Origin of the sequence: Streptococcus sp. DFI.7.26 (assembly GCF_022240605.1) — a bacterium.
GTDB classification, from domain to species: Bacteria; Bacillota; Bacilli; order Lactobacillales; family Streptococcaceae; genus Streptococcus; species Streptococcus xiaochunlingii.
The window spans coordinates 1-115,343 of sequence record NZ_JAKOGN010000003.1 but is presented as its reverse complement, the minus strand read 5'-3'; the positions used below and the strand labels follow the sequence as shown (position 1 = coordinate 115,343).

Sequence of the window (115,343 nt, the reverse complement as noted above, 5' to 3'; positions counted from 1 at the left end):
GAAGCCAGTATCGAAACTTGGGCCTGATCAGTAACTTCTTCCCCTCCTGCTACTACAGGTTGGTTTCCATCCTCATTTGACTGAATTTTCTCTATCCGACTCCTGAACTCACTAGCTTCTTTTTGATAAGCCATAAAACTTGCAAAGGCTGTTTCAAATTCTACTTTTTTCTCTTCAAGTTCAGTTTTTGCGGAAGCCACCAAGGCTTGGGCATCAACTAGCAGTTCAGATGAATTAGTAAACAGTTTAAGATGACCTTTAGCTTGCGTTAATTGTTTTTGAGCGATTTGAAGTTGAGCATGTGCGCCTTCAAGCTTAGATCTAGTCTCCTTCGCTGCATTCTGTAAAGCTTCTAATTGCTTTTTATCTTCTTCTAATGCCAGAGTAACATTTTTCAAGGCTTCTTCTTTCGGGCTAATACTACCTTGTATACGAGCTCGTGATACTGCCAGTGAGTTTTCGGCTTCCTTGACTTCTATCGACGCAGCCTGCCATTTCTTCATCGCAGAAGCTAAGTTACGTTGTGCACGTGCCAATAGTTGCTCATGACTTGCAAGAGAATTCTTGACATCGAATAAATGCCCAGAAAGGATATTGATGCGGGATTCTTGGTTAATCTTTTCGACCTTTAGGCTCTCCAATGTATTTTTTACAGCCTTCACATCCGCTTTTGTCGTCCTTGCATTGGCAACTTTTCTCATCCACTTGGTCAGTTCTTCGCTGGTATAAAGCGGACTTCCTTCTTCAAAGAAAGCTGCTTGAGATACTTCTAAATCTGGAGCATAGGCAACTGAAATAGCCTTGTATTGATTCCCCATCATGTGGATATAGTGGCCAACCTTAGCAAATAGCTCCGGTCCCACTTTTCTGAAGATCTGACTAGGATCTAGCTGACTTTCATCCGTCGGTAAATTGAATTGCTTGGCTAATTGACGATAGTGGTCTTTTTCACTATACCAGAAGGCAACCGCTTCTCTAGGTCGATAGCCCCAGGCAACATTCTCATTCTCTTGGTAACTGGACAAGCCTTTTCGATGGTTAACATAATACTCTGTTTGAAGTTGACTAGCAGGCAATTGATAAGGATCTACCAAGAGCTCCTCTAAACCAGCCTGGCGACGGTACTGATTAATCGTATCTACGATTTCTAACGCTTTTAAGACGTTATCTAATCTAGTGACCTTTCCACCTGCCAGCTGCTCCTCTTCACTCCTACGGCTATAAAGAGACAAGGCATCGACAGCGCCTTGGTCACCCGCCTTGGCCCACTCTTGAAGCAAACCCTCATAGCTTGCCTGTTGAAGATTGATGGGACTTAGCATTGCCGCTTCACGGACCTGTTCTAACTCCACTTCTTTTTGGGAGATTTGATGAGTTAATTTCTCAACTTTCTCCTGTACTCCCGCGATCTCACTAGAAATCTGCTTTAAGACCTGAGGCACTTTGGCATCAGTTTCTGTCAGTTGAACCACTAATGCTTGAGCTAGTTTTACTTCATTTTGCGCCTGCCCCTCTTTTTGCTGTGCGTTGGCTAATACTGTCTCATCGTTCTGGATGGGTTGTTTGGCTTTTCTCAATTCATTACCTGCAATATCTACAAGTAATTGTTGGGCAGCGATTTTATTCTCTTGATTCTTGATGGCAGAACGGACTTGGCAATCGGCTTCTGTTGCTTGGCGTACCTTGTCTTCTTCTAAAGTAACAACTGCTTCACCAACCGCAACTTCATTTTCAGTTTTGCCAATAGTGCTTTGATTGGAGTTTTGAATCCTTGTTTCAGTATTCTGTAAGTTCGCTTCAGCAGCTTCAAGACCAGACTTGGCTACATTGTATTCAGATTGAGCCTGATTCAAGAGCAAACGTTGGTCTTCTACTCTTTTTTCAGCTTTTGCTAACTGTTCATTTAAGATATCCATATCCATAAAACTTGAATCCATTCCAGTCATATCCGTCGACTGCTGATCCCCAGCATCCTTCTGAGTGATCTCCTCCGCTTGCGTCTTATGTCCAGCCAAACCTGAAAAGAGGGTTGTCGCAGCGACACCCGTTGTAAAGACTGATTTTCCTATTTTTTTACCCATTGCAATCCCCACCAAAACTTTTTCATTTCTCTTCTCTCTTCATAAGAATACCACATTTTGTTACCAATAACTAGTAGGATGGGAAAGATTTTTTCTAATTTTAGAGCAAAAGAAAAACAGCTGTCGCTGTTAGTCTTCTTGTTTAATTTGCTCCAACATCTTCTCTTCTTCTGCTGTCAATTCATAGTTTTCTAGCAGATCAGGGCGACGCTCCAAGGTCTTTTTCAAACTCTGGTAAAGACGCCATTGACGGATATTTTCATGGTGACCACTCATGAGGACATCTGGAACCGTCATCCCTCGGTATTCATAAGGTCGTGTGTATTGAGGATACTCTAAGAGACCAGACGAGAAACTATCATCCTGGTGGCTGGATTCTTTTCCGATCACCTCTGGAATCAAGCGGACTGTCGCATCAATCATGGTCATGGCTGCTAGTTCACCGCCCGTCAGAACATAATCTCCCAGAGAAATCTCATCTGTTACCAAGGTCTTGATCCGCTCGTCGTAGCCTTCATAGTGACCACAGATAAAGATCAATTCTTCTTCCTGAGCTAACTCTTCTGCATAGGCTTGGTCAAAGGTCCGACCAGCAGGGTCCAGTAAGATCACGCGCGGATTCTTTTTCTCAATGGCATCAAAGGCATCGAAAATCGGCTGAGCTCGCAAGAGCATGCCTTGCCCGCCACCATAGGGTTCATCATCCACATGCCGCGCCTTCTCTGCATTTTCACGGAAATTATGGTAGTTGATCTCTAATAGACCTTTTTCACGAGCCTTTCCGACGATAGAGTGCTCCAGGGGTGAAAACATCTCTGGAAAGAGGGTTAAAATATCAATCTTCATCGTCTAACCCTTCCAAGATATCTACATCCACCCGGTTTCCTGGGATATCAATATTGAGGACCACTGGTGGGATATAAGGCAAGAGAAGGTCTCGTTTACCTTTGCGTTTGACCACCCAGACATCATTGGCACCCGGTTGCAGGATTTCCTTGATCTGACCGATGAGCTGGTCATTTTCATAAACATCAAGGCCAATGATCTCGTGGTAGTAAAATTCACCATCCTCCAAATCCGTCAAGTCTTCCTCGGCAACCTTGAGGCTAAAACCCTTGAACTTTTCGATGGCATTGATATGGTACATATCCTTAAACTTGATGATATCAAAGTTCTTGTGCTTACGGTGACTGGCAATGGTCACTGTTTGGACAAACTGATCCTTCTCATCGAAGAGAGCCAACTCCGCTCCTTTTTTAAAGCGCTCATCCGCAAAGTCTGTCACAGACAAGACCCGCATCTCTCCTTGCAAGCCTTGGGTATTGACAATTTTCCCAACGTTAAAATAATTCATTTTATTCTTTACATTCCTCTTTTAATTAATTTATCTCTACAGTTCTCTAATAAGAGCTGCAATTTTTTCCGATTCTGACCACTGTAGATAGTGGTGGTTTCCACCTAGAATGAGTTTTGTATTAGAATTCCAATATTCTGAATCTCTATACTCTTTTTCTCTGTACGCCTGACAAAATACGAAAACAGGAATATCATCTGCTAAGGACAAGCTATCAAAATCTTCAGCGGTAATAGTTACAGATATCTGAAATCCAGGAACTTGCTTTTCCAATTCTAAGCCCTTTTCTTCCATCAATTCCCAAATCAGTCTATCAGTTTCAGGTTCAAATGTTGCTTGAGTTAGTCCCTTAAAATAATTTTCCGGACCACATTCTTCAATCATCCTCATTTGCTCTTCCATTTCTGGATAAGGATTTTTTGAAAAATCAGCAAACATTATATTTTTTGTTGTTGGTTCAATTGCTATCAAAGCTTGACACTTAATTGGTTTACTCATTAACTTTAAAGCCAAAACACCACTTAAACTATGAACACAAAGTATATAATCAGAAATTTCCAACCCTTTCAGGATTTCGAATACCGCTTCAACAAGATTATCCAAATTAAATCCTGTTTGACTATGAATCGGACTCCTACCTGTATTCGGAAAATCAATCGTTAAGTAACCTATTGAGGAAGGAAGTTTTTCAAGTATTGGTAGGAAATTTTCATAAGTTGGTATCAAACCAGCACCATTTAAACAAACTAGTACTTTATTTCTCTTTTTATAAGTAACAGAGAGACAACCAATCTTTGTAGTTACTTCAAATCGGTTCATATCAAAATAACTCTTTCTAAACAACAATTCACTTAACATTCTTAGGTTTTATTTTATCACGTTCAAAAGATTTTCTCAAATGCTCTTTTTTGCTAAAAAACCTTCCAAATCTTGTTCATGCTGATACTTGATGGCTGCCTTTTTGTCTTTTTCAAAAATGGTCTTCGTTAGGTCGATATGGTTGATAGCTGCAATTGCCACTGTGTAGTGAATGATATCTGCCAACTCCTTTGCCAATTCCTCGTTTGAATCTTGGACACCCTCTTTTCTACCTGAACGTCCATTTAAAACCTCAGCGACTTCTCCAACTTCTTCTACTAGTTTGATAAAAAGTCCTTCTTCTGTTCTAGATTGTTGGTAATGATCAAGTAAATATTCCTCTAGTTGTCTAACTGTTAAATCTCTCATTCCTTCTCCTTGCAAAAAAAAGCGAGACCTTGTCCCGCTTTTCTTATTTTTCGTCAATAACGATTCTTACTTTTTTATCTTCAGTTGGGACAGAGTAGACAATCGTTCTTATCGCAGAAATGGTGCGACCTTTCCGACCGATCACTCGACCAACATCGCTAGGATCAAGGTCAAGGTGGTACTCCAAGAATTCAGGAGTATCTTCGATCTTGATGGTTAAGGCATCCGGTTGTGAAATCAAGGGTTTCACAATTGCAATAATAAGATTTTCAATCGTATCCATACATCAACCTACTTTATGATTATTTTGAGAATTTAGAATCGTGGAATTTCTTCAAGACACCTTCTTTTGAAAGGATGTTACGAACTGTATCTGAAGGTTGAGCTCCATCAGCCAACCATGCAAGAACGCGGTCTTCTTTCAAAGTTACTTGGTTTTCTTCAACAAGTGGATTGTAAGTTCCAACTGTTTCGATGAAACGACCATCACGTGGTGAACGTGAATCTGCTACGTTGATACGGTAGTAAGGTTTTTTCTTAGAACCCATACGAGTCAAACGAATTTTAACTGCCATTTTTATAAGTCTCTTTTCTATATTTTAATTTTCGGTGAAATAGACAAGCTATTTAGCACATGATCTATTATAACACATTTCATAGACCTGTCAAGAAAAAAACTTGACACTATTTAAAATTTTTTAATCGATCTCAAAGTAATAAGATCCTTCATTTTTGGAACCCGATTCAATCACATAGTTCCCAGGGGGAAGACCAGATACATCCAAGTGCTTCCCTTCAAATTCTTTGGCGAGGGAAGTCACTGTAATGGTAAAGGAAAATCCCTTAATTTGGCGGTAGGTATCATAATCCAAGGTCAGAATCCCTCGAAGATCTGTTTCTCCAGCTTTTTCAGCAGCCAGTAAGTCTCTTGCTAACTGATCTTCAAAATCGGGATTTTGGATTGGTAACTGAAGACGAACCTCGCTTACCTCGAGGCCCTGTTGATGGAATCGCTCTTTTATCTCTTGCTTTAATTGTTTAAATCCTTGAGATTCCGTAAAGGCTCTTTCGAAGAACGGAGCTACTAACCAACTGTTGTAATGTTGAGCCAGTTCTTCAGCCGTGTCATAATTTTTCCCAATTTCTTCTTTGGATAGGAGGCTTGCATAAAGAAAATCAAACTGAACCGTCTTACCCTCAACTCTTTCTTGATAGCTATAGGCATATTTGATCGACAGACCATGGAATTCAGCTTCTTTAAAATGTAGGTCTCCTTTAAATCCCGCTTCCTGATAAAAGCCAGAAATTTGCTCTTGGATTTTCTTTTCTTCTTGATCGATAAGAAAGAAGAAAAAACAAGTCAGGAGTGTGACCGCTATGAAGAATGCAAGAAGCAGATAGAGAAACCATTTTTTAATGTTGAATGGTATTGTCTTAAATATATTCATGCATTTTATGATACCAAAAAACTAGCCCGAGAGCTAGTTTGAAATAAATCTTTACTTAAGGATAGCCAGTAACTCTTGATAGTCAGAAACAACATAGGTCGGAACTGCTGGACTGGTATTTTCTTTGTGATCCGGATTGTACCAGACAGTATCAATCCCCGCAGCATTTCCTCCAGCGATGTCCGCCGTCAAAGAATCCCCAATCATGAGAGCTTGTTCCTTGGCAAATCCTGGGATTAAGTTACTGATCTTTTCGTAAAAGGCCACTTCCGGTTTTTGAGTTCCTAATTGTTCAGAAATAAAGATTTCTTTGAAATAAGGGGTAATGGATGATTGCTTTAAGCGCCCTTGCTGAATCGCAGTAACGCCATTGGTAGCACCATAGAGCTGGTAACCTCTTTCTACTAGCTTAGCTAACAAGTCTTCTGCTCCTGGGAAAGTCTGTCCCTGTTGACTAATGTAGTCCTGATAACGGAGAGCCATCTCTTCACCATCTACCTCTCTACCAAAATGAGCAAAGGCGATGGCAAACCGGCTGTTTATCAAGTCTTTCTTGCTAATCTTCTTTTGCTCCAAATCCTTCCAGAGCCCCTGATTCATGGGTTTGTAGTAATCCTTAAAGGCTTGGATATCTTGAACCCCCTGATCTTGGAGAAATTGCGTTAAGGCTACTTCCTCTGCTGTATCAAAGTCCAATAAGGTATGATCTAGGTCAAAAAGTAAAAATGTATATGTCATTAAAAACGATCCTTCAATTTTTCTACAAATAAATAAGCTGCTGGGCAAGTGAGGGTATTCTTGATAGTCAGATGGTTGATCTGGTAGATTTTCTTGCGGTCTGTATGAGGAAATTCTCGGCAAGCCTTGGGACGCACATCGTAGATGGAACAGAGATTATCACCACCCAAGAAAGGGCAAGGCATGGATTTAAAAACCTTATCCCCATCTTCATCGACTTGAAGAAATTCCGCCTCAAAAGCTGGAAGCTTCATCTTGAAATACTTGGCGATGCGCGTGATATCTGCTTCTTTAAAATCGGGTCCTAGGGTCTTACAGCAGTTGGCACAGGCTGTACAATCAATTTCTTGAAAGACTTCATCGTGAATCTCTTGGGCTATTTTATCTAGATTTTTAGGAGGCTTCTTTTTCAGATTCGCCAATACCTTGCGGTGCTCCTTTTGTTTCTGGAGCGCTAACTGATGGTATTTTTCTAAATCAATTTCTTGAGACATAAACTACTTTCTAATTGCTAAATGGATAAAAGCATTATACCATACTCAACAAAAAAGAGCAGGTTAAAACAAATGGAAGACACCACTCATTCTATCCTACCCTCAAGATCTTCGATTAAAAGAAATCAATTTCCCATAGTAGCTACTTTTCCATCGCCTCATGACTTTTATCAGACGCTTTTGAGCTTGGACATATTGGCTTATTCTTCATAAGAACTTAGGCTTTTGGACCTTTCTCATCCAAACTCCAAGTTTCCTCAATGTAAGGAATGAATTGAGCCAAGGTCTTTGGATCCCCTTCAAAAGACATCAAGTATACCTTATCATCCTTTTGGAAGACCCAAGTAATGAGGTACTGTCCAGATTTAAGGATAATATTCAGCTGCAAGGCTTCATTTCCTGAGACAGTGGTCTTCGCTCCCCACATTTTCTCTACTTCTTTATTGTCATTCCAATAGTAAGCAATTCGGTTCGCAATCAACTCTGCGTTGAAGACTTCCCCTTCACCGACATTTGCTTTCTCTTTAGTATACCCGTTCATGGTAACGATGTTGTAGGCACTTCCATCCGTAAATTGAATGCTATCTCCACCATCTATATCTGTAAATTTAATCCACTTGCTTGGGATATCGATATAACCATAATCTGCAGAACCAACCCGCTTGGTTTCGACAGAACTCTTAGTATCATCCGATGATTTTGACTCCACCTTGCTAGAAGTCTTTTTACTAGAGGATTTTTTGCTCTTTTTTACCACCTCAGTGGAACTAGATTCAGATGACAATGGTTTTCTAGACTCTTTTTTAGGTGTGCTACAAGCTACAAGGGCAACAGCTGATAAGACCGAGACAGTCGCTAGTAGGAACTTATTTTTCATCTTTCCTCTCCTTTGTGATGGATTTTGATACCTCTAGTTTATCACGTTCAATGAAGATTTGAAAGCGCTATTTGTCTAGTCCGAAAGAAAAAACGCCCCTATCGGGACGTTTGATTTGTTCGAATATTTCAGAGAGAATCTTACTCCTCATCCATTGACAGAACTGACAAGAAGGCTTCCTGCGGTACTTCTACCGAACCGATAGCTTTCATCCGTTTCTTACCAGCTTTTTGTTTTTCAAGAAGCTTACGTTTCCGTGAGACGTCCCCACCATAACACTTGGCCAAGACGTTCTTACGAAGGGCCTTGATATCTGTACGTGCAACGATCTTATGACCGATGGCTGCTTGGATAGGCACTTCAAACTGTTGCCGAGGGATAATCTTCTTGAGCTTCTCAACGATTAATTTACCACGTTCATAGGCAAAGTCCTTGTGAACGATAAAGCTGAGAGCATCGACGGTATCCCCATTAAGAAGGATATCCATTTTAACCAATTTAGAAGGACGGTATTCAGACAACTCATAGTCAAAGCTTGCATAGCCACGAGTAGAGGATTTCAATTTATCAAAGAAATCAAAGACAATTTCCGCCAGTGGGATTTGATAGATGACATTAACCCGATTTTCATCGATATAGTCCATGGTCACAAAGTCCCCACGTTTGCGTTGAGCCAATTCCATGACAGCTCCGACAAACTCTTGCGGCACCATGATTTGCGCTTTGACATAAGGTTCTTCGATCGAAGCGATCTTGGTTGGATCTGGGAACTCAGATGGGTTGGACACATCTAGCACTTCTCCGTCTGTCAAATTGACCTTATAGATTACAGACGGCGCTGTCATGATCAAGTCAATATTGAACTCGCGCTCCAAGCGTTCCTGGATAACGTCCATATGAAGGAGACCCAAGAAACCACAACGGAAACCAAAACCAAGGGCTTGAGATGTTTCAGGCTCAAATTGAAGACTAGCGTCATTTAATTGCAATTTTTCCAAGGCTTCCCGAAGATCGTTGTATTTGTTTGATTCGATTGGGTAAAGACCGGCAAAGACCATTGGGTTCATTTGCTTGTAACCATGAAGGGGCTCGCTAGCAGGATTGGACGCCAAAGTCACAGTATCACCGACACGAGTGTCCGCAACAGTCTTGATAGATGCTGCAATATAACCAACATCTCCTGTCGCAAGGAAATCACGACCAACCGCTTTAGGAGTAAAAATCCCTACCTCTGTCACATCAAAGGTCTTGCTATTGCTCATCAACTGGATGGTGTCGCCAGGCTTCACCATACCATTAACCACCCGAACTTGAAGGATAACTCCACGATATGGGTCGTATACTGAGTCAAAGATCAAGGCTTGCAATGGAGCAGCAACATCCCCAGTAGGAGCTGGAACTTTCTCGACGATTTGTTCCAAAATCTCTTCAATTCCGATACCAGCCTTGGCTGAAGCTAGGACTGCCTCACTGGCATCCAGACCAATGACGTCTTCTACTTCTGTTCGTACCCGTTCTGGATCTGCAGCTGGCAAGTCGATTTTGTTAATGACTGGAAGAATTTCCAAATCATTATCCAGCGCCAAGTAAACATTGGCTAAAGTCTGGGCTTCAATCCCTTGAGCCGCATCCACTACAAGAATGGCTCCCTCACAGGCAGCCAGCGAACGAGAAACCTCATAAGTAAAGTCCACGTGTCCCGGTGTGTCAATCAAGTGGAAGATATAGGTTTCCCCATCTTTAGCCGTGTAATTCAACTCGATGGCATTAAGCTTGATGGTAATCCCACGTTCCCGTTCTAGGTCCATGCTATCCAAAAGCTGGGCTTGCATTTCCCGACTAGAAACGGTCTCAGTTTTTTCTAAGATTCGGTCCGCCAAGGTTGACTTTCCGTGGTCAATATGGGCGATAATGGAGAAGTTCCGAATCTTCTCTTGTCGTTTCTTTAATTCTTCTAAATTCATTTTTTCATCCTTATAAAACTCTTCAGTATATTATAACAAAAAAGATAGGCCTTTGCCTATCTTAATCCATTATTTTCAAAAATCGCTTCTGTGTTTTATTTCCTTCATAACCTAAATGTTCATAAAAAACATGAGCTTCTTTACGATGAGAGGCAGAACTCAAACGAATAAAGGAATAGTTATGAGTTCGAGCAAGAGTTTCAACTCGCTCCATCAATTGCCGACCAATCCCACGTCCTTGAGCAGATGGGAAAACAGCAAGTCCTAAAACATTTAAACCTGGATCGCTATATATACTCTCATAGGCTTCTGCTTCGACATAGCCTAAAATATTTCCAGTTTGGTCCTCTTCGTAAACAAAGCAAAAGTGACCCGAATCTGGCTGATTGAATTTATCGATCTGAGCTGTTACTTTCTCAAGGGTCGAATCATACCCCAATGCCTGGTGGCACAAATCACGAATTTGACCTGCATCTTTAATTTGAACGGTCCGAATCATACTTCTACCTCCATGAAGTCTTTTTCTTTATTTTAGACCTTATACCTAAAAATATCAAGTTTTACAATATATTAATAGAATATTTTGTATTTCTATTTAATTCGAATAAAAATAATTAATGAAGAATAAAGGATTTCTATTTACTTTTTCGATTTAATTCGCTATAATGAGTTGTAATGTAAAAAGGAGGTGAAGCTCTTGGCAAGAGGACGTGGAAAAGCAAGCCCACAAGATAAAGAGGCTTTGCGCATTATTTCCGAAAAAATAAGAGAACTATTAAAGGTTCAAAATAAGAAACAGGTCGATTTATCTCGTACAACTGGTATTCCAGCTAGTACTTTGACTGGCTATGTAAAAGGGACTTCTCTCCCAGTTAGTGAGAACTTAGAAAAGATTGCTAGCTTCTTTGAAATCCCCATTTCTGATTTAGATCCTCGTTATGGACAACCAGATAGCTTGGAGGATTCTAAGATTGAGTTTATCTATAAGCAACTGGATGAGGATTTTCAAGATTCACTCTTAGAGGAAGCCAATCGCTTGTTGGTTTTGCAGGCCGAACGGAAACGTATCGAGAAGAAATACACACCATATACGGTCTTCGATAGTTATGCTGCAAGTCAAAGTGCTTCTAAGGGAGATTTGGTTTGGTTTGATCAAAAACTAGCTTATGATCTAGCACTTTGGATTCATACAGACTCGCTGGAACCTAAATATCCAAAGGGATCTGTTGCCCTAATCAAGCAAACTTTCTACGATACTGCTGGTGCTATCTATGCTATTGAGTACGATGGGCAGACCTTGATCAAGCGTGTCTTTCGTGAAGCCCAAGGGATTCGTCTCGTTTCCCTCAATAAAAAGTATAGTGATAAGATTATTCCTTTAGAAGAGGAACCGAGAGTCATCGGAAAAGTCATTGCTAGCTTTCTACCAGCTAAGGAGGATGAGCTATGACTCGATTAGTTGCTATTGATTTAGATGGGACCCTTTTATCACCAGACAAAACCATTAGTCCTGCTAATAAGCAGGCTCTTTTGGATGCTGAAGCTGCTGGTGTACACGTCGTCATCTGTACAGGTCGCCCTCTCTCTGGTGTTCGTCCAATTTTTGAAGAAATTGGCTTCAAAAGTAATCACTCCTACTCTGTGATTAATAATGGTTGTACAACTGTTAAATCATCAGATTGGTCCGTCATCAGTTATGATGCCTTATCTGAAGATGATTTGGTTTATCTCGATCAGTTGACGCAGGAGATTCATCCTCAATTAAGTTTATTCGATTTAAATCGTTATATCATTTTGGATAAGGAACCTTCTGAAATAGCTAAAATGGATGCTAGCATCGTTTCTGCAGTCCCCGTGTCACTTGGCCTAGAAGAAATTCTTGAGGCACAACCGATTTTCCAAGGGATGTTTATCGATCAGAAAGAGCAGATTGATGTCTTTCAAGAGACCTATGAAGAAGTATTAGCCCAGCGCTTCCACACCATTCGCTCACAACCGATTCTATTCGAAATCCTTCCCAAGGGAGTAAATAAAGCGACCGGCTTAAAGGCTCTGGCTGAATACTTGGGAATACCAAGGCAAGAAGTCATGGCTATCGGGGATGAGAACAACGATATTGAAATGATTGAGTACGCGGGTCTTGGAGTTGCTATGGGCAATGCTCCAGCTCCTATTAAAGCTTTGGCTGATTTCACTACTACTTCTAACGAAGAAGACGGTGTCGCTACTGCTATCAAGCGCTATGTTTTACAAGCACAGAACTAGAAAAGGAAAAACAAATGAAATACCCAACATTATTAGAACGTTTTTTAACCTATGTCAAAGTCAACACTCGCTCTGATGAGACTTCAACAACAACTCCTAGTACAGCTTCTCAAGTAGAGTTTGCAAAGAATGTACTGCTTCCTGAAATGGAACGAGTTGGACTGCAAAATGTTTATTATCTTCCAAACGGTTTTGCCATTGGAACGCTGCCAGCAAACGATCCAAGTCTTACCCGAAAGATTGGCTTTATCTCTCATATGGATACAGCTGACTTCAATGCTGAGAATATCAGCCCACAAGTCATCGAAAACTATGATGGTGGCACTATTGCTCTCGGTGATTCTGGTTATTCACTTGATCCAGCCGACTTTGCTAACCTCCATAACTACAAAGGTCAAACCTTGATCACTACTGACGGTACGACCCTTCTTGGTGCAGATGACAAATCTGGGATTGCTGAGATTATGACAGCCATCGAGTACTTGACTGCTCATCCAGAAATCAAACACTGCGAAATCCGAGTTGGCTTTGGACCAGATGAAGAAATCGGAGTCGGAGCAGATAAGTTTGATGCAGAAGATTTCAATGTAGACTTCGCCTATACAGTGGACGGTGGTCCTCTTGGTGAATTGCAATACGAAACCTTCTCTGCTGCAGGAGCTGAAATCACCTTTAAAGGGCGCAATGTGCACCCAGGTACTGCTAAAAACCAAATGGTCAATGCTCTCCAGTTAGCCATTGACTTCCACAATCAACTCCCTGAAGAAGACCGCCCTGAAAAAACAGATGGCTACCAAGGCTTTTTCCATTTGATGAATATCGATGGGACTGTTGAGGAGGCGCATGCTAGCTACATTATCCGAGACTTCGAGACTGAGAACTTTGAAGCCCGTAAAGCCATGATGGAAGACATCGCAAGCAAGATGAACCAAGAACTTGGTGCCGAACGTGTTCTCTTGACCCTTAAAGACCAGTACTACAACATGAAACAAGTCATCGAGAAAGACATGACACCAGTCAACTTGGCTAAGGAAGTCATGGAAGATTTGGGCATTACGCCGATCATTGAACCTATTCGCGGTGGTACAGACGGTTCTAAGATTTCCTTCATGGGAATTCCAACTCCAAACCTTTTCGCTGGTGGCGAAAATATGCATGGTCGCTTTGAATATGTCAGCCTTCAAACCATGGAACGTGCAGTGGATACCATCATCGGAATTGTTAGCCATTCCTAATCCAGTGTTTTGTTTTTAAAATTTCTTCTGTTAAAATAACCAAAGAATTTCAGATAAAATATTTAATCTACTTGGAAACTTTCCTTAGGTGAGTACGGACGTCAGCGAACTTCCAAGAAGTTCCATGACTTAGTTTTGAGCCTAAGGTCTCAAAACTCCCGAGTGCCTGAAACAAAATTGTTTCAGGCACTTTTCTCACTGCGGAAAGTTTTAGAACTACTTAACTGTATCAAAAAATGAGCTCATGTTTTTAAATAGTCAGCTAACTATTTTATATAATAAACAGTTTGTTTTTATCCTAAAAAAGCTTCGGTTATTTTGACCGAAGCTCTTTTTCTATTCATCTAGATATACTACCTGACTAAACTGGCTGTTAATCTGGTCTTGGTAAGTCTCATAAATTGAAAGAGGGATTCGCAAGCAAGTATCTGCTGCATGTCCTGCAAAAGGACGATGTGTCAGAAGGGCTACTTTTCTTCCCTTTTCATGCTCCTGCTTCAAGCGATCTATCAGTCTAAGAATCTGGCTCGAATCTTCTGGAGCGATTCGATCAACCAATAAGCTCCATTGACTCCAATCTGGTGCCTCATTCTCGCCACAGATAGAAGTATAGTAAGAAACCCTTTCGCCAACTTGACCGAATCCAGCTGTTAAATCCAAAGGACGTAATTTTAGCTCAGGACATAGTTGCTCCTTCTCTTGTCGCTCATACAAGTAAAGATTATATAAAAACTGGAGATAGAAAGGATCCATACGACTCAAGTCACAAACTTCCTCCATTTCAAATCCTCTATGTAGAGCTTCTAAAATAGATGAAAATCTGTAGGGCATCCGTTTAGCAATCCGTTGAATCAATTCATCGTCCGAAACATCCTTTAGAATATTCTTAGGCCATTGGTCCAAACCAAAATTGTCAACAGCTTGCTGATAGGCTTCTTCTAGACTAGTCCCAAACCCATAGAGAGCACCGATTGATTTAATCTGAGTATTGAGGACCCTTGAAATTTTCTCTATTGGAAAGACAGGGAGTTTAAACAAAATTCGGTCAAGACTCGGTTCAAACAAGGCTGTTAATCCCTTCATTGTTGGATGGGGCAGGTCTAAGAGATGATCCCCCAACTTGAGGCACAAAGCTTGATGATAAAGTGAATAACCTAAGGCCATGGACATTGTCGAAAAGGAATCGGAGGCAAAAGGATTGACCTCAAGAATATAGAATTGGTAACTCTTTGGATCTAGCGCAAACTTGATGGAGGTCGCTCCAACCAATCTCAGATGTCGAACAATCGACAAAGCTGCCTCCCGCAAGGTCTGGTGCTCCGTATCCGTCAAGGTCAGACTAGGGATGACTTGATAGGAATCACTGGAATGGATCCCCACCGGGTCAACACTCTCAATATTTCCCGCAAGATAATAATTATCCTGTCGATCTCGGACTACGACGTATTCCAACTCCTTGAAACCAACTGTCGATAACTCTAACAAACACTGACCTTGTGGCGATACTTCTAGCCCATTTTCGACAGCCTCACATAAATCATCCAAGTTATTAGCGATCCGACGGCCTTGCCCATGCTTGCTGGCAAGTGGCCAAACAACAATAGGAAATTGAATCTGCTCCGAAAACTCAATGGCCTCTCTGACTGTCGAAACCAAGGAAGAGGAAGGAACTTGATAACCCAAGTCCTGTAAAAATGACTTTTGGTCTGCCTGATGGTAAAAGGCTCTGTACTGCCGAAGCGAAGTTCCTAGAATACGGATCTTGTGCTCCTTAAGAAAGCCAATTTCCTCCAATCGGAATAATAAGCCAAGGAGTTGCTTGTCCGCAAAAGATAGCAGTAAGTTTCTTGTATTTGTCGCTAAAAGGGCTTCTTTTAGACTATCCAACTTTAAACGAATAACTGAAACAGCATCTCCAGCTTCTTTGGTAATCTCGTTCTCATCTCCACAATAGAGGATTTCTGTTTGGTAGCCACGTTCTTTTAATAAGGGACAAGAAGTGAGTGCTCCAAGCAAACTGACATCATTGAAGGATTCTGCACACAAAAGTGTTACTTGATTCATGACCATAACTCCTCCCTTCTTTCGTCTAATTTACTTTCAATCAGATCCATAAATTCATCATAGAAATAGAGACTTTCTCTTGGTCCTGGACTGGACTCAATATGATAGAGGACACCAATCAAGGGAAGATAGCGGTGACGAAAAGCCTCGATAGAGTGATCATGAAGCTCCTCATGGGTAATCAGAAAATCACGAGGAAGAGTATCGCGTTCAATGTTGTACTGGTGATTCTGGCTAGTAATTTCGACCTTCCCAGTAGCAACCTCTTTTACTGGAATGTTGAGTCCTCGATGAGGCCTTTTTAGGTTGTTGAGGCTGCCTCCGTGGGCAAGAGCCAGTAATTCTGCCCCCAAGCCGATTCCCATAATCGGTATATGAGGATCAATTTTAGCAATGACCTGGCAAATACTATCAATATGATGGGGATTCCCTGGACCACTGGATAGAATAATCCCATCCGGTTGCAAATCCTTTAATTCCTTCAATTTAATAGAATAAGGAACGACCGTGACGTTACAACCTCGTGCAATCAATTGACGCAAAACGGAATGCCGTAAGCCCAAGTCGATCAAGACGATACTCTTACCAAACCCTGGTGCAGCATAGGGGGTTTTGTTCGACACCTGGCGGACTTGGTCAAAAGGCAAGACAGTTGCCCGGAGCTGATCCAAGATATGCTCGATTGCATCCCCCTCATTGACCACTGTAGCCTTGATACTTCCATGTTCTGTAACAATTTTAGCCAGCTTTCGAGTATCGATTCCTTGGATCCCTGGAATATTGTGTTTCTTCAGGTAAGCATCTAAGGATAATTGTTTGCGCCAATTACTGGGATGACTCACTAATTGGTGCACTACCACTGCTAGACACCCAGGAAAAATAGATTCATAATCATCTCGGTTTATCCCAGTTGTACCGATAACTGGAAAAGTAAAGGCTAATATTTGCCCCTTATAGGACTGGTCGGTAATCAACTCCTGATAACCCGTCATGGCAGAATTTAAGACCAATTCCCCACTGACATAGGTATCAGCTCCAAAACCAGTTCCTTCAAAAACCGTCCCATCTTCTAACACTAAGAGACGTTTTACCATAAATTCTCCTTACAAACTCCAAAAAGAAAAGTGAGAAAAGACCACCTTTTTGTAGACTCTCTCACTTCTCCTTTCTTTTTTACATATTATTTACGTCCAGCTAAAACCGCTTCGATGATAGCCATACGGACAAAGACACCATTGGTCATTTGCTCCACGATGCGTGATTTAGGAGCTTCTACCAAGTGGTCAGCAATCTCCACATCACGGTTTACTGGAGCTGGGTGCATCAAGATGGCTGTGTCTTTCATACGATCATAGCGTTCTTGTGTCAAGCCATGCAAACGATGGTAGTTCTCTTTTGAGAAGAGTGACTCATAATCATGACGCTCGTGTTGCACACGTAGGAACATCATGACATCGACCTCTTCGATCACTTCATCAATCGTCACAAAGGTTCCGTATTCTTCAAATTCCGCACTTCTCCATTCGTCTGGGCCTGCAAAGTAGAGGGTTGCTCCCAAACGTTTCAAGATTTGCATATTTGATTTTGCCACCCGTGAGTGATCCAAGTCACCAGCGATACAAACCTTGAGTCCATCAAAGTGACCAAACTCTTGATAGATGGTCATCAAGTCTAGTAAACTTTGGCTTGGGTGTTGACCAGATCCATCTCCCCCGTTGACAATAGAGGCTGTGATAGTTGGACTTTCAATCAATTGCTTGTAGTAGTCTACTTCTGGGTGACGGATGACGCAGATATCAACTCCGAGAGCTGACATGGTCAAAATGGTATCGTACAGAGTTTCACCCTTGTTTACAGAGCTCGTTTTCACATCAAAGTCAAGGAGGTCACAACCTAATTTCAACTCAGCCACTTCAAATGCTTTGTGCGTACGTGTTGATGACTCAAAGAAGAGGTTAGCCACGATATGTTGCTCATCATAATGAGCTTTTGCTCCATTTTTAAACTCAATACCACGCTTAATCAAGGCCATAACTTCTTCGTTTGATAAAGCTTCCATTGAGACAAGGTTTTTAAGTGCGATTTGATTTGTAGACATGTTGTAACTCCATTCCAAAGATATGCATATGTGAAAACAATACAGGAAGCTTCCTCAGTCACTCCTGTATATAGCGACGATTTGAAAACTACCTTATTCACTCACCTCGATCAAGATGCGATCTTGACCATCTAGCTCAGTCATCTCGACAATAATTTCCTCTGATCGACTTGTTGGAATGTTCTTTCCAACATAATCTGGTCGGATCGGTAATTCTCTATGACCACGATCCACTAGGACTGCCAGGCTGACACGCGATGGACGTCCACGACTGACAAGATTATCGATGGCTGCTCGAATGGTCCGACCTGTATAAAGGACATCATCAATCAGGATGACATCTTTGCCAGTAATATCTACTGGTAAAACGGTTGAATCTTCTGTTACTTTGATATCATCACGGAAAGGCTTGGTATCCAATTCACAGACTGGAACTTCTATTTGTTCTAGCTGTGCTAACCTTTCTTTGATGCGATTGGCAATGAAAACGCCACGAGTTTTGATCCCTACCAAAACAATTTGGCTCAGATCCTTATTCCGTTCAATGATTTCATAAGTGATGCGAGTAATCGCTCGCTTCATGGTCAAATCATCAACGACTTCTTTGATCTTCATCTTTTCCTCCTAATTGATAGAAAAAAGCCTCCCTTTTCAAGGAGGCTTCAGAAAAATATCAAGAGATAAGATCTAGAACGCATCTAGTTCACCCCTTATTTTGATCAGACTCCTTGCCTGCCTCACGGGACAGGATTAAAGGACTATTTAATTATCCATACTATATCACAGTTTATAGTGGGATGCAAGAAAAAACTCATTATTTTCTACGAATGTTCGGATTTACATCCACAAATCTTTTATTTAATGATGATCTGTTCCTTTTTTCCCAATCTTCTTCAAGGCAAACAAGCCACATCCAGCTAGTAAATAAGCGACAAAAATGATGGTCGCCATCTTAACCACATAAAGCCAACCAAAACGATTGACATTGATAAAGAAATAAGGAAAAGGACTGTCTTTGGCACCTGGAACCGGCCACTTAAGGACCAAACCGTTGAGAAGAGCAAAGACCATATAGAGTACGGGAAGCACGGTCCAAGCCAATGGATCCGACTTACGGTACTGTTTTGGTTTATCAATCACCAGGGTGTCAAAGAAGAACATCAAAGGAACAATGTAGTGACAGAGGAAGTTTTCCAAGCGGTAAAACTTCTCAGGTGTCGCGATGGGGGCTAGCATAAAGTGGTAGATGACACAGGTAATCATGATAGACATGGTGACACCACCTTTTAAACGAAGATAGCCCTGAGTCTGGGTCGAACGACCACGAAGCATGCGCCAGACCATGTCCCCCATAAAGAACATGACCAACATGTTGGACAAAATGGTGTAATAGAGCATCATCCCAAAGCCACCATGCTTGGTCAGTTGCAGATAAACGCCGATCACACTCAAGATAAACAATAGAAAACGATAGCTAAACAATAGTTTGAATTTCATAGTATCCTCCTGAAAGAAAAGGGCTAGGCCCTTCTTCTTATCTTTAGATTTTCTTGACAAATTCTGATTTGAGTTTCATTGCGCCAAAGCCGTCAATCTTACAATCGATGTTGTGGTCGCCTTCAACGATACGGATGTTTTTCACGCGCGTTCCTTGTTTCAAATCTTTTGGTGCACCCTTCACTTTCAAGTCTTTGATCAAGGTGACAGTATCGCCATCAGCCAATTTGTTCCCATTCGCGTCGATGGCTACAACACCCTCTTCTTCTACGACTTCAGCTGGGTTCCATTCATAAGCACATTCTGGACAGACCAAGAGCGCACCATCTTCATAGACGTATTCAGAGTTACATTTTGGACAGTTTGGTAAGTTATTCATTTCAATCTCCTTAGCAAAATTAACTCCCATAGTATACCATGAAAGGGGAAATTTGACAAATACCGTTCTATTGAAGCATTTTCAATAAAAGAAGAGGCAACTTAGCCTCCTAAAATTGATGATCACCTTTATCTTCTTGCAATTCCTGAATGTCTCGAATCACGCGCACTCCTGCTTGACTCTTATTCTGTAATTCTTCGTCCGAGTAGGGGAAGGTATTGATCAAGATACTTTGCATGCCGATACTTTTCGCCACAGCCACATCAGTAGTGAAGTCATTCCCTACCATGACCGTTTTATCAGGATTCAACTGGTGGTCTTTGGTGACTTTCATGAGAAATTCGCGCTGAGGTTTGCGAATCCCTGCATCAGACGACAGATAAATGTCGTGGAAAATCTCTCTCAAGCCAACCAAATCAATCTCTGGGTTGGTAAAGTCCGCTTGCGCATTGGATAAGAGATAAATCCGACACCCTGCAGCCTTCATATCTTCTAAGACTTCTTTCGTGTGCGGATAGAGCTCCAAGCGTTTGCGTGAGAGGACACGGAAAGTCCGAGCGATCAAGCGTCCCCACTCTTTAAGATGATGGACACTAGTTCCAGTTGGATGACTCTCTAGATAAAGCTGAACGAAAATCACGGTCAAATCAATCTCCGGATATGTAACCTGTTTTTCCCGAGCGATACTTTGCTCAGCTTGCTGTACCAACTCCTTATAGCGGACTTGCAGGCTGTCCCCTGTATAATGAGCACCATAGGACTGGTAGATTTGGGCCATGGTCTCCCACAAGACTGGACTCGACTCATCGGTTTCGATATCGACCAAGGTTCCATAAAAATCAAAAATATAGTTTTTAAATGCGTACTTTTGCTGATTCATCTCTTTCTCCCGTTACAAACATGGTAAAGGTCGCCTTACAGACATTGGCACCTTCCTGATTGGTAATGTCGACATCGACAACTCGAGTCGTCCGGCCACTGTGGACACATTCTCCGTGGATGGTTAGGATATCTCCTAGACGCCCTGCTTTCAAATAATTGATGGATGACTGCAAGGTCACACCATCTACTCCCTGTGAAATCACGACCAATCCACTGATCTGGTCACATAGAGTAAAGAGATAGCCTCCATGCGCATTTCCATAATAATTGAGCGATGATTCCACGACCTTGGTTGTCACCACCACATGGCCATCTCTCATAGTTTCGATCTCGTAATTTTCAAATGCTGCAATGGCATCAAAGTGAAAATCCTTCATATGTAATAAATCCCCCTAGATCAGGTATTCCTAAACCCTTCCATCATACTACTTTTTTCCACTTCTTACAAGAATAAGAAAAGAGCTGGTGTACCCAACTCCTTAATAGCGAAATTTTTCCCAATCATCGTCTGTCCGTTTGCGATAATAGAACTCAGACAAGTCCGGGTCTTCCATCACTTCCAGGAGAGGAAGCATATCGTAGGACAAGTCCAACTTTTTTAATTGGTCCTTCTCAACCCAAGAAACTTCTCCTTCTTCAGACGATCTTAGCTGGCCGGTGAATTCTGTCGCCTTGTAGCAAAAGACGATATAGCGACCTCCCTCATCTGGCTCCCAGTCTTTAACTGCGACCAGTTTTGGATCTGCAATTGTCAGTCCTGTCTCTTCGTAGACTTCACGAATGACGGATTCTACCAAACTTTCTCCTTCTTCAATGTGGCCACCTGGAAAAGCATAGCCAGCCCAGTGAGTCTTTTCAGGTGAGCGGTATTGGAGGACTACTTTCCCATTTTCAAGATCTTCGACCATGCAAAGATTGCACAGTATAGTAGGCGTTGTACGTGACATATATTTCCTTTCTATGATATTGACAATTAATCAATATAAACTTTTTTCTTTATCTCTTTTTCATCACAAAGGGATTTACCAGCTCATGGTATTCATCATAGGCATCCAAAAGAGAGCCTCTCTGAAAGACAATTGACTTCTCTTTTAAATAATACTCCGAGTGAATCGTTACCGAACCATGACATCACTGCTAAAGAACAACTCAATGAATAATACCAGGATCAGGCTAGCAAAGAGACTAAAAAGTAGCCCCCCTCGACATTCTTCCAACTGACTATTTGTGTCCGATAGAAGGGATACCAGTTGTAAATGAAAACGAAAAACGTTCTTGCCTTAAATAATGATCAATAGGATATGAACACCTAATCGAAGCCAATGATCAATTAGAGGCGTATCTGGATCACTATTTTTACTATCTAAGAATAGGCTGAGCGATAACAAAAGTAAAGCAAGGGCAATGACTATTTTCAGAGATAGCATCATACCACCAATAGCAAGAGTAGCTAGAAAGCCAAAAAATGGCAACGGGCTAAATAAAAATGACAATAAACTGAAATAGAGCATAAACGAAGAGAGTATCAATAAGCCGTAAACAATCAACTTAGTGAAAATTGAGACTCTTTTTCCTTCTCTTTTCATTTTTGATAGTGAATAAATGACATAGATCATATAGATAAAAAGTAGCATATGGAATCATTCCTATGTTTTATAGATTATGTAATAGTTTAACCAAAAGCCAATCAAAATACAACTAAAGACACTAACTTATCAGTAGTAACCCATCTCTGATCAAAGTTTCTTGACTTCTACTGCTACCTTTTGGAGATGCTGTTTCCGCATACTAGCGGTATTCACATCGCGGCCGACTTCACCCAAAATGCAGACGCGCTTGGTTTTAATCCCACAGTGGTTCAAGACGGCATTTTTCAAAACGGAGATACCATAACTATCAGGAATGTTGAGAGGGCCTGAAAAGATCTTGTACCACCAAGTAGGCGCCATGGAGGTCGCATAAATACTGGCGGTTTTGCCTTTAAGCAACTTCTTAAATTGCTTGCCTCTGAGGTAATTCCAGATAAAGTTTCCTTGATCATTGGCCGAGTAAGCAATCCCCGGTGTAAAGACCCGATCGATCCAGCCCTTCATAAGGCTAGGCATACTACTCCACCAGATGGGATAGACAAAGATCAGGTGATCCGCCCACTGGATCAATTCTTGGGAACGAAGGATAAAAGAATCTTCTTCCATCCGTTTTCGATAGCCATAACGTAAAACCGGATCAAAGTCCTCTTCATTAAGGTTGATGACTTCAAGTTCATGGCGACCTGAGTCAATAGTTTCGACAATGGTTTGAAAAATAGCCTGACAGTAACTTTCCTTATCAGGATGCCCATTGATGACTAAAATTTTCATTCATCTTCTCCTTCATCTTTTTTTCATTCTATCTATTTCACTTTTATACTTTATTAGTTGATAATGGTTCAAAGATTGATAGATAGATCCTTTAGGAATTTTTATTTGAAGAACACATCATCCGCAATTCCTTAACAGGTTTTCCAAGTTTAAGCATTTTTTCTAGGCCATCCAAAGTAAAACCCATTTTTTGATAGAAAGCAATGGCTCGCTTATTCTCTTTCAATACCCATAAATAAATTTCAGAGAAATGATTGAGAGCAACAAATGCAGCATGCATTAACTTTTCACTCACACCTTTTCCATAGTAATCTTTTAAAACATATAAGGCGATGATTTCACCAGCTTGAATGGCCTCATCACGAAAATTTCCATAGCTGATAAATCCAACGACCTTCTTTCCATCCATCGCAATCAATGTATTTTCTGGATACTTTTGACTAAAGAAACGACATCTATCTAATGTCATTGTCTCCTGAAATTCCGCGGGTAAAAGATCGTCATATGCCTCTCTCCACGTTTGCCAATGAACGAGAGATTTTCCTTCTATCTCTTCAGAAGTTTCCATTGTTTTAATGATAATCTTCATTCGCTTTATCCTATCTAATCCAATGCCTTGACTTCCAACATCATATCACGGATTTGCGCTGCTAACTCAAAGTCAAGCACTTCGACGGCTTCTTGCATCTGGCCTTGCAACTTCTTGACCAGTTCCTTGCGCTCTTGGCGGTTGAGACTGGTGATATCCACTTCCTTGTCCTCTTCCTTGGCCACAGCCTTGGTAACAGAGATCAGGTCACGGATTTCCTTCTTAATGGTTTGTGGCACAATGCCATGCTCTTCGTTATAAGCCATCTGGATTTTACGACGACGGGCTGTTTCATCAATGGCTTTTTGCATAGACTGAGTCATGGTGTCCGCATACATGATGACGTGACCCTCACTATTACGGGCTGCACGACCAATGGTTTGAATGAGGCCGCGTTCATTACGAAGGAAGCCTTCCTTATCAGCATCGAGAATAGCAACCAGACTGACTTCCGGAACGTCAATCCCTTCGCGAAGAAGGTTGATCCCGACCAAGACGTCAAAAACGCCCAGACGCAAATCACGGATAATCTCCGTCCGCTCCAAGGTCTTAATATCTGAGTGCATGTATTTGACCTTGACCCCCATTTCTTTGAAATAGTCGGTCAAGTCCTCTGCCATCTTCTTGGTCAGGGTGGTAACAAAGGTCCGCTCTCCACGTTCTACACGCGCATTAATTTCACCCAAGAGATCGTCCATTTGACCCATGGTCGGACGCACTTCCACCTCAGGATCGAGTAGACCTGTCGGACGAATGATCTGCTCGATGATGGTATCGGTTTGTTCCATCTCATAATCACCCGGTGTCGCAGACACATAGACGATCTGGTGGACATGGCTTTCAAACTCCTCACGACGTAGTGGCCGGTTATCCAAGGCAGACGGCAAACGGAAACCATAGTTGACCAGCATTTCCTTGCGTGAGCGGTCTCCATTGTACATGCCCTTGATCTGTCCCATGGTCATGTGACTTTCATCGATCATAATGAGAAAATCTTCTGGGAAGAAGTCAAGAAGGGTGTAGGGAGGCTCTCCTTCACTCCGGCCATCCATGTGACGGGAGTAGTTTTCGACGCCATTGGTGTAGCCCATCTCTCGTAGCATTTCAATATCGTATTCGGTCCGTTGTTTCAAACGTTGAGCTTCCAAAAGCTTGCCTTCTTTTTCAAAGACCTTTAACTGCTCTTCAAGTTCCGCTTGAATCTTGGCAATGGCCACTTCCATATGGTCGTCATTGGTCACGAAGTGGGTAGCTGGGAAAATTGCCAAGTGGTCCACTTCACCAAGGACTTGACCAGTCAGAGCTTCAACCTCACGAATGCGGTCAATTTCGTCCCCGAAAAACTCAACACGAAAGGCATGCTCATCACGCGAAGCTGGGAAAATCTCGACCACATCCCCACGAACACGGAATTTCCCCCGTTGAAAGTCGATGTCATTGCGCTCAAACTGGATGTCCACCAGGTCATTGAGTAGTTTATCACGAGAAATCTCCAGACCTGGACGCAGACTCACTACGCTATCGGCATATTCCTTCGGCGAACCCAAACCGTAAATACATGAAACAGATGCGACAACGATGACATCGTTACGCTCTAACAATGCTGAAGTCGCGGAGTGACGAAGCTTGTCAATCTCATCATTGACTGAGCTATCCTTTTCGATGTAGGTATCGCTCGAAGGCACATAGGCTTCTGGTTGGTAGTAATCATAGTAAGATACGAAGTACTCGACCGCATTCTCCGGGAAAAATTCCTTGAACTCTCCATAGAGCTGGCCTGCTAGCGTCTTATTGTGGGCGATGACCAAGGTCGGTTTATTGACTTGGGCAATGACCTGGCTCATGGTATAGGTCTTCCCCGTACCAGTCGCTCCCATCAGGATTTGCGCCTTCTCACCACCCTCGATGTTATCCACCAACTGTTCAATAGCCTGCGGTTGATCCCCAGACGGTTGGTATTTGGAAACGAGTTTAAATTTGTTATCTGTAATTCGATTAATCATCTCTTTGTCCTCACATATATAGACCTTATTTTACCATAAATCACTAGAATTCTCTGAGATGAGGAATGAAGAGGGAAGACAACATGTTACAAAATGATCCGTTAAATCGGGATATGTCCGAATTACAACATCATTAATTAGACACGCATTAGCATGGAAACTAAACAAGACTCTCGCAATTACTTCGAAAGTCTTGTCTTTTATTCTAAAACCATGAAATACGTAATTAACATCAATGTCATTGATTTACAAAATTAGCAAGGTTCGCTCATCAGTATCATTTTTATTTACTACTTAACTTCTTGATTCCTTACCAAGAGGTAGAGAGTCGCTCCAAGTGAACTTACAAGTCCAAAAACGTAAATACAGAGTTGCAAATTGGAAGCACTACCTAATATGGTATCCGCAACAATATTATAAAATAGATAACTAGTCAATGGTTCCACTACTCTTTCTATGAATGGTTGTACCAAAATAGGAAAAAGTAGCAAAATAGCTAAACTCCCCATTGGACTTTTGAAAAAATAACTTAAGAAGTAAGAAATCAAAAAGTATTGGATGGAGCCAATCAAATAGAAACTGAAAATTTCTAAACTGACACCATTTTCGCTACTAAAAAAATGAAACCATATAAGCAGTACAATGAAATATAAGGTTGATTGTAGTACTACATCACATAACTCTACGAACAGGATCCGAATTGAACTTAAGATCCTTTTTCCACTTACCAAATAAACTAGTTTTGTTTCGTGTGATTGTAACTCTACAAATACATTAACACTCCCAATACCAACAGAGAGCATTGATGCAAAAACAAGAGCTTGCTTTAAAGATAATTCTACAATTGTACCATTGATTGCAACTGGTAAAATACTTAAGAGACACACAAAACCTATCAAAAATGACTGTATGGTTATCTGGTACTTCACGGGTTTTAAACTATATTTTTTGACGATAAGACTGAAAAATACTTTTGCCATTCTTCCTCCCCATTCGAATCTTTTCTACAACCATTATGAACACCAAGAACAAGATCCCTTCTACTACTAAAAGTGTAAATCCATACAATTGGCTCGTTTGAGTCCCTTCAATTCGGCCAAAAGCAAATGACTTTGCTCCAATCAAAGGCAATAGATTTTCTATTTTAGAGGAAATTCCTCTTAGAATACCTGATAAACTGATTACCAATAATAAAACATCTGCAATTAATGAAGTCATTGATTTTTTCGTTACTATTACGAAAAGTAAAGCTAATAAAGTAAGAACGATTGCAAATATCATAACTCTTACCGTAACATCTAAGAACAAAGTCAATTCTAAATAATTCTTTAAAGTTGAATCTAGAAAAATGAGTAAGATAACAGCATTTACTATAGAAATTATTAAAGTAGAAAGTAACGATAAAACAATCGAACTTGCCATAAACCCAGTAAGACGAACTTTCCAGTTTGGGATCAATAACTGAGTAAAATTATCATCACCAAATTGGTAATGGGTTGAATAAACAAGTGAAACCAAGATTGGCAAGAAAATAACACTTGCTTGGTAGGGAGAGGATAAGAGAGCATCCCTGACTGTATAGACTGGATTCGATGATAACATAGACGGATCAAGGTTAACTGCTTGGCCATTTCCTTCTACTAAGGCATTTATCACCTGGATATTTTGAATTGTAAAAAATATGCTGACTCCCAAAATAAGAAAAAAAGTGGATTTAAAAGTAACTAAACTACAATATTTATAGAGGTCACTAAAAAAGGAACGTTTCAACATATTATTCACCTTCTTTCCCTTCGAGCGCCTTAAAATATGCTTCCTCAAAAGATCCAAACTGTTTCAAAATATCTTTTGTAGGAGCATCAATAACAATTTTCCCATTAGAAATACCAACTAGATGATCTACAGTTAATTCTAACTCACTCATATAATGACTTGTCATTAAGACAGTTTTACCTTCATTGACAAAAGACTGCAAAAAATTGCGTACCCAGCGTATACCCTCTGGATCTAGTCCATTGATTGGTTCATCTAAAATTAAGATATCAGGATTTGCTAATAATGCTGTTGCTAACCCAAGACGTTGCTTCATTCCTAATGAATAGTCTTTTACTTTTTTATTTTTAGCTTCACTTAACCCCACCAACTCTAAACATTCATTGCACCTATTTTTGTCAACGCCACAAGCCAAGCCAATCCACCGAAGATGCTGAAATCCTGTTCTAGTTGGATAAGGTTGGCAACTATCTAGGAATGATCCAACAATACCAAAAGGATTATCTCCCAATTGAGAGTATTTTTTGCCATTGATCAACGCTATCCCCGTTTGACTATTTTCTAAACCAAGTAAAATTCTGATTAAAGTTGATTTTCCGGATCCATTCGGTCCAATCAATCCAGTAATCTCACCTTTTTTGGCTTTGAAAGACACGTTTTGAAGGACAATTTTATTATTATATTCCTTATGTAGCTTTTGAATTGTTATCATTCATTCTTTTTCCCTTCTGACTTTTAGTGAAATTCCACCTTCACTTGGAGCAAGTATAACAGGAGAAAATCAGGAAATTATCAGAATAATTATTTTCTTCATTTCTAACAAATTGCATTTTATATTTGCTATAATATGCTCATACAATTGGAGGGACTATGAAGTATAAAATTTTAGCCATTGACGATGATGAAAAAATCTTACGATTAATAGCGAATGCATTAAAAGCGAATAACTTTCACGTGGAAACTCGTAAATATATAGAGGAGATCAATATCTGCGACTTTACTGGATTCGATCTAATTCTACTTGATGTCATGATGCCTATTTCTGGTTTAGAAATCTGTCGTTCCATTCGTTCACAAATTACTACTCCAATTCTATTTCTAACCGCTAAAGATTTTGAAGAAGATTTACTAAAAGGAATACAAGCCGGAGCCGATGATTACATCACAAAACCATTCAGCATTAAAGAATTGATTGCAAGAATTCAAATGCACCTTCGTAGAGAAGAAAGATCTCACAACGCCTCTAAAGAAGAGATGGATTCAAATATAGCTTTTTATCGAGATAGTCAAGAAGTTTATTATCAATCAAAGAGAATTTCATTAACTAAGCGAGAGTTTGATTTACTTTATCTTTTAGCAAAAAATGAGAACCGAATATTTAGCATAGAAGAACTTTACAATTACCTCTATCCTGTAGACTCTGATGCACAACTACGATCCATTACTGAATACATCTATCAAATCAGACAAAAATTTAAGATCCATCAAATTGACCCCATCAAAACAATATGGGGAGGAGGATACAAATGGAAAAAGAATTGACAATCAAGCAACTCATTAAGCGTACTTACCTTAAAATCATTTGGCAATTTCTTCTATGTCTGATACTTTTTTACATAGTTCCAGCTCTTCTATCTTCTGTATCTGGAATTAATGAGAAAAATGCCAATCACTTTGCTTTATTTTTTAGCGTCAGTTCTTGGATTTATCTTTGCATCATTTTAATTTTTATCATTGTAATAAATATTAAACAATTATTAACCAAGATTCAAACAGAATTGAACATGGTTTATCATAGTGGTCTATATTTCACCAAAAATGAACATCACCATTTGCAGATTAAAGAATTCATTGAAACAAACGATCTGATCGAAAAAATGCAATCTGAAATAAAAAATAGAATTCAAAATGAAAAAGATCAAAAAAAAGAACTCATGTTTCAAGTATCTAGCGCTGCACATGATCTTCGTAGCCCTCTAACTGTCATCAGAGGAAATGCCGAATTCTTACAATCCACCGAGCAAACACCTCAAGCAATGGAATGTCTAAAAGATCTGGAGCAAGCAAGTATTCAATTAAATGATTATTTTAACCACTTCATCCAATACTCCAAAACTTTTTATGACCATGATATTCAACTTGAAAACATATCAATTCAACAAGTAACTCATCAATTGAAGGAACAGATCACTCCGTTACTCCCGAGAAATACACAATTTGTTTTTTCAAATACAGTAACTCCATCAACACAAATTGCCATTCATTCCAATTTGTTTTTTCGAGCAATCACAAATATTATTAATAATGCAATACAACATCAAAAAGATAATGATGCAAAGATACAGCTAACAATGTCACAAGAAAATAATCGATTAGTTCTAACTATATGGAATAATCAATCTAGATTTTCAAAAAATGTTTTACAACATGCTGGAAATCTTTTCTATAAAGAGGACCAAGCAAGAACACTTTCTCAAGAAAGTCACTATGGACTTGGTTTATCTTTCGTAAAACGCGTCATGAAACTTCATAATGGAACGATGCATTTAGAAAATATTCATAATGGTGCCCAAGTCAAGCTAATTATTCCCATTATATAAAACAAGCCGAACTCATCATTAGGTGTTCGGCTTGTTTTATATAATTGATAAAAAAGACCGGCACTTTTGCCAGTCTTCGTTTTTATTTTTATTTCCTATCAGCCATTTCACACTTGTTCATTAACAACTTTTTCTCTTCTTTCACCTAAGCGGTAAACAATCACGACGGATAATAGAAGAACCAAAGTGGTGATGATCGATCCTTCTGCACCAAATGCTCCTCCAGTTAGCCAGTCAGGTCCTGATCCCATGGTAAAGCTAAAGATAGACGCATCTGCGCCCGTCCCACTGACTTGAAAACCAAGGAGATTTCCTTGTACATAGTTCCAAGTACCGTGTTGAGCGACCACTAGCCAGATACTATCGGTGTAGACAAGGAGCAGACCAGCTAGCACCCCATCAAGGACAATATTCAGGACGGATAAGAAGGTCACTCCTGAATTTCCCAGATGAAGAAAGCCAAAGAGACTACTAGAAACTGCGATCGCTAATGGTAGATTAGCTCTTGCTGCAATCCGAGTGAGGAGCCAACCCCGCGTCGCTACTTCTTCAGTCCCTCCTTGAAGGAGCCAAAATGGAAATAAACCGAGAATAAAGAGGATGGGTTCTAAACTTAATTCATTTAGCTCAAAAGTCCCGATTCCACCTACCTGGTAGACAAGTGCAATGACTCCCATTTGAAGAAGGGAAAGCAAGATCCCCCAACATAGATACTTAAGCCAATTCCTTTTTACAAAACCTAACGTCGATAAGGGATTCTTCTCAATGAACTTCACCCAAAAAATAAAGAGGATGAGAATGAATACAAAACTGAAAAGCTCATAATAGAGAAAATAATGGTAGAAGAACTCTTGAACACTTGCGCCTCCATTTCCTGGTGAAAAGAGCTCCGTTAAAAACTCTATGACTAGAGAAAATGGTCCTACAAACTCACTCCCAAGCCAAAGCCCACCTTCAACAAATAGGAAAGTTAAGAACACATAGAATAGTGTAGAAACAAGTACTGACCATGAGGTGTCAGTTTTTATATCTTGAAAAATGTTACCTTTCTTCATTATCTTCCTCCTTTTATCTTATAGTTTCATTGTAGCAAAGAAAATCAGAGACTGCAATATTTAATGATGTCAGAAAACATAACATGGATTGGTTAAAATTCTTGATTTTAGGTTTCATTTATGGTATGATAATCCTCGTAACTAATAAATGATGAAATTCATACTTGTTTTCAGTATGAATTCTTTATTTTTTTGAGCCCTTTTGGGTATCCCTTCCATTGCTCTTCTCGAGACAACTGGATTTGATATAAAGGAGAACGAAATGAAGAAAAAACTAGTAGCATGTTTGCTTTTCTTATTTCCACTATTCGCCTTTGCGAGTCAAGCACAGGCTGAAACTGTAAAAGTCGTTTTCGATACGGCATATGCGCCCTTCGAATTCAAAGACTCAGACCAAGTTTATAAAGGAATTGATGTTGAAATCTTGGATAAGGTCGCTGAAATTAACGGATGGACCTTAGAAAAATCGTTCCCAGGCTTTGATGCAGCGGTCAATGCAGTTCAAGCTGGTCAAGCCGATGCCATTATGGCAGGGATGACCAAGACCAAGGAACGTGAGCAAGTCTTTGCGATGTCTGATACCTACTATGATACAAAAGTCGTGATTGCGACTAAGAAAGCTAACAAAATCACTTCCTATGACCAGCTCAAAGGAAAAACGGTCGGAGTCAAAAACGGAACAGCTGCTCAACGCTTCCTTCAGAAGAACAAAGATCAGTACGGTTATACAATCAAGACATTCGATACCAGTGATTTGATGAACAATAGTTTATCAACCGGTGCAGTGGATGCCATTATGGACGACCAACCTGTTATCGAATATGCCATTAAGCAAGGCCAAGATCTTTCTATTAATATGGAAGGAGAAGCTGTTGGAAGCTTTGCTTTTGGAGTCAAAAAAGATGGGTCCCATGAAAACCTTATTAAACAATTCAATACTGCCCTTGCTCAAATGAAGAAAGATGGTACACTAGACCAAATTATTGAAAAATGGACTGGTAGCAGCCAATCATCATCTTCAACAACGACTACCGCCAGCACTTCTGCTGTTCCTGAAACGAGCACAAAAGCTGGCCAAAAGGCGACTCCTAAGAAGAAAAAATACAAAATTTCTAGTGATTCCTCTTTTGCTCCCTTCGTCTTCCAAAATGATCAAAGCAAATACACTGGGATTGATATGGAATTAATTAAGGCCATTGCCAAAGACCAAGGCTTTACTCTAGAAATTAGCAACCCTGGTTTTGATGCCGCCGTCAGTGATGTTCAGAATGGAAATGCGGACGGAATGATTGCAGGCATGACTGTAACAGATGCTCGTAAGGCAACTTTTGACTTCTCTGACCCATACTACACAACGAATTCGATCCTAGCAGTTCAAGAAAGTAGTAAGATTTCTTCCTACGAAGATCTAAAAGGAAAAACAGTTGGTGTCAAAAATGGTACTGCTTCTCAAACTTTCCTCGAGGAAAACAAGAGCAAGTATGGCTATAAAATCAAAACCTTCTCAGATGGGGCTTCTATGTATGACAGCTTAAACTCTGGTTCTGTAGCTGCTATCATGGATGACGAACCTGTGATCAAATACGCCATTAAACAAGGACGTAAATTCAAAACACCTATCGAAGGAACTCCAAGTGGTCAGACTGCCTTTGCAGTTCAAAAGGATTCAAACCCTGAATTGATTGAAATGTTTAACAACGGTTTGGCCAACTTAAAAGAAAGTGGCGAATACCAAAAGATCTTGGATAAGTACCTTTCAAGCGATAGCGAAGAATCCACAGAATCTACTGCAGTAGATGAAACGACTATCTGGGGCTTGCTCCAAAACAACTACAAACAATTGTTAAGTGGACTTGGTGTCACTATTGCACTAGCACTTCTATCATTTGCGATCGCTATGGTGATTGGGATCATCTTTGGAATGTTCAGTGTCAGTCCTTATAAATGGCTTCGTTGGACAGCTGAGATCTTCGTCGATGTCATCCGTGGTATCCCACTGATGATCCTTGCTGCCTTCATCTTCTGGGGAATTCCTAATTTGATCGAGTCCATGACAGGTCATCAATCACCAATCAATGACTTCCTTGCAGGTACCATCGCTCTCTCCCTCAATGCTGCTGCTTATATTGCTGAGATTGTTCGAGGAGGGATTCAAGCAGTCCCTGCCGGACAGATGGAAGCTAGTCGAAGCCTCGGGATTTCTTATAGCAAGACCATGCGCAAGATCATATTGCCTCAAGCGACTAAACTGATGCTTCCAAACTTCGTCAACCAATTCGTTATTGCACTGAAAGATACGACTATCGTGTCTGCGATCGGTTTGGTCGAGCTCTTCCAAACTGGTAAGATTATCATCGCTCGAAACTACCAAAGTTTCAAGATGTATGCAATCCTTGCGGTCTTTTACCTCGTCATCATTACCTTATTGACACGCTTTGCAAAACAATTAGAAAAGAGGGCTAACTAATGGCTAAATTAAAAATTGATGTCCATGACCTCCACAAATATTACGGTGAAAATGAGGTCCTAAAAGGCATCTCAACAAAATTCTACGAAGGAGATGTGGTTTGTATCATCGGACCATCTGGTTCAGGTAAATCAACCTTCCTACGCAGTCTCAATCTTCTCGAAGAAGTAACCAAGGGACAGATTACCGTGAACGGCTATGATCTTACTGATCCAAAAACAAACATTGATATCGTTCGTGAAAATGTCGGGATGGTCTTCCAGCACTTCAACCTTTTCCCTCATATGAGTGTTATCGAAAACATCATGTTTGCTCCTTTAGAGCACAAACGTATGAGTCGGGAAGAAGCTAAGGAATTAGCAATGGAACTCTTGGAAAAGGTTGGACTGGCTGACAAAGCTGATGTCTCTCCTGATAGCTTGTCAGGTGGTCAGAAACAGCGGGTGGCCATTGCGCGTGGTTTGGCAATGAAGCCAGATGTCATGCTCTTTGACGAACCGACTTCTGCCCTTGACCCTGAAATGGTAGGGGACGTACTGAACGTTATGAAGGACTTGGCTAAACAAGGCATGACCATGATTATCGTTACCCACGAGATGGGATTTGCTCGTCAAGTAGCCAATCGTGTCATCTTTACCGCTGATGGGGAATTCCTCGAAGACGGCAAACCAGACCAAATCTTCGACACCCCACAACACCCACGATTGAAAGAATTCTTGGATAAAGTCTTAAACGTTTAATAGAAATAAAAACTGGAGTTAAACCTCCAGTTTTTTTCTTCTTCCAAATATGAAAAATATTAAGAAATTTCATCTAAATAACTTGCTAAATGAATCAAAAAACTATACCATAGTAGAGTGTCAAAAGACGTAATAAAAGAATGTAGGTAAATATGAAAAAATTATTAGAAAAAGTTAGTATCCTTTCTTTATCTCTGGTACTAACAACTTCTTTCTCTATCTCAAGCGCACTTCCTTCCATGTTTAATTATTATAAGGATTTACCTAAAGGCCAGATTGAACTCTTGGTATCTCTTCCATCTGCTGGTATCATGGTCACCTTATTTTTAAATACTCTTATCGAGAAGTTTTTAGATGAAAGAAAGATGATTGTTACCGGTCTCTTGATTCTTTCCTTTTTTGGAATGATTCCCTTCATCAACCAAGCTTATCCGATTCTTTTTCTCTCACGTTTAATTTTTGGGATGGGAGTCGGATTGATCAATGCAAAGGCAATCTCCATCATTAGCGAACGCTACCATGGTCGCGAAAGAATCCAAACACTTGGATTTCGTGGTTCTGCTGAAGTAGTCGGAACTGCCTTAGTCACCTTATTAGTTGGTTTTCTATTACAATTTGGTTGGACTGCAAGTTTCTTAGCTTATGGAGCTGGTTTAATTGTTCTCTTCCTTTTCTTAACCTTCGTTCCTTATGAAAAACACGAAGAAGAACATCATGCTTCTGCTAACCATAAAGAGCCGCTAAAAAAAGAAGAGTGGAAATTAACCATTATCTTAGCTCTTGTAGCCGCAATGATTGTCTTATGTAATGTCGGTGTTACTCTTCGCATACCAAGTATTGTTGCTTATACTTTCAAAGAATCATACAACTCAGCTAGTCTCATCCTAAGCGGTATGCAACTAATTGGTATCCTCGCAGGTCTCACATTCTCTGGACTTGTCCATACCTTTAAGAATAAGCTCATTACATTTGCGGGTATTGCTTTCGGCCTTTCATTAATTGCGATAGCTCTTTCTCCTAGCATTCCTTTACTTGGAATTTCTGCTCTCTTCTCAGGTTATACCTATAGTACATCCCTCACAATGGTTTTTCAGATTATTTCAGAGAAGATCCCTGCTAAACGCTTGAATCAAGTTACTTCTGTTGCCGTTTTAGGTTGTAGCTTTGGAGCAGCCATTACACCTTTTGCTCTTAGTACCATCGGATTCATCTCCGAAAGCAATGCTTTTATTTTTACAGTATTAGGTATTGCTATGGCTCTCCTGGCCTTCTCTCTTCTCTATCTTTTAAAAGATCAGCAGGATTAAATACAAAAGACTGGACAAAGATCCAGTCTTTTTCTGTCTTAATTACTAGAAAGTTGGGCAGTTTGCATTTTGTAATATATGCCTTTTTGAGCCATCAACTCCGTATGATTCCCGTATTCGACAATATTTCCATCTACCATAACTAGGATGAGATCCGCATTTTCAATTGTAGATAGACGATGGGCAATCACAAAGCTCGTTCGACCCATCATCAACTTATGAAAGGCCTCCTGAATGAGCAACTCTGTCCGCGTGTCAATGGAAGAGGTCGCCTCATCTAGGATCAGAATCTTAGGTACTGCAAGAAAGACCCGAGCAATGGTCAGAAGCTGTCTTTGTCCTTGAGAGAGGGAGTCTCCCGCATCCGCTAGATAGGTATCATAGCCATCTGGAAGCTGTTGAATGAAGAAATCAGCATTGGCAGCTTTTGCTGCTTGAACCACTTCTTCCCGACTAGCATCTGGTCGACCAAATGCGATATTCTCATGAACCGTTCCAACTTTGAGCCAAGTCTCTTGTAGAACCATTCCAAACTGCTTGCGGTAGCTTTCTAGACTATAGCTATCTACAGCTTCATGATCTAAGCTCAACTGCCCCTGATCCACATCATAGAATCGCATGAGAAGGTTAATTAGTGTAGATTTCCCAGCCCCAGTTGGACCAACAATAGCTACCTTACTAGCTGGCGGGATGGAAATGGAGAGGTCCTTTATGAGGGTCTGATCAGGGCGATAACCAAAGCTGACATGATCAAATTGGACAGCTCCTTTGACAGTCTCTTCTTGCAAGTCTCTCTTGCCACTTTCTTTCACTTCCTCTTGATCCAAGACACTGTAGAGACGTTCCGCACAAGCCAAGGCACTTTGCAACTCAGCAAGGACAGATGAGATGTCATTGAAGGGTTTGGTATACTGATTGACATAGTTGAGGAAGGTCACCAACTGGCCAACAGTAAAGCCCGTTCCAGATAGGATTCGGAAGGCTCCAAATCCTGTCACCAACGCATAAATCAGGGCATTGACAAAGCGCGTCGCAGGATTAACGGTAGAGGAATAAAAAATCGCCTCTTGAGAATAACCAGCATAGTCGCCATTGATCTCAATAAACTTGTCTTTAAACTGACCCTGCGCATTAAAAGCTTGGAGCAAGCTTTCTTGACTGAGAGATTCTTCAATCATCTGCGTCTGAGCCCCACGAGCTTGGGTCTGCATCCGAAAGAGATGGTAGGAACGCTTGGCAATAAAACGAGCGATAAAGAGTGATAAAGGAGTCAGGATCAAAACCATCCCCATCATCATCCAATCCAATCGGGCCATACTAGCGATGGTCACTAAGATTGTAAGAAGACCAACAAAGAACTGACTGAAGACCATGAATAAACCATTGTTCAGTTGTTCAACGTCCGTGGTCAAGCGACTGACCAAATCCCCAGTACCTTGACGATCCAGGAAAGATAAAGGAAGGACATGTACTTTCTGGATGACCTTCTCCCTTAAGTCCTCACTGTATCGATAGATCATCTGATTGTAAATTAAAGGATTCAACCATTGAATCAAGGTTGCAAAGAGGATCACTAGACCCATTTGCAGGATAAGTGGGAGTATGAGGTGAGCTGCATCAGGGAGGACCACTAAGTCTATTGCCCGCCCGATTAGGATAGGGATATAGACGGTCAACAAGACTTGTAAGATGGTTCCCAGACTGGCTAAGATTAGCCAAATGGGCTGTTTGGCTATATCAGCAAGCAAGCGCCGTAAATAAGTCTTCTGTTTCATTCTGCCCCCTCCTCTCTCTTCTGTTGGGAGAAATGAATCTCTTGGTATAAAGGATTGGTTGCCACCAAGTCTTCATGACTTCCTAGGCCGACTTGACGACCTTTATCTAAGATGAGAATTTGCTCAGCACTTCGTAGACTATTGGTCCGCTGCGAGATGAGGATGAGGCTTGTTTCCGTCAACTCCTCTTTTAGAGCCTGTAATAGTCTTGCTTCTGTCAAATAGTCCAAGGCAGATGTAGAATCATCCAAGACCAAAAATGGTGCTTGGCGAAGGACAGCCCGAGCGATGGTTAAACGTTGCCGTTGACCACCAGAAAAATTCCGTCCAAAAGCTTCTACGGGAGCCTCTAGTCCTCCCTCTTTCTCACGGACGAAATCAGCTGCTTGCGCAACTCCCAAGGCCCACCACAACTGCTCTTCGTTCTGTTCCTCATTTAATCCTAATGTTAGGTTTGAACGAATACTCCCTTTAAAGAGCTCAGCCTTTTGTGGAACTACTGCTACCCAGTCACGCCATTGACGAAGAGTCTTTGGATTTTCTCCATCTTTAAAAATAGTTAGACTTCCTTTACTTGCTTCATACAGATGACCTAACAATTGAACCAAAGTAGATTTACCAGCACCTGTCCCTCCTATGATTCCCAAAGTTTGGCCCTTGTTCAGGGATAAGTGAATCCCTTCTAAGGATGGTTTTGCAGCTAAAGGATAGGTAAAGACAAGGTCTTGGATCTGGAGGGCCAGTTGAGGGTCAGAAACAGATACATCATCCAACTCTTGATCCAGCTCTTCACTTTTTTCTTCAAAGACCTGGACTATCCGACCAGCAGCAATATAGCTTTGGTTGAGCGATGTCACCAACATGGCTAACTTCAGCAATTCCGTCAAAATTTGAAGCAGGTAATTGACCAAAGCAACCAACATTCCTTGACTGAGGGTCCCCATTTGAATAGAGGCTTGCCCTTGCCAAAGAATACAAATCAAGGTTCCATTCACGACGAGAAAAGTTAAGGGACTGATTAAACTAGACCATTTAGAGACCACTAATTGCCACTTCGTATAGTCTTGGTTAACCTCATTAAACTCTGCTTCTTCGTGAGATGCCTGCCCAAAGGCGCGGATAACCCTCATCCCTTGTAACTGCTGACGCGTAATGGTAACCATTCGGTCCGTAATTTTCCTTATGCGCGCATAAAGAGGATTGACCAGACGAGACATAAGGACAATGATTAAGGTCAAGAGGGCAACCATACCAATAAACCATAAGGTCAGTTGCGGACTAATGGTGAAGGCCATAAAAATCGATCCGAAAACGACAATCGGCGCACGGAGAAATAGACGTAAAAATAAATTAATCCCCGTTTGAATCTGATAGGTATCACTGGTTAAGCGCGTCACGAGACTTGAGGTGGTTAAACGGTCTCTTTGCTCCTTAGACAAGCTGAGAATCTTCTCATATAGGTCATTAGTCAATTCCTTGGTATAGCCAACCGCTGCTTTTGACGAATAATATTGGGCCGTTATCGCTACAAGAACCCCAAAACCAGCAAAAACAAATAAGAGACCAACCAGTCCAAATATCCCCCCTTGATCCTGACGGGGGATGAGCTGATCGACCAGATGGGCAATTAAAAGTGGAACCAGTAATTCAAAAGTTGCTTCTAACAACTTGAAAAACGGTCCCAGTATGGATTCTTTTTTATAATTCCTGAAGTATTTCAATAAGTCTTTCATACTACTAGTTTCTCTTTCTAATGGATGTACTTATTTTACCACAATTTAGAAAGAGAGAAAAACTCTCCCTGCAAAGCAGAGAGAGTTGAAAAACGACCCAATGTACGTCAGGAATATTATTCCATCTTTGTCCCCTTATTTAATAGATTGCCCATTTTCCCTAATCCAATCAGTAAGAGAGGGAAAGATAGGAGGATCACAAGGCCTAGTACAAGGAAAACAGCTACAAATCCACAAGTGTCAATCAACCAACCAGTCAGTGGGAAGATCACAATCATAGACAAACTAAACATCATCGAATTGATACTAAGCATGGTTGCTCGTACACTAGAAGGCAAATAAGCTTGTAAATCATTGTAGTAAATGGGTTGATACACTGCATAAAGGGCATTGGTCAAGAGATAGACACTCAGATAGGCGAATGGAGTCCTCCACCCTACCAACAGCAAGGCCAAACCTGTCAGTGCAACCAGGATTGGAAAGACTTGATTACTGTTCCATTTTTTCCCGATTTGACTAGCTAGATAAACTGCTAGAAGATTAAATCCACTTCCAATCAACATGATGAGCGATACTTGCCAACTAGCTAGGTCACTGATTTTCTGTTGGTAGTAAAAATAAAACATACACATGATGGTTCCTACCAGCTGATAGGTGAACATCCAGTAAAACAAGACTGGTTTTTCCTGCCACTCTTGTTTCACTACCTCCAATATACGCTTTATGGTCAAGTGATTTCTTTCACCGCTCTTACTCTCTGGCTCTTTCATTAGAAAAATCAAGAGAATGGATAGCAAGGATAGTCCAATAGCAATCAGATAGGTCCAGGCCAATGCTCCGTGAATAAAGAAGCCTGCCACAACTGTACCTAAGGTTCGGGTGACTTCTGCCACACCAGATAAAAAGCTAGAAATCTGAAGATATCGGTCCTTTTGATCAGCTTCAACAGCAGAATCATATAAGAAAGCGGTACTGGTCCCTGAGTCAAAATTGTAGGACCAAGCATTGACCATCATAGCAATCGCATAAATCCAAAAATTCCCCTGACCAAACAAAATCAAGATAGAGGACACAATACTGGCCAAGCGAGCCAAATTGAGATTGGTCTTGTAGCTAAATCGATCGGCCAACATACCAGATGGGATTTCACATAAGAGACTTGTCCCATGAAAGATACTCTCTAATAGACCGATTTGAAGCAAGGAAAGACCATTTTGGATAAAAAATAAAATCCAAAAACTAGTAATTCCAAAATAAGATGTAAATTCCAGACCTGCTAGGAGTGGAATATTGCGTTTGTAAGTTCTTTTAAACATTGTTTTCTCTCTTTCAATAGATATTTTTTGTGTTTCTAAAAGACTTACTTAGAGTTGCCTACATTTTCTCCACCTCTTTCATTTAAAGTAGAGGCTGGGACAAAAGTCCTAGCCTCTCAATTATCTTTGAATTGTCGAGCAAGACGCAGTGGTTGAGTGGGCTCTACTACGCTGATTTCATCAGCTTTTACAGCCCTACTCAACTGTGCGGAGGTGGGACGACGAAATCGAATTCTAACGAATTACCGATTTCTGTCCCACTCTCTTATAGTTATTAAGGTTTGATACGGTGCAACATACGTGGGAATGGAATGGCTTCACGGATGTGTTTTGTACCTGCTGCAAAAGTCACCATACGCTCGATACCAATACCAAATCCACCGTGTGGGACTGTACCGTATTTACGAAGGTCAAGATAGAATTCATATTCTGTACGATCCATACCAAGTGATTCCATCTTAGCGACAAGGGCATCGTAGTCTTCCTCACGCATGGAACCACCGATGATTTCTCCATAACCTTCTGGCGCAAGCAAGTCTGCACAAAGCACGCGATCTGGGTTACCAGGAACTGGTTTCATGTAGAAGGCCTTGATGTCTGCTGGATAGTTGATCACGAAGGTTGGTACACCAAAGTGGTTTGAAATCCAAGTTTCGTGTGGAGAACCGAAGTCATCTCCATGCTCGAGATGTTCGTAGTCCGCATCTTCATCGTTTTCATGCTCTTGCAAGAGATCAATCGCTTCATCATAAGTAATGCGTTTGAACGGCTCTGCAATGTAGCGTTTCAAAAGCTCAGTATCACGTTCCAAAGTTTCCAAGGCTTGAGGAGCACGATCTAGAACACCTTGAAGCAAAGCTTTAACATAAGCTTCTTGCAAGTCAAGTGACTCATCATGTGTCAAGTATGAGTATTCCGCATCCATCATCCAGAACTCAGTCAAGTGACGGCGAGTTTTTGATTTCTCCGCACGGAATACTGGACCAAAGTCAAAGACACGACCAAGGGCCATAGCTCCAGCTTCAAGGTAAAGCTGTCCTGATTGACTCAAGTAAGCTGGTGTCCCAAAGTAATCTGTTTCGAAAAGTTCTGTAGAATCTTCTGCCGCATTTCCTGAAAGAATTGGGCTATCAAACTTCATGAAGCCATTCTTGTCAAAGAACTCATAAGTTGCATAGATAATAGCGTTACGGATTTGCATCACCGCTACTTGTTTGCGTGAACGCAACCACAAGTGGCGGTTATCCATCAAGAAATCTGTTCCGTGTTCTTTTGGAGTAATTGGGTAGTCTTGCGATTCACCAATGACTTCGATGTCTGTAATATCCAATTCATAACCAAATTTAGAGCGCTCGTCTTCTTTGACAATCCCTGTCACAAAGACAGATGTTTCTTGGCTCAAGCGTTTGATGGTATCAAATTTTTCAAGACCCACTTCTTCACCGAATTTTTCGATAAAGTTTGGTTTAAAAGCAACCCCTTGGAAAAAGGCAGTTCCGTCACGCAATTGCAAGAAAGCAATTTTCCCTTTTCCTGATTTATTCGACACCCAAGCCCCGATGGTCACTTCTTGACCAACGTAATCTTTTACTTCGATGATGGTAATCCGTTTTTTCATAATACATCTTCCTTTTCTCATTGTACTTGTCCGAAGACATGATCACCTTTCATTTTACCACAAATAAGAGCCGATAGCTATCTCTCACAATCTAAAAATTCGGCTTTTTTTGACGAAAACAGACATTTTAAAAAAAGTAATTCAACTTTCTCAAATTCTTGAACCGATTTAAATATTCTATCCTATATTTTGATTATTCAAAGGAAACCCCTGCAATTTCATCCCTTTATAGCAGCTGTTTTTGACAAGTAAAAAGCTTGCAAGTTATACTATCAGTATGTATAAAGAGGAAAGTATGAAAAAGAAAATTTAACTCACTACGGGATTGTGTGCAGCTGTTTTAGCCCTCAGTCTCGCAACAACCACTTTTGCGGATGAGCAGACTGCACTAATCACTGCTCCTATCTCTGAGCGACAAGATACGCTTACTCCTGTTTCAGTCATTTCAGAGAGTGGAGCTACTGTAGTTACCAACGAAACACTAGCCCCACTTCCTAACGAAGAAACAACTACCCCAACCGTTGAGGAAGCAACCCCAGCTTCTGCTAAAACTCCAGTAGATCCACGAATCTCTGAAATTCGTGTTATCCATCGTCGTCGGACTTTGAAACCAGACTTTTCTCCAGTTGCTTCTTCAACAGATGTCGTCTACAAGACAGTTGAAGCCCATGCTTTTACCGAATATGATGTCTCTGGAAATGGACCAGCAACGGTTACAGACGAAAACGGAAAAACATGGTACCGTGTGCGATATTCTGATCTTGGTATCAAAGATGGCTTTGCATACAATAGCGCTCCAGAAAAAGGTTCTGCTACAGCACCGGTCATTGAAGTCATTCATCTCTATGACGATATCGATTTGAATCCTGACGTTATTAAACGAGCTCGTTTTGTGGATGAAAAGGGACAAGAAATTGCGCCTTCCCAAGAAAACAGCGTCGAGCGGAGCCTTGATTTGGCTTACGAAGCTGGTCTACCAACAGCACATGCTCAGATCCAAGCTAATGGAAAAACTTATACCTTCCAATCAGCTGACAAAGGAGAACTGACCTCCCATAAACTCCACATTTCTAATTCCGAGAAACTATTTGAAATAAAAAAGAATGCTGATAAATCAACATTCTCTAACTGTATTTTTTTATGAAGATATTAACTTTTGTCTGTTTAGCTACCAAAAGGCTACCAATAAATTTGAATTATTTTTAATATGATTTTTAGTAATATACATTATTACTGAGTTTCAATCTTTTTAACAATAGCATAAGGTTATTGTTAAAAAGGTTTACCTCGACAAACTAAAAGATATTATTTAGTTTATAATCGTATTATTTTATTCGCTATATCTTCTACAAACCTCTTATCGTGTTCCACAAATATGAGTGTAGGATTTGCTTCTTTTATAATTTCCTCAATCTGTATTCTTGATATTACATCTAAATAATTCAGTGGTTCGTCCCAAATAAATATATGAGCTGACTTTGACAAACTTACAGCAATTAAAACTTTCTTTTTTTGTCCATCGCTATAGTTCTTCATATCTATTTCAAATAATTCTCTTGCAAAATCTAATTTTCTAAGAATTGTTTTGCACAATGTTTCATCAACACCTTGCTTATGAATATACTCGTTTAGGCTACCTGTTAAATTGGATGTATCTTGAGGAACATATGATATTTTTAAATTACTTGCTAATTTTACATCACCTGAATACTCGTGATTTAGACCTAATAAAATTTTAATCAAGGTTGATTTTCCGCTACCATTACCCCCATATATAGCCACTATATCACCTTGCTTTATATCAAAACTTATATTACTTAATATCTGCTTTTTTCCATAATATGATGATAAATCGCAAACTGATATTAGAGGATTTTTGTGGTGATGTAACGGATGCAATAATAGACTTTCCTTTGTTTCAATATCTTTTAGTAAATTCTGTTTTTCTTCTATTGCCTTATTTTGTCTATTCTCCAAATTCTTAGATTTTTTCATCATCTTAGCTGACTGATGACCTATATGCCCCTTGTCTGGTTTTACACCTGATACTTTCACGCCGTTTTTAGTATTTTCAACTTTATCAGACCAAATTTGACTTTGTCTTGCAGCTTCTTTTAATCGTTTAATATCTTTTCTTAATTTCTCATTTTGACTAATCTCAAATTGGTCTTTCATCAATTTATTTTCATACCACGATGTAAAATTTCCTGATTGGACATCAATAGAATTCCTGTTAATAGAAATAATATGATTGATACAACCATCTAAAAAATCTCTATCATGTGATATAAGCAAAAAACCTTTTTTATTTTTCAGATATTCACTGACAATTTTTCTTCCGTCCATATCTAAATGGTTTGTTGGTTCATCTATAAGTAAAAAACCATCTTCTCTTGTAAACAAAATAGCTAAAAGGATTTTTGTTTGTTCTCCTTTAGAAAGCGTTTCAAACTTTCTGTAAATAAGACTCTCATCTACCTTTAGCAAATGAAGTTCTCTAAATAATTTCCATTCTTCCTCATCTGATATTAGTTCTCTATATAACTCAATCCCTAATTTTGAAGTATCACTTAAATTGGGTGGGAATTTAATAAAGTCAACACTTTTGCTGATTTTCCCCGTATAAACTTCTTGGTTTAGCAGTAGCTTAAATAGTGTTGATTTTCCAATTCCATTTCTTCCTATCAGCCCTGTTTTCCAGTTCGTATCAAATGAAAATGATACATTTTCAAATACAGGTTTGACATAGCCATAATATGAAAAAGTTAGGTTTTCAATTTTAATTGTTGACATAAAAACACCCCCTCAAATTCAGATTTGAGTATTTCTTTTTCCAAACTTACAATATATTCTTTCAAGTTGCCTCGCCTCCTCATAAAATATCTATTTTCCTACAACGCTTTAATCTTCTCATTTATCAATTCAATAAACAGATTGGAGCAAATCAAGCCAAAATGACTGACTGTCTTGTCTTTCATTGCCACGGTTTTCCCAGCGTTTAATAAATCCTTTAGCTTGCTTTTTTTGCTCCCGGATATTATTCACTTTGTGCTCTCCAACTACCACATTATTTTGATTTATTTATGTAATAAATCCTTTAAAGTTTTAATAATTTTGTTTTTATCTGCTTCTGTCAATTCATATTCTCTCAATAAACTAACAATTTCTTCTAGTCCGTCATCACGTCCTTTTAAAATCTCAAAAGACGTACCAAAGATTTCAGCTAATTTTTCTACTGTTTCATCTTTCGGATTTCTCCCTCCATTTTCCCACCTAGCATATTGGGCTTGAGCTACACCTAACTTTTCAGCAACTTCTGATTGAGTAAGTCCCACTTTAAGACGGGCTTTTTTTATATTATCTTTCAACATTTTAAAATTCCTTTCGCTTTTCTATTGACCTATAACCAAAATGGTTGTATCATAGTTATATACCATTTTGGTTATATAACTAAAAGATATACATTGTAGGTAATACCAGTCCGCTTATGAATATGAAAAAACACCCCAGAAAGCTCTGCAAAGCATTCTGAGGCTTTCGTTTAAAACCAATTTGATTATACCAAAATTGTAATAAAAAGTCCATAAGAAGCGAAATATGGCTAGTCTAAGGATATTATGGCTTCTATACAGTAAATGTCAGAGAAATTGGCAATACTTACTTCTACCATTCGCCTAGTTTGGAGATTGTGAGACAAGAGCAAGGGCGCAAGCCGAAGGCAATGCGCCCGAAGCACGCAGTTCTCTCAATCTCTAAGAAAAAGCTGGCGTTTCTAACAGCCAGCAAACAGATACACTTAAGGCAACGTCCTAAGTAACGTGTCGTCAGCAAAACTCAATAGTAACATTGACCTACGCATTTAGCAATTATAGAAAGGAGGCGTTACAGATGAAAAATAACCTTCAAGCACTACGAGAATATCAAAGTCGAGTAGATTTATCAGAACTAGAAAAATCTATTTATATCAGTATTGACCGACTAACAGTAATCCTTGATAGAGAAAACTGTTCACTAAGACGTATATTTTGGGAATTAAGAAATTCTATCGATTCTATTATTCAAGAATTTAGCATTCAAGCAAATCTAAGAGAAGATTATTTTACACTTTATAAAATGATAAATGAGGATAGTATTAATCTAATTTTCTTCCAATTATCAACCTATGGTGGTTATCAAGTCATACGTTTAGACTTTAACCCAAACTCGCTTAAAGAATTTGGAGGTCTTCAAGTATGGAGACAGATTATGAATTATGCTCGATTAAATGGATTAGATGTTAGACTATCACGTTTAGACCTTGCTTTTGATATCTTTAACAGACCAGAAATAGTCTTTTTACAACATATCAAAGGTGGAGTTAGTCATAAAATATTCTATGGTAGAGGAGGAAACATAGAAAGTAAATACTGGGGTGCTAGTGGTAGTAATGTTCAAGTACGTTTATACGATAAGAACATAGAGGTATTAAGTCATAAAAGAGCCGATAAATTGAATATCGAGAGTAAACCTTTTTGGTGGCGGTTGGAGTTTCAACTTAGAACAAAGGCTATAAACGCAGAAACCATTTCAGAGATTTCTAAACGATTAGAGAATTTTAGTTTTTTTAGTCTTTCAAGTGTTCCAGATGATAGCAAGGCATTTGCTTATATCTTTCTCCATGCACCAGCTCTTTTACCCGAATTATTTCCCTATCTAAAACCTAACACTATAAGAGTCAAAAAAACTAGGCTTAGAAAACACCTAAAAGCATTTGATAGTAACTCATTTTCTTTAGAGCTTCAAGATGCACTTAAAAAACAAACACCACGATTAAACAATGAATTAAAACAATTAATAGGCGAATTCATTGAACTTACTAGTAAAGGAGAAGATATTTTATGAACGATAAACTCACTATGACAGTACAAGATATTATGGACTTAGGGTTCTCAAAATGGACTGCTTATAATATTTTACGACAAGCAAAACACATTATGGTTGAACGTGGTTTCGATTTCTATAACAATAAAGGGCTCGGAACCGTTCCCGTATCAGTTGTATCAGAAATTCTTGGATTGGAGGAACTACATGTCAAAAACTAGATATACTGGTGTTACTAGAGACGATAAAACTGGGAAATATACTTATTATTTTAAAGCTGGAGTTGACCTAGCTACTGGTAAACCATATCAAGAACGCAGACGTGGTTTTGAAACCGCAAAAGAAGCCTTTGAGGCACGAACAAGGGCTTTAAATAAAGTGCATCAAAAAGGTGGAATTAAGCACACTCAGTGGACGTTTAAACAATTTATGGACGAAGTATTTATACCAAACTATTATGCTACTACAAGTCCAGACCTCGAACGAAGACGTCAAATTATATTTGATGAATTTATTCAATATTTTGGTAAGAAAAAACCTAGAGAAATTACAACTTATGATGTAATAAATTATAGAAATAGTTTATTAGAAAAATATTCAAATTCATACGCAAGAAACAAAATGGCATTACTTAATCAAGTTTTGAAAACCGCAAAAAAGTATGGGTTAATTTTCCATGAAATACCTACAAGTAATATCAGTCCTATTCCAATAACAAAAAAACATATCGACTTTTGGACAAAAGATGAATTTCAAAAAGTAATACAATCCCTTGATAAAGAGAGTTATTTTGAGCATTTTATTTATACACTCCTTTGGCTTTATTATTTTACGGGAATGCGTGTAAATGAGGCGACTGCTCTTTATTGGGAAGATGTGGACTTTGAAAAGAAAACACTAGCAATCAATCACAACTTACAGTATATAAATCGTGAAAACTGGGAGCGCCGTAACAAGCTAAAAACTGAAAGCTCTCGGCGTACTATTGGACTCGATGATAATACTTTAAAGGTTCTTAAGGAGTGGAAAGAAAGACAAGAAAAAGTCGATAAAATACCATTCATTCTGTCGCCCGACGGAGTTCCATATCGTAAACGTAGTATTAGAGACCAAATTTTAAAATACTCTAAACGTGCTGGTGTTAAATACATTCAACCAAAAGGTTTGAGACACTCCCACGCATCTTTGCTTATTAATGAATATAATGTAAATGCCCTATATATCCAAAGACGATTAGGCCATTCTGATGTCAAAACAACACTTAGCATTTATAGTCATTTATACCCCAACGCAGATACCGAACTAACTGATAAACTCAATCTCATATCAAATGATTTTATTGATTAAGTCTACTTAGCTACCAAAAGAGCTACCAAAAAATAGAAAAGTATCTAAAAAGCCTTATTTTAAAGGGCTTTTTTTGAATTTTTCCCACTATTTCTAACCTGGTTACAGTAACCTATTTCTATAAAGAAGTGACCAGTCCAGTAGTTGAAAAACCTGTGACTCCACAGCTGCCAGAAAAACCTAGTCAAAAACTCCGCCTTCCCAAAGGAAATAACGGAGCTAAGACCCGTGTCCCTGTGAAAAAGGCGAATAGGATCCTTTCTGGCGATTACTTATAATTCTAAAGAAAAGAGAGTGGGACAGAAATCGATAATTCGTTAGAATTCAATTTCGTCGTCCCACCTCCGCACAGTTGAGTAAGGCTGTAAAAGCTGATGAAATCAGCGTAGTAGAGCCCACTCAACCACTGCGTCTTGCTCGAAAATCCAAAGACAATTGAAAGGCTAGGACTTTTGTCCCAGCCTCTTAATTTTTAATTTTCCATAAATTGATGCAAGCGGCGAACAGCTTCTTTCAACGTTTCCAGGTCAGTAGCATAACTAAGACGCACATTTTCTGGGGCTCCAAATCCAGCACCTGTAATGAGGGCAACTCCCACTTCTTCCAGAATGGCAGTTGCAAACTCTGTCACATCCGTATAACCTTTCATCTCCATGGCTTTTTTGACATTTGGGAAGAGATAGAAAGCTCCCTGTGGCTTAATGACATCAAAACCTAGAACTTCGCTCAAAAGAGGATAGATGGTGTTCAAACGCTCCTCAAAGGCTTGACGCATCACCTCTACCGAGTCTTGTGGACCTGTCAAGGCTTCAATCGTAGCATACTGCGATACGGCCGTCAGGTTGGAAGTTGTTTGACCAGTCAGTTTACTCATAGCTGCGATGATTTCGGGATCACCAACCGCATAACCAACCCGCCAACCTGTCATAGCATAGGCTTTTGAAACACCGTTAATGACAACCGTTTGTTTGCGGATGGCTTCCGATAAGCTTGAAATCGGAACAAACTCATTGCCGTTATAAACCAGGCGACCATAGATATCATCCGCTAGGATAATAATGTCATGTTCAACCGCCCAATTTCCAATGGCTAGGAGTTCGTCCTTGCTATAAATCATCCCCGTCGGATTAGAAGGAGAGTTTAAGACCAAGACCTTGGTCTTTTCTGTACGAGCTTCTTCCAATCGCTCAACGGATACCTTAAAATCATTGGCTTGGTGCCCTTTGACATATACAGGAACTCCTTCTGCCATCAGGACTTGGTCCCCATAGCTGACCCAGTATGGTGTTGGAATGATGACCTCATCACCTGGATTGAGCACAGCCATAAAGAAGGTATAGAGCGAAAACTTCGCTCCAGTCGCAAAGGTGACTTGATTTGGTGATACAGTGTATCCATAGTAGCGTTCGAAATAGGTATTGACGGCAGCCTTTAATGCTGGCATGCCAGAAGCAACCGTATAAAAGGAAGCCCGCCCATCCCGAATAGCTTGAACTGCAGCATCTTGAATATTCTCAGGAGTGTGAAAATCAGGCTGGCCCAAGGTTAGAAAGAGGATATCTTTTCCTTCTGCCTTTAGTTTTTTTGCTTTGGCATCACTTGCCAGGGTGACACTTTCTTCCATCTTTAATACACGATCAGAAATTTTCATACCTTACCTACTTTCTATCTGGGACCAGTTACAGACGAACCAATTTAGACTAAGATTCTACCAGAAGCTGGCTACAATACCTATATTATACACCATAAATCTGACTTGGAGCAAGATTTTGCTAAAGATTCCACATAAACTTTACTCCTTCTAACTATTCGAGTTGTAAATAATTTGAAAGTGAAGTTAACAGACCTATTCCTTGTGTTGATAATTCCATTATCTTGTCACCCACCTGTAATGTATTTGATATTAAGGCTTAATAGCGTCTAATACTATTTATTGATAAAATAATAGTATGAAGAATTTAGAAAAACTATTTGAAGAAGCCCAAACAGAATTAAAAACTATGATTGTCTTTCACAAGGCGGAACGGACTTTTCGTGCAGCAGAGTCTCATGTCTTTAAGGAACATCAGTTGACCCCTACTCAGTTTTCCGTTTTAGAAACCTTGTACAGTAAGGGGGATCTCCGTATCCAGAACCTGATTGACAGCATTTTAGCGACCTCTGGAAATATGACTGTCGTGATTCGAAATATGGTGCGTGATGGATGGATCAAGCGCGAAACGGATCCAGATGACCGTCGTGCCTGCATCGTTTCTTTGACAGAAAAGGGACGTAAAAAAATTATCGAAGTACTTCCTGATCATATACAAAATGTTCAAAAAGTTATGAGTGTCTTTAGCGAAGAAGAGCAAAAACAACTGCAATCACTTCTGAAAAAATTAAAGGGCTCCCACTAAATTCTAATCATTCAATCAGTCGTGTTCATAGCTAACTATGAACGCGTTTTTTTTTATTCTCAAGAACAAAATGTATTAGTCGCTGTTGACTAGTACCTTAAAAAGATTTTTTTGAGTCATTAAGCAGAGTTAAAACTTTCCGCTGTGAGAAAAGTGCCTGAAACAATTATGTTTCAGGCACTCGGAATTATTGAGAGTAAAACAGTTTGGGGAACTGTTTTAGCCTGAGCCAAGAAATTAAAGAGCGAAGAGGCTCAATAATTAGTCATGGGACTTTGAAGAAGTTCTCTGACGTCCGTACTCACCTAAGGAAAGTTTTTAAGAGTGCTTTGACTCCAATCTGATGTACTAGTCGCTGCTGACTAGTACCTTTTATTTACTCATATTTCACAAAGACTAATTGTTTGTCAGTCGATAAATCATCCTGGTAGGCAAAGCCATTAAAGCTTAACTGCTTCATCTCTTCGCCCCTTGTGATCTGATTCTCTAGTAAGGCTGTCACAAAAGCCCCACGCGCTTTCTTCGAAATGGTCGAATGAACCTTCAACTGACCATTTTTCTCTTCTAGAAATTTAAAGGTCACCATCCGATCTTGAATCTCCTTAGAAAAGACGGTTTCAAACTCACTGGAGAGCAAAGAAATAATGAGGTCTTCATCCTCAAGGGCTTGATCATAGCTAACCTTCCAAAAAGTCTTTAAGGATTTCCCTTGGACCTTGAGCTTCATGAGAAAGTCCAAACGATGAGGAGCAATCGGAGTAAGGGCTGGAATCACCCCATAAAGAGCTGAGGTAATCAAGAGATGGTCTTGTACATAAGCCGCTTCTGCTTCTGTCCAGTCCGTACGGCGGATATTCCGATACATGAGGCCGTCGAAGAGATTCAAAGCTGGATAAGTCTTAGCTGTACCAGACTTGAGCGCTTGGATCCGTTGCTCTTCTTCACTTGCCCGTTCTTCAGAAATCTTATAAAGCGAGGCTAACTCTTCTAGAGATAATGAAGCTAAGGCATCGATGACCGCTTGTGCCTCATTTGATACAGGATGAGCCGTTTTTTCTGGGGTATCCAGATTCATTTCTTTTGCTGTAGGAATTAATAGTTTCATAGAATTATTGTACCATATTTCATTTTCGCTTGACATAAAATTACCATCATGTTATCATCTAGTTATTAAAACTAGATAACAAAGAGGTAATAACTATTTTATTCAACTACAGTTATCCCAGGTGGGAAGAAATTCCTGATATTGATCTTTATTTGGACCAAGTCCTCCTCTATGTCAATAAGGTGTGTGCGCCTTTTATCTCAGAAACAGACAAGGGCTTGACAGCCTCCATGGTTAATAATTACGTTAAACACGGCTACCTGCCAAAACCAGATAAGAAGAAATACAAGCGACAGCAAGTTGCCCGTCTCATTGCTATTACGACCTTAAAGACGGTTTTTTCGATTCAAGAGATCGCAGCTACCTTGAACCTCTTGCAGAGTCAAGCCAGCTCCGCTGACCTCTATAATAGTTTTGTAGACTTCCTACATGAGGAAAAAGAACCCTTAGCACCCATTATCGAATCTGCCTGTCGTACCGTGCTACTCTACCAAGAAACTCTATCCTATATCCATGTTCATTCTGAGGAGGAAAAATAAAAGTGAATTATGCTAGTAAATTAAGTAAACGATTATCCTTTGGAGAGGAAGTCGCAAATAGTGTCACCCATGCAGTCGGTGCCGTTTTGATGCTCTTTCTCTTACCAACTTCTGCTATTTATAGTTATGAAACACATGGAACTCTAGCAGCTGTCGGGACTTCGATTTTTGTCATCAGTCTCTTTCTCATGTTTCTCTCATCGACCATCTACCATGCCATGGCCTATGACTCTCCTCAGAAGTACGTCCTTCGGATCATCGATCACTCCATGATTTATATTGCCATTGCAGGTAGCTACACCCCCGTCGTTCTTTCTCTCATGAACAACTGGTTCGGCTATGCCATTATCCTGATTCAATGGGGGACGACCATCTTTGGGATACTCTACAAGATTTTTGCTAAGAAGGTAAATGAAAAATTCAGTCTGGCCCTCTATTTGATTATGGGTTGGTTGGTGATTTTCATCATCCCGCAAATCATTAGCCAAACAAGTCCAACCTTCTGGGGCTTGATGCTGATGGGTGGCCTATGTTACACAGTTGGAGCTGGATTTTACGCCAAAAAGAAACCTTATTTCCACATGATTTGGCACCTCTTCATCTTAGCTGCTTCTGCTCTCCAATATATCGCGATTGTTTATGTCATGTAAGACAGTGACTCTCTTATAGGGAGTCACTTTTTAGTTGCTTTTTTACACCCAATTGACTACAATAAAGAAAAATTGTACGGGGACAGTTATGACGACCAAATACCAAAAAATTTTTACAACATTAAAAAACCAGATTGACCAGGGGATCCTAAAAACTGGAGACCGCCTGCCTTCCGTTCGCCAACTAGCCAGTCAGTATGCCTGTAGCAAGGACACCGTCCAACGGGCCCTGCTCGAGCTCAGCTACAAGAACTATATCTATGCCAAGCCCCAAAGCGGCTATTATGTCCTGGAGGAAGAGACTGGAAAGCATACTGATCTGCCTCTACGCCTCAAGGAAGATCGCTTCCAGGCCTTTGAAGACTTTCGGACTTGTATCAACGAAACCCTTGTCGGTCGTGATAATTACCTCTTCAACTACTATGAAAAGCAGGAAGGTCTAGTCGATCTCCGTCAATCTATTGCTTCTCTCCTGCGAGAAGATGCCATATACACCCAGGAGCAACAAATCGTTATCACCTCAGGAACTCAGCAAGCCCTCTACCTCCTAAGCCAGGTCGCCTTTCCGAACCAAAAAGAAGAAATCCTTGTAGAGCAACCAACCTATTACCGCATCAATAAATTAATTCAGGAGCAAGACTTACCTTATCAAAGCATCAATCGCTTGCCTCAAGGAATTGACTTTGAGCAACTGGAAGCTATTTTCAAAAGTGGCAAGATCAAATTTTTCTATACCATTCCACGCTACCATTACCCGCTGGGACATAGTTATAGCAAACAAGAGAAGGAACAGATATTGGCCTTAGCAGACCTCTATGATGTCTATATTGTCGAGGACGATTACTTGGGAGACTATGATCCACATTTTTCTCCTAGCTTTCATTATCTGGATGCATCTGACCGGGTCATCTACATCAAGTCTTTTTCTACCAGCCTCTTTTCTGCCCTCCGCATCACTTCTATGGTCCTCCCCCAAGCTCTTCTTGCCCCTGTCTTAAAACTCAAGGGAACACTCGACTACGAAAGTAACTTGGTCATGCAGAAGGCCTTGAGCCTCTATATTGACAATGGCATGTTTGCAAAAAATAAAGGGCTCCTTCACCAACAACAAGTCATCCAAAAAGAGCAAGCCGCTTCCCTACTCCAGCAACATTCCCTGTCCGTTCCCGTATGGCCGGTCATTGGAGGTGTTTTACTAGATTTAAGACAGGTCCCTTCGGTCGCTCGACTGAAACATAGCGGTCTCCCTCTCCACTTCTTCGAATCTGCCTATATTAAAAGCTGTCCCTATGCCTTTGCCCGTATCAATCAGGACAAATTGGAAGAGGTTTTACCCCAAATTAACGCTTATCTATGATTCAATCCCATCCTTCTATTCTTGAGTTATTTTTATATATAAAACTATGTTACAAAAACATTACATTTATTACAAAAATCACTTGACATCTGTAACAATAAGAGTATAATCTAAGTCAGAAAGATAAAGAGGTGATCTTATGAAACGATCTTTGATTCGTTGGACTGCAGCCTCTCTTGTGGCTGCATCACTTGGACTTGCTTTGGGAGGGTGTGGCTCAAAAGATAAAACAACTTCCTCATCCGTAAAAGCTTCTAGCTCGAAAGTTGAGAAAAAGCCAAAAGCTAGCTTGAATAAAAAAGCTACAGCTTCTTCTTCTCAAGCAAAAGTAGGAACTGAATCTTCAAGTCAGGCAAGTAACCCACCAGCTTCAACTGAACCGAACAAGGCAGAAAATACATCTTCAACTGATCAAGCAGCTGTTCCTGCAGATCTTGTCGGCACATGGATAGGATCTAGCCCTCAGGCGGATAGCATCAAAATGACTATTGAAGCCAATGGAGATATTACAACTGTCGTTAGCTTTAAAAATGATAGTGAACCAACACGCACAGCTACCTATACTGCAAGAGCTATTCAAGCATCTGGTAATGTCTATTACTGGGAGTCAGAAGGTCTTAATGGCGCAGATGCACTACTTCCTGGTATTACTGGATTAGGAGTGGCAAATTTCCGCTTCAAACCAGGATTTATCCTTGAGGAAGGTCATTATACTCCGATAGCCTTTACAACAGATATCAATACAGAGTTTAACTATAGCAATTACAGAGATTTCCACTTCTCATTGACCAAAGAGCAATAAGGCCAGGAAATTTACCACTCAAAAAGAATGTTGACCCCTCAACATTCTTTTTTATGTTTCATTCACTCTTACGAATCTATTGGGTGAAACCCTTACTTCTTGGTCAAAGCCCAACTCTTGGCCACAAGCTCAAAAAGATGATCATCCTCAACTCGTTCATCCAAGGGAATGCTGATCCAGTACTTCTTGTTCATATGGTAGGCCGGATAGAACGGAGACTCTTCTAATAGTTGGCTGACATAGTCCAGTTTAAGATTTAAGACCTCAATCTTCCCTTCCTGTCTCGCATCTAGCTTGGACCAGTCAATCTTCATGAGAACGCCAAACCATTTGAGATCCTTTTGATGACGAAAGACGCCCGAGTCCGGTGAGCGGTCCCATAGATATTCGAGGGGACGATCATACTGCTGACTGATCCAATCCACCAAGCGCTTGGTCTGTGGATACATAAAATCTTTGACAGCAAAACAAGACTTTCTTATATCTTCTAAGGCCTGCTGACAGGCTTCTCTGACTTGCCCCACATATTGACCCACCATCTGGTCCATATGGAGCTGCATATAGTCGTCACCTGTTTCTTGATCCACTAACCAAAAATCCACTTCCTTACCTTGGACAGTCACATAGAGCTTGAAGTCTCCATCGAGGATTAGTTGCTCATAGTGATAGTCCTCTCCCTGCTCTGAAAACCCATAAGCCAGGGCTTTTTCTTTATCTATACTATATTTCTCAAAATAATCCGGTAAAAACACTGGTCTACTCCTTCTTCTCCAGTATACCAAAAAGAAGCAAAAAATGAGTTGAGAATGGTCCTCAACTCATATAGATTTAAAAGACAACTCGGGTCCCATGGACCTGATCCACTCCTGGAACGTCAAGGAAAAGCTGACGATTCTCCAAGGAGACACCGCCACCTGCCAAGATTTCTACCTGGCCATCCACTAACTTAGCATACTCTTCGTAGCGCGCTAAACGTTGTTCTAAGTCTGTTTCTGGACTGCCAGCTCGCGTTAATAGCCGGGTCACGCCCACTTCCTTCATCCACTCGATCGTCGACGCTTGATCTTCTAGAGGAATCTGATCAAATGCCATATGCATGGTCAATTCAAATCCTTGGCTAGCTTGGATGAAACGAAGCATAGCGTCTTTATCCAGCTGATTGTCAGCAGTCAAGACACCTACCGCCAAGCCATCAACACCCAGGTCACGGGCAACTTTCCAATCTTCTAACATAATGTCTAGCTCTTGATCAGAGTATACAAAATCTCCACCTCGTGGACGAATCATGACGATAACCTTGGCCTGATACTCTTTAGCAAGCCTCACAGCCTCTTTGATCACAGCATAGCTAGGAGTCGTACCTCCTACCGCTAAGTTATCACATAGTTCTACTCGTCGCGCTTCTGCTTGAAAAGCTTTTTCTAAAAGAGTTATGTTTTCTGCACAAAATTCATATAGTGGCATTTTAAATCTCCCTGTTTCTGAAATCGTTTTCTCGTTCTACCTTACTCTTTTTTCTGGGCTTTGTCAAACAGAAAAACCATCGGCCTCGTCAGAAACCAATGGTTGATGCTTAATAGGAAATTGGAACGATGATTTGTAGAACCATGTTCCCTTTTTCGACCTTCGCAGAATGGATTTGATAGCCACTTGTCGGCAAGGTCAATTGGATTTGATTGCCTGTCATGGTAGCTCCGGTTCCCTCTTGGTTAACTTTTTCAGCAATTTTCGAAGCAACCAAGGCACGTGGAATTGGGAGATGGCCAAGACGGGCCCGTTCCAGGTTTAAGGTCAATTGTTGATCCGTCACACTCGCTGAAAAGTCCATGCTCACCATGGTTTCCACCGGTCCCAGTTCAATCGGAACCTGAACATTGATATGGTCTCCATTCATAGAGACAGCTGTATTGAGGAGTGTTTCATCCGACACCTCTCCGAGCATTCCTTTGATGACTTGGCGCAATTGAGGAGAATTCAGCTGAAGCTCTGTTTGCAGGCCAGATGCTGTTACGTCTGCTGTAGAAAGACCTTCTTGGGCCAAATCTACCAGCGTAGAATTCACTGTTACATTCTTAAATTGTTCTTGAGTCGAAACTTTTGCCGGTATCAAGAAAATTGCTAGGACAATCACTAGGAGGAAGGTCAGTCCGATGAGTCGTTTGATCCATTTCCACATATGGTCACCTCTTTTCGTTTAGTTGGATAGAAGAGAAATCATCTCTATCACTATTGATCTATTCTTTTTAAAATATGACTTCTATTCTACCCTAATTTTTCAAAAAAAGCGACTCGGAGGAGCATGATCTAAACAAGAAAAGAGGCCGGCCAAGGTCCCATCCCCTATTTGAATGTTAATGGAATTGCATCCCCCATTCGTCATCTTTACTAGCGTTCTTATCAACTTCATGAGCGATTATAAATTTAATAAGATGACTGGTGAATAACTAGGAGTATTATTTTAACAAAAACACCCATATTGCCTATTGTTTTGGGCCTTTTTTCATGCTACACTAATCCTAAGAGAATCAAACAATAAGGAGATCAAACAATGAAAGAATTCATGGATAAATTGAATAACCTACCTAAGCCAGTTCAATACATTATTGCCATCATTATTTTCTTTATCGCGTTTTACATTTCTTATAGCTTGTTTTAAACTATAACGTAAAAAGCTTTCCTTAGCTAATGAGGTATTTTAAAAGAGGCTGGGACAAAAGTCCTAGCCTCTCAATTGTCTTTGGATTATCGAGCAAGACGCAGTGGTTGAGTGGGCTCTACTACGCTGATTTTATCAGCTTTTACAGCCCTACTCAACTGTGCGAAGGTGGGACGACGAAATCGAATTCTAACGAATTACCGATTTCTGTCCCACACTCTTTCTTTTTTAAAACATTTTAAAGACTGCTACTGCTAGTACTGCTCCAATGATTGGACCAACTACTGGAATCCAAGCGTATCCCCAGTCACCATCTCCTTTGTTAGGAATAGGAAGGAGGCTGTGCATGATACGAGGACCTAAGTCACGAGCTGGGTTGAGAGCGTAACCTGTGGTTCCACCAAGAGACAAACCAATCCCCACAATCAAGGTACCAACAGCAAAGGTACCAAGCCCTGCTTGAAGGTCATAAAGACCAAGTGCAAAGATCGTTAGTAGTAAGACAAAGGTTCCGAGGATTTCACTGATGAGGTTTGAAGTAGTATCCTTAATAGCTGGACCTGTACTAAATGTTCCAAGGATATTTCCAGGATTTTCTTCTGCTAAGTAATGCGGTTTGAACTGTAACCAGACAAGGACTTGCCCGACCATGGCTCCGGCAAATTGAGCAAGGATATAAGGAATGACAGATGCCCAAGCTAGGCCACCATTAAGGGCAACCCCAATTGTTACTGCAGGGTTCAAATGGGCCGGACTTAACTTACCAGAGATGAAGGCTGCGACAGCAACCGCAATCCCCCAACCAAGGGTAATGACGATCCAACCTGAGTTGTGGCTTTTCGTTTTTGGAAGAACCACTCCTGCTACAACCCCATTCCCCAGAAGAATGAGGATTAAGGTCCCTAAAAATTCACCAAATAATTCTTTCATATGATTTAATTCTCCATTATAAAGAGGGGAAGGTTAGACAGTCTTCTTTCCAACCCCTTTTTTGTTTTTCTTAGTTTTTTAATGCTGCCAAGTCATTGTTTTCCAAAGCGACTTGCAAGTCTTTGCGGTAGCCAACTTTTTCTTCTTCTGACCATTCATAGAAGCGGCCCATTTCATCCAAAACAGGTTCGATAATCGCATCTAAGCTATCCCGCATGAAGAGCATGTGGTTGGTACGACGAAGGAGGAAATCAACTGGGCTGAGTGCCAATTCATTGCGCATTGCATAGTGAAGTGACAAGGTATCAGCCAAACTCAATCCAGGTGCCTGTTCCACGCTATGAGCAAGGGCGAAGACCTTAGGTGCATTGGAACCATATAGGTTAGCTAAGTAGTGAGCTTCCTTGCTGTCCAAGCCACGAGATACGCCAAGTTGAGCAAAAGCTTCAATTTCAGAATCCACGTTTGTTGGGTTAATTTCGCCACCAGATACTGGGTAGGTCTTAGAGTTGATTAACTTAAACTGACGGTCAAACTCTTCCTTAAGAATGTTCAAGACACGCTCCATAGCCCCTTCAGCCATTTTGCGGTAGTCTGTAATCTTCCCACCAGCAAGGGTCAAAAGACCATTGTCATCGCGGTCAAGGCTTGATCCACGTGAGACAGCAGATGGATCCAAGTGTTTTTCAGAAGTGCTACCTTCCAAGTGGCTGATTGCTGATTCAACATCTTCACGAGATTTTTCTTTAGAAAGATAGCCTTCAACTGTTGCAATCAAAGTATTAAAGCTTTCATCACTGATGGTTCCGTTGTTTCCACCATTGTAGTCAGAAGCACTATTTCCTGAGATCAAAGGACGGAGACCAGCCCAGCTACTTTCGATGTCATCGATGGTGATGTGAGCTTCTGGGAAGCGGTTATTTACGATACCTAACAAGTAGTCGACATCTTCTTGGGTCACTTTTGGATGCTCTAAGTCACCAGTGTAGTCTGTATCAGTCGTTCCAAAGTAGGTTTTGTTCTCCCGTGGCAAGACGAAGACCATCCGACCGTCTCCAAGACCAGTGTCGAAGTATACAGGTTGAGAAACCTTGATCTTGCTTGAGTCTACGACCAAGTGAACACCCTTGGTTGGACGCATTTGTGAATGTTGCTCTCCATTATTTGAGAGATTACGCACTTTATCGCTCCAAGGACCAGTTGTATTAATCACCAAACGAGCCTTGATTTCAAAGACCTCATCTGTCAAGAGATCACGCGCCACTACACCTGTGATCTTACCAGATTCATCAAAGAGGAATCCTTCTGCTTTTACGTGGTTGGCAATAAGTGCACCATCTTGGTTGGCACGTTTGATATTTTCAATCACCAAACGAGCATCATTGTTGCGGAAGTCTAGGTAAACCCCACCACCGACAAGACCTTCTTGTTTCAACTCAGGCTCCCGAGCCAACACTTCCTCCTTGGTCAAAACCTTGTTGGCAGCTGGTGTATTGCTGACACCTGCCAAGAGGTCATAGAGGTCCATAGCTACCTTGAGACGGAAGAGGCTGAAAGTTGCCCCATCTTCATCATAGACAGGTAAGAGCATTGGGTCTGGTTTTGGAATATGAGGAGCAATTTGTTGCACCACTGCACGTTCTGAAACCGTATCTGATACCACTTCTACGTCAAATTGTTTGAGGTAACGAAGTCCACCGTGGACTAATTTTGTAGAACGGCTGGAGGTTCCTTCCGCAAAGTCCTGCATTTCGATCAAACCTGTTTCAAGACCACTGGCTGCTGCCTGCAAGGCTACACCAGCACCCGTGATCCCACCCCCGATGATCAAAAGATCAAGGGTGCGTTCTTGCATTTTCTTAATCGATAATTCACGTGTTTTCTTTGAAAATTCCATAATTCTTCACTTTCTATCCTTCTGGAGGCTGGACTAGTCTTCTGTTTCTGCAAAGACTTGGGTTGCTTTAACAGCTTTCTTCCATCCCTTGTAGAGTTGTTCTTTACGAGATTCGTTCATAGAAGGCTCAAATAGTTCACCAGTTGCATTGAGTTCTTTCAATTCATCTAGGTCTTTCCAGTAGCCGACTGATAGACCTGCAAGGAAGGCTGCCCCCAAAGCTGTTGTTTCCAAGTTTTTAGCACGAGCGATATCAATACCAAGAATATCCGCTTGGAACTGCATCAAGAAGTTGTTCATAGCTGCTCCACCGTCCACTTTAAGGACTTGAATAGCCGTCTTAGCATCAACCTGCATAGTATCAATGATATCCCGTACTTGGTATGCAATGGATTGAAGAGTCGCCTTAATAAAGTCTTCTTTGGTTGTTCCACGAGTCAAGCCAAAGACAGAACCACGAGCATTTTGATTCCAGTATGGTGCTCCTAGACCTGTGAAGGCCGGTACCACATAAACTTCATCGTTGTTGTGAGAATCACGTGCATATTGTTCAGATTCAGGTGAGCTTTCCACCATGCGTAGACCATCACGAAGCCATTGAATGGCACTACCAGCGATAAAGATAGATCCTTCCAAAGCGTAGTAGACTTTACCATTGATTCCATATCCAATGGTAGTCAACAAGTTATTTTCAGATAACTGCATCTCTTCACCGGTATTCATGATGATGAAAGATCCAGTACCGTAAGTATTTTTAACCATACCAGGTTCAAAGGCCAACTGTCCAAAGAGGGCCGCTTGTTGGTCACCCGCCATACCAGAGATAGGCACTTCTCCTCCGTAGAAATGGAAAGGAGCTGTTTTCCCATAGATTTCAGAGTTGGAACGCACTTCTGGAAGCATAGCCTTCGGAATATTAAGGATTTCCAAAATCTCATCGTCCCATTTTAGGTCTTTGATATTATAGAGCATGGTACGAGCAGCGTTTGAATAGTCAGTTACGTGAGCCGCTCCATCTGTCAACTTCCAAACCAACCAAGTATCGATGGTTCCAAAGAGCAATTCTCCTTTTTCAGCCCGTTCTTGTGCTCCTTCTACATGATCCAAGATCCAGCGAATCTTAGTTGCTGAGAAGTAGGCATCAATGACCAAACCTGTTTTTTGGTGGAATTTTTCGACATAGCCTTGGCTCTTAAGTTGTTCAGCTAAAGGAGCTGTTTGGCGAGACTGCCAAACAATGGCATTGTAGATTGGAAGGCCAGTATTCTTATCCCAAACAACAGTTGTTTCCCGTTGATTGGTAATTCCGATAGCTTCAATTTGTCCTGGTTTGATGCCACTTTCGATAAAGGCACCAGCGATAACAGACTGAACAGAGTTCCAGATTTCATTTGGATTGTGTTCAACCCAACCAGCTTGAGGGAAAATTTGAGTGAACTCTTTTTGGCTAGAGCTTACTTTTTCTCCTTTTTTATTAAAAATGATGGCTCTAGAACTAGTTGTTCCTTGGTCAATGGCCATAATGTATTTTTCTTGTGACATGAACTGTCCTCCTGGGAAAAGAAATATTCTTTAGGAGATGTACTCCTTACATTGTCTAGTATACAAAATAAACCGCTTTCATGTTCATCAATTTTTTTTTAATTTTTAAAAAATATGAGGAGCGTCTCTTGAATCGCTTGAGACAGAAGAGATTTCCAAACTGCTGTTCTATTAAATTTTCAGACAAATCTAAGCATTTTCCAACAAAAAAAGAAGACCCAAGTCTTCTTTGTAATCTACTAAGAATTGGCATCCCCATAAATCATCTGACGAATATTGGCTAAATCTGTCAGATCCAAGTCATATTTCAAATAATAGACAGGAATTCGCTTGCTATGGCTAATAGGATTGTTGGTCACAATCAAATCATAATCCGTAGCTGGATCAAAGGCTTCAATGGTAATAAAACGATTGTACTCCAAGTAGCGCTTGAGGACCTCTGTCATCCGTGTATAGCCTAGATAGCCCACTGTTAAGTCCAGGCCAATCTTAATTTGACGCCCACTATTCTCCACGATATAATCCATTAATTGAAGCCACTCCCACCTAATTTTTTTATCCAGGGCAGTCGCTTGGGAAAAGAGAGGCAGTTTGCTAAAGATGGAATCTGCTACTTCTCTATAGTCATGGCTACTAAATCCATAGGGAGGATGCGTTTCAAGCTGGTATTTATGCTTGTCTTGTAGCAGATAGCCAGAAAATAGATAAACTTGGCCACAAATTTGACTCAATTCATAGGTCACCGGGCCCTCTATATACTCTCCTAAAAGCTTCTGTGTTTTCATCTCTTGAATGAGCTGCGTAGTCAAAGCCCCAATCTCCCCTCCAAATCCTAAGATATACTCCATGGTATGAAGGGGGAGGATCCGATGGGTGACTAGAAAAGCAAAGAGGATCAACATCTCTCCATCCTCATAGCTAAGAGCAATGTGTTTCCCTGAAAAGAGCTGGTCTACCCTATGAAACAAACGTTGATAAAATATATTGTCCGTATAGCCCTTCATCTTCTGTTCAATTTCTCGGAACTGACAGGCATTAACCTTGAGTCGTTGCTGGGTAATATGGGACCAGAGAACAAAATCCAAGCGTTGTCCTTGAGACAATTTTGCTCCACAGAGCTCTTCTAAGGTTGCAATTTCGGTTTGTCTTTCTTTCTTGTCCAGTTCTTGTTTCCAGTCTGCACTAGCCCAGACCTTTCGTAGCAAGCCAAAATAAAAATAGCGAATCTTATGTTCAGGCCCTTTCAAGCGCCCATTGTGGATGGAAAATTGAAACTCAGCTAATAATTTGTTTAAGCCCGAAATATGACGCCCTAATGTCGCTTCACTAATCAAGAGTTCCTGAGATAGTTGCTGAGCTTGAAACTGGCCATGATAAAGCAAATAGATCAATAGTTGGTACTTGATGGCATTGTCCAAAAAAGCCCGCCGAATGTCCCGCCCCTTGGTATCCGAATCCACAAGAAGGCGAAGGTTTTCATCTACTACCTCAATGGAAAGGGCCAGCTGATTTTCTTGGGCCTTGTCATTGATCAGTGCAAGATATTTGTTCAATGTTGCTTTGGAAAATTCCGTCTCAGCCATCACTTCTGACAGACTGCTTGGAGAATGCTTTTGCAGATGAGACAGGATTAAAAACTGCCCACCCTCACTTTTTTCCATTAAATCAGCTAAATGCATTTTCAGAAAAACCTTCCATGATATTAGTTTTAGCATAACACAAAACTTATGAAAGTCGAAATATAATGCTTACCAGCTCTATCTAAATATCACCAATCTCTAAATTATAAAACCTCCCACCGAAATCGGCTGAGAGGTAAAGCTCTACTCTATGATTTTCGTAAAGCCACTAGCCAAGAGGCTAGAAGGATTTCGAAAATAACTAGAAGGATAATCTGAGGAAGCGAGCTCTGAACCAGCATGAGAACAGCTAGACTATCGATCAGCATATGAGCGAGGATACAAGGGACAGCTCCTTTCGAGTACTCTTTGAGCGCTCCAAATAGGAAGGTATTCCCTAAGATCATCAGGTAAAAGATGAGATAGTTGGACGAACCTGCTGTAATCCAAGGGAGTTGACTTCACTCAACACCAGAGAAAAGACAGCCGCCACAATCATAGGAATTAAGTTCATTAGGATAAACAGTAGAGAGGCTCCTATACTAATCCCATCTGGGAAAAACCAAAGGATAACTTGCCCCACTATAAATGTAGCAAGGAGGGCAGTCAATGCATACCAGATAGCGACTGATTGTTTTGAAATAAATTTGCTCATTTTTCCTCCTTTACAGTTACATACTTCTTTCTTGCAATCATGATTGCTAAACTAATAATAAGAAATTTACTAACTATAGATAGCCATACCTCTTTATTCACTAGAATCTGAGACAAGGAATTGATACAGGCATGGGTCATGACACAGATCCATAAATTTTGCGTTTTATGATACAAGGCCGATAAGATAAAGCAGTTAATTAGCAGACCTACTAGAAACGGAAACAACTGAATGACAGCCAACGAACCATCGATATAAAAGTATAGTAGATGCCAACTAGACCAGGCTAAAAAGGTGATCAAAGTAGCTGAAAAATAAGGTATTTTTTCCTGCAAAGTTGGTTGAAAGAAATAACGCCAGCCAATTTCTTCAATCCCACCAAAAAGAAGAGCCTTTAAAAAGAGCACCAATAGCAAGACCAACGATTGAGTGGTGATCTTACCACCAAAGATAAAGGGGAAAAAGTCGAGTAGCAAGAAAACGAGCACCAAACAATAATTTGCTAAACTGTCTTTGACTTGAAAAAAATCTTTTAGAACTTGTTTGAAACTAGATTGATAGTAGCCAATACTGGCAAGACTACCCCACAAAGCTGATGACAAGCCACCTACAATAATAGCGATGATCCCAAATGATGATGTAAAATCAACCTTGACTCCTCCTGCTCTTAAAAACCACACCAGAAGGCTAACTCCTAATACTTGACCGAAGGTCCCTATCAAATACATGGATAGGGCTTGCTTTCTATTCATTCGTGATTCCTTTTCTATTCTTTCATATAGTTCATGACTCTATTAGATTTAGAGTATCCCCTAATCCGCATCAACCCACAGATGGTATTGTTCACAATGGAGACATCGAAAGAGATAGCCACACATTGAACCATCCTTGACTAAGTATTCAGCCACATCCTGAAATTCATTACGTGCCTCGTATTCTGCTAATACTTGCTCTGCAATGCCCATTTCTTCCAATTCACGAGTGCCAACTGTCCCCAGATAAGCACAGTAGTCTCGGCAACAGGATAGCCAATGTTCCCCCTGCCAACTACTATAGCCTGGAGTTTGACAAAATAGGACCTGGTCTTTTTCCTTATCCATGACTCCTTGCCAATCAGCATCTTGGATAAACTCTGCTTCAAACTTCTGGGCAGCACGACCTGTAGCAATACAAGTCGGACAGAGATGACTTAGCTCCTCTTCACAATAGGGTCTCAAAGCATAATAGATGGTGTGGTCTTCCCCACATGACGGACAGGTCTTGGTCTCCCCTTCCTTAAAGGCACCAGTCGCTAGTGGGTCCGGATGATAACGAAAGGTTGGCAAGTCACTGATTTTCTCTTTATGAGCCTCTTTTTCTTTTTCAGTCAAGGGACGAGGGAGAGCAAAGCGATCTCCATGACTGAGACTCATCTTTTCTAAGGTGAAAAGTTTCTTAACTTGTTTGCGATCAGACTTGTCTACTAGCCCTGAGAAGAGAGCAAAGGCACTGGCATACAAGCCCAACTCTTGGTAAACATCCACCAAGACCTGCTTGGCTTCTGGAGTTTCCAGTAAAGCTAGACGATCTGCAAATTCATAAAGAGCTAGCACGCTGGATGAATCCTTCTCTTGCGCTTGGAACTGCTTTTTAAGTCTGATATATTCTTTCATCGAATCGTTCATAGGACTACTCGCTTTCATTTTTAAAGGAAATAAATCGTAGATTCTATTTCTACAGATGATTGTATTCTAACCTGGATCATGTACTTTAAACCCATACCTGCCAGCATTTCGCTTGAGTTTCGCAACTAACACTTCATTGCGCTTGCTTTTCCCAAAAAAGAGGGGAATGGTCTTACCATTTCTGAGTTCGATATAGAAAGCATAGCGACTCCCGCCACCAGCGCGACCACGGAGTAGCAAGTAGGTAATTTGCTTAATCTCTTTCAGTGGGATCATTCGCCGACTGAAACACAAAGGCACATGAATGTAGAAGATGCCTCGGTTAATATGGAAGGGAGCAAAGAAGGGACCACCACTACGTCGGCTAGCCAACCAACGACGAACGAATAACGTAATGCTGAAGAAGCCAATAAAACCAACACTTAATAATACTGGTCCTGATCCTAAACTTGCCATTCCATTTCTCCCTCCATAAATTCTAAATACACAGTACAATTGTTGACTCGGCCTTAATCAGTATGCTTTTTAGTCTTGGTTAATAAGATGATGACAGCCACTAAGAGAAAAATTCCAAATCCGAAAGCAACTAGTTCTAATTCTTTTAATCCTTCAATGTAGGGTAGGACATACATACTTGCTTCTACTAATAAAAAACCGATAAGAATAAGGGTAAAAGTAACATAGGTGAGTTTTTTATTCATCTTTATCCTTTCCTTAGCTGGAATTCCATCAAACTTAACTAGCTGGAAATTCTATTTGGTTTCAACCCATTTTTCATTATCCATGATAAAGGGCTTAGCTAGACCTTCACCGGTGTAATCTTGGTATTTGGTCTCCAAGTATTTGTAGACATCTTCTTTAGTCGCAAACTTGATGGCTTGATATGGTTCTTCAAAAGTAAGTTTTTCGACAAAGAGATAGCCTTCCTTGGCAGGTACCAAAACGCCCACGTGACCAACAAAAAGGGTATTACCGTCAAGGTTATCATGAACGATGACAGAAAGCATGCGCGCATTTTCATTAAACTTGAAATTGGCAAAATACTCTTCCATCTTCTTGGCATGGACCTTGACATCCGTTGTAGCTTCTGTCGGAACCCGTGAATAGAGAATGTTAAAGCCTTCCTTTTCTGCCTCATCAAAGACTTTCCCTTTGTCAATTGCATCATTATCCACGAACAAGAGTTCACTATCCGCTTTCATCTTTGGAATCTCGATACGATTCTTTAGCAAGGTATAACTATTGATCCGGCAGTTGGTCCCGACGAAATCGCCCTTCTGCTTGGTCCACAAGTCACTGATCTTCTCCACATCGTATTCCGTCTTTTTGAAGGTACTGAAGTCACCCGTCAAGCCGACCGAGCCAACAATGCTATCGTAGTCGGTTACCAGACCCATAAATTTATCTACACTGTCCTGATCCAAATAAGCAGATAAGAGAGCCCGCACTTCTTCGACACTTTCCTTACTATTGAGGTTGCTGTAAGTTCCCTTGTAGTGCTCCTTGTCTGAATGGGACTGCTGCACTGTGGAGCTTGCCTGTTTTTCCTTGGATTGCTTTTGGTTGCTACCACAAGCTGCTAAAGCAAAGATCCCCAAGGCACAGCTGGTAAGGAGCATGAATTTTTTAAATGGTTTCATAAAATGGTTCCTTTTCTATATACTAAGATGTTTTGTAACATTGAATCGTGTTTTGTACCATGATTCATTACTTTTTCCTATCGAATCTCCTTATCCTATATTATAGTTTAAAACTGACTTAGCTCCAACTATTTTTCACGAAATGAGCAAAGTTTATCAGTAGCAAAAAAGAGCTGACAGACTATCCAGCTCTTCAATGAATAATGAATCTTATTTAATCTTATGTTTGTTCATCTTTTCTTCAAAGACTTCCGTCATAATGACACGCAATTCTTCCCGTTCTTTTTCAGGAAGGTCTCCTTGGCGCTTGGCAACGGCATAGAGTCCAGGATAGCGCATAGCCACACGTTCGATCGTCTTTGTTGTCGCATGCCCTCTGACAAAGAATGGAATGCGCTTGATCCATTCTTGCGGTACAAGAGCAAGCAACTTCTTCGCCGCTTCCTTATCAGAAATCTCGGCAGTGCTCAAACCTTGGTTGATTTGTTCCTGTTCTTTTTCTGTAAAATCTTTTAATTCCATTCAAAACCCTCATTATCTATTTGTATCTAATAGTACATTATACACCTAAGAAATCAAAAGTACAGTTTTAACCTTTCCTTAGCTGAAAAGAAAAATTAATAGCACAACAGTATTATCCGCATAAAAAAGCCTCAAGAATTATATTCTTGAGACCTTCTTGTTAAATCAAATGTGCTAATACACTATAGTTAGTTATATATTAGTTATTTGAAATTTTACGTTTCAACAACACTGCTCCTGAAAGAACAATTGCTCCTGAAAGGATTAATCCAGTTGCTGCAACTTCACCTGTACTTGGAAGAAGGACTTTGCGTCCGCCACCGTTACCATCACCGTTACCGCCAGGGTTTCCTGGTGCTGGAGTTGTTTTCTCTGGAGTTGTTGTGGTTCCACCATCACCATTACCTGAACCATGGTTATCTGGTTTTTCCGGAGTTGTTGTAGTTGTTGTAGTTGTTGTAGTTGTATCTTCACTTACTGTAGTAGTTGTTGTGGTTGTAGGTTCCTCGGTTGTTGTGGTGGTTGTAGTTGTAGGTTCCTCGGTTGTTGTGGTAGTTGTTGTGGTTGTTTCACCACCACCTTCACCATGGTTATCTGGATTTTCCGGAGTTGGTGTGGTGGTTGTTGTTGTTGTAGGTTCCTCAGTTGTTGTAGTTGTGGTTGTTGTAGGTTCCTCTGTTGTTGTAGTTGTGGTTGTTGTAGGTTCCTCAGTTGTTGTAGTTGTTGTGGTTGTAGGTTCCTCAGTTGTTGTAGTTGTTGTAGTTGTAGGTTCCTCAGTTGTTGTAGTCGTGGTTGTTGTAGTTGTTGTCGTAGTTGTAGTTACATAAGTATTTGTGAACTTACGTGGAGAATCTGCTTCTTGAACAGTTGCAACAAGCTTACCTTCACCATTATCTACTACTGAAACATGGACAGTGTAGCTTTCTTCTGAATAAGTAACACCTTCTTCAGAACCAGCTTTCTCTGTAATCACATATTCGTGCTCACCTGGTTCAGTGTATGAAAGTTTGAAAGCTACTTCATTTGTCGCTACTTCAACGCCTTCAACTTCTTTACCGTTTGATGAGGTTGCAATAACGTTTCCGCCTTCGCTCAATTCAAACTCAAATTGTTCTTTAGCAAGTTCTTTACCAACTAATTCTTTAGTTGCTTTGATGACTGCTTCAGCCGGTGTTGCTTTATATTTGTTTGTAAACTTACGAGTTGAATCTTCTTCTTTAACAGTAGCAACTAGTTTACCTTCACCATTATCTACTACTGAGACATGGATTGTGTGACTTTCTTTAGAGTATTCAACTCCTGCTACTGATCCAGCTTTTTCTGTCAACACATATTCGTGCTCACCTGGTTCAGTGTATGAAAGTTTGAAGGCTACTTCATTTGTCGCTACTTCAACACCTTCAACTTCTTTACCGTTTGATGATGTTGCAATAACATTTCCGCCTTCGCTCAATTCGAATTCGAATTGTTCTTTAGTAAGTTCTTTACCAACCAATTCTTTAGTTGCTTTGATAACTGCTTCTGTTGGTGATACTTTATATTTGTTTGTAAACTTACGAGTTGAATCTGCTTCTTTAACAGTTGCAACTAGTTTGCCTTCGCCGTTATCTGCTACTGAGACATGGATTGTGTGGCTTTCAGTTGAGTATTCAACTCCTGCTACTGATCCAGCTTTTTCTGTCAACACATATTCGTGTTCACCTGGTTCAGTGTATGAAAGTTTGAAGGCTACTTCATTTGTCGCTACTTCAACACCTTCAACTTCTTTACCGTTTGATGATGTTGCGATGACATTTCCGCCTTCGCTCAATTCAAACTCAAATTGTTCTTTAGTAAGTTCTTTACCAACTAATTCTTTAGTTGCTTTGATCACAGCTTCTGCTGGAGTTGCTTTATATGTGTTTGTAAACTTACGAGCTTCATCTGCTTCTGTAACAGTAGCAACTAGTTTACCTTCACCGTTATCTACAACTTTAACATGAACTGTATAGCTTTCTTTAGAGTATGTAACTCCTTCTGCTGTACCAGCTTTTTCTGTAATTGTATATTCGTGGTCTCCAGCTTCAGTGTAGAGAACTGAGAAGACTACTTCATTTGTTGCTGCTTCAACACCATTGACTGTCTTACCATTTGAAGACGTTGCAATGACGTTACCACCTTCGCTCAATTCAAACTCAAATTGTTCGTTAGCAAGTTCTTTACCAACCAATTCTTTAGTTGCTTTGAATGTAGCACGAGCTGGTGATGGCTCATATGTGTTTGTTAAAGTAGGTGTCTGAGTTGTAACCTCAGCTTTAAGTGTTCCACCTTCAGCTTTAACAACGACTGTTACTTCGTATGAGTTTTCATCAAATGTGATACCAGGAACTTTTGTTTCAGTATTTTCTTTGATGACATAGTTGTAGGTACCAGGACCTTTAGCTTTCAAACCTTCAAATGTGATGCTTCCATCTGCTTTGTTTGTTGTTGAAGCAATTGGAGTAGTCAAGTTATTTGCATTGTACAAATCAAACTTGAACTCACCATCTTTTAAGGCTACTGGACGATTTCCAGCAATTACTTTCTTAGCAGTGATTGAGAAATCTGCTGCGATTGGTTCGTCTTGAAGGTTGATCTTAGAACCTTCAGCTCCAAGAGTTACCTTGTATTCTTTTTCATCAAGAGTATAACCAGCAGGAGCTGTCTTTTCTTTGATGATGAATGTCTTACCGACATATTTTTGATCAAACTCATCAGAGATTGCTACACCTTTTTCATTTGTAGTCAATTCTGTAGTGATAGTTCCATCTTCTGACTTCACTGTATAAACAGCGCCTGCAACTGGAACCAATGTGAAGGCATTTGTCTTGTTAATCTTAATCTTGAAGGCTGTAGAAGCTTCGATTTGTCCTTTTACAAGAGATACACGTTCAGCTTTAAAATCTAAGTTTGTACGATTACTACGTTGAGTAAGTGCAGTTCCATCTGCTTTAGTCAACTGGATAACGTTTTGAACTTTTCTACCGTCACCTGGTGTTGTGGTGTGGTATTCTACCCAATACGATTTAGATCCATCTGCAAAGATAAGGTTGAACTGAGTATAGTTCTCATTCCAAGCTACAGTATAGTCAGTACCTTCCACCATCTTCTTAGCATCAGACGGAACTTGAGAAGTACCATCGTTCAATGTTGCAGAAGAATAAACTACCAATGACTCTGGAATATACTGAATAGGAGCAAACTCAGATGTATTTGGAAGGAAGTCATTCAAAACTAAGTTCTTACCATAGTCTTGTCTTCCTGTGTTAACACGAATTCTCCATGGAGAGTATACATCTCCTTTACCTACTGAACCGATAGCTGCTAACTTATCTGAAGTCCATTCTTTACTTACAACATCGTTACCAACCTTAGCATAGTTTTCGAAACCTTCTTGTTTGCTATCAACTGTCTTAGATGTAAAGGTATGTGTGATGGTCTTCCCAACACCTTTATTTTCAAAGGTGAGCGGTGTTGCTGTTTGGTCACTCTTAAATAGGAAAGTAATTGCATAATTTCCTTTTACACCCTTGACGATGTCTCCACCAGTTTTGGCTTGGAACTCATCTAGGTTTTTCAAAGTAACACGAGCCTTACCGCCTTGGTTATCACCATTAGCAGTCACAACTACTGTACCGATATTTACTTTTGTTTCCTTATCGTACAATTCAGTTGTTCCGTTATAGACGGTTACTGGAGTTGGAATATCAACATCAAAGTAATCGCCATTAGCCAATTTACCATCATATTTTTTCAGGTCAAATTGAACGAAGAACTGATTTGAACGATTAGTAATAATCTGATAAGTACCGTCACTATTCGGTTCCAATTTTGAATCCGACATATTGAGGACACTGATGTCAGTTACTACACCTGTCAATTCCTTCCCATCTGCAAAAGCAACATTATTTGATGAAAACAATGTTCCCAAGATGGTCAGAATCGAGACAAAAAATATTAAAAACGGCTTAATCTTAAACTTTTTCACCATTAAATATTTCCTTCTTCCTACACTTTTTTAATAATCATATTTAAAAAACCAACACCGTTTCTTAAATACGTTGAATTATTTAAAATAATTCAAAGATATAGTACTACTTTTAACAATTAAAGTCAATATTTTAAACTAAATTATACCAAATATTTATGCTATTTTAATTTCCCTTAAAATTTTAAATTTTAGCAAAAAAATTAGAGGGATTTTTCACCAAAAAAATCCCTCTTGTATAACTATATGTTTTAAATCGAATCAAGAAAACTGTCCTAGAAATGTTTATCTCCTAAATTCGGTTTAATACGAACTTAAATTTAATTTTCTTTAGGATTAGTTTTATTGATAACAATTGTATGATTGAGTTTCTCTTAGATATTTATCATTCATCAATTCATTATTAAGTAATAACCCAATGTCTTCATTTTAAATCGTACTTCCAGACTTCTCCATCTTGGTAGTAGAAAAATTCAGACAGGTCTTCTTCAAGGAAAATACGAAGCATGTCTTCCATATCTAATGAAAGATCTCTGTTTGGCAATTCTTTCAAGTCCTCCCACCAGACTTTCCCCTCTTCAGAGGATATTAAGTCTCCTTCAAACTTTTCTGTCTTACAAAAGAGAACTACATAACGAATGCCGTCTTCTACCCAATCTTTCATTCCACAAATCTGGGGAGAAGCAATCCTTAAGCCAGTTTCTTCCTTCACTTCACGGATTACTACTTCCGTAAATGATTCTCCCGCTTCGACATGGCCACCTGGAAAAGTTATGCCTGGCCAGTCCTCTTTTTTACGATCAATAACAAGAACTCTATCGCCGTCTCTTACCATACAAAGATTTGTAAACTCTACGGTCTCATTCATACAAATACTTCCTAACCATGTTTGTCTTTTTCTTTGAGGATAGGATAAACAATCTCTACCCTATTCTTCTTTTAGTTGCACTTGTGTACAGGCTAGTAGGTCTCCAAGATGCCTCTTATCTTTCCTAAACAGCGTCATTGCCAGTAAGGAAATTGCGAGTAGAGTAGCCAAAATCGAGAGGATAATGGATAATCCATCAAAATTACTATAGAAACCATGAATCGTGCCCATATGACCGAGTTGCCAAGGTAAAAATTTAATGGTGTTTCTTATCAAGCTAGCTTGCACTGTTTTTTTCTGGTAGACCAGTTCAAGTCCTGCTTTTACCTTCCCAAAACTCCCATTTTTTGCATAATCCAAGTATGTGAACAGGAGGGTGATTGGCAAAATAGAGGTTAAAAATACAAGCCATTGCGACTGAATTTCTGTAAACTCTGGGACGCCATTAAAAAAGATGATGTAAATAAGCATCGAACCTAAAAATAGAAAAACTAAATAAGCTAGAATGAAAAGATAATCGAATAGAAATTCCATCATTCTTTTTTTAAACGAAATAGGATTGATTGCTAATATCTTCATCACCGTCTCCCCTTTCTCATCTCCAATTATAATATAAGGTTACGAATAAAGATACTATTTATAAAAAGAAGCCCGCAATCTTTCGACTGCATGCTTCTTACTTACTAATCTTCTCTATAAATAACAAAGCCATTTGGCTGAATGATCAATCGATCATCGGAAATGCTCCCATGACTGATCAGATTTGCTTGTTCTCTTTCTAAGACAAAGTCTGTCTTCGAGTGGTTAAAATAGGCTTTTAGAAGGTGGCCTTTATGATGCCATTCTACTGCTACTACATCTGGCTCTACTTCTTCTATGCTCACTTTACCATGTTGAATCATGCCCGCCACTTCTTTTCGTAGTTGTATCAAGTCTTTCATAAAGTTTAACATGTCATTATCAGCTGACACGCGCTCCCAAGGCATGACACGCCGGCAATCCGGGTCTGGGCCGCCGATGAGGGCTAGCTCCGTCCCATAATAGATACAAGGCGTACCCCGTTGCAGATAGAGGAAGGTGAGAGCAGACTTGACAGACTGAAGATCCCCTTTGGCCGTCGTCAAGATGCGCTCTGTATCATGGGAGTCTAAGAGGTTAAACATCACCTCAGAAATCTGCTGCCTGTAATACATGGACTGGCTATTGATTTCCCAAATGAAGCGTTGCGTCTCCTTATGCCCCCGCAGGAAATAATCCTTGATACTTTCAGAGAGGGGATAGTTCATCACCGCATGGAACTCATCGCCCTTGAGCCAAGGTTGGGACGAATGCCAGATTTCCCCGAGGATATAGAGATCCGGCTTCTTGGCCAAGACCGCTTTACGGAAATCCCGCCAGAATTGATGGTCGATCTCATTGGCCACATCCAGTCGCCAAGCATCAATATCAAACTCTTCAATCCAGTAAGTCGCCACCTTCAAGAGATAGGCCTTCACCTCAGGATTAGCCGTATTGAGCTTAGGCATAAAGCCCGCAAAGGCAAAAGCATGGTAAGATAAGTTGCGACTATTCCACAGATTTTCTGAGGAGACAGGGAACTCTTTGATATGGAACCAGTCCTTGTAAATCGAATCCTCCCCGTATATGACCACATCCTGCCATTGGGGTGAATCATAGCCAATATGGTTGAAGACGGCATCCAGCATGATCTTCATCCCACGCGCATGGGCCTCTTTCACTAGCTGGCGGAAGGTCTCCTTATCTCCAAAATGTCGATCAATTTCAAAATAATCAATGGTATCGTACTTGTGATTGCTCGGCGATTCAAAAATCGGGCAAAGATAGAGCCCTGTAATCCCTAGATCCTGCAAATAGTCCAAGTGATCGATGATCCCTTGCAAATCACCACCAAAGAAATCCAATACTTGAGGAGCAATAGAGGCATCCCAAGGACGAACACCTTCTGGGGAAATGGCTGGATTCCCATTGGCAAAGCGCTCAGGAAAGATTTGGTACCAAACCGTATGAGCCACCCAATCTGGAACAGCACACCCATCAATCTCATGGATAAAGGGAAGCTTAAAACCGTTCATGACGAAGTCCAGGTTCTCCTTGTTGTAGGCTGCCACACCCCGATCTCCGTACAAGACCTTCTCTCCCGCTGTGTCCTCTAATTCAAAGAGGTACTGGATCCGGGCATGGCGGACAGATACCGACACTTGCCAATAATCAAAGAGGTCGTCTGTCGTCACCTTGTCCATTTCCTTAGTTGCCTCATAAAGATCCTCTATAAAAATAAAGGGATCCCCATAGTGCAAGACAATTCGTTTGATATCTTCTTTCTTGGTCCGGATGCGAATGTGAAGCTGGCCGTCCTTATAAAGATAGGCGTACTCCGATTCAGGCCTGTGATAAATCGCTGTTAATTCCATCTGTCTCGTCTCCTACTATACTCTCTTTTCATCATTTACCAATTTATGCAAACGATTCCATAAACTATTTCTAGTATACTACTTTATAAAAACGTTTGCAAGATTCTGAGAGATCATTTTAGATTACTCACTTTTTATAATTGTATTGCAAAACAAAAAGCCCAGCAATTGGGCTTAAAGATTTTTGTTGAAGCAATGACTTTACCTTATAAGCATCACTTTATACTGTTTCCTACTAAAATATACTACAGATCTATATTTCTGTTAATAGTTTATTGAACAGTTGTTCGAGCTTACTAGTATCTCCATAAACTGTTCCATCCATATATAAGTGATAGATATCATCATCTAAACCAATTGAAATTTCACATTCATACCCTTTCATCAAAGCTAAAGAACGGATAACTTCTCGTTGAGTACGACCATTTCCTTCTCGAAATGGGTGAAAATAATTTAGATTATCTAATATCTCAGCTAAACTTTTACAAATCTCAATTTTATTATTTGCGTTAAGTAAATAGTTTGAAAGCAAGGTATTTAAAAATTTTTCTGCCATATCAAAAGACTGAACTGGCATAAAAGCATTTCCACTTTTAGAGATATTTACTTGACGGTATTGACCTGCCCAAGTATACATTCCTTCAAAAAGAAACTTATGAATCTTTAAAATATCTGAAACAGTATTTACTTCAATTGGATTAATAAACAGTTTTAAACTTTGGCTTGCTACTAAACGATATTCTAATTCTCGTGCTTTATTATCATTTTTCTCATTAAATTTATTTATGAGAACAGATGAATGGGGATAGGTGTATAAATTATCAGGGTCTATATAATCATACCCATCATATATTTTTCTGACCATTATCCAACTCCTAATGCAACTGCCTCTTCTCTCAGTCGCTCCACGTCTTCTACCGTGGGATGCCATCCTTCAATCATATTGGTGCTCAGAGCAAACCAGACGCTCTTAAAAACCTTTTTGTTGTCAAAAATCACACCCATAATCATCATTTTTTCTTTATCTATATCTAAGGTCATATTCTACCTCCGTCCTATTATTATAGCATATTTTCAATCATTTTAGTTCTCCTATTTAGTACTTACCCTACACAAAGAGCCCAGCGATTGGGCTTTCTCATTATCATAATAACTTATACTCATTCCTTACTTGTATGCCGCTTTCCAAGACTTAGCGCTTGCTCTTCTGACATTTCAACTACTTTCGCAAAGTTGGTATTTCGTGGCATGCTATCTTTAGAATACCAATAAACATCCGCACTCCCATTTCTGGCCACATAAACAACTGGAGCTAGTTGAGGAATTGGTGCTGCAGGCTCGACAGGTTGGACTGGCTGAACTGGCTCTACTGCTTGACTCGGTTGAGGGGCTTGACTTGGTTGCGTCTCTACAGAAGGACTAGCAGGTTGAGGTTGACTACTTGGTTCTGTCGGCACTAAAGATGGCTTGGCAGTCCCCTTGAGATAGTCAATGGTCGCATTCTTAGAGTAGTTGTCCAAGGTAACGGTGGTGATCCCATAAGCATCTACTGACTCTTTGGGACTACTTAAATTGATTGGTAGAAGGTTGCCATCTCGATCAATTCCTACATATTGCAAGGTCACCTGCCGAGGAATTAATTCATCCCCCGTATAGACCGGAGTCACCTTGTAGTCCAGCCAATAATTGGGGTGGGTGGATAGCCAGCTATCGAGTCGTTTCTCGTAGTAGAGCATGCCCTCCACATTGCTATCTGCTGTCCCTTTATAATTCCCCGTATTGGTCCAGGCAGTTAGAGGAACCAGATTTTTCCCTTCATTGGTCAGACCGCTAAACTGATAGCCGATCAAATGCCCTCTATGGAACAACCAGGCCTTCTTTCCTTTATTTCCATAAGCAATCTTATAATTGTGCCAGCCAACCGGATTATAGCTGAGACGTGGTTCTCTTTTTTTCTTTGGCTCATCCTTGTCCTGCAGCTGAATATGAGCGGAGGTTGCACGACCCAAATGATCAAAATCCCCCAGTACTAGCTGCTTATTGCCATTAAAAGGCAGTAGATGAAGACTCTGGTAATCGAGTCCAGTTTGCTGAGCTTGGGCCCCTTGAACAACGACCAAGAACATAAAAACCGAGACTATCGCAACAATAACATTTTTCAAAAACCGTTTTGTAATCATGATTGAAACTCCCACATTTCTATCTAGTGATATTATAGCAGAAAAAAGCGGTTACAAACACAGAAGATAGGCAATTTCTTCTCCTATGTCAATTAGATTTTTCAATAAGTTTATTTTTACTTTAATATTTTTTAGTGTATAAAATATTGACTATTATTTTAATACATAAAATGATACACAACTATTCTAAATCAACTTATATTCATACCACTCTTCATCTACTTTCTGAAATCCCAAAGCCAAAAACATTCTTTGACTTTGAGTATTAAAAGGATAAATTTGAGCAGTAACCTTAACCATTTCTTTCTCTTTGGCCAACTGTATCATTTCAGAAACACATCGTCTTCCGATATGTAAATTCTGATACTCTTTGCTTATCACTATAGAAAGCTCTGAATTATCTTGAAGTGTCACATCTCCAACTAACACTCCCTCATATTGGATATAATAGCAAGAACCATGTGAAGATAGGTAATCATACATTTTATGAAGTTTTGTTACATCGTAAATCTGATCAGTATTATCCACTTGTTTGCAAACCTCACTATCTTGATACCAAAGAAGGGAGATCTCATCATTCCTATAATAGGGAATAAGTACTATCTGATCGTCTACTATTCTATTCATACTTACTCATTTCTTTCATCATAATGGGTTCCATTTACTTTTAGCTTAATCTTAATATAAATATCCAGTCTTATCTCTGATGGATCTACTCCCGAATCACCTTGATTTTTCTTCTATTTGCAATGAAACTACTCAAGAAACTAATAATGGTAATCAGCCCAATGACAAGAGGGAAAATAAAAGTGAAATACATTTCAAAGCTTATCTTATTTTCTTGTAGCAATCCTGTTCTCCAAAGACCGATAGCAACAAAAATAGCCAGTCCCATCACAATCAAAGTTTGAAGGAAAGTTCTTTTTAGCATTTTTTTCTTCGCCTCTCCTACTTCATCTTCTGAAACCTCATAGATATCGAGTTCCAAACGATGAATCACCTGCTCTTGTTGGTACAGAGAGTAGCAAAATACTAAAAACGTGATCACACCGACACAATCTGTAGTGAACATGAAACTGAGCAGGAATCCAAGGATAATCCCCGACATAAAGAGCATGTACATGTTGTTTCCAAAGGTACTCAATTCTTTTTCCTTGTATTCGTCAAGCTCACCTGTAATATCGTAGAAGGCTTTAACACATTTCAATTGCCAGTTTTTATTCATCATCATCGATCCTCCAAAATAAAGAATTCAAATCCGTCCCAAGCTCTTTTGCCAGATTGATACAGAGATCTAAAGAAGGGTTATACTTCCCATTCTCAATCATATTAATCGTTTGCCTGGAAACTCCAATACTTTTTGCCAAAGCCAATTGAGAAAGACCAAGATTGACTCTGTATTTTTTCACCCGGTTCACTTGGCACCTCCTAATCACAAATGTGTCAAATATATTTGATACATTTATTTTACAATATTAGTTGTTTAATGTCAACTATATTTGACATCGTTTTCTAAAAATATTTTCTCAATTTTAAAAAAAAAATTGAACTGCACCCCAAAAGTTAGATTTTTTTCTGTCTAACTTTTGGGGTGCAGTTCAGATTTCAAAATATTATTTTTAATTCTATTATTTTAATGTATGGTAAAATAACTAAAATAATGCTAAAAATCAACGTTAAAACGATAAATGCCACGCAAAGTAGCAAAAATAATGAGAATGCAACCTCTACTTGCTTGTGCTGTAATCATCGTTTATTCTATACTAAAATCAGTCATATTGCTACTTTATGACAAACTACATCATAAAATATAGAGGAGGTCATACAACATGACATTTGCTGAAAAATTAAAATCCATACGTAAACAAGTAGGGATGTCACAAGAACTTTTAGCTGAAAAAATCGGTGTATCAAGACAGGCTGTAACAAAGTGGGAAACTGGTGCTGGTATTCCAGATATCGAAAATATGATTTCCATCTCAAACCTATTTAACATCTCTATCGATGAGCTAATCTGTAATGAAAGAACTAGTCTTAAGACAAGCAAATATCTTTTTGAGAGTATCACAGAGTATGATATCGATAAGATCAAGAGCTATGATATGAAATTTGGAGGCGCAGAAAAGTTTGTATTGTCCGGATACAAGGGAGAAAAGATTCGAGTTCGTCTGGTATCCAATCTTCTTTCTACACTTCAAAATGATTTTAAAGTAAAAATTGATGATAGTAGAAAAAGAATTGACCTAGATGTAAAACGTTACAATGGTGTAACAGAGGCAACGGCTAAAGAAACGGTCAGTATCTTTGTGCAAATCCCAACTCGCTATATTAGTCACATTGAATGCGCGGTTCGTGCAGAGTCTGTAGAAATTCACTCCCTAGAATGTGACAATATCGAACTTGACCTTAAAACATCTCGTATTACCCTAGAAGATATTTCAGGTAAAGTAAAAATAAACTGTAATCTTGATATGGAAGTATTATGTCATTCATTAAACGGTGAAATTGACATTAACCAGATTTCAGCAACGTCCAGAATTCGTATTCCTGAAAACAGCCTATTCACTGCTGTTACCAAAGGGATTGGGACAAATATTTATTATGAAAAAAATGGGCAAAAAACTGAACCTTTCGATTCACCCGATGCAGATAATATAATTGAATTGAATGGTATTAAGAGTGAACTAGTTATCTATACAGCTGAAGAAAGAGGGTAACTAAATGAATGTAAATTATTTAAAAAGATACATCATCAGTTCTTATGTACTTGTTTGGGCACTCATTATTTTTGTAGCAGCTCCTGCAAGTTTAATATTTAAGGTTCCACCTGTTATCATGTGGATTGTACGAAATATTGTCGCTTGGTCTCCATCATACCTTCTTTTATTTGGATGGAAGTATTTCAGGACTGATGAGAAAAGAACAACTTTCCTTAAGAGGTGTTTCTCTGCTAAAGTGTCGTTACTCCCACTTCTATCTTCATTTGGTCTTACATTTGGGCTCAGTATTTTATCACTCTTCCTCTACTCACTTATGACCCAAAAAACAATGTTCTCCTACATCAATCTAGGAACCGTATCATTGCCACTAAGTATATTCTTATCATTTACATCAGGTCCGACTGGTGAAGAATTAGGGTGGCGTGGTTATATGAGAGAAGAATTTAATAAAAAATATCATTTTTTAAAATCCTCTATTTACCAAGGCCTAGTCTGGTGTTTCTGGCATACACTTCTGTGGGTTGTAGATTCAAAATTTACGGACTAGCGGGCCGTTCCTTATATTATTGCTAATATAGTTGTGATTACATCTATTACTATTTGTATGAATATTATTTTGGAAAAATATAATAACCTGATTTATTCTATTTTCATGCATTTTGGCTTTAATATCGTTTATGTATTTTTGGATGCTGATATCGGATTTTTTATCATTTTGACCTTGCTATACCTACTTATCACTCCGATTGCAATTCATATACGTAATAAAACTGTGGAGAGATTATAATGGGAAAAATCCACCATTAATCGTACAAAATTTTAAGCCCATTCTGAAAAAAAGCCAACAATTAACTTTTAAAATGAAATCACTTGCAAATTCCTTAGTTTAGTCATTATTTAATCTATCGCTATTTCACTCTATTACTGTTTCAGTAACAAGCTTACCCAATCAACAGTTCGAACTAAATATTTCATTTCGCAGAATCATAGAGTAGGCTCTAGGATTTTCAGTGATCTTGCGACAGTGACCATATCCTTGCCAAATATGAAATTTGGCTTGAGGATACTTTTGGGGGAGAACTTTTTTAGCAGCTATCAAGTCGAATTCTTTTGAACCATAAAAGAATACACAACTTTTTTGTTCCTCTGGCGTAAGGTTGGGCAAATCCACAAATGCACAATCATGGGAAATATGTTTGATGCTTTCTTCATCCATAGCAATGAAAGAATCTGCCATCATCACTCCTTTTTCTCCATAAAGTGAAACCATCTTTCGAACAGCTAGATCTCTGTTGAGTATAGCTTTTCTATGTTTTTTTAACAATAGGTACCTAGTAAATACATCAAGCAAAGGTGATTTTGTCCATAAACTTACCCCCTCAAAAACAACCTTACCAAACCCGATATCCTTATATTTCAATAATTTTAGTAAAACGACTCCACCCAAAGAAGCACCGAACGCTAAACGCAAGTCTTTAATATGATGATCCTTTAAATATTCATAAATCATTTGGCTTTCCTTTAGAGCCGATTCGTAAATGGTCGAAGCTGATTGCCCATGTGCAGATAAATCCGGAATGATATATCTAAACTCTTGTCCCATCTGATCTGCAATCAGCGATTTCATCCCTTGTGCAGAAGATAACATTGGATGGATTAATAATATCGTCTCCTTCTGATTAGAATTAAGATCAAGAATGTTCATTTTTTTCCACCAGATTTCCTTCCTTTACTACTCTTCTTAAGTTTCATCCAGATAAATATTGACTGCTAGGTATTCTTGCTTTTTAGCATAAGCAAATACATCTGAGGCTCTAATATAATCAAAAATATTTTCCTCGATATCTTCGTCCCAGATGGCTTCACTGAAGATTTGATTATCTTGACTAGCTTCATAGAAAATATCAAGGTGAACTTGATAAAACTCTTCATCTTCATTTGGAGCTTGCCTTACTAACGATAGTTGAAACAAGGGTTTATTAGATATAGCTGAATATGCCCCTGTCTCAAATAAAATCATCTCATCCTCAATAGGAACGCTACACAAATCTTCAAAGATTTCTACCATATCCTCTAAAGGCATCTTATCAGTGATTCTATCTTTTAAAAATTCAAGTGATTGCTTCATGCTTTTCCTCTTTCTACATAATTGCCATCAGAAACTGACTTAAAATTAAAAATGACTTATAAATCAAAGTAGTATCTCCTTATTGGAGTTGCTACTATAGATGCCATAACAACTATACCGATGACAATCCATAGCCAGATATTCCTTTGGGCCTATTCTATGACAAAAGCACTAAAATAAAGGATCACCCAAAGTATGGACAGATAGAGAGATCCCACACCTAAAAAAAGCCCTGTCATCCAAGTGTAGGGAAATGGTTCCCTGATAAGATAATTCTCTAAAATAAAATAAGAAACAATCTCTCGAATTCACTCAACTTTCTTATCTCTAATCTAGATTTTAACTCAATAGAATGACTAATATCAGCTTGGAAAAAATCTATTAAAAAGGAGAACCCCTACTCCCTTCATTATACTACATAAATAGGATAAAAGACTGAACCATATAGTTTTCACCTTGGTTTCAGTCTTATTTTTTTATAAGAGCCACGTTGTAAAATGAAGTGCAACACAAAGTTCCTCATCCTACTTATAAAAAATCTTGACCCAATCCTGCTTTGCACTTAGGATACGAGCAACATACACTGTATGCTTCTCCATATAATAAAATGCGAGATAGTTCTCTATTGGCATATAACGATAGGGTTTTCCATCATTTGTCATATCACCATACCCCCGGCTTGATACCAGAGGACAGGCTTCTGGAAACAGTTCTAGGGTCTCAAGAGCACTTAATAGCAAATCAACTTTGCCATCTGCAGCTTGCTGGCTATAAAAATTCACAAGAATATAGTCGTGAATGCCACGCAAGTCCTGCTTAGCCTGATCTGCAAGAAAGACCTGATAGCGTTTCAACTTAGTCAAGACCAAATTCCTTTCTCACATCGGCTACAGAAGTGACTTTCCCTTGAGCAATTTCCTGGTGCCCAACTAAAATCTCCTTCTTCAAATCCTCAAAGGCCACTTGATACTGCGTGTTCTGCAAATCACTTGAAACAAATTCTCTTGGATCCACAGTCCCGTTAGCAATTTTTCGAAGTGCTGCATTTAGGACATCTGACACAGAAATTTTTTCATCAGCAAGTACCTCTTTTGTTTTCTGGTAAAACATCTCATCTGCTCGAAAATTCACTGCTTTCGTGTTTGCCATTTCTACCTCTCCTTTGTACATACAATTTGTATATACATTCTACCATACGAAAGAGAAGGGATTCAAGTGAAAAATGGATTCTTCTTTCACTAAATCTAATTAAGAGATACCGTTAGTTAATCTATATTCTTTCTCTCGTGTCAACTGATACCTCTTAGAATCAACAATTTAAGTAAATTCCACATCTTAATTTAACAACTCCAAGTAATTTTAGTCAATTATATTAGATATATTTTATTAATTTCTTTATAGTAAATTCCTATTTCTCTAGCCAAAAGAACGCTTGGTTTAACATCTCTTTTGTTTGTCCAATGATACACGGTCCATGAGAAATAATAATATTCTTAGGTTCCCATTTCTTTATTTTATGATAACTCTTCAATGCTTGTTTTTTACCAAATAAAAAGGTCATTCTTAAATCTCTTGGTGTTTTACCATTTGGATAGTGATTATCACCTATTTTTAACAGTAGCTTTTCAAAAATCGATAAATTTTCTGTTTCTATGTTTTCAATAAGATCCGTTAAAATTAGAGTTGAACTTTCAGTATGGAAAAAAACAACCTCTTTCACGTAAAAACTTCCCTCAAATGTTGTAAAACAAATTTCCTCGTTCCAATTGGCTTTCTCTAGTTCATGACCATAATATAAATTCATTCCCGATTTTCTGGCACGCTTTTGAACACCACTAGCTAGCCATACTTCTGCTTCCGGAAATAGTTCGTGCCACTCATTTATATAACTATAATGTAAGACATTGGGTGCAATAAGGTGTTTTACCTCACCTAATTGCTTGATTTCAAAAAGTAAATTATCACTAGGCTTAATCGGCGAATGCACCCAAAGACCACCATTCTGCAGACGGATAACTGTCATTCTAGTTGAAAAAGGCACTTTGAAGAGTTTGAAATTCATCAGTACTTCTTCCCCATCTACAATCCAGAGGTTATCTGCTATCTTTTTTAATGAATTGAGCGGACTATATTTTTTGACTTCCATGAAACTCTGCTTTCTAAATTAATAAAGTATAATCAATCGTTATTCTCCAAAAATGGTACCACCAAATCAATCCACTCTTGAGGCAGGTAAGCTGATAGATAGCCATGGTTATACCCCTTTGCTTCATACAGGATAGTGTTGGGATGTAGCTGCTGAAATAATTTCGCCGATGCTTTCACACCATTCAATTCTTTTTCACCATAGATATACAGAACCTGGGCCTTACTAGCAGAAATCGTGTCCTTGAGCTTGTAACGCCCCATATAGGTTTTGTAAATGGTCACTAATGTTTTGATAGTCGTCCTTGGCAGATCCTCCAAATAATATGCTTTTATCTCCTCTGGATAAGCGAGTTTAGGATAGAGTTTGTTCATCATGCTTAATTGAAGTTTGCAAGAGAATTTACTGAACATCAGTTTACCAAATAAGGATACTAGAAAGATGCTGATTTTAGCTAATCTTGGTTGAGGAATACAGAGGCTTCCATCTATGATGGCCTTCTCAGCTATCTCGCTGTCTAATGTCAAAAGCTCCATGGCAATTTGACCACCAAGTGAAACGCCACCGATCGCAAACACCTTTCCACCACAGTTTGCTTTGACATAGTTTAGGATCTCCAAAGCAGAATCTTCCGTAGAAACATAATCGAGTGGATATTCTTCACCGTGGCCATTCAGCGTGGGTAGAATAACACGGTATTCTTCTGACAAGATCCGTGCTTGACGAAGATAATTCCACCAAGAACTGCCACCGCCATGTATCAGTAAGATAGGAGACAAATTCTTATCACCAAATTCATGGAATTTCATATTTAAACTCCTTACTATACCAGTTTAACTTGTATTGATTAAAATCACCCATATTAAAGATAGTCAGATGTGTTTAAATTTGGGCAAATAATCGTGTCATATTTTCCAAAAATGATATTCCAACGTTTACATTATTCAGTCTTCTTCTTGTTCAAGTACCAACTAGGAATGATTTGATTCATATCATCATACCATTCTAAAATTTCCTTAGCTTGTTGTTGCATTACTGATATTTCTTCAGCTCCGTAAGGTACAGCCCATGACAGAGCACCAACTATGTTATTTAGAATATAGATAGCGAGAAGCTTCCAAAATAAATCCGGAACCTTATGATCAAAATATCCATCTATCATACCAGACGCAAAAGAGGGAGAGACTTGAGCAGACCATACAATACGATTGAATTCCTCCCAAGGATCTCCAAGATCAAATCGATCAAAGTCAATGACATAAATTTTACGATCTTCACCAATCATGAAATTTCCTATATGATAATCTCCATGTTGGAAAACCTGAGGTCTGTCTTTTAACAATTCTCGATTTGCATTTAAAAAATCAATAAAAATCTGACCATTTTCGTATTGAACGGGGCATTCTTTATATTTTTTGATTTTGTCATCAATTTTACGATTAAAAAAGACTTCCCAATCTTCACGAACTTCTGTAACAGGAAGTGAATGAATTTTTCGAAGGATTCTTCCTACTTCTACTCCGTAAGTGTATTGTTGTTCTTTCGAAACAGTTAAAATGGTTTCTCTTGCATCATTCCCGTCTATCCATTCGTGTAAAGAATGTACTTCGTCATCGCAGAGTTCAATGCTAATCGGTTTACACATCGGAACTCCAAGAGAAGCCACCTTCTCCATCATATCAAATTCAAATTTTTTAGAACCTAACTTATCCTTATCAGAAACACGCAAGAAATATTTTTGCTGATTTTGATCTGTCACACAATATTTTTTATCATCTGACCAGCCTTTATTTATGCCTATCTTACTAATAAAATTCATCAAGCACTCTCCGATTCACTTTCCAACACTTCTTGCAGTTTTCACTAGTAACCCATCCAGTTCGTCTACACTTTAGTCACCTAGATCAAGATTTAGATAATGGAATCTAGTCAATTTTCTCAATAATGTTTCCAAGTTTATCTAATACAAGACAGGAATGATCATTTAGTGGAATTATGGGAACATTAACGAGTTCTTCAGCTCTATCCTTATTAGCTTTATCATTCCAGGAATCATAATGGACACTAATTAAAAACTGACTAAAGAGTCCTAATCCATTTTTTATCTTTATCTGATGATCTGCATTATCATTAGGTGAAACATAGACTTTTTCTCCTAATAATAGGGCTCCTGCAGAATATCCCATAACTTTCGCCCCTTTATTCAGCATACGATCGATATAATTTTTGAACTGCTGATTGACGTAAGTAGCTAAATACTTTTCCGTATTTCCACCACCGATGATGATGACATCAGCATCTAGATAGCTATCAAAATCAATCTGCTCAGTGTCCAAGAGTAAGTAATTAGTGGTTAGGTTAGGAAAATGGCTTTGGAAAACTTCCGTGTACTTTTTCATATACGGTTCCCAATTTTCTCGATAAACTGTAAAAATGACAATTCTTTCGATCTTCCTTGATGACACAATTTTATTAACAATCGTATGGTTCTTTATCGGCGGATTTCCACCCATCAAAAAAATTTGTTCGTCCAATCTTTCACACTTTCTATAGATACATAAATTTTGACCACGTTCTGAAATTATAATCTCTTCTTAAAATGAATAATTCTATTTGCCTCCTGAAATCCAATATTGAGATGAAATTTTATAGAATCCGTATTCGTTAAAGTACAGTCACTTGCAAATTCCTTACATCCTTTATTTTTCGCCCATTCCTCACATTTTGTACAGAGGTTTTTAGCAATATCCTTTAAACGATATTCCTCGTCGACAATAATCCCTTCTAAGAATCCCACAGGACTATATTTACAACCTTCAACATAATCAAATCTGAGTGAACATAGTGCTAGACCTACAATTGTGTCACCTTCAACTTTAGTAAAGATTGCAGTATTTTTGCCATTCGTATATCTTTTTACTTCATCAATAGCTTCTTTATCGGTTAATTGGGGCCATAATTGTTTCATTAGTTTAGCCGTTTTTATAGAATCTTTTGTTATTCCATCCATACTGATGTTCCTCCGCAAATTACAAGCAAATGTTACGAATCATGCTGTTACTTTGTTACTCATTGATTGATACCAATACCATCCCCTTCTACTTTTCGCTGTCTCAGATCGGAAGAGCAGATCCACGCACTCAGCGGTTCGGACTTACCGTATCATTTCGTCGGTTTCCTTCCTCATTCTGCGAGTCATATACCCCAGGGCACCTTCTCGACCTTCGGTCTCACCTTGTCGCATGGGCAGATCATCTACTTCTACTCCGCCGATACCTCAGCTGGTACAAGCAGAGCTACACACTCGACGTGTGCCGATAGCAATCTCCTGTACTATAGAACGAAAGGGGATTGATAGAGTTTTAAATAATACTGTTGTACGAAAAACATACTAAAGACCCAAACTTTTTTTTACTTTATCTTCAAGATCGACTTTAGACACTTTTTTAGCCAAAATATTACCAAGCATCATTTCCTTACCTATCTTCACAATTTCATTGTGATTATCAAAACTTTCAATAAAAATGTTAGAATTATAATTTGTGAAAGTATTTTTGATTATATCTGATAGTTGACTAATAATGGGCTGAAGCAAAAAAAGTGTATTATTTCTCATCACCAGTATACTATAGCCATCCATATTTACAATCGTGAACTCGACTCCAGTAAAATATTTTTGTATATTTTGAGCGCTTGCAGCAATCGAATTAGAAATTAAGATATAGCTAGTGTTTGGTAAAGCAGCTAATAGGTCTTTCCAATTAGGATATTTAAAAATATAAAAATCATGGAATTGTAATATTGCATTATTGCGATAGGCCAATTGTAAAACTAGTAAAAAACCACTATTCAACTCGTCATCAACGTACATACAATAATAATTTTCTCCGTTCGATAAAACGACGTTTACCGTTAACAAACAGCCTGAAGGAATTACATTAATATACTTTATATTATCTAAACTAAATAACTCTTCTGGATTAGCAATGTACTTTATCTCTGGAGTATCATAGTTCTCTCCACTAATTTCTAAAAATGGGAAAGAATGTGCTAAATCGGGTAAACCGAAGGTATTTGAGTTATCCTCTTTTAAATAAAAACTACTTAATCTGTTACGCACCATGAAATTTGAAGGATAATTTTGCTCTACAATTTTAATATAATCATCAATTCCATTGGTTTCCAGAGTGCTACACTCAATCACACTCTGATCATACTCAAACTCTCCATTAACCCATGATATCGTTTGTATTAATTTACTAAATCTCCTATTGGGATTGAAGTCAAGTCGACGCTCTATGCCACAACTACATTTATTGTAAGAATTGCATCTAGAACAACGCCCTTCTGACATTACAGTTTGTAACTGAGAAAGAGTTGTTATAGATTCTAGACCAAATTTAGTAACATCAATATTAAACGCATCTCTACCAATTAATAGTAGACAATTAATCAATGATTGTATTTTTTCCGTTGTATAATTGATAATCCGAAAATAACCAAGATGCTTGTTCTTATATGAAAGATTCTTAAAATAATTGAAATATACTTTATTATATTCTCTCATGTATATTGCTTCATTTTTAAATGCTTCCACTCCAGATTTCTCAAGGAGTCTCAACATTTCTATATATGTAGCAAGCTGCTCTTGCATTCTTTTATAATATTTACTAACCCCTTGTAAAATTTCATCTCTAGTAGAATCTGTAAGGGATATTTTTTCAAACATTATCAATAGTAGACCCAAAGAAGATGTATGGAAAATTCGATGGTGAACAGTCTCATGTTGAATTATCGGTAATAATTCATGTAAACTCTTATCATGTAGTCCACCATTAATAAAAAATGATTCACCGTTATTGTAATAACCTGACTCAGTTGTATCAAACATATAATTAATCCTTTAAAGTAGTTAGAATGAACGGAACTAGACTGGCTTTGTGATTATATTATTGAACGACTTTATTACTCTAAGAAATGTAAAAGTCTACCGACAAGTCTTCATCAGATTCATGTGGTTTCCAAACTACATTAAAGCCATATCTCTCGCTCCAATCTGGATGCCAGTCGTTATAATATGGGACACGACTGTATTTGCCAAGTGTCACCTCATCCTCAAACTCTGGTGATTCATTACAGGTAATTCCAAACTGGATACCACCAAGTTCCCAGGAATTTCCCCAAACATATTCATCAGAAATAACATCGACCCATCTCGCAGCGTCTATCTCAAAGTCGGTACATAACTTTAACGATTGGAAAGTACTATAGTGCATATTGTAAGGTTTGATATGTATAGCGCAGTCAACGTGATACTTTTCATAATTGGTATTCAATAGGACAACCTTCATTGGAATGGGAACGCCATTCAGTTCCAACCACCAGTATCCAAGTTTATTGTGCAAAATATCGAAATAGTCATCTGCTACTGATTTAGAAAAATCATCTATTTGCAAACATCGACCTGTTCTTAATAATTCCGCTGCAATCTCTTTTGCTTTCTCTTTATCAAAATCAGAATAACGCTTAATCACACGCTTTAACTTGTCAATTGGATATGAGATATCTTTTTGCGAAGCCTGAAATATCTTCACAACATGAGCAATCTTTTCGACGTTGTTGATTCCAACAGGTACAACCACAAAATGGTCTTCCCTGATTGATTCATCCTCACAAATATAGGTGTACTCCTCGCCAAACTCTGAGAAAGTGACTGATGCAACTCTATAAACTACAACTGATGAATTTGAATCAGTTTCTTGATCAGTTAGCTCCTTCTCTTTACGATCTAAATCTATCCACTTATAAAAAGTATAACGATTTGGATTCTCATCCTCACCGAATACCATCAAGCTATGACAATTTGGACATTGCCAAGCATAGTACGAAGCATCAGAAATATCATAATAATCAATCTTATTATTTTCATCTGCGGTATCCATTATCTCTTCCCATAACTCATCCGAGAATACCGAGAAAGCATTCGGGTCTGGGGCAGCATGGTCATTCATTGGATATCCGCATTGACAAGTCCACTTACCCATAATAAAACTCCTACAGCTAGTAACAAATCATACCGTTTATCGTTTTAGCCTATTATACCACGAAACAACACAAAAAACTGCAACCTTTCGATTGCAGTTTCCTACAAGTCAACTTCTCTTCCTTCAAGGAAAGTTACAGGAATCTGCCCACTTCCTGAGATTGTGATGTTGTCGAGAAATTGGCACATGATATTCCTGTCAAAATAACTACTCAACTTGACCAAAATCCTATCCAGTTTACCATCTCTACAATCCTATATCAGTCGGTAAAAGGCATCACCACACTATGCAGTTCTCTGTTACCGTATCGTTTCGTCTGTTTCCCTCCTCATTCTATGAGACCTATACCCCATGATACCTTCTCGACCTTCGGTTTCACCTTGTCGCATGGGCGGATCATCTTTCTTTTCTAGGAAATCAAGGAAATAAGGCGACTTGGCTGAGATATGGTTAATCATGAAATCAAACATGAGATAGTAGTCTTGACTGAGTGCCTCAATATCGCTCCAATCTCCAAAACCCTCATCAACCTTGGTATAGTCCACGGGTGCAAACCCGCGGTCGCCTGACGATGGAAAGAAGGGAAGAATGTGGACACCACCGACCACATCTTTCAAAGGGCCTTCTAAGACCTGCTTCAAGTCTTTCAGATTTTTTCCAAGACTGTCTGAATAGGTAATTAACATTGCTTAATTTTTACTTTCATAACTTGCTCTATTTACCTTCCTCAAAGCGTTTATAGACTGCTATAAATTCCTCAGCAATCGTTCGAAAACCTTCTGCACTCAATAACTGATCCTCAGCGTGCATCAGAATTAGACCTGTTTGGTTTAATTCCCCATTCATTTCTTTTGTCAAAAGTGAGTGGTGAGCATTGTGTCCCTGTACAAATGCTTCTTCGCCTTGTTTAATTCTATCTTTAGCCTGCTCAAATTCACCCTGCTTAGCCAATTGAATAGCATCGATGTACATAGATTTTGCTGTTCCTACATAGGTGATAATTTGAAAACACACTTCGAGTACTTTTTCGTCCATTTTAATGCCTCTCTTACCAATCTTCGTCTTCTAAATCGCTTGTTTCTTGTATTTCAGCTTGTAAAGCTTGTTTATCCATCTGTTTAATAAACGGATAATAAACAAAGAAAGACATAACCAAAATAAGTGTTTGCAACAAGGCTGTTTTCCAACCACCGATGATAAATCCTGAAATAATTGGAGGACAAGTCCACGGAACTTGAACGGCACCATACATAGGTGTCAGTCCAAAATAAATCGCTGAATACTGGATGATACAAGATAAAATAGGCGTTAATATAAAGGGAATTGCTAAAACTGGATTCATTACAATCGGCAAACCAAAGAGCACCGGCTCATTGATATTAAAGATGGCTGGAACCATTTCAAGACGTCCAAGAATTTTTAGTTGTTTTGATTTTGCAAATGCAACCATGTAAACTACCAAACCAATCGTAATCCCGGCACCTGTAACATTGATAAATTGATCAAAAAATTGAATCGTCACAATATGACCACCATTGGCTAGATTTAATTCAAGGCCCTTATCTAAAATGGCTTGGTTTTCCAAAGCATTCGCCTGTAGCAAGCCACTCATGATGCCACCAACTACAGTTGAGCCGTGCACCCCAAACATCCATAAGAATGGTACAAGGAAACACATAAGCACCGCACCAAACAATGAGTCAGTCAAGCCTTGCATTGGTGTTTGAATAAGATTATAAATCACTTCAATCGTTGTGACCTTAAACAATTGTTCAACAAGTCCGACAAAGATCGTTGCCGCTGTGATGATAACAGTAGCAGGAATCAAGGCTGAAAATGCGTTGGCTACACCAGTTGGTACGCCATCTGGCATTTTGATTTTGATATTTTTCTTCAAAAACCAAGAATAGCTTGCTCCTACAATCAAACCAACGATAATGGCACCAATCATCCCTTTCCCGGAAGTCCAATCCTTCAGAATAATGTTACCAACTACATCCCCATTTTTAGAAATCAAACTGGAGGGCTGGATTAGCAAGAAAACTGCTAAGGCAATGACACCTGCCCCAAGCGGCTCCTGTTTTTCTAGCTTAGCATAGGTATACGCAATCCCAATGACTGTTACAATCGCACTGATATTAAAGGTCGCACCAATTGCTTGATTGAGAACAGGGGTAATACCACTAGTTTCTAACATCGTTGCTAGAGCTGGAACTGGAAAATTGGCCAAGATAAGAAAGATGGAGCCAACAATCAACAATGGCATAGAGAAAACAATACCATCTTTTATCGCTGTTACACCTTTGGTATTGACAAAGGCCATCATCCGATCAACAAACTTTTTAATTAGTTTATCCTTCATCATCTTCTCCTTATTTTTTCATCATGTAAGCTTGTTTAAGAACTGCCATACCGTTTACAGTGCCATAATCAGCCATTGCAATCACTTCTACAGGAACATTGTGAGAAGCACAAATTTCTTTTGCTTTTTCAAGTTGGAAACCAACCTGTGGGCCTAATAGAGCCACATCAATATCTCCAACTCTTTGTTCCAATTCACTGATGGAATAAGCTGCAATTGTTGCATCTTTCCCTTTTTTCTGAGCCGCTTCTTTCATACGCTCAACCAAAATACTTGTTGACATACCTGCTGCACAAAACAATCCAATATTCATTTTAATTACTCCTTATAATTCGTTTCCATTTGATGTAATCACTTTTTGATACCATGTAAAGGAATCTTTCTTCATTCGTTGCAAAGTTCCTTCGCCATTATTATTCTTATCGACATAGATAAAGCCATAACGCTTCTCCATTTCACCTGTACCAGCACTAACAATATCGATACAGCCCCAAGGGGTATAACCAATGACATTTACGCCATCTTCTTCAATCGCTAACATCATTTGTTCAATGTGTTGTTTGAGGTAATCAATGCGGTAAGAATCATGGATTCCATCAGGCTCTACCTTATCATAAGCACCGAATCCATTTTCAACTATAAAAAGCGGACAGTGATAGCGATCGTATAAAAGATTTAAGCTATAGCGTAATCCCTCAGGGTCAATCTGCCAACCCCAATCGCTTGATTCAATATAGGGATTTTTCTTAGTATAAACATCTTTGAAAAGCTCTTCTGTTTCCTCAGATGCTGTAGCAGTCACTGTATCACTCATATAGTAACTCAAGCCAATATAATCTACACAACCTTCTTTTAGAGTTTCTAGATCTTCTGGTAAAATATCCAGTTTGATATTATTTTTTCGACAAAAGGCCTCGATATAGTAAGGACGCTCTCCAAAAACATGAAGATCTCCATAGTGAAATAAACGATGCTCCATTGCCTTCTGGCTAGCAAGTATATCTTTTGTATCACATGTATTCGGGTAAAATGGTACCATTGCCAGCATACAACCAATTTTGAAATTTTTATTGATTTTCCGACCCAATTGAACAACTTTTGCAGAAGCCACTGACTGATAATGGATAACCTGCTGTAGTACCTCAACTGGATTTTCATCTTCTTGATAAATGACACCAGAATTAGTCCATGAGCACCAAGGAACATTAATTGCACCTTGATTATTGATCTCGTTAAAGGTCATCCAATACTTAACTTTGTTCTTATATCGTTCCATGACGACTTCCGCAAAACGAACAAAGAAATCAATCAACTTGCGATTACGCCAAGCACCATACTTAGTAACTAGATGATAGGGCATTTCAAAGTGACTGAGTGTGATGACCGGTTCAATTTGATGAGCTAGCAGCTGATCAAATAAATCATCATAAAATTTCAACCCTTCTTCGTTAGGTTCTTCTTCATCTCCATTTGGGAAGATACGAGTCCAGGCAATCGAAGTTCGAAAACACTTAAATCCCATCTCAGCGAATAATTGTATATCGTCCTTATAGGTTCTGTAAAAATCTATTGCATCATGATTCGGATAATATTCGTCAGGTAAGACGCCATCAGTAATCTGTCGAGAGTGGCTAGCACTTCCAACCGTCATCACATCGGCTATCGAAATGCCTTTTCCACCTTTATCATACCCTCCTTCAATTTGGTGAGCAGCAACTGCCCCACCCCATAAAAAGCCTTCTGGTATTTTTGCCATTTTACCTATCCTTTCTGTATTTTGTACTAGCGCTATGAACAAGTCTATTTTATAACATACTGTACCTGCTGACAATAGATATTGAGATAGAAAATATATGTACAGTCGAACAATATTTGTTACATAAAAAAAACAAGAGTTTTCACTCCTATTTTTTTAAATAAACTTGGTAACGTAAGGATTCTAAAAAATAGACAACTGGAATCTGAGTGGTCAAATTAGTGGAACGTAGCGAGGAATCTGCGTAGGCAACTGGCATAAAGTAGGATAAATTTATATCCGATAGCTGTGATAAAGTGGAAATATCTGTATTTGTCAGACTAACAATCTTAGCATTTCTTTCTTTGAATCCCTGTACCAGAGTTAGAACTTCTTCTGTCTCACCGCTGACACTTAGAGCAATAACCAAAACATCCTCCAAATTAGAATGATGCAATTTCAGAGAATAAAATGGGTTAGTAATAGCAAAGCTAAGAATACCGATTCCAGAAAAAAGATATGAGCCATATTCTGCCAAACTTAGACTAGTACCCACCCCTAAAAAGATAACTTGTTTGGCTTGAACGATCAAGTCTGCTATCTCTGATAGTTGTTTTTTTAAAGCTTCATCTTGGACACTAGTCTGTAAAAATTGTATTGCTGGAATATCAATAGGAAAGTAGTGACGATGTTTATTTTCCTTATCTTCCGACCTTGACAAGGCATATTTTAAATCATTGTAGCTATCAAATCCCATCTTTTTCGCAAAACGAATGATGGTTGTTGTCGATAGATTTATAGATGTCGATAGCTCTCTGATAGTCATCGTAGCAACTTTATCTCTATGTTGCAATATAAAATTATACACGCTTAATTCACTATTATTTAGCCCTTTTGCTTTATGATAATCAAATAAATTCATAGACACCCTTATGCTTTTGTAGTATATAGTTGTTTCATTAACATTTCAATAATGAGAATAACAGGTACCTGCGTCGTAATATTAAACCCATTTAAAAATAATTGAGGAACATGATAGGTTATGGAGCAATCAGATAGCCTTGACAATGTTGATTCCAATGTATTTGTGATGGCAATAACTGGACAACCTTTTTCCTTTAATTTTTGTACAATTTCCAATGTTTGAGAAGTCTCACCAGATTCGGATAAGGCAATGACACAAGTTTTTTCCATACTGTTTTGTAGCACTGGTTGCCAAGGATCTTCAATACACATACTAAATTTGCCAATATTTGAAAAATAGCGCGCTCCATATCGACCTAAAGTTCCAGAGGAACCAATTCCGACAAAAACAATCTGTTCAACGTTCTTTAAGATTGCCACAGCCTCCATAATCAGCTGCAAAAAAGTATCTTGCTCAGTATAATCAATGAATAGCTTCAAAGAATTATTGTCTTGATTGTTTAAAATAATTTGCTCATTTTTTAAATATTCTTTATAAGCAATCTTAAAATGGCTATATCCATCAAATCCTAGATGCTTGCAAAATCGTTGTACGGTTCCAACTGATACATGTGCAAGTTGGGCCAATTCCTTGATTGTCATAGAGGATATATTTTCATTTTCTAAAATAGTTGTATAAATAGCATTTTCTAAGTCGTTAAAACTTGCTACAACCTCATAACTAAACATATAATCCCTTTTTCTATCTCTATTGATTTGCTTACAATGTAACAAAAAACTAATAACCAAAGTGTTCTACACTAAAATAATGGAGAGCATAATGGCTATAAAACCAAGTCAGCATTAAAATCTATTAGAAAACCAGACGAATCAGATTTGTCTAACGAGACATGGTTAAGAGAAAATACTTTAAAACAGTATTGCCTTATGTTCTAGATTATATCATATTTTTGAGCATACTTTGAGTATTGTTAGTTTATTGACTTAAAAGAAACATAACAAGAGCTTATCTCTATTAAATTGTCTCAATTTCAATCGTCCATTCTGGAGATATGTAAGGTGGGGACGTTTCTATTCCCATAAACTCCTTGTCAATGGAAACAAACACGTACCCACAGGGTAAATGGAAATAGAAACTGATAATTTCTAGCTATCACTTCTATTCATTCCAAAAATTTTCTCACTCTGATACTTCCCCACGCCAATACAAAAAGCCTTGCAATCAAGGCTTTTCAAACTCCCTTGCGTTCAAAGGTTTCTAGGTTTTTACGAGCAGAGCAACACACTCCACGTGATGCGTCTGTGGACTCAAAAGGTTTGGGAAACCTTTTGAGGATTAACTACGTTTCACTAACAAACTTACACACTCAACATGCGCTGTTTCCTTTATTTGTACACTTTTTTTCGTCATCGGTTACGGCATTAAAACACAATTTATCGTTTTCTATTTTAGCATTCTTTCTTTTAGATTTGTAAGATTTTGCATCTTTAGTCGAAGAATCTCCCGTTTTAAAAATTATAGTCAACATTGCTGGATCAATTTCTCCATCAGAATTTATTCCGCCTACTATTATTTTTTCAACGATACTTTCAAAAATGTCCTTGTCAAACTCCGTCAAAGTCTTTTGTGAAGTTAAAATTTCTTTAAAATTCTCTAATCTACTTTTTATATCAACTTCTGATTTTAAAGTTACTTCTAAGTTTACTTTTTCTTCTAAAAGTTTTTCTTTCTCAATTTGTATTTGATTAAATTTATCTTCATATACAGAATCACTTATTTTTCCATCAAGATTCATTGAAACTAATTTTTCTTCTTTTTTGTACAACGAATTTAATTTACTAACTATCTTATTCAATTCCACTTTTAAGGTATCATCAGTAAGCTCTTCTTTTATAATTTCAAGAAAGTCTTCAGTTAGGTTATGATTTTCATAAAACAACTGTTGGTAGCTCTGTAAAAAAGCATTTTCTATTGCTTTTTCCTCTATTCCTTTACTATGAATGCAATACTTTTTACCTCTCTTTATAGATGTTGTACAGTGCCAAATAATCTTTTTGTACTCTGAACTAGAGTGCCAACTTCTTCTAGACAGAACAGTACCACAAAAACCACATTCTAATCTACTGCTAAAAGGGTACATTCTTGAATATCTTTCTCGTTTACCTTTTGTATTTGCTATGGTTTTTTTGTTTCCTGATCTCCGTAATCTAATTTCTTGCGCCTGTGTAAAAATTTCTGGACTAATTATTGCATCATGATTATTTTTAATGTAGTATTTATCTTCTTCACCGAAATTTATTAAACGTCTCTTACTAATGGGGTCAACAGTGAAAGTTTTTCCCATTAGAATATCACCTTTATACTTCTCGTTTTTAATAATTCCTAAAACTGTTGTATCTTGCCAGTGATCAAGACCTCTCGGAGTTTTATAACCTAGTTCATCAAGTTCTCTAGCTATTGCCCTACCCCCAATACCATCAATGTATCGTTCAAAAATATAACGTACTATCTTGGCTTCTTTTTCATTTATTGATATCGACTTTGTATCTTGATTATAGTCATAACCAAGACAACCTTGAAAACCAATAAGTTCTCCACGTTGCATCTTCATTTTTAAACCTTTTTTAACATGGGCAGATGTATTTTCAACTTCCTGTTGAGCCACCGAACTCAATATCGTCAATAGCAACTCACCATCCATAGTTAAAGTATCAATATTTTCTTCTTCGAAATATACACCAATTTGTTTATCTTTGAGCAAACGAACATATTTGAGAGTATCTAATGTATTTCTAGCAAAGCGAGCAATGGCTTTGGTAATGATATAGTCTATTTTTCCATCAAGGCAATCTGAAATCAATCTTTGAAAATCTTGTCTTTTTCCAACTTGAGTTCCTGAAATCCCTTCATCAGCATAAATGTCAACCAAATTCCAATCTTGGTGCTGTGATATATACTCTCTATAATGACGAACTTGAGAATCATAGCTATTTTTTTGATCATCACTATCGGAACTAACACGACAATATGCTGCTACTCTCCTCGATAAAGAACCACTATTATCATTTCTTCTAGTTACTAAAGGATTTGCTTTTATAATTTCAACGTTATTTGACATGGCTTAACCTCCTATTTATCTGCATTTATTTTACCGCAACCAATAAAAAAGGTCAGCTAATTTGTGTATATTTTACGCAGTTTCAGCTTTATTTTTTCATATTCTTTTTCACTAATAAGTTTTTTTAGGAATAATAGATTTAGCATCTCTAGCTCGACTATATAATTTTCTAAATTTGATTTCAAAAAATCACTTCCCTTTTATCTTTTATCAATCTCCTCCATGGCATGACTGATGAAGTCATCATAAGAATTACACTTGCTGCTCTTTTACGGTGGCAGCCTGAACGGTCAGAAGTATCATTGTATATCATTTGTATCATGGCATATAAAGTATCGCTCTATTTTATTGATGGTTTTAATGTCGCTCTTATCATGGCGAGCCATTCAAAACTGCTCCACAAATGAGGAAAGTACCATTTTGGACTATTCAATTGTCAAAGAACAAATAAAAAATCTCCTCATTTTCACACACTACGAAATTGAGGAGATTATTTTCTAAAGCGAATTTTATCAGGAAAATCTGTCAATCCCAATAGATAGTCTGTACTGACATCGTAAAAGCTTGAGAGAGTTACCAATACATCTGCCGTCAAGGCATGCTCACCCCGTTCAATTTTAGCATAAGCTGAGTTTGTAAACGAAAGTATTTTAGCTATTTGTTTTTGGGTCAAATCGTGATCTTCCCTCAAATCTCTCAAACGTCTGTACATCTAGCTTTCTCCTGAGAAAAGTATAATATATAAAACTAAGAAATCTTTCAAAGTGTCCAAACTGGACATTTTGAACTAAAATTAATTTATTAAACACTTCTCATAAGCATATCTATTAACCGTCTGAGAGCAAAGATTTTATCAACTATTTAAAATTACTGACTTTCAAAAATTAGTCTTATTGTAAAATAAAGTGAAACACAAAAGAAATGTTTATCTAATATATTATAGTCTCAAAAATATTACAAAATTATAGAAAATATTCACAAATCAATCACACAAGCACTTCTCTGAAGCTGAACAATACTAAATTTTAGTTTTATTTAAACAAAGGAAAAAACTGCTTATACTGCTCGTCGTTAGGATAGAAAACGTTCTATTTTTATTTGTAAAACTAACCGAGATTCTGTAATACCGGTGAAACAAATCAATGATAGAAGATCTACTGATAACAGTATTATGCAAATCCAATCTAGAATTTTCATTATCATTCTATAGAAGCTAGCTATTACTTATAACTAAATAAGATTTAGCCTGACTTTCTGACAGAGTTCACATAAGTTAAGAAAGAAAAACCAAGGAGACATAGTATGAAAACTTTTATTCACACTTATAAATTCCAACATTTTGATTATGTGACTATTAGTCAGCATATTTCAGGAGTATAAAAAATTAAGCATTGAAAGTTGCACACTATATTTTACTACTGATTATTTCAAAACATTCCCTCCTAATAACAAGTTACTCTAAGTTGATCCCAGTGGGAATGATTGGTGATATTACTACTCATGGGAGTTTCACCCACTATCTTTTTACGATGGCAGCCTAAACGGTTAGAAGTATCATTGTCCTCACTTGTGTCATGGTTGATAGAGTACCACTCTATTTTATAGCTGACAGTTCTCGCTCATCTCACGGCGTATCTGGCTAAATTGCTCTACAAATGATTAAAGTCCCACTTTGGTCTATTCAGTTGTCAAGGGACAAAAGAAGGGTATTATTCCTTATCCATCTCTAGTAAAAAATCCGTAGTTACTCCATATAACTTTGCTAATTTCTTTAAGAATTGAGTTGGAACATCATGAATACCATTTTCTATTCTTGAATATGTAGACTGGGAACAATTTAGGTATCGTGAAATTTGACTTTGATTATAATCTCTGTCTTTTCTTAAATTTTTTATCCGAATATACATAGAAACCCTTCTGATATTATTTTAATCATTCAAAAATCAAAAAGGGAATCCTATGCAAAACTTGCATAAAGGATTTTTTTTAGAGAAATCAGAAGCTAGAGGGATCTTTATCCTTAAGTAAAAGATATGAACGGAGCAACCGTCCCATAACAAAGTATATTGAAAAACGTTCCAAAGGAACTTAAACCCTGGAACGATTCTTCTATTTGTACTTTTCCAGAATTTTTTCAGCCCACGATAAATAATCCCCTAAAACCTCTATTTTAGCAAACGTCTCCTCGTTAGGTATTTTGTCTAGAAGATAAGTCATAGTAAAACCTACTTCATCATAATCAAGAGCAACGACCATCACTTTCAGAAAAGATTTCAGGAAACGGCTTATTTTCAAGAAATGGCTAAGCACCGGTATAAGATTGAAGCTAAGAATGAGAAATTGAAACAAAGGCACAGTTTTGATGTTGCGAGGGCATCAGTTCTTTTCAACATGGAGTTACAGGCTACCACGACCATATTAGTGGAGAATATGAAGAGGATTATGACATTAATCAACCAAAAATAGAGAAAAGTAAAGAGGAATCTACCCAATTATGAGATAGATTCCTCTTTTGACTCATTTTAGTTGAACTGTAGGACTTACTTTTTCAGAGGGCTCCAAATTTTATTTTCATTTACTTTTTTGAGCCCATAAAATATTTACCATACTTATAAAAAGTAGTAATACTCCAACTAAACTGACTTGTAATGAATTATATGTATTTTCTGAAGTGTTAGGTAAATAATTTTGAGAGTACCCTTCTCGGTCAATAGTAATAATATTGTGTGTGTTTATTTGTTTAATTTCAATAGTAGTTTGAATTCTCTCTTCCAACTCAATTAAATTAACATTATCTATGAAACTATCCCAACTTTGTTCATTTTTATATTCTGATTGTAACATATTCAAATCATATCTCAATACGTTTGGTATATTTAACACTTTTATACCATTTTTTACTGGTAATGTTTCTTCCAGAATTTTTTTTACAAACATATAATTATAGGGCTGATCTTTTAATTTGTATTTATCAATAATCATTGCAATCGTACCAGAAACTTTAGGAGCAGCAAATGAGTTTCCATAAAGATACGTATATCCTCCTAGTGTTGCCGAAAAAATCCAATCTTCTTTATATTTTTCTGCATTAATAAAGTTATTAAGTCCTAATTCTGAAAGAGACAATGTTGAGCCTGCAGGCGCATATATTGCATCAGAATCCCCTTTATTGCTAAAATCTGATAAATTACCTAAGCGATCTATGCCTCCGACCGAAATTGTAGATGAGAAATAACTTGGAACATCAACTACTAATCCTGGTTTTCTTACTTTTTTGCGTGAACTAATAAGTTTCAATAAATCTGACTGATTTGATACATTTAGGGAGTCATTCCCTAATGCAGCTACTATAATTACTCCTTTTTGATTCGCGTAATCAATAGCCTTTTTATACTTCAAAAATGTTTCAAAATCATTTGTTCCGTCCTCATATTCTCCATCAATCATTAAATATTGTCCAGTACTAAGATTGATAATATCATTGCCATCATCTACAGCATCAAAAATTGCTTTTACAATCCAATCTGGACTAGCCGACGACGTACCAAATATTCTATAGACGTTAACATTAACGTGAGGATTTACTCCATTAATATTGTCATCCCCTACAATTTGAGCTACAACAGCCGTACCATGACCTAATCTATCTTGAATATCTGATATTATTCCTTCCTCTCCCTCCTCTTTTCCTAAATATCCTTTATTGGGGACATAGTTTTTTGAGTGATTTGAAAGATTTTTCAGTAATCCAGTATTTTGTAAATCGACTCCTGAATCTAAAATAGCAATTGCAACTTCAGAATTACTTTTGGGATATAATTCATAACTTTCGCCTCCACCAGTAACTTTATCTATATCCCATTTATATTCTCTTACAATCGACGATTCTAAGTTATCTTCGTCATGCTCTAAATTTCCTCCTCTATTATCTAGATGAGAAACATTTTCCTTAATTTTATTATCTAAATTATCTTCGCCTAGTAAATTATTACTTTCAGAGTTAACGATATCGTTATTTAATTGTGATTCAAGTTCCAATTTACAACAGTTTTTTTCTAAATGTTCATCTGTTGTTACAAATAATTCTGCCTCATCGATTTGAATATAAAATTTATTTTGGTCTACTTCTTCTTGATCTTTATTAGAATAGTCAACCTGTTTTTCATCAGATTCAGAAAAACTTTCGCTAGTCTGAGTGTGAGTTATATTGCCATCAAGATTTTTAGGTATTTCTTGAGCAGTAACAGAATTATTGAACAAACAAAAGAATAATATCGCTAAAGTCCAATATTTTTTTTTCATAATCTTCATAAATTTACCCTTTTAATCCAAAACTAATTATTTGAATACAATTGCTTATAAATGCCTCCTAATTCAAGAAGTTCTCTATGGGTCCCAATCTCTACAATTTCACCATTATCCATTACTAAGATCTTATCTGCAGATTTGATAGTATCTAGTCGATGTGCAATTAAAATCTTAGTGGTACCGATTTCACTTAAGTAAGAAGTTGTAATTTGTTGAGATAAATTATCTAAACTACTTGTTGCTTCGTCCAAAACAACTACCGAAGGTTTCGACAAAAGACAACGAGCTAAAAGTATCATTTGCTGCTGTCCTCCAGAAAAGTTATTACCTTCTTCAGCGATGATTGTCTCTAATCCAAGAGGTAAAGATTTAACTACATTGCTAAGACCAATTGAATTTAGATTTGTCATTAATTCTTCATCTGAAACAAAGTGTCCAAATGTCAAATTCTCTCTTAAGGTACCATAACTCAGGGTTGAATTTTGTAACACTGCTCCAAAAATCTTTCTATACAATGTTTGACCAATTTCTTCTTTTTCTACTCCATCAACTTCTATTGAACCAATATTAGGTTCTAATAAACCTAATAAAATTTTAGCTAATGTACTCTTACCTGAACCTGATTCTCCAACAATAGCAACAGTTTCTCCTTTTTTAATAGTAACATTTATTCCTTTCAAAACATAATCATCAAATAATCCATATTTATACCAAATATCTTTTAATTCTATTTTTTTATCAAATTTTATTTCTTGACTGACTCTTTCTGGAATTAATTCGGATTTAGTATTAAACACATCCTCTATTCTTAAAAAATATCCCTTTAATAACATTAATTGTATATAGTTGTCACTTAAAGAAATTATAGGAGAAATAAAGTATGGTGAGACTGTACTTATTGCTACAATTTGTCCTAACGTCAATTGTTCGAATGTTTTTATATTTACACCTACAATAAGGGTCAAAACAGGGAGAATAATTTGTAAAACATTCGTTATACTACTAACAATTGATAAATGTATATCAAGTTTTCGACCTATGATGAGCTGTTTTGTATTAAAATTATCCCATTTATTAATCCAAAATTCCTCTTCTCCAGTTAGCTTAATATCACTATTTTTAGAAATTACTTCAGAAGTAATATTTTGAACATTAACCTTTTCTTTTATATTTTTATCAATTAAATTTTTTGAGATTTTTATGATTGGATACATTACAATAGATAGAGCTAGACTTAGTGATATTAAAAAGACCACCATGTACTTAGAATAGCTAAATAAAACCACAGCATAAACCACAATCATTAACAAATCAAGTATAGCTGCTATAAAATTATTCGATAGTATTTCTCTTATATAAACAATAGAATTAGCTCTAAAAAGTATATCCCCTAAAGTACGTTTTTCATAAAAACTGTAAGGTAAATATATCAAATGTTTCATAAAGTCATAGCTAATCTCTTTATCCATTATATATTTCAAAGACGCAACATATATCTGTCTTAATAAATACATTAGTGAGAATGAAATAGTAAATATAAATAATATAGTAAATAACATTCTAGACGAATACGAATCGTCCTTGAAATTCATGTCAATTATGTGTCTATTAGCTATAGGTACTAATGATTGTATTACATACAATAATGCTGTTACAAAAAATAAAATCCCTAGCTTATTCCTATACTTAAAAAAATATTTTAAAACAGGCGACTTTTTATTATCTTTATGAGGCATAAAGCTATCTAACTTTTTAAATGTTAAAATGATATTTGAATAATGTCTTTCAAATTCACTTATTGACATTCTCTGCCTGCCTTTTGCAGGATCTAAAATATAAAATTTGTTTTTACTAATTTTTTCAAGAATAATAAAATGAGAACTCTCCCAGAAGCAAATGAGTGGGAAACTGAGAGATTTTAAATCTCCTGCCGAAGCTTTAAAAGCATTGGAACTTATATTAAAATCTCCTAAAACTTTACTTATAGATAGGAGAGAGTATCCAGATCTGGATGATGGGTAGATTTCACGTAGTTCATTTAAAGAAATTTCATATTTAAAATAGTTCAATATCATGGCACAGCATGCTAATCCACATTCTGAATTTTCCATTTGATATATCATTGGAACTTTCACAATACTCCCTCCTTGTTCAAAATAAAGTCGATAATTTCTTCTTGTCTAAAATCTACTAATTTCTTTAGATACTTAATCTTTTTTAAATATTTATTATTTTTCGAGTAAATATAGTTTGACAAGGTAAAAACAACTTCTTCTGAAGATAAGTTCTGTGGAATAAACCAATCAGAAGATTTATGTAGTAATTTATAGTACTCACGGATAATATTTTCCTGAATATTTGAATCAAAAACTTCATTATTAGCAATTGTAAATGCTGATCCTTCACCTTTTACTTCAAAGTAAAGGTTTATCAAACATTTTTCAAATTTTGAAAAAAAAGATTTTTCTTTAGAGGTTAATTTTGCAAAATCGTCGATTGTTATATGAGGATTATTATAGAAACTATTCGCAAAGAATCTTTGATATGTTTTTGAATCTTTTGAATACAAAACTATCTCTCTAATAGCATTGCCATCTGTTCCATCAATTGGTAAACATACCGTAACTAGAAAAAGAATTATATTCAAAATAAAAAATTCTGATGCGTACGGCACAAATCCCAAAAGTGCTAATATTGCGACAATTAGGTTAGCTCCACCTCCCCCAAAGAAGTAGAACACCAAATTCCTATCACTATTTTTTTCATTAGTAATGTTTCTATTACTCATTTGACAATAACCGAATGCTAATAACACTGGAAATTTGAAATATATTTTTTTTCTAAAATAGAAGAAAAAGGGAGTAGCAAGCATCTCTAGTTTATAAGATAAACATCTTCCCACTAAAAAATGACCTAGTTCATGTAATATAACTGATATTAACGAAATTAAAATCAATCGAAAAAAATAGATTAATGAATCATTTGGAAAAATTATCAATAATAGGAACAATAACGGAGCCAAACATAAATATATGACAGAGTTATTTAATATTTTCAACATAATACCATTCCTCTAAACTATTAGCTTCAAAAAGGCGTTTTTTCTCCCAATACATCTTCTCAAAATGTTCGGAATCATAATTTTCTAAAATTAATTTTAATGTCTGGTAAGCTCTTTCTTGATAATCCGTTGTTTTGTACTTAATTTTCCCTTCAAGTACATCTTCAATTTTATAAGTTGCCTCCATCAACTGAGCCTCTGCAATATCTTTGAGTGAATTGGTAATTGAAACTTGGTGTAATATCTGTCCTCCCATATATGAAAATATATCTTTAAGATATTCTGATACATTATCAGAGCCGTTACTCTCAGCAACATCTAATGTTACAACAAACTTTCCAGCTAATCGAAAAAGATGGCTCCACCCCCCAATCCTTTCAATAAAGTTTTTTGTGTCCACAGATACGTTTTGTAAATATACAGGAGAAGAGATAATTATAATATCAGACTCTAATAACTCTTTTTTTATAATACCTCCATCATCAGCATTACTTTGCCTATCAATTCCTTTCTTAAACAACTCTTCTGAATCAGAATTAGATATTTTTAGCTCTGAATTGAAAGGTGTCCTGAAAGATATATCAACATTATTTCTACTAGAAATGATACTTGAAAGTCTCTTAGTATACTCTAAAGTCTTAGAGTTATGATTTCGCACTCCTGCATATATAAATATTTTATTCATTTTAATTCATCCTCTCAATTTGAATTTAGTAGATTTTTCAAGATAGTATGGTACAAAAACAGACTTTTGTTGGCTCACATTATTACATATGTTTTGTATTAAACCAAAATCAATACTATTTTTGGAGTAGTTTTGATTTTAGTTTAAAATCATTTCTATAACAGTAGCATATACCTCAAGCCGTTTAGCAATTAGAATAGAACCTTTCTTTATTATATTATTATTCTAATGAAAAGCTACACTATTAAAAATATTTTATAGAATTACATATTAAACTAGTCAATCTTGGTATTTTTATATTGCTTAATGAGTGGACACCTCTATTTTAGAAACAAAACTATAAATTAAGCTAGATCTCAAGTAATGAGGGGATAACTATCTTTTTGTCATTCTGATTCAGTGCGATATACCTTAAAAAAGTATAAGCAATACCAGTCACACCTGTATACAAAGAAAAATTTGGGAAATTGCTTGTTTGGACGATACGATACTCTCCTTCTTTTGATTTATTCATTACAACACTGCACAATAAAGACTCCAATTCCATACTAGTATCCATTTCTTTCATGTAGTCGATGTAAAAATTTATTATGGCCATACTTCCATGGCAAAATGTATCATTATCTAAACTAGCTACAATTCCCTCTGGAACACTTTGGGGATAATTAACTAATGTCCCAAATTCTCCACTACACCACTTCAAAGAATGAATTTTGATTTTCTCCCTAGGAACTAGTTGTAAAATTAATTCTTTATATTTTTTAAGTCTTGTCACTTTATAAATATTTTTTAATGTAAAAATTACACCTGATAGTCCATGGCCAAAACTATATCCAAAATTACTATTATCTCTCTCGCTTACATCATTATATAGCGTATCACCTAAACTTAATACTAGCCTTAGAACACGTTCCCTCTCTATTCCTCTCCTATAATATCTTACTAGTGTATTAATTAAAGGTAGAAGACCATTAATATAGTCAGACTTGTTTGAAACACTTGCAAAATCAGTCTTTTCAAGCTCAGTTAAAACACTCTTTATATAATTTAAGCATGGGAGAGTATTTGTATCGTAATCCTCTATAATGGATAGAACAATGAAATATCCTATATCCCCAGTTAAACCAAATGTGGTCTTAGATAAAGAAACAGATTGCGGAATTGCAGATAACATTTTATTGTACAGTTGAGTATATGATGATTTATCTTTCAATACTTTTACATAGTACATAAACAGTAGTATTCCAGCTCTACCCCTATACATATCATTACCCGTTTGTTCAAGACACCATTTAGAATCTTTAAAATTAACAGGTATACTCCAAATTGGATATTCGTCATAAATATTATTAATAACCAAAGAGTCTGCAATATTTTCTACTTCATTATGCAGAATAGTAACTAAACTTTCATTTGGGAGTTTTTTTCTATTAGATAAGTTTAATTTATATCCTTTTTTTCGCTGATCAAAGCTTGGAAAATAAATTTCAATGATATCAAGTTGCTTTTCTAAATTTTCCAAATTATTATTAGGTAAATATTTCATAAAATAGTCATATCCAGAAAATTGATGTAGGGAAATAAAATGATTTCCAAAATCATCGTAGATTTCATTGATATTTGTATCTGTATAAAAAATCGGAATATCTAATAACCTCATTTGTTCACATTCACTTGCTACAATACCTTGATTAGAAAACTTATTGCTCCAGAGATTTTCCAATGCTTTTTCTCTATCTAACATTTCTTCATAAAAATCAGGATGATATAAAAAAGATAGTACTGAAGCATAGCTATTTGTGTCTCTAAAAAGTACCCTTGTCTTTAAACCATACAAGTTTGCTTTTAATAGCATTTTAAATTCTTCTGTTTTATTTAACTCTTCAAATATCAAATAAAAATCCCTAAAACCTTTTTTGAAATCTTTTATATACTTATCAAATTCTATATCACCATCCCGAATAGGGAGGTTTTTCCCACCTTCAAAATCAATTTTCCCAATATCAAACTTTACCTTATCAGTATTTAAATTAATTAAAACTTGACCATTAAAAGCATCCTTCTTAAAACTTCCTGTAAGAGCACTAATCTCAACATCAAGACCATCCTCCCTTTTTACTCCCTCTGTTGGAAGAAGCAAAGTTCGAGTCACCCTGTGAAACAGGGTATCCAGCAAACTCTGACCAGTTTTATCATCAAATAGAGGTTGCTGTAACATTGTTTCAAAGTCTATTATTACAGGCATATCTCCATAGGAAATCAAATTTTCAAAATGTATATCACACCCATTAAATAAATATATAAATGCTAAAAGCACACCGAAATTATAATAATATTCAGGTAATTTTTTCTTTTGCTCTAGAGGTAGATAATCAATAAATTCTTCATAGCTGTGATCCGAATAAGCAATAGTTCGAGGTATTCTTATCCTAATTTTTTCATCAACCTTTCGGATATACTCAGCAATAGTATTTAGTGAGTTATTGATTATTAAATTTTTAGGCTTGTAAACAATTTTCGCGTCATCAAAGAAGAGTATCAAAACAGTTTTTCCTTGGCTGTGTGTATCACCCTTTCCAAATTTTATATCATTTAATTTCCCCCTTAGCCCTAATTCTTCTTCTAGCACACTAAAATCATTTTCTAAATTTGATAAAATTTCTATAAAATAAGTATAGAACCGAAGACAAGACTCCGATATTTGCCTCAGTAAAACGGGATATTTGTTATAAAAATTTAATATATTCTCTTCCTTGTCAAACAATGTTATAAAATATTTGTACCGTTGCTGCTCCGATTCCCCTTCAAGTAAACCTTTTTCACGCAATGAATTTATCTCTAAAACCAAAGGTTTAACAATCCAAGGATAGATTAAATCTTCTAAATAAAATACTAGAGAGGAAAAAATATTTCCATTCTTGTCAACCCACTCGTATTCTTTATTCTCTAGATAATTATTGATTAATTTAAGCAAATTAATAATAAAGGGTTCCAAAATTCTAGAAAAATCTTTCTTAAAATTAATTCTTTGGGGATGTTTTCTAAATATTTCAAATGAACCCTCCGCAAATTTATACCATTCCGAATTTTCGGCATATTCTGAATATAGTCTTATCTGTTCCTCGGTATAATCATAGTTCACAGTGTTAGAAAATATTTTTTTATTGTAATTATTTAATTTCAACATTTCTTCAAAAGTATTTTCAGAAATAATTGACATTGTAGAACGCCAATTATTTAATGAAAAGTTATTTAAGGAATTATCATTTCGTTCAGATAATATTTGATATCTTTCCTTAATAAACAATGTTTTATGCACATTTTTAAATTTATATTTCATTTACTTACCTCCAACCTATACGACTTACTATTGTTTTTAAAAAAAAACCTCTCTCAAAATTATTAGTTACGAGAGAGGAAAATAAAGAGCAACTTTTATTTTTAAAATTGAATATTTTATTTTTTCTTGTTGTCTTTGCCACAACGAGTCTGAGCTGAACCCAAATATGATGCAATAAAACTTAATGTAGCAGAACATATAATTGATGATCTAGGGTCAGCACCATCTGTGCCACCATAAACCAATTGCATTTCTTCAAGGGATAATTCTTTCAAACTCTTTCCGATTACAAAATCATTTTTCATTTTAATTTACCCCAAACAATCATTATTGTAGCTAAATATCCCCCCAATACCAGAAATAATTGCACTAATGCATACTTTCGAGCTACGTGCAGCTGATTTCAAAATAGTAGGAGTAGGCGTCCAAAGTGGCTCTGCACCATCAGATGCACCATAAATTAAACTCATTTCATCAGCAGACAATGATTTTAAACTTTTTCCACAAAATTTTTCGTTTGAATTAAAGTTGGTCATAACTAATAACTCCTCCTTATAAAAAGTTAAATAAGTTGCTCTATATTTTTCGTTTTTTCAGATAAATTATAATTCTCTCATTCTCGTGCAAAATATCGGGTTTTAATCCGCCTTACCTACATCAAGTCCATTAGACTTCTTTTGTGACTTCACTCGAATGTCATATTGCCTATCTTTCTGAATAAACTGTTGGTAAGGAATTGTATTACTAAACATAAAAACACCTAGTAATACAAATGTAACTAATTTTTTAATTCCACGTTTTTTTCTCATGCAATGAAACCCCTTTCTGTTTCCTTGTTTTTATTCTAACATATATATATTACTTAGTCAATTGTTTTTATTACATTTTGAACTTTTTTTTTTTTTTATTACCATAGAGAATTATTTATTCCTTTAACTTGCTATTTTGAACTAAAAATTTTATAATGAAATTAAGCAAATAGGAAGGTTTATTATCTTTAATGAATACACTCGCAGAGAAATTCAGATTGAAAAGAAAAGAGTTGAGACTCTCCCAACAAACTCTTGCAGAAGGAATTTGTGAACAAAGTCAGATTAGTAAAATTGAGAGAGGGCATTTCATTCCCTCCGCAGACCTTTTGTTCAAACTCTCACAACGACTTGAAGTACCATTAGATTATTTTTTTAATGAACAAATTGAAATTAAATCTAACCTCTCTAATTTCAAGCAATTATCTGCTCGCCTATTGGATGATAGAAATTATAACGATTTAGAATATCTTTATAAAATAGAGATAGAGAGAGGTAGCTTTCTAACACTAGAAGATCGAACTTACCTTGAATGGATTAAAGCTATTATTGACTTCTATCAATATGACAGTAAGTGTGAGGCTATTTCTTCATTGGAAAATATATTATTAAAAGTCTCCTCAAATACTCTGATTTATTTAAAGGTATTGAATACTCTATCTAATTTCTATTCCTTAGTGGGTCGTGAACAAGAATATGAGGCAAACTACTCTCATTTAATGGAGTTATATCAGACAAAAAATTTTGAGCATCAAGAGTTTTTATTTGGCTACATCAGAGTTCGTTACAACTACGCTCACTACCTAGTGTCAAAGGAAAAATATAACGAAGCCATCCAAGAAGCTCTTGAGACGATTGAACTCTGTAAACAAAGACAGACAAGCTACCAACTGGCTCCTCTACTTATTCTTGTAGGAAATGCTGGAGCCAAATTTCTAGACAAAGAACAAGTCAAAAATTATTATATAGAAGCAAGAGAGCTATGCAAGATTTATAACAATCCTTTAATGTTGATGAAGATAGAAAATTATTTGAAAGAATTAGATACTGTTTAGTTAATCTTGACATTATAGTTTTTCTGAAACGTTAAATAACCTGTAAGGCTGATAGTGAAATTAATACTATCAGCCTTATAATTTTTCCATGGTATCTCAAATAACTATACTGATTTTGTTTCCCGTTCTAATTTAGTAACATTTTGATTTCTTGTGTTATCAAATATATTGATAAAATTCTCTAATCTCCTAACCTTATATTCATAATCATCTATCCATTTAGTCATAAATCTTTGATTTTCTTCGATTTCTTTCTCCACCTGCTCCAGTTTGATAGCTGAAGTCAGGTTCATCTTGGCATAGTCATATTTTGCCAGTCTTCTATTTTCTGGGTCTGAGTTGTTGAGATTGATTAAGACCTCTGCTACCTTGTTTAGATGAGCAACCTTATCCTGCAAATCTGTAATGGTCAAATCCAGCTGGGCGATTTCCTTGATTAACTCATCTTTGATTTCCTGGTAAGACTGATTGTTAAGGTCTAATTCGATAAGAAGATTCACCTCTGCGATTTTCTCTTTGAGGTTGGCAATGGTTGACCGCCTACGTTTAGGGATATGCGTGCTGCCGTGAGTAAGTTGACGGATTAGTTCACGCCCTCTCATGTAACGATTGAGGTCTGAACTTTCTTTGTTATAGATGAAAAACTGGGCGGTCTCTCGTATAAAGACATGGTAGGACTTGTCTTGTTCGTTCTCATGAATATCCAAGTTTCGGTTTGGGATAAAGACCAAGCCGTCTTTTTTGACGCCGTAATTCATCTTGATGAAAAGACCTTCCTTGACCACCTTATCAATCTGATACTCGGCTAGAACAACTTCAAACTCCTGAATCTGGTCATGTTTCTCTTTGAACTCCTTATAGGCTGTTAGGAGTTCCTCACTTGAGAGTTTATCCTTGTCCTGATCTTCTTGATAGGTCTTCAAATCATAGACAAAGTTAGTCAAGTCAGACTCTGTTATTCTTTCTCTTTGGTCAAAATAATCCTCAAAGAACTGGACATCGTACAAATTCTTCGTACTGACCTTTTTATTCTCTATAGAAATGGTTCGACCGTTCTCAGTCAAGGTAAAGGTCACATGCTTTTTCTTCAAGGAGATTGTCAGGTTTAACTGCTCTGCCATTTCCAAAAGATGAGAGAGGTCACGGGCTCTAGGCAAAAGAAAATCCAATCGCTGCTCAATGGCTCGTGTCGCAAACTGCTCTCGGAAATAGTCCTCGGTGTAGAGCTGTCTCTTATCCAGCTGCTTACCGCGAATGACCTGTTTCATCTCTCGGTCAGTCATAAGGAATCTGGCGTGCTTGTGGGAAAAATCCATCTCCACATTTAGAGCAGAAGCCTTGGCCAAAAAGTCCTCAAAGTTTTTGCTGTGTTTCATGAGAAAATAAAGCCGTTGCTTGAGTTCAAACTTATGATTGGTCTTGCGGTAAGCCTCAAACTTCTCGTGCGAATAACGGTTAGGCTGGATAATCGTTGCTCCTGCTTCCTTGGCCAAGCGGTCAGAAATCATGCGAAGGTTTCTCTCTTGAGCGTAATCCCATTTGAGCTTCTTGTCAGAATTGAGGTCGACAGAGTTTATCAGGATATGATTATGCACATGGTTTCTATCTGTGTGGGTTGTCACGATAAAACGAAAGTTTCCACCTGTCAGTTCCTTAATGGTCTCGTAGCCAATGCGGTTGATTTCCTCTGGTGTCAGCTTATCATCAGGCGAGAAAGACTGAATCAAGTGATGGGCATGGATTTTAGTTTGTTTGATCTGTTGGCGGTCGTTTCTGGAATCGTAGAGCCTGTCATTGTTAATTAAGTTGGCCTCATACATATCCACCATCTCCTCATAACTAGGAAAAACCAAATAGTTCCTCATGCCAAAATCAGAAACCAACTTCAACTGCTCCGTCTTTTCAGGATTGAGAATATACTTGATGAGGCTCTTGCGGTACTTGGTGCTGTGAACCGCAAAGTGCTTAGTGACTACCATAAAACTCCTTCAGTTGCTGGCATTTAATATTAAAGTCACTTTCAACTTCTTTAATCAATTGACCAATGCCCTGTACCAACAACTCACGGTCACATGGTTTTAAGATGTGAGTCTGATTGACCGTCCGTGCAATTTGATTAAGGTTGTTTCCGATACGTTTCAGTTCAAAGACCAGATCTTCATAGTTGCTGGTATCAATGGTTAGGAAGGTCATGTTAGGGTTAAGCAAAACTTTTCTGGCATAAGCAGAGAAATTTTTACAGCAACTCTGTCCGATACGGTCGTACAAGGTCGCAAGTTCTTGGTCTGTCAGAAAAACTTTTTTAAGATTAGTTCGGTAACGATTTTCCATCCCTAACCTCCCATGTACTTGTCCCGAAAGTCTTGACTAAGTGGGATAGCCTGGTTAACCTCTGCTATTAGCTCCTGTACGCAGGTCAAGATAATCCGTAGGTGCTCTGCTGTGACTTGGTTGCTTTGTTCAGCCAAGGTAGTCACCTGTAAAATATCTCGGCTGATTTGTTCAATCTTTTGAGATTGCCAGAGAGTAAACCAGCGAATCAAAACGTCTTCGTGAGACTCTTTTTTCAATAAATTTTGGCGAAGGAATTCGGAGAAACTCTCCAATTGCTGTTCTCTCATCATTTCTTTTATCTTATTATCCTCCTGTCTTGTTATCCTGAATTGTTTTCTGATTAACTTAATATCTTGTCTCATGGTTTTATCCTTTCAAAAAATTACTTGCCTGACAATGTAAGGCAGCCTCACACTGTCAGTACACTTCCTAAAAGCCTCAAAAGTTTCTTTTTCGGCTTTTGCGAGCTCAGATATTGTGTCCACAATATCCCAAAAATCATATCGCCAGCCGATCAAAACCTTCTAAGTTCTGTCAGCCAACGATAAGAAACTATGGTGGCTATGCCCCCAAACCCCCAGTCAAAAATCAAGACTTGATTTTCTTAGGAATGATATTAGGATAACAGGGAAGATTTGAAAAAGGTATCACAGCTAATATAGTTGTGATTGACTTTCTCTGATTCTATGATAAAATTTCTGTAAACTAATTTTTGGAGAAATAAAAATGCTGAGTCTTGATCAAATACATTTACTATTGAATACTCCCGAAGATGTGTTTCATGATTTTAAACAAAAATGGCATCATTCAAAAACTGAATTGGTGCGTGATATCTTAAATTTTGTCAATACATCACATCACGAAGATTGTTATATCATCTTTGGAATTGATAATATCACTTTAGATATAATTGGTGTAAACAATGATGATAATAGAAGAAATGAAGAAGATCTAACAGATTTACTAC

General features: G+C 38.1%; 111 protein-coding genes and 3 pseudogenes (1 of these 114 running past the window's edge). 21 read left to right on the top strand and 93 right to left on the bottom strand.

What is annotated here, in order from left to right; translation table 11 throughout:
- The 13 genes from L0M85_RS05175 to L0M85_RS05115 all read right to left on the bottom strand — a co-directional run.
- Positions 1–2,081: the 5' portion of a CAP domain-containing protein gene (locus L0M85_RS05175; RefSeq protein WP_238656602.1), read on the bottom strand. It extends 127 nt beyond the left edge of the window; only the first 2,081 of its 2,208 coding nucleotides appear in the window; its start codon is at positions 2,079–2,081; the stop codon falls past the left edge of the window.
- Positions 2,082–2,210: 129 nt separating this feature from the next.
- Complete coding sequence (gene trmD, locus L0M85_RS05170) at positions 2,211–2,927, bottom strand: tRNA (guanosine(37)-N1)-methyltransferase TrmD (RefSeq protein WP_003007469.1); 717 nt, start codon at positions 2,925–2,927, stop codon at positions 2,211–2,213.
- Entirely contained in the window at positions 2,917–3,435 is a 519-nt protein-coding gene (rimM, locus tag L0M85_RS05165; protein WP_070675786.1) for a ribosome maturation factor RimM, read from the bottom strand. Before rimM ends, trmD begins: the two co-directional genes overlap by 11 nt.
- Before the next feature lie 36 nt (positions 3,436–3,471).
- Positions 3,472–4,254 carry an alpha/beta hydrolase gene (locus L0M85_RS05160; protein WP_125336094.1) on the bottom strand — a complete coding sequence of 261 codons (783 nt, stop codon included), beginning with the start codon at positions 4,252–4,254 and terminating at the stop codon, positions 3,472–3,474.
- A 75-nt stretch (positions 4,255–4,329) separates the two neighbouring features.
- A complete protein-coding gene (locus tag L0M85_RS05155; protein WP_013903651.1) occupies positions 4,330–4,662 on the bottom strand; it encodes a MazG nucleotide pyrophosphohydrolase domain-containing protein in 333 nt (110 codons plus the stop codon).
- A gap of 43 nt (positions 4,663–4,705) precedes the next feature.
- The gene (gene kphA, locus L0M85_RS05150; protein ID WP_003001620.1) at positions 4,706–4,945 is read right to left on the bottom strand and encodes an RNA-binding protein KphA; all 240 of its coding nucleotides are present in this window, start codon (positions 4,943–4,945) and stop codon (positions 4,706–4,708) included.
- 19 nt (positions 4,946–4,964) lie between these two features.
- Entirely contained in the window at positions 4,965–5,237 is a 273-nt protein-coding gene (rpsP, locus tag L0M85_RS05145) for a 30S ribosomal protein S16 (RefSeq protein ID WP_006596292.1), read from the bottom strand.
- 123 nt (positions 5,238–5,360) lie between these two features.
- Entirely contained in the window at positions 5,361–6,110 is a 750-nt protein-coding gene (locus L0M85_RS05140; RefSeq protein WP_238656601.1) for a hypothetical protein, read from the bottom strand.
- Between the two features lie 51 nt (positions 6,111–6,161).
- On the bottom strand, positions 6,162–6,848 hold the full coding sequence (locus L0M85_RS05135; protein WP_238656600.1) for a YjjG family noncanonical pyrimidine nucleotidase: 687 nt from the start codon (positions 6,846–6,848) through the stop codon (positions 6,162–6,164).
- Complete coding sequence (locus L0M85_RS05130) at positions 6,848–7,342, bottom strand: YkgJ family cysteine cluster protein (protein ID WP_238656599.1); 495 nt, start codon at positions 7,340–7,342, stop codon at positions 6,848–6,850. Before L0M85_RS05130 ends, L0M85_RS05135 begins: the two co-directional genes overlap by 1 nt.
- 217 nt (positions 7,343–7,559) lie before the next feature.
- On the bottom strand, positions 7,560–8,219 hold the full coding sequence (locus tag L0M85_RS05125) for a hypothetical protein (RefSeq protein ID WP_140814042.1): 660 nt from the start codon (positions 8,217–8,219) through the stop codon (positions 7,560–7,562).
- 140 nt (positions 8,220–8,359) lie between these two features.
- Entirely contained in the window at positions 8,360–10,183 is a 1,824-nt protein-coding gene (gene lepA, locus L0M85_RS05120; RefSeq protein ID WP_140814043.1) for a translation elongation factor 4, read from the bottom strand.
- A gap of 61 nt (positions 10,184–10,244) precedes the next feature.
- Positions 10,245–10,682: a GNAT family N-acetyltransferase gene (locus L0M85_RS05115; protein ID WP_125329377.1), complete on the bottom strand. Its 438-nt coding sequence runs from the start codon at positions 10,680–10,682 to the stop codon at positions 10,245–10,247.
- A 198-nt stretch (positions 10,683–10,880) separates the two neighbouring features.
- Between L0M85_RS05115 and L0M85_RS05110 the strand changes: the two genes are divergently transcribed.
- Genes L0M85_RS05110 through pepT form a run of 3 tightly spaced genes read left to right on the top strand, consistent with a single transcriptional unit; the run spans position 10,881 to position 13,683 of the window.
- Positions 10,881–11,633: an XRE family transcriptional regulator gene (locus L0M85_RS05110; RefSeq protein WP_125329376.1), complete on the top strand. Its 753-nt coding sequence runs from the start codon at positions 10,881–10,883 to the stop codon at positions 11,631–11,633.
- The gene (locus tag L0M85_RS05105; protein WP_125329375.1) at positions 11,630–12,448 is read left to right on the top strand and encodes a Cof-type HAD-IIB family hydrolase; all 819 of its coding nucleotides are present in this window, start codon (positions 11,630–11,632) and stop codon (positions 12,446–12,448) included. Before L0M85_RS05110 ends, L0M85_RS05105 begins: the two co-directional genes overlap by 4 nt.
- A gap of 14 nt (positions 12,449–12,462) precedes the next feature.
- On the top strand, positions 12,463–13,683 hold the full coding sequence (gene pepT / locus L0M85_RS05100; protein WP_125329374.1) for a peptidase T: 1,221 nt from the start codon (positions 12,463–12,465) through the stop codon (positions 13,681–13,683).
- A 336-nt stretch (positions 13,684–14,019) separates the two neighbouring features.
- Here pepT and L0M85_RS05095 read toward each other — a convergent pair whose 3' ends face one another.
- From L0M85_RS05095 to L0M85_RS05025, 15 genes are all read right to left on the bottom strand, one after another.
- A complete protein-coding gene (locus L0M85_RS05095; protein ID WP_238656598.1) occupies positions 14,020–15,747 on the bottom strand; it encodes an ATP-grasp domain-containing protein in 1,728 nt (575 codons plus the stop codon).
- A complete protein-coding gene (locus L0M85_RS05090) occupies positions 15,744–16,841 on the bottom strand; it encodes a carbamoyl phosphate synthase small subunit (protein ID WP_238656597.1) in 1,098 nt (365 codons plus the stop codon). The genes L0M85_RS05095 and L0M85_RS05090 overlap by 4 nt, the downstream gene beginning before the upstream one ends.
- Positions 16,842–16,927: 86 nt before the next feature.
- Positions 16,928–17,845 (bottom strand): aspartate carbamoyltransferase catalytic subunit, encoded by a 918-nt coding sequence (locus tag L0M85_RS05085; protein ID WP_048690641.1) that lies wholly within the window; start codon positions 17,843–17,845, stop codon positions 16,928–16,930.
- A 93-nt stretch (positions 17,846–17,938) separates the two neighbouring features.
- Positions 17,939–18,460 carry a bifunctional pyr operon transcriptional regulator/uracil phosphoribosyltransferase PyrR gene (gene pyrR / locus L0M85_RS05080; protein WP_006596278.1) on the bottom strand — a complete coding sequence of 174 codons (522 nt, stop codon included), beginning with the start codon at positions 18,458–18,460 and terminating at the stop codon, positions 17,939–17,941.
- A gap of 243 nt (positions 18,461–18,703) precedes the next feature.
- Positions 18,704–19,342, bottom strand: a complete 639-nt coding sequence (locus L0M85_RS05075) for a Pr6Pr family membrane protein (RefSeq protein ID WP_125336084.1) — start codon at positions 19,340–19,342, stop codon at positions 18,704–18,706.
- A gap of 43 nt (positions 19,343–19,385) precedes the next feature.
- Complete coding sequence (locus L0M85_RS05070; RefSeq protein WP_009731127.1) at positions 19,386–19,721, bottom strand: zinc ribbon domain-containing protein YjdM; 336 nt, start codon at positions 19,719–19,721, stop codon at positions 19,386–19,388.
- A gap of 109 nt (positions 19,722–19,830) precedes the next feature.
- A complete protein-coding gene (locus L0M85_RS05065) occupies positions 19,831–20,601 on the bottom strand; it encodes an HAD family hydrolase (protein ID WP_129822013.1) in 771 nt (256 codons plus the stop codon).
- Positions 20,576–20,980: a PaaI family thioesterase gene (locus tag L0M85_RS05060; RefSeq protein WP_125336082.1), complete on the bottom strand. Its 405-nt coding sequence runs from the start codon at positions 20,978–20,980 to the stop codon at positions 20,576–20,578. The genes L0M85_RS05065 and L0M85_RS05060 overlap by 26 nt, the downstream gene beginning before the upstream one ends.
- Before the next feature lie 102 nt (positions 20,981–21,082).
- Complete coding sequence (locus L0M85_RS05055) at positions 21,083–21,550, bottom strand: 8-oxo-dGTP diphosphatase (protein WP_173018595.1); 468 nt, start codon at positions 21,548–21,550, stop codon at positions 21,083–21,085.
- Positions 21,551–22,339: 789 nt separating this feature from the next.
- On the bottom strand, positions 22,340–22,963 hold the full coding sequence (locus L0M85_RS05050) for an NAD(P)H-dependent oxidoreductase (protein WP_048716145.1): 624 nt from the start codon (positions 22,961–22,963) through the stop codon (positions 22,340–22,342).
- Between the two features lie 91 nt (positions 22,964–23,054).
- Positions 23,055–23,552: a GNAT family N-acetyltransferase gene (locus tag L0M85_RS05045; protein WP_125329368.1), complete on the bottom strand. Its 498-nt coding sequence runs from the start codon at positions 23,550–23,552 to the stop codon at positions 23,055–23,057.
- Positions 23,553–23,566: 14 nt separating this feature from the next.
- On the bottom strand, positions 23,567–25,555 hold the full coding sequence (gene uvrB / locus L0M85_RS05040) for an excinuclease ABC subunit UvrB (protein WP_195610769.1): 1,989 nt from the start codon (positions 25,553–25,555) through the stop codon (positions 23,567–23,569).
- A 290-nt stretch (positions 25,556–25,845) separates the two neighbouring features.
- On the bottom strand, positions 25,846–26,535 hold the full coding sequence (locus tag L0M85_RS05035) for a hypothetical protein (RefSeq protein WP_048690618.1): 690 nt from the start codon (positions 26,533–26,535) through the stop codon (positions 25,846–25,848).
- Complete coding sequence (locus tag L0M85_RS05030) at positions 26,495–27,328, bottom strand: hypothetical protein (protein WP_048690616.1); 834 nt, start codon at positions 27,326–27,328, stop codon at positions 26,495–26,497. Before L0M85_RS05030 ends, L0M85_RS05035 begins: the two co-directional genes overlap by 41 nt.
- 1 nt (position 27,329) lies before the next feature.
- Positions 27,330–28,040 (bottom strand): ATP-binding cassette domain-containing protein, encoded by a 711-nt coding sequence (locus L0M85_RS05025; protein WP_048690614.1) that lies wholly within the window; start codon positions 28,038–28,040, stop codon positions 27,330–27,332.
- Positions 28,041–28,198: 158 nt separating this feature from the next.
- Here L0M85_RS05025 and L0M85_RS05020 point away from each other — a divergent pair, with 158 nt between their 5' ends.
- Together L0M85_RS05020 and L0M85_RS05015 are read left to right on the top strand one after the other, a co-directional pair.
- Complete coding sequence (locus L0M85_RS05020; protein ID WP_048690612.1) at positions 28,199–28,870, top strand: response regulator transcription factor; 672 nt, start codon at positions 28,199–28,201, stop codon at positions 28,868–28,870.
- Entirely contained in the window at positions 28,855–29,928 is a 1,074-nt protein-coding gene (locus L0M85_RS05015) for a HAMP domain-containing sensor histidine kinase (RefSeq protein WP_048690610.1), read from the top strand. The genes L0M85_RS05020 and L0M85_RS05015 overlap by 16 nt, the downstream gene beginning before the upstream one ends.
- Before the next feature lie 107 nt (positions 29,929–30,035).
- Here L0M85_RS05015 and L0M85_RS05010 read toward each other — a convergent pair whose 3' ends face one another.
- Positions 30,036–30,983, bottom strand: a complete 948-nt coding sequence (locus L0M85_RS05010) for a type II CAAX endopeptidase family protein (protein WP_236128184.1) — start codon at positions 30,981–30,983, stop codon at positions 30,036–30,038.
- Between the two features lie 262 nt (positions 30,984–31,245).
- On the opposite strand from L0M85_RS05010, the gene L0M85_RS05005 reads away from it, so the two are divergent.
- The 3 genes from L0M85_RS05005 to L0M85_RS04995 all read left to right on the top strand — a co-directional run bounded on the left by L0M85_RS05005 (position 31,246) and on the right by L0M85_RS04995 (position 35,497).
- Positions 31,246–33,450 (top strand): ABC transporter substrate-binding protein/permease, encoded by a 2,205-nt coding sequence (locus L0M85_RS05005; protein ID WP_236128185.1) that lies wholly within the window; start codon positions 31,246–31,248, stop codon positions 33,448–33,450.
- Positions 33,450–34,190: an amino acid ABC transporter ATP-binding protein gene (locus tag L0M85_RS05000; RefSeq protein ID WP_238656596.1), complete on the top strand. Its 741-nt coding sequence runs from the start codon at positions 33,450–33,452 to the stop codon at positions 34,188–34,190. The genes L0M85_RS05005 and L0M85_RS05000 overlap by 1 nt, the downstream gene beginning before the upstream one ends.
- Positions 34,191–34,342: 152 nt before the next feature.
- Positions 34,343–35,497 (top strand): MFS transporter, encoded by a 1,155-nt coding sequence (locus L0M85_RS04995; RefSeq protein ID WP_048690601.1) that lies wholly within the window; start codon positions 34,343–34,345, stop codon positions 35,495–35,497.
- A gap of 38 nt (positions 35,498–35,535) precedes the next feature.
- Here L0M85_RS04995 and L0M85_RS04990 read toward each other — a convergent pair whose 3' ends face one another.
- From L0M85_RS04990 to asnS, 4 genes are all read right to left on the bottom strand, one after another.
- Entirely contained in the window at positions 35,536–37,272 is a 1,737-nt protein-coding gene (locus L0M85_RS04990; RefSeq protein ID WP_238656595.1) for an ABC transporter ATP-binding protein, read from the bottom strand.
- A complete protein-coding gene (locus L0M85_RS04985) occupies positions 37,269–39,005 on the bottom strand; it encodes an ABC transporter ATP-binding protein (protein WP_140814060.1) in 1,737 nt (578 codons plus the stop codon). The genes L0M85_RS04990 and L0M85_RS04985 overlap by 4 nt, the downstream gene beginning before the upstream one ends.
- A gap of 116 nt (positions 39,006–39,121) precedes the next feature.
- Positions 39,122–40,321: an MFS transporter gene (locus L0M85_RS04980; RefSeq protein ID WP_238656594.1), complete on the bottom strand. Its 1,200-nt coding sequence runs from the start codon at positions 40,319–40,321 to the stop codon at positions 39,122–39,124.
- A gap of 274 nt (positions 40,322–40,595) precedes the next feature.
- Complete coding sequence (gene asnS / locus L0M85_RS04975) at positions 40,596–41,942, bottom strand: asparagine--tRNA ligase (RefSeq protein WP_192831858.1); 1,347 nt, start codon at positions 41,940–41,942, stop codon at positions 40,596–40,598.
- A gap of 322 nt (positions 41,943–42,264) precedes the next feature.
- On the opposite strand from asnS, the gene L0M85_RS04970 reads away from it, so the two are divergent.
- Positions 42,265–43,083 carry a cell surface protein gene (locus tag L0M85_RS04970; protein ID WP_238656593.1) on the top strand — a complete coding sequence of 273 codons (819 nt, stop codon included), beginning with the start codon at positions 42,265–42,267 and terminating at the stop codon, positions 43,081–43,083.
- A gap of 170 nt (positions 43,084–43,253) precedes the next feature.
- On the opposite strand, the gene lsa(C) is transcribed toward L0M85_RS04970, so the two are convergent.
- Together lsa(C) and L0M85_RS04960 are read right to left on the bottom strand one after the other, a co-directional pair.
- Positions 43,254–44,732 (bottom strand): ABC-F type ribosomal protection protein Lsa(C), encoded by a 1,479-nt coding sequence (gene lsa(C) / locus L0M85_RS04965; RefSeq protein WP_238656592.1) that lies wholly within the window; start codon positions 44,730–44,732, stop codon positions 43,254–43,256.
- 284 nt (positions 44,733–45,016) lie between these two features.
- Positions 45,017–45,310 carry a helix-turn-helix transcriptional regulator gene (locus L0M85_RS04960; RefSeq protein ID WP_017771665.1) on the bottom strand — a complete coding sequence of 98 codons (294 nt, stop codon included), beginning with the start codon at positions 45,308–45,310 and terminating at the stop codon, positions 45,017–45,019.
- Between the two features lie 517 nt (positions 45,311–45,827).
- Between L0M85_RS04960 and L0M85_RS04955 the strand changes: the two genes are divergently transcribed.
- Genes L0M85_RS04955 through L0M85_RS04945 form a run of 3 tightly spaced genes read left to right on the top strand, consistent with a single transcriptional unit; the run spans position 45,828 to position 48,146 of the window.
- Positions 45,828–46,820, top strand: coding sequence for a replication initiation protein (locus L0M85_RS04955; protein ID WP_017771664.1), 993 nt, complete (start codon positions 45,828–45,830; stop codon positions 46,818–46,820).
- On the top strand, positions 46,817–47,020 hold the full coding sequence (locus L0M85_RS04950) for a DUF3173 domain-containing protein (RefSeq protein WP_017771663.1): 204 nt from the start codon (positions 46,817–46,819) through the stop codon (positions 47,018–47,020). The genes L0M85_RS04955 and L0M85_RS04950 overlap by 4 nt, the downstream gene beginning before the upstream one ends.
- The gene (locus L0M85_RS04945; protein WP_017771662.1) at positions 47,007–48,146 is read left to right on the top strand and encodes a site-specific integrase; all 1,140 of its coding nucleotides are present in this window, start codon (positions 47,007–47,009) and stop codon (positions 48,144–48,146) included. Before L0M85_RS04950 ends, L0M85_RS04945 begins: the two co-directional genes overlap by 14 nt.
- Before the next feature lie 472 nt (positions 48,147–48,618).
- Here the strand turns inward: L0M85_RS04945 and L0M85_RS04940 are convergent, their stop codons facing one another.
- A complete protein-coding gene (locus L0M85_RS04940; protein ID WP_238656591.1) occupies positions 48,619–49,797 on the bottom strand; it encodes a pyridoxal phosphate-dependent aminotransferase in 1,179 nt (392 codons plus the stop codon).
- Between the two features lie 298 nt (positions 49,798–50,095).
- On the opposite strand from L0M85_RS04940, the gene L0M85_RS04935 reads away from it, so the two are divergent.
- Positions 50,096–50,542 (top strand): MarR family transcriptional regulator, encoded by a 447-nt coding sequence (locus L0M85_RS04935; protein ID WP_236128190.1) that lies wholly within the window; start codon positions 50,096–50,098, stop codon positions 50,540–50,542.
- 376 nt (positions 50,543–50,918) lie between these two features.
- Here the strand turns inward: L0M85_RS04935 and yaaA are convergent, their stop codons facing one another.
- A complete protein-coding gene (gene yaaA / locus L0M85_RS04930) occupies positions 50,919–51,647 on the bottom strand; it encodes a peroxide stress protein YaaA (protein WP_238656590.1) in 729 nt (242 codons plus the stop codon).
- 95 nt (positions 51,648–51,742) lie between these two features.
- Here yaaA and L0M85_RS04925 point away from each other — a divergent pair, with 95 nt between their 5' ends.
- The 4 genes from L0M85_RS04925 to L0M85_RS04910 all read left to right on the top strand — a co-directional run bounded on the left by L0M85_RS04925 (position 51,743) and on the right by L0M85_RS04910 (position 54,995).
- A complete protein-coding gene (locus tag L0M85_RS04925) occupies positions 51,743–52,186 on the top strand; it encodes a DUF1836 domain-containing protein (protein ID WP_238656609.1) in 444 nt (147 codons plus the stop codon).
- 2 nt (positions 52,187–52,188) lie between these two features.
- Complete coding sequence (locus L0M85_RS04920; RefSeq protein ID WP_042507512.1) at positions 52,189–52,836, top strand: hemolysin III family protein; 648 nt, start codon at positions 52,189–52,191, stop codon at positions 52,834–52,836.
- Between the two features lie 88 nt (positions 52,837–52,924).
- Positions 52,925–54,193, top strand: coding sequence for a PLP-dependent aminotransferase family protein (locus L0M85_RS04915; protein ID WP_125329354.1), 1,269 nt, complete (start codon positions 52,925–52,927; stop codon positions 54,191–54,193).
- A 139-nt stretch (positions 54,194–54,332) separates the two neighbouring features.
- Complete coding sequence (locus tag L0M85_RS04910; protein WP_125329353.1) at positions 54,333–54,995, top strand: hypothetical protein; 663 nt, start codon at positions 54,333–54,335, stop codon at positions 54,993–54,995.
- 92 nt (positions 54,996–55,087) lie between these two features.
- Here L0M85_RS04910 and L0M85_RS04905 read toward each other — a convergent pair whose 3' ends face one another.
- The 24 genes and pseudogenes from L0M85_RS04905 to L0M85_RS04790 form a co-directional block, all read right to left on the bottom strand.
- Complete coding sequence (locus L0M85_RS04905) at positions 55,088–55,747, bottom strand: MmcQ/YjbR family DNA-binding protein (RefSeq protein WP_238656589.1); 660 nt, start codon at positions 55,745–55,747, stop codon at positions 55,088–55,090.
- A 76-nt stretch (positions 55,748–55,823) separates the two neighbouring features.
- Positions 55,824–56,459, bottom strand: a complete 636-nt coding sequence (locus L0M85_RS04900) for a copper homeostasis protein CutC (RefSeq protein ID WP_125329352.1) — start codon at positions 56,457–56,459, stop codon at positions 55,824–55,826.
- 109 nt (positions 56,460–56,568) lie between these two features.
- Entirely contained in the window at positions 56,569–57,171 is a 603-nt protein-coding gene (locus L0M85_RS04895) for a hypothetical protein (RefSeq protein WP_125329351.1), read from the bottom strand.
- Between the two features lie 708 nt (positions 57,172–57,879).
- Positions 57,880–58,581, bottom strand: a complete 702-nt coding sequence (locus L0M85_RS04890) for an MIP/aquaporin family protein (protein WP_048788801.1) — start codon at positions 58,579–58,581, stop codon at positions 57,880–57,882.
- Between the two features lie 70 nt (positions 58,582–58,651).
- Positions 58,652–60,478 (bottom strand): type 1 glycerol-3-phosphate oxidase, encoded by a 1,827-nt coding sequence (glpO, locus tag L0M85_RS04885; RefSeq protein WP_238656588.1) that lies wholly within the window; start codon positions 60,476–60,478, stop codon positions 58,652–58,654.
- A 33-nt stretch (positions 60,479–60,511) separates the two neighbouring features.
- On the bottom strand, positions 60,512–62,020 hold the full coding sequence (gene glpK, locus L0M85_RS04880) for a glycerol kinase GlpK (RefSeq protein WP_125329349.1): 1,509 nt from the start codon (positions 62,018–62,020) through the stop codon (positions 60,512–60,514).
- Between the two features lie 239 nt (positions 62,021–62,259).
- A complete protein-coding gene (locus L0M85_RS04875; protein WP_129821997.1) occupies positions 62,260–63,699 on the bottom strand; it encodes a helix-turn-helix domain-containing protein in 1,440 nt (479 codons plus the stop codon).
- A gap of 149 nt (positions 63,700–63,848) precedes the next feature.
- Positions 63,849–64,294: pseudogene (locus L0M85_RS04870) on the bottom strand (hypothetical protein).
- On the bottom strand, positions 64,291–65,046 hold the full coding sequence (locus tag L0M85_RS04865; protein WP_236128194.1) for a CPBP family intramembrane glutamic endopeptidase: 756 nt from the start codon (positions 65,044–65,046) through the stop codon (positions 64,291–64,293). Before L0M85_RS04865 ends, L0M85_RS04870 begins: the two are co-directional and overlap by 4 nt.
- Positions 65,047–65,106: 60 nt before the next feature.
- Complete coding sequence (locus tag L0M85_RS04860) at positions 65,107–65,958, bottom strand: CbrC family protein (RefSeq protein ID WP_236128195.1); 852 nt, start codon at positions 65,956–65,958, stop codon at positions 65,107–65,109.
- A gap of 66 nt (positions 65,959–66,024) precedes the next feature.
- Positions 66,025–66,414 carry a hypothetical protein gene (locus L0M85_RS04855; protein ID WP_195549913.1) on the bottom strand — a complete coding sequence of 130 codons (390 nt, stop codon included), beginning with the start codon at positions 66,412–66,414 and terminating at the stop codon, positions 66,025–66,027.
- Between the two features lie 53 nt (positions 66,415–66,467).
- Positions 66,468–66,659 carry a hypothetical protein gene (locus tag L0M85_RS04850; protein ID WP_195549914.1) on the bottom strand — a complete coding sequence of 64 codons (192 nt, stop codon included), beginning with the start codon at positions 66,657–66,659 and terminating at the stop codon, positions 66,468–66,470.
- 51 nt (positions 66,660–66,710) lie between these two features.
- Positions 66,711–67,598, bottom strand: coding sequence for a DUF4300 family protein (locus tag L0M85_RS04845; RefSeq protein ID WP_195549915.1), 888 nt, complete (start codon positions 67,596–67,598; stop codon positions 66,711–66,713).
- A 210-nt stretch (positions 67,599–67,808) separates the two neighbouring features.
- Positions 67,809–68,120: a hypothetical protein gene (locus tag L0M85_RS04840; protein WP_195549916.1), complete on the bottom strand. Its 312-nt coding sequence runs from the start codon at positions 68,118–68,120 to the stop codon at positions 67,809–67,811.
- 199 nt (positions 68,121–68,319) lie between these two features.
- The gene (locus L0M85_RS04835; RefSeq protein ID WP_238656587.1) at positions 68,320–72,129 is read right to left on the bottom strand and encodes an FctA domain-containing protein; all 3,810 of its coding nucleotides are present in this window, start codon (positions 72,127–72,129) and stop codon (positions 68,320–68,322) included.
- 421 nt (positions 72,130–72,550) lie between these two features.
- Positions 72,551–72,994, bottom strand: coding sequence for an 8-oxo-dGTP diphosphatase (locus L0M85_RS04830; protein WP_061564059.1), 444 nt, complete (start codon positions 72,992–72,994; stop codon positions 72,551–72,553).
- A gap of 60 nt (positions 72,995–73,054) precedes the next feature.
- A complete protein-coding gene (locus tag L0M85_RS04825; RefSeq protein WP_061564060.1) occupies positions 73,055–73,573 on the bottom strand; it encodes an RDD family protein in 519 nt (172 codons plus the stop codon).
- Positions 73,574–73,677: 104 nt separating this feature from the next.
- Positions 73,678–75,426 (bottom strand): glycoside hydrolase family 13 protein, encoded by a 1,749-nt coding sequence (locus tag L0M85_RS04820; protein ID WP_238656586.1) that lies wholly within the window; start codon positions 75,424–75,426, stop codon positions 73,678–73,680.
- Positions 75,427–75,679: 253 nt separating this feature from the next.
- Positions 75,680–76,291 (bottom strand): Fic family protein, encoded by a 612-nt coding sequence (locus L0M85_RS04815; RefSeq protein ID WP_023023568.1) that lies wholly within the window; start codon positions 76,289–76,291, stop codon positions 75,680–75,682.
- Positions 76,291–76,467 carry a hypothetical protein gene (locus L0M85_RS04810; RefSeq protein ID WP_141760623.1) on the bottom strand — a complete coding sequence of 59 codons (177 nt, stop codon included), beginning with the start codon at positions 76,465–76,467 and terminating at the stop codon, positions 76,291–76,293. Before L0M85_RS04810 ends, L0M85_RS04815 begins: the two co-directional genes overlap by 1 nt.
- A 119-nt stretch (positions 76,468–76,586) precedes the next feature.
- The gene (locus tag L0M85_RS04805; protein WP_238656585.1) at positions 76,587–77,606 is read right to left on the bottom strand and encodes a DNA/RNA non-specific endonuclease; all 1,020 of its coding nucleotides are present in this window, start codon (positions 77,604–77,606) and stop codon (positions 76,587–76,589) included.
- Positions 77,607–77,792: 186 nt separating this feature from the next.
- Complete coding sequence (locus L0M85_RS04800) at positions 77,793–78,233, bottom strand: GNAT family N-acetyltransferase (protein ID WP_013903449.1); 441 nt, start codon at positions 78,231–78,233, stop codon at positions 77,793–77,795.
- 85 nt (positions 78,234–78,318) lie between these two features.
- Positions 78,319–78,837, bottom strand: coding sequence for a DUF3278 domain-containing protein (locus L0M85_RS04795; protein WP_049487679.1), 519 nt, complete (start codon positions 78,835–78,837; stop codon positions 78,319–78,321).
- Positions 78,824–79,024 (bottom strand): helix-turn-helix transcriptional regulator, encoded by a 201-nt coding sequence (locus tag L0M85_RS04790; protein WP_195487135.1) that lies wholly within the window; start codon positions 79,022–79,024, stop codon positions 78,824–78,826. The genes L0M85_RS04795 and L0M85_RS04790 overlap by 14 nt, the downstream gene beginning before the upstream one ends.
- Before the next feature lie 411 nt (positions 79,025–79,435).
- On the opposite strand from L0M85_RS04790, the gene L0M85_RS04785 reads away from it, so the two are divergent.
- Positions 79,436–80,323: a helix-turn-helix transcriptional regulator gene (locus L0M85_RS04785; protein ID WP_238656584.1), complete on the top strand. Its 888-nt coding sequence runs from the start codon at positions 79,436–79,438 to the stop codon at positions 80,321–80,323.
- Positions 80,324–80,327: 4 nt separating this feature from the next.
- Positions 80,328–81,113 (top strand): annotated as a pseudogene (locus L0M85_RS04780) (type II CAAX endopeptidase family protein).
- 162 nt (positions 81,114–81,275) lie between these two features.
- On the opposite strand, the gene L0M85_RS04775 reads toward L0M85_RS04780, so the two are convergent.
- The 29 genes and pseudogenes from L0M85_RS04775 to L0M85_RS04635 all read right to left on the bottom strand — a co-directional run bounded on the left by L0M85_RS04775 (position 81,276) and on the right by L0M85_RS04635 (position 110,987).
- Positions 81,276–82,031: an alpha/beta hydrolase gene (locus L0M85_RS04775; protein WP_238656582.1), complete on the bottom strand. Its 756-nt coding sequence runs from the start codon at positions 82,029–82,031 to the stop codon at positions 81,276–81,278.
- A 36-nt stretch (positions 82,032–82,067) separates the two neighbouring features.
- Positions 82,068–82,454 (bottom strand): hypothetical protein, encoded by a 387-nt coding sequence (locus L0M85_RS04770; RefSeq protein WP_238656581.1) that lies wholly within the window; start codon positions 82,452–82,454, stop codon positions 82,068–82,070.
- Between the two features lie 524 nt (positions 82,455–82,978).
- Positions 82,979–83,317, bottom strand: a complete 339-nt coding sequence (locus tag L0M85_RS04765; protein WP_238656580.1) for a type II toxin-antitoxin system RelE/ParE family toxin — start codon at positions 83,315–83,317, stop codon at positions 82,979–82,981.
- Complete coding sequence (locus L0M85_RS04760) at positions 83,310–83,603, bottom strand: hypothetical protein (protein ID WP_049474732.1); 294 nt, start codon at positions 83,601–83,603, stop codon at positions 83,310–83,312. The genes L0M85_RS04765 and L0M85_RS04760 overlap by 8 nt, the downstream gene beginning before the upstream one ends.
- A gap of 259 nt (positions 83,604–83,862) precedes the next feature.
- Positions 83,863–84,600 carry a DUF4336 domain-containing protein gene (locus tag L0M85_RS04755; RefSeq protein ID WP_003003604.1) on the bottom strand — a complete coding sequence of 246 codons (738 nt, stop codon included), beginning with the start codon at positions 84,598–84,600 and terminating at the stop codon, positions 83,863–83,865.
- Between the two features lie 32 nt (positions 84,601–84,632).
- Entirely contained in the window at positions 84,633–85,409 is a 777-nt protein-coding gene (locus L0M85_RS04750) for an alpha/beta hydrolase (protein WP_238656579.1), read from the bottom strand.
- Positions 85,410–85,540: 131 nt separating this feature from the next.
- Positions 85,541–86,419: a phosphotransferase gene (locus L0M85_RS04745; protein ID WP_238656578.1), complete on the bottom strand. Its 879-nt coding sequence runs from the start codon at positions 86,417–86,419 to the stop codon at positions 85,541–85,543.
- A gap of 106 nt (positions 86,420–86,525) precedes the next feature.
- Complete coding sequence (locus tag L0M85_RS04740; protein ID WP_238656577.1) at positions 86,526–87,134, bottom strand: Type 1 glutamine amidotransferase-like domain-containing protein; 609 nt, start codon at positions 87,132–87,134, stop codon at positions 86,526–86,528.
- 47 nt (positions 87,135–87,181) lie between these two features.
- Positions 87,182–87,610: an aminoglycoside 6'-N-acetyltransferase gene (gene aac(6'), locus L0M85_RS04735; protein ID WP_003014465.1), complete on the bottom strand. Its 429-nt coding sequence runs from the start codon at positions 87,608–87,610 to the stop codon at positions 87,182–87,184.
- A 381-nt stretch (positions 87,611–87,991) separates the two neighbouring features.
- The gene (locus tag L0M85_RS04730) at positions 87,992–89,491 is read right to left on the bottom strand and encodes a hypothetical protein (protein WP_238656576.1); all 1,500 of its coding nucleotides are present in this window, start codon (positions 89,489–89,491) and stop codon (positions 87,992–87,994) included.
- A gap of 79 nt (positions 89,492–89,570) precedes the next feature.
- Positions 89,571–90,644 (bottom strand): hypothetical protein, encoded by a 1,074-nt coding sequence (locus L0M85_RS04725; protein ID WP_003003234.1) that lies wholly within the window; start codon positions 90,642–90,644, stop codon positions 89,571–89,573.
- A gap of 398 nt (positions 90,645–91,042) precedes the next feature.
- A pseudogene (locus L0M85_RS04720) lies at positions 91,043–91,330 on the bottom strand (alpha-amylase family glycosyl hydrolase); the annotation flags it as partial.
- A 28-nt stretch (positions 91,331–91,358) separates the two neighbouring features.
- Positions 91,359–91,679 (bottom strand): PTS lactose/cellobiose transporter subunit IIA, encoded by a 321-nt coding sequence (locus tag L0M85_RS04715; protein ID WP_003003528.1) that lies wholly within the window; start codon positions 91,677–91,679, stop codon positions 91,359–91,361.
- Positions 91,680–91,692: 13 nt separating this feature from the next.
- A complete protein-coding gene (locus tag L0M85_RS04710; RefSeq protein ID WP_003003586.1) occupies positions 91,693–93,006 on the bottom strand; it encodes a PTS sugar transporter subunit IIC in 1,314 nt (437 codons plus the stop codon).
- A gap of 10 nt (positions 93,007–93,016) precedes the next feature.
- Positions 93,017–93,319, bottom strand: coding sequence for a PTS sugar transporter subunit IIB (locus L0M85_RS04705; RefSeq protein WP_003003699.1), 303 nt, complete (start codon positions 93,317–93,319; stop codon positions 93,017–93,019).
- 12 nt (positions 93,320–93,331) lie between these two features.
- A complete protein-coding gene (locus L0M85_RS04700) occupies positions 93,332–94,762 on the bottom strand; it encodes a 6-phospho-beta-glucosidase (RefSeq protein ID WP_238656575.1) in 1,431 nt (476 codons plus the stop codon).
- Positions 94,763–94,910: 148 nt separating this feature from the next.
- Positions 94,911–95,663, bottom strand: coding sequence for a MurR/RpiR family transcriptional regulator (locus L0M85_RS04695; RefSeq protein ID WP_003014478.1), 753 nt, complete (start codon positions 95,661–95,663; stop codon positions 94,911–94,913).
- An 8-nt stretch (positions 95,664–95,671) separates the two neighbouring features.
- Positions 95,672–96,394: a MurR/RpiR family transcriptional regulator gene (locus L0M85_RS04690; protein WP_238656573.1), complete on the bottom strand. Its 723-nt coding sequence runs from the start codon at positions 96,392–96,394 to the stop codon at positions 95,672–95,674.
- 638 nt (positions 96,395–97,032) lie between these two features.
- Positions 97,033–98,784: a recombinase family protein gene (locus L0M85_RS04685; RefSeq protein WP_238656572.1), complete on the bottom strand. Its 1,752-nt coding sequence runs from the start codon at positions 98,782–98,784 to the stop codon at positions 97,033–97,035.
- Positions 98,785–99,274: 490 nt separating this feature from the next.
- Positions 99,275–99,496, bottom strand: a complete 222-nt coding sequence (locus L0M85_RS04680) for a helix-turn-helix transcriptional regulator (protein ID WP_049498444.1) — start codon at positions 99,494–99,496, stop codon at positions 99,275–99,277.
- A gap of 997 nt (positions 99,497–100,493) precedes the next feature.
- Positions 100,494–100,691 (bottom strand): helix-turn-helix transcriptional regulator, encoded by a 198-nt coding sequence (locus tag L0M85_RS04675; RefSeq protein ID WP_135782389.1) that lies wholly within the window; start codon positions 100,689–100,691, stop codon positions 100,494–100,496.
- Positions 100,692–101,355: 664 nt separating this feature from the next.
- The gene (locus L0M85_RS04670) at positions 101,356–103,095 is read right to left on the bottom strand and encodes a S8 family serine peptidase (RefSeq protein ID WP_135782391.1); all 1,740 of its coding nucleotides are present in this window, start codon (positions 103,093–103,095) and stop codon (positions 101,356–101,358) included.
- 23 nt (positions 103,096–103,118) lie between these two features.
- The gene (locus L0M85_RS04665) at positions 103,119–105,227 is read right to left on the bottom strand and encodes a peptidase domain-containing ABC transporter (RefSeq protein ID WP_135782392.1); all 2,109 of its coding nucleotides are present in this window, start codon (positions 105,225–105,227) and stop codon (positions 103,119–103,121) included.
- On the bottom strand, positions 105,224–106,153 hold the full coding sequence (locus L0M85_RS04660; protein WP_135782393.1) for a M50 family metallopeptidase: 930 nt from the start codon (positions 106,151–106,153) through the stop codon (positions 105,224–105,226). Before L0M85_RS04660 ends, L0M85_RS04665 begins: the two co-directional genes overlap by 4 nt.
- Positions 106,134–106,838, bottom strand: a complete 705-nt coding sequence (locus tag L0M85_RS04655) for a flavodoxin family protein (protein ID WP_135782394.1) — start codon at positions 106,836–106,838, stop codon at positions 106,134–106,136. The genes L0M85_RS04660 and L0M85_RS04655 overlap by 20 nt, the downstream gene beginning before the upstream one ends.
- A gap of 349 nt (positions 106,839–107,187) precedes the next feature.
- Positions 107,188–110,178 carry a type 2 lanthipeptide synthetase LanM gene (gene lanM, locus L0M85_RS04650; protein ID WP_135782395.1) on the bottom strand — a complete coding sequence of 997 codons (2,991 nt, stop codon included), beginning with the start codon at positions 110,176–110,178 and terminating at the stop codon, positions 107,188–107,190.
- 116 nt (positions 110,179–110,294) lie between these two features.
- A complete protein-coding gene (pneA2, locus tag L0M85_RS04645) occupies positions 110,295–110,483 on the bottom strand; it encodes a two-peptide bacteriocin subunit PneA2 (protein ID WP_135782396.1) in 189 nt (62 codons plus the stop codon).
- A gap of 6 nt (positions 110,484–110,489) precedes the next feature.
- Entirely contained in the window at positions 110,490–110,714 is a 225-nt protein-coding gene (locus tag L0M85_RS04640) for a mersacidin family lantibiotic (RefSeq protein WP_135782397.1), read from the bottom strand.
- A 102-nt stretch (positions 110,715–110,816) separates the two neighbouring features.
- Entirely contained in the window at positions 110,817–110,987 is a 171-nt protein-coding gene (locus L0M85_RS04635) for a PhrA family quorum-sensing system peptide (RefSeq protein WP_238656571.1), read from the bottom strand.
- A 191-nt stretch (positions 110,988–111,178) separates the two neighbouring features.
- Between L0M85_RS04635 and L0M85_RS04630 the strand changes: the two genes are divergently transcribed.
- Positions 111,179–112,042 carry a helix-turn-helix transcriptional regulator gene (locus L0M85_RS04630; RefSeq protein WP_135782398.1) on the top strand — a complete coding sequence of 288 codons (864 nt, stop codon included), beginning with the start codon at positions 111,179–111,181 and terminating at the stop codon, positions 112,040–112,042.
- Positions 112,043–112,146: 104 nt separating this feature from the next.
- Here L0M85_RS04630 and L0M85_RS04625 read toward each other — a convergent pair whose 3' ends face one another.
- From L0M85_RS04625 to L0M85_RS04615, 3 genes are read right to left on the bottom strand one after another with little or no spacing between them, the layout of a single operon-like run.
- A complete protein-coding gene (locus L0M85_RS04625) occupies positions 112,147–114,021 on the bottom strand; it encodes an SAG1250 family conjugative relaxase (RefSeq protein WP_238656570.1) in 1,875 nt (624 codons plus the stop codon).
- A complete protein-coding gene (gene mobC, locus L0M85_RS04620; RefSeq protein ID WP_135782400.1) occupies positions 114,008–114,373 on the bottom strand; it encodes a plasmid mobilization relaxosome protein MobC in 366 nt (121 codons plus the stop codon). Before mobC ends, L0M85_RS04625 begins: the two co-directional genes overlap by 14 nt.
- 2 nt (positions 114,374–114,375) lie before the next feature.
- The gene (locus tag L0M85_RS04615) at positions 114,376–114,738 is read right to left on the bottom strand and encodes an SAG1252 family conjugative relaxosome accessory protein (protein WP_042361122.1); all 363 of its coding nucleotides are present in this window, start codon (positions 114,736–114,738) and stop codon (positions 114,376–114,378) included.
- 364 nt (positions 114,739–115,102) lie between these two features.
- Between L0M85_RS04615 and L0M85_RS04610 the strand changes: the two genes are divergently transcribed.
- Positions 115,103–115,343, top strand: a 241-nt coding sequence (locus tag L0M85_RS04610) for an ATP-binding protein (RefSeq protein WP_238656569.1), incomplete at its 3' end; no start/stop codon positions are given.

What these genes read in the sequence shown, in the direction of transcription:
- L0M85_RS04630 (WP_135782398.1), top strand. Translation starts at nt 111,179, where the DNA reads ATGAATACACTCGCAGAGAAATTCAGATTGAAAAGAAAAGAGTTGAGA.
- L0M85_RS04875 (WP_129821997.1), bottom strand. Translation starts at nt 63,699, where the DNA reads ATGCATTTAGCTGATTTAATGGAAAAAAGTGAGGGTGGGCAGTTTTTA.
- L0M85_RS04715 (WP_003003528.1), bottom strand. Translation starts at nt 91,679, where the DNA reads ATGGACGAAAAAGTACTCGAAGTGTGTTTTCAAATTATCACCTATGTA.
- mobC (WP_135782400.1), bottom strand. Translation starts at nt 114,373, where the DNA reads ATGGAAAATCGTTACCGAACTAATCTTAAAAAAGTTTTTCTGACAGAC.
- L0M85_RS04845 (WP_195549915.1), bottom strand. Translation starts at nt 67,598, where the DNA reads ATGAAACCATTTAAAAAATTCATGCTCCTTACCAGCTGTGCCTTGGGG.
- L0M85_RS04655 (WP_135782394.1), bottom strand. Translation starts at nt 106,838, where the DNA reads ATGAATAAAATATTTATATATGCAGGAGTGCGAAATCATAACTCTAAG.
- L0M85_RS04760 (WP_049474732.1), bottom strand. Translation starts at nt 83,603, where the DNA reads ATGGCAAACACGAAAGCAGTGAATTTTCGAGCAGATGAGATGTTTTAC.
- glpK (WP_125329349.1), bottom strand. Translation starts at nt 62,020, where the DNA reads ATGTCACAAGAAAAATACATTATGGCCATTGACCAAGGAACAACTAGT.
- L0M85_RS04770 (WP_238656581.1), bottom strand. Translation starts at nt 82,454, where the DNA reads ATGAAGCAATCACTTGAATTTTTAAAAGATAGAATCACTGATAAGATG.
- L0M85_RS05035 (WP_048690618.1), bottom strand. Translation starts at nt 26,535, where the DNA reads ATGGCAAAAGTATTTTTCAGTCTTATCGTCAAAAAATATAGTTTAAAA.
- kphA (WP_003001620.1), bottom strand. Translation starts at nt 4,945, where the DNA reads ATGGATACGATTGAAAATCTTATTATTGCAATTGTGAAACCCTTGATT.
- uvrB (WP_195610769.1), bottom strand. Translation starts at nt 25,555, where the DNA reads ATGATTAATCGAATTACAGATAACAAATTTAAACTCGTTTCCAAATAC.
- L0M85_RS05105 (WP_125329375.1), top strand. Translation starts at nt 11,630, where the DNA reads ATGACTCGATTAGTTGCTATTGATTTAGATGGGACCCTTTTATCACCA.
- L0M85_RS04940 (WP_238656591.1), bottom strand. Translation starts at nt 49,797, where the DNA reads ATGAAAATTTCTGATCGTGTATTAAAGATGGAAGAAAGTGTCACCCTG.
- L0M85_RS05045 (WP_125329368.1), bottom strand. Translation starts at nt 23,552, where the DNA reads ATGAAGATTATCATTAAAACAATGGAAACTTCTGAAGAGATAGAAGGA.
- L0M85_RS05010 (WP_236128184.1), bottom strand. Translation starts at nt 30,983, where the DNA reads ATGAAGAAAGGTAACATTTTTCAAGATATAAAAACTGACACCTCATGG.
- L0M85_RS04890 (WP_048788801.1), bottom strand. Translation starts at nt 58,581, where the DNA reads ATGAAAGAATTATTTGGTGAATTTTTAGGGACCTTAATCCTCATTCTT.
- L0M85_RS04750 (WP_238656579.1), bottom strand. Translation starts at nt 85,409, where the DNA reads ATGAAATTCCATGAATTTGGTGATAAGAATTTGTCTCCTATCTTACTG.
- L0M85_RS04860 (WP_236128195.1), bottom strand. Translation starts at nt 65,958, where the DNA reads ATGAACGATTCGATGAAAGAATATATCAGACTTAAAAAGCAGTTCCAA.
- rimM (WP_070675786.1), bottom strand. Translation starts at nt 3,435, where the DNA reads ATGAATTATTTTAACGTTGGGAAAATTGTCAATACCCAAGGCTTGCAA.
- L0M85_RS04995 (WP_048690601.1), top strand. Translation starts at nt 34,343, where the DNA reads ATGAAAAAATTATTAGAAAAAGTTAGTATCCTTTCTTTATCTCTGGTA.
- L0M85_RS04810 (WP_141760623.1), bottom strand. Translation starts at nt 76,467, where the DNA reads ATGACCTTAGATATAGATAAAGAAAAAATGATGATTATGGGTGTGATT.
- glpO (WP_238656588.1), bottom strand. Translation starts at nt 60,478, where the DNA reads ATGGAATTTTCAAAGAAAACACGTGAATTATCGATTAAGAAAATGCAA.
- L0M85_RS04980 (WP_238656594.1), bottom strand. Translation starts at nt 40,321, where the DNA reads ATGTTTAAAAGAACTTACAAACGCAATATTCCACTCCTAGCAGGTCTG.
- L0M85_RS05015 (WP_048690610.1), top strand. Translation starts at nt 28,855, where the DNA reads ATGGAAAAAGAATTGACAATCAAGCAACTCATTAAGCGTACTTACCTT.
- L0M85_RS04805 (WP_238656585.1), bottom strand. Translation starts at nt 77,606, where the DNA reads ATGATTACAAAACGGTTTTTGAAAAATGTTATTGTTGCGATAGTCTCG.
- L0M85_RS04910 (WP_125329353.1), top strand. Translation starts at nt 54,333, where the DNA reads ATGAAACGATCTTTGATTCGTTGGACTGCAGCCTCTCTTGTGGCTGCA.
- L0M85_RS04915 (WP_125329354.1), top strand. Translation starts at nt 52,925, where the DNA reads ATGACGACCAAATACCAAAAAATTTTTACAACATTAAAAAACCAGATT.
- L0M85_RS05070 (WP_009731127.1), bottom strand. Translation starts at nt 19,721, where the DNA reads ATGAATAACTTACCAAACTGTCCAAAATGTAACTCTGAATACGTCTAT.
- L0M85_RS05140 (WP_238656601.1), bottom strand. Translation starts at nt 6,110, where the DNA reads ATGAATATATTTAAGACAATACCATTCAACATTAAAAAATGGTTTCTC.
- L0M85_RS04835 (WP_238656587.1), bottom strand. Translation starts at nt 72,129, where the DNA reads ATGGTGAAAAAGTTTAAGATTAAGCCGTTTTTAATATTTTTTGTCTCG.
- L0M85_RS04675 (WP_135782389.1), bottom strand. Translation starts at nt 100,691, where the DNA reads ATGTATATTCGGATAAAAAATTTAAGAAAAGACAGAGATTATAATCAA.
- L0M85_RS04985 (WP_140814060.1), bottom strand. Translation starts at nt 39,005, where the DNA reads ATGAAAGACTTATTGAAATACTTCAGGAATTATAAAAAAGAATCCATA.
- L0M85_RS04855 (WP_195549913.1), bottom strand. Translation starts at nt 66,414, where the DNA reads ATGGCAAGTTTAGGATCAGGACCAGTATTATTAAGTGTTGGTTTTATT.
- L0M85_RS05085 (WP_048690641.1), bottom strand. Translation starts at nt 17,845, where the DNA reads ATGTCTACAAATCAAATCGCACTTAAAAACCTTGTCTCAATGGAAGCT.
- pyrR (WP_006596278.1), bottom strand. Translation starts at nt 18,460, where the DNA reads ATGAAGATCAAAGAAGTCGTTGATGATTTGACCATGAAGCGAGCGATT.
- L0M85_RS04660 (WP_135782393.1), bottom strand. Translation starts at nt 106,153, where the DNA reads ATGTTGAAAATATTAAATAACTCTGTCATATATTTATGTTTGGCTCCG.
- L0M85_RS04640 (WP_135782397.1), bottom strand. Translation starts at nt 110,714, where the DNA reads ATGACCAACTTTAATTCAAACGAAAAATTTTGTGGAAAAAGTTTAAAA.
- L0M85_RS04695 (WP_003014478.1), bottom strand. Translation starts at nt 95,663, where the DNA reads ATGAATTTATTTGATTATCATAAAGCAAAAGGGCTAAATAATAGTGAA.
- L0M85_RS04815 (WP_023023568.1), bottom strand. Translation starts at nt 76,291, where the DNA reads ATGGTCAGAAAAATATATGATGGGTATGATTATATAGACCCTGATAAT.
- L0M85_RS04955 (WP_017771664.1), top strand. Translation starts at nt 45,828, where the DNA reads ATGAAAAATAACCTTCAAGCACTACGAGAATATCAAAGTCGAGTAGAT.
- L0M85_RS04685 (WP_238656572.1), bottom strand. Translation starts at nt 98,784, where the DNA reads ATGTCAAATAACGTTGAAATTATAAAAGCAAATCCTTTAGTAACTAGA.
- L0M85_RS04795 (WP_049487679.1), bottom strand. Translation starts at nt 78,837, where the DNA reads ATGATGATGAATAAAAACTGGCAATTGAAATGTGTTAAAGCCTTCTAC.
- L0M85_RS04700 (WP_238656575.1), bottom strand. Translation starts at nt 94,762, where the DNA reads ATGGCAAAAATACCAGAAGGCTTTTTATGGGGTGGGGCAGTTGCTGCT.
- L0M85_RS04840 (WP_195549916.1), bottom strand. Translation starts at nt 68,120, where the DNA reads ATGGAATTAAAAGATTTTACAGAAAAAGAACAGGAACAAATCAACCAA.
- lepA (WP_140814043.1), bottom strand. Translation starts at nt 10,183, where the DNA reads ATGAATTTAGAAGAATTAAAGAAACGACAAGAGAAGATTCGGAACTTC.
- L0M85_RS05130 (WP_238656599.1), bottom strand. Translation starts at nt 7,342, where the DNA reads ATGTCTCAAGAAATTGATTTAGAAAAATACCATCAGTTAGCGCTCCAG.
- L0M85_RS04800 (WP_013903449.1), bottom strand. Translation starts at nt 78,233, where the DNA reads ATGAATAGAATAGTAGACGATCAGATAGTACTTATTCCCTATTATAGG.
- L0M85_RS04960 (WP_017771665.1), bottom strand. Translation starts at nt 45,310, where the DNA reads ATGTTGAAAGATAATATAAAAAAAGCCCGTCTTAAAGTGGGACTTACT.
- L0M85_RS04615 (WP_042361122.1), bottom strand. Translation starts at nt 114,738, where the DNA reads ATGAGACAAGATATTAAGTTAATCAGAAAACAATTCAGGATAACAAGA.
- L0M85_RS05090 (WP_238656597.1), bottom strand. Translation starts at nt 16,841, where the DNA reads ATGGTAAAACGTCTCTTAGTGTTAGAAGATGGGACGGTTTTTGAAGGA.
- pneA2 (WP_135782396.1), bottom strand. Translation starts at nt 110,483, where the DNA reads ATGAAAAATGATTTTGTAATCGGAAAGAGTTTGAAAGAATTATCCCTT.
- L0M85_RS05060 (WP_125336082.1), bottom strand. Translation starts at nt 20,980, where the DNA reads ATGAAGGATTTTCACTTTGATGCCATTGCAGCATTTGAAAATTACGAG.
- L0M85_RS04625 (WP_238656570.1), bottom strand. Translation starts at nt 114,021, where the DNA reads ATGGTAGTCACTAAGCACTTTGCGGTTCACAGCACCAAGTACCGCAAG.
- L0M85_RS04850 (WP_195549914.1), bottom strand. Translation starts at nt 66,659, where the DNA reads ATGAATAAAAAACTCACCTATGTTACTTTTACCCTTATTCTTATCGGT.
- L0M85_RS04830 (WP_061564059.1), bottom strand. Translation starts at nt 72,994, where the DNA reads ATGAATGAGACCGTAGAGTTTACAAATCTTTGTATGGTAAGAGACGGC.
- L0M85_RS04705 (WP_003003699.1), bottom strand. Translation starts at nt 93,319, where the DNA reads ATGAATATTGGATTGTTTTGTGCAGCAGGTATGTCAACAAGTATTTTG.
- L0M85_RS04680 (WP_049498444.1), bottom strand. Translation starts at nt 99,496, where the DNA reads ATGTACAGACGTTTGAGAGATTTGAGGGAAGATCACGATTTGACCCAA.
- L0M85_RS05000 (WP_238656596.1), top strand. Translation starts at nt 33,450, where the DNA reads ATGGCTAAATTAAAAATTGATGTCCATGACCTCCACAAATATTACGGT.
- L0M85_RS05135 (WP_238656600.1), bottom strand. Translation starts at nt 6,848, where the DNA reads ATGACATATACATTTTTACTTTTTGACCTAGATCATACCTTATTGGAC.
- L0M85_RS04990 (WP_238656595.1), bottom strand. Translation starts at nt 37,272, where the DNA reads ATGAAACAGAAGACTTATTTACGGCGCTTGCTTGCTGATATAGCCAAA.
- L0M85_RS04820 (WP_238656586.1), bottom strand. Translation starts at nt 75,426, where the DNA reads ATGGAATTAACAGCGATTTATCACAGGCCTGAATCGGAGTACGCCTAT.
- L0M85_RS05095 (WP_238656598.1), bottom strand. Translation starts at nt 15,747, where the DNA reads ATGAATCAAGTAACACTTTTGTGTGCAGAATCCTTCAATGATGTCAGT.
- L0M85_RS04635 (WP_238656571.1), bottom strand. Translation starts at nt 110,987, where the DNA reads ATGAGAAAAAAACGTGGAATTAAAAAATTAGTTACATTTGTATTACTA.
- L0M85_RS04710 (WP_003003586.1), bottom strand. Translation starts at nt 93,006, where the DNA reads ATGAAGGATAAACTAATTAAAAAGTTTGTTGATCGGATGATGGCCTTT.
- L0M85_RS04730 (WP_238656576.1), bottom strand. Translation starts at nt 89,491, where the DNA reads ATGTTTGATACAACTGAGTCAGGTTATTACAATAACGGTGAATCATTT.
- L0M85_RS05155 (WP_013903651.1), bottom strand. Translation starts at nt 4,662, where the DNA reads ATGAGAGATTTAACAGTTAGACAACTAGAGGAATATTTACTTGATCAT.
- L0M85_RS04745 (WP_238656578.1), bottom strand. Translation starts at nt 86,419, where the DNA reads ATGAATTTTATTAGTAAGATAGGCATAAATAAAGGCTGGTCAGATGAT.
- L0M85_RS04775 (WP_238656582.1), bottom strand. Translation starts at nt 82,031, where the DNA reads ATGAACATTCTTGATCTTAATTCTAATCAGAAGGAGACGATATTATTA.
- L0M85_RS05005 (WP_236128185.1), top strand. Translation starts at nt 31,246, where the DNA reads ATGAAGAAAAAACTAGTAGCATGTTTGCTTTTCTTATTTCCACTATTC.
- L0M85_RS04865 (WP_236128194.1), bottom strand. Translation starts at nt 65,046, where the DNA reads ATGAATAGAAAGCAAGCCCTATCCATGTATTTGATAGGGACCTTCGGT.
- L0M85_RS05050 (WP_048716145.1), bottom strand. Translation starts at nt 22,963, where the DNA reads ATGAAAATTTTAGTCATCAATGGGCATCCTGATAAGGAAAGTTACTGT.
- L0M85_RS05065 (WP_129822013.1), bottom strand. Translation starts at nt 20,601, where the DNA reads ATGAATCAGCAAAAGTACGCATTTAAAAACTATATTTTTGATTTTTAT.
- L0M85_RS05025 (WP_048690614.1), bottom strand. Translation starts at nt 28,040, where the DNA reads ATGATAACAATTCAAAAGCTACATAAGGAATATAATAATAAAATTGTC.
- L0M85_RS04670 (WP_135782391.1), bottom strand. Translation starts at nt 103,095, where the DNA reads ATGAAGATTATGAAAAAAAAATATTGGACTTTAGCGATATTATTCTTT.
- L0M85_RS04945 (WP_017771662.1), top strand. Translation starts at nt 47,007, where the DNA reads ATGTCAAAAACTAGATATACTGGTGTTACTAGAGACGATAAAACTGGG.
- lanM (WP_135782395.1), bottom strand. Translation starts at nt 110,178, where the DNA reads ATGAAATATAAATTTAAAAATGTGCATAAAACATTGTTTATTAAGGAA.
- L0M85_RS05115 (WP_125329377.1), bottom strand. Translation starts at nt 10,682, where the DNA reads ATGATTCGGACCGTTCAAATTAAAGATGCAGGTCAAATTCGTGATTTG.
- L0M85_RS04825 (WP_061564060.1), bottom strand. Translation starts at nt 73,573, where the DNA reads ATGAAGATATTAGCAATCAATCCTATTTCGTTTAAAAAAAGAATGATG.
- L0M85_RS04785 (WP_238656584.1), top strand. Translation starts at nt 79,436, where the DNA reads ATGACATTTGCTGAAAAATTAAAATCCATACGTAAACAAGTAGGGATG.
- L0M85_RS04950 (WP_017771663.1), top strand. Translation starts at nt 46,817, where the DNA reads ATGAACGATAAACTCACTATGACAGTACAAGATATTATGGACTTAGGG.
- L0M85_RS04895 (WP_125329351.1), bottom strand. Translation starts at nt 57,171, where the DNA reads ATGTGGAAATGGATCAAACGACTCATCGGACTGACCTTCCTCCTAGTG.
- L0M85_RS04755 (WP_003003604.1), bottom strand. Translation starts at nt 84,600, where the DNA reads ATGGAAGTCAAAAAATATAGTCCGCTCAATTCATTAAAAAAGATAGCA.
- rpsP (WP_006596292.1), bottom strand. Translation starts at nt 5,237, where the DNA reads ATGGCAGTTAAAATTCGTTTGACTCGTATGGGTTCTAAGAAAAAACCT.
- L0M85_RS05125 (WP_140814042.1), bottom strand. Translation starts at nt 8,219, where the DNA reads ATGAAAAATAAGTTCCTACTAGCGACTGTCTCGGTCTTATCAGCTGTT.
- pepT (WP_125329374.1), top strand. Translation starts at nt 12,463, where the DNA reads ATGAAATACCCAACATTATTAGAACGTTTTTTAACCTATGTCAAAGTC.
- L0M85_RS04935 (WP_236128190.1), top strand. Translation starts at nt 50,096, where the DNA reads ATGAAGAATTTAGAAAAACTATTTGAAGAAGCCCAAACAGAATTAAAA.
- trmD (WP_003007469.1), bottom strand. Translation starts at nt 2,927, where the DNA reads ATGAAGATTGATATTTTAACCCTCTTTCCAGAGATGTTTTCACCCCTG.
- L0M85_RS05160 (WP_125336094.1), bottom strand. Translation starts at nt 4,254, where the DNA reads ATGAACCGATTTGAAGTAACTACAAAGATTGGTTGTCTCTCTGTTACT.
- L0M85_RS05075 (WP_125336084.1), bottom strand. Translation starts at nt 19,342, where the DNA reads ATGAAATTCAAACTATTGTTTAGCTATCGTTTTCTATTGTTTATCTTG.
- L0M85_RS04690 (WP_238656573.1), bottom strand. Translation starts at nt 96,394, where the DNA reads ATGTTTAGTTATGAGGTTGTAGCAAGTTTTAACGACTTAGAAAATGCT.
- L0M85_RS05055 (WP_173018595.1), bottom strand. Translation starts at nt 21,550, where the DNA reads ATGTCACGTACAACGCCTACTATACTGTGCAATCTTTGCATGGTCGAA.
- yaaA (WP_238656590.1), bottom strand. Translation starts at nt 51,647, where the DNA reads ATGAAACTATTAATTCCTACAGCAAAAGAAATGAATCTGGATACCCCA.
- L0M85_RS05030 (WP_048690616.1), bottom strand. Translation starts at nt 27,328, where the DNA reads ATGTTGAAACGTTCCTTTTTTAGTGACCTCTATAAATATTGTAGTTTA.
- L0M85_RS05020 (WP_048690612.1), top strand. Translation starts at nt 28,199, where the DNA reads ATGAAGTATAAAATTTTAGCCATTGACGATGATGAAAAAATCTTACGA.
- L0M85_RS04900 (WP_125329352.1), bottom strand. Translation starts at nt 56,459, where the DNA reads ATGCCACTATATGAATTTTGTGCAGAAAACATAACTCTTTTAGAAAAA.
- L0M85_RS04725 (WP_003003234.1), bottom strand. Translation starts at nt 90,644, where the DNA reads ATGGGTAAGTGGACTTGTCAATGCGGATATCCAATGAATGACCATGCT.